General features: G+C 40.2%; 110 protein-coding genes and 1 pseudogene (2 of these 111 cut by a window edge). 75 read left to right on the top strand and 36 right to left on the bottom strand.

All coding sequences use genetic code 11. From position 1 onward, the window contains the following. The 5 genes in view from QUE86_RS19625 to QUE86_RS19605 are tightly spaced (at most 35 nt apart) and all read right to left on the bottom strand, a layout consistent with a single transcriptional unit that may run on beyond the window. Positions 1-1,117, bottom strand: partial view of a GMC family oxidoreductase gene (locus QUE86_RS19625; RefSeq protein ID WP_130052585.1) — the 5' portion only. The gene continues 563 nt to the left of window position 1, outside the view; the window shows 1,117 of its 1,680 coding nt (coding positions 1-1,117); it begins with the start codon at positions 1,115-1,117; its stop codon lies beyond the left edge, outside the window. Between the two features lies 1 nt (position 1,118). Next, positions 1,119-1,811: a 3-keto-disaccharide hydrolase gene (locus QUE86_RS19620; RefSeq protein WP_130052584.1), complete on the bottom strand. Its 693-nt coding sequence runs from the start codon at positions 1,809-1,811 to the stop codon at positions 1,119-1,121. 24 nt (positions 1,812-1,835) lie between these two features. Then, the gene (locus QUE86_RS19615; protein WP_130052583.1) at positions 1,836-3,056 is read right to left on the bottom strand and encodes an MFS transporter; all 1,221 of its coding nucleotides are present in this window, start codon (positions 3,054-3,056) and stop codon (positions 1,836-1,838) included. Positions 3,057-3,091: 35 nt separating this feature from the next. Next, a complete protein-coding gene (locus QUE86_RS19610) occupies positions 3,092-4,144 on the bottom strand; it encodes a sugar phosphate isomerase/epimerase family protein (RefSeq protein WP_286260610.1) in 1,053 nt (350 codons plus the stop codon). Positions 4,145-4,150: 6 nt separating this feature from the next. Continuing rightward, positions 4,151-5,311 (bottom strand): Gfo/Idh/MocA family protein, encoded by a 1,161-nt coding sequence (locus QUE86_RS19605; RefSeq protein WP_286260609.1) that lies wholly within the window; start codon positions 5,309-5,311, stop codon positions 4,151-4,153. 162 nt (positions 5,312-5,473) lie between these two features. Here QUE86_RS19605 and QUE86_RS19600 point away from each other — a divergent pair, with 162 nt between their 5' ends. Continuing rightward, entirely contained in the window at positions 5,474-6,199 is a 726-nt protein-coding gene (locus QUE86_RS19600; RefSeq protein WP_062568064.1) for an AraC family transcriptional regulator, read from the top strand. Here QUE86_RS19600 and QUE86_RS19595 read toward each other — a convergent pair. Next, the gene (locus QUE86_RS19595; protein ID WP_286260608.1) at positions 6,196-7,065 is read right to left on the bottom strand and encodes a glucosamine kinase nucleotide-binding domain-containing protein; all 870 of its coding nucleotides are present in this window, start codon (positions 7,063-7,065) and stop codon (positions 6,196-6,198) included. The genes QUE86_RS19600 and QUE86_RS19595 overlap by 4 nt on opposite strands. A 2-nt stretch (positions 7,066-7,067) precedes the next feature. Beyond that, the gene (locus tag QUE86_RS19590; protein WP_286260607.1) at positions 7,068-7,796 is read right to left on the bottom strand and encodes a copper homeostasis protein CutC; all 729 of its coding nucleotides are present in this window, start codon (positions 7,794-7,796) and stop codon (positions 7,068-7,070) included. A 439-nt stretch (positions 7,797-8,235) separates the two neighbouring features. Here QUE86_RS19590 and QUE86_RS19585 point away from each other — a divergent pair, with 439 nt between their 5' ends. Beyond that, positions 8,236-11,025, top strand: a complete 2,790-nt coding sequence (locus tag QUE86_RS19585) for a TonB-dependent receptor (RefSeq protein WP_286260606.1) — start codon at positions 8,236-8,238, stop codon at positions 11,023-11,025. Positions 11,026-11,098: 73 nt separating this feature from the next. Then, entirely contained in the window at positions 11,099-11,515 is a 417-nt protein-coding gene (locus QUE86_RS19580; protein WP_239977573.1) for a GNAT family N-acetyltransferase, read from the top strand. Between the two features lie 37 nt (positions 11,516-11,552). Here QUE86_RS19580 and minE read toward each other — a convergent pair whose 3' ends face one another. From minE to minC, 3 genes are read right to left on the bottom strand one after another with little or no spacing between them, the layout of a single operon-like run. Next, positions 11,553-11,816 carry a cell division topological specificity factor MinE gene (gene minE, locus QUE86_RS19575; protein WP_054552047.1) on the bottom strand — a complete coding sequence of 88 codons (264 nt, stop codon included), beginning with the start codon at positions 11,814-11,816 and terminating at the stop codon, positions 11,553-11,555. 1 nt (position 11,817) lies between these two features. Further along, positions 11,818-12,627: a septum site-determining protein MinD gene (minD, locus tag QUE86_RS19570; RefSeq protein WP_130052576.1), complete on the bottom strand. Its 810-nt coding sequence runs from the start codon at positions 12,625-12,627 to the stop codon at positions 11,818-11,820. A 5-nt stretch (positions 12,628-12,632) separates the two neighbouring features. Next, complete coding sequence (gene minC, locus QUE86_RS19565; protein ID WP_130052575.1) at positions 12,633-13,337, bottom strand: septum site-determining protein MinC; 705 nt, start codon at positions 13,335-13,337, stop codon at positions 12,633-12,635. Between the two features lie 156 nt (positions 13,338-13,493). Here minC and QUE86_RS19560 point away from each other — a divergent pair, with 156 nt between their 5' ends. Continuing rightward, entirely contained in the window at positions 13,494-13,775 is a 282-nt protein-coding gene (locus QUE86_RS19560; protein WP_130052574.1) for a YcgL domain-containing protein, read from the top strand. After that, the gene (locus QUE86_RS19555) at positions 13,768-14,793 is read left to right on the top strand and encodes a lytic murein transglycosylase (protein ID WP_130052573.1); all 1,026 of its coding nucleotides are present in this window, start codon (positions 13,768-13,770) and stop codon (positions 14,791-14,793) included. The genes QUE86_RS19560 and QUE86_RS19555 overlap by 8 nt, the downstream gene beginning before the upstream one ends. A 122-nt stretch (positions 14,794-14,915) precedes the next feature. Here the strand turns inward: QUE86_RS19555 and QUE86_RS19550 are convergent, their stop codons facing one another. The 3 genes from QUE86_RS19550 to QUE86_RS19540 form a co-directional block, all read right to left on the bottom strand. Then, positions 14,916-15,329 (bottom strand): hypothetical protein, encoded by a 414-nt coding sequence (locus QUE86_RS19550; RefSeq protein WP_286260605.1) that lies wholly within the window; start codon positions 15,327-15,329, stop codon positions 14,916-14,918. Positions 15,330-16,172: 843 nt separating this feature from the next. Beyond that, positions 16,173-16,832, bottom strand: coding sequence for an ion transporter (locus QUE86_RS19545; RefSeq protein WP_286260604.1), 660 nt, complete (start codon positions 16,830-16,832; stop codon positions 16,173-16,175). Between the two features lie 187 nt (positions 16,833-17,019). After that, positions 17,020-17,577, bottom strand: coding sequence for a GbsR/MarR family transcriptional regulator (locus QUE86_RS19540; protein WP_055021667.1), 558 nt, complete (start codon positions 17,575-17,577; stop codon positions 17,020-17,022). Positions 17,578-17,827: 250 nt separating this feature from the next. On the opposite strand from QUE86_RS19540, the gene adhP reads away from it, so the two are divergent. The 3 genes from adhP (at position 17,828) to QUE86_RS19525 (ending at position 21,160) form a co-directional block, all read left to right on the top strand. Further along, on the top strand, positions 17,828-18,838 hold the full coding sequence (adhP, locus tag QUE86_RS19535) for an alcohol dehydrogenase AdhP (protein ID WP_167657578.1): 1,011 nt from the start codon (positions 17,828-17,830) through the stop codon (positions 18,836-18,838). Between the two features lie 296 nt (positions 18,839-19,134). Next, positions 19,135-20,142: a hypothetical protein gene (locus QUE86_RS19530; protein WP_286260603.1), complete on the top strand. Its 1,008-nt coding sequence runs from the start codon at positions 19,135-19,137 to the stop codon at positions 20,140-20,142. A 124-nt stretch (positions 20,143-20,266) separates the two neighbouring features. Next, complete coding sequence (locus QUE86_RS19525; protein WP_286260602.1) at positions 20,267-21,160, top strand: hypothetical protein; 894 nt, start codon at positions 20,267-20,269, stop codon at positions 21,158-21,160. 254 nt (positions 21,161-21,414) lie between these two features. Here the strand turns inward: QUE86_RS19525 and QUE86_RS19520 are convergent. After that, positions 21,415-22,386, bottom strand: a pseudogene (locus tag QUE86_RS19520) (integron integrase). A gap of 759 nt (positions 22,387-23,145) precedes the next feature. On the opposite strand from QUE86_RS19520, the gene QUE86_RS19515 reads away from it, so the two are divergent. From QUE86_RS19515 to QUE86_RS19485, 7 genes are all read left to right on the top strand, one after another. Next, positions 23,146-23,490 (top strand): hypothetical protein, encoded by a 345-nt coding sequence (locus QUE86_RS19515; RefSeq protein WP_286260601.1) that lies wholly within the window; start codon positions 23,146-23,148, stop codon positions 23,488-23,490. 146 nt (positions 23,491-23,636) lie between these two features. Continuing rightward, entirely contained in the window at positions 23,637-24,149 is a 513-nt protein-coding gene (locus QUE86_RS19510; protein WP_286260600.1) for a YdcF family protein, read from the top strand. Then, entirely contained in the window at positions 24,146-24,880 is a 735-nt protein-coding gene (locus QUE86_RS19505) for a class I SAM-dependent methyltransferase (RefSeq protein WP_286260599.1), read from the top strand. Before QUE86_RS19510 ends, QUE86_RS19505 begins: the two co-directional genes overlap by 4 nt. After that, on the top strand, positions 24,873-25,685 hold the full coding sequence (locus QUE86_RS19500) for a hypothetical protein (protein WP_286260598.1): 813 nt from the start codon (positions 24,873-24,875) through the stop codon (positions 25,683-25,685). Before QUE86_RS19505 ends, QUE86_RS19500 begins: the two co-directional genes overlap by 8 nt. A 1,900-nt stretch (positions 25,686-27,585) precedes the next feature. Then, on the top strand, positions 27,586-27,771 hold the full coding sequence (locus QUE86_RS19495; RefSeq protein WP_286260597.1) for a hypothetical protein: 186 nt from the start codon (positions 27,586-27,588) through the stop codon (positions 27,769-27,771). A gap of 106 nt (positions 27,772-27,877) precedes the next feature. Then, a complete protein-coding gene (locus QUE86_RS19490) occupies positions 27,878-28,672 on the top strand; it encodes a DUF6615 family protein (RefSeq protein ID WP_286260596.1) in 795 nt (264 codons plus the stop codon). A gap of 189 nt (positions 28,673-28,861) precedes the next feature. After that, a complete protein-coding gene (locus QUE86_RS19485; RefSeq protein ID WP_286260595.1) occupies positions 28,862-29,485 on the top strand; it encodes a sce7726 family protein in 624 nt (207 codons plus the stop codon). Here the strand turns inward: QUE86_RS19485 and QUE86_RS19480 are convergent. From QUE86_RS19480 to QUE86_RS19470, 3 genes are read right to left on the bottom strand one after another with little or no spacing between them, the layout of a single operon-like run. After that, positions 29,465-30,538 (bottom strand): beta family protein, encoded by a 1,074-nt coding sequence (locus tag QUE86_RS19480; RefSeq protein ID WP_286260594.1) that lies wholly within the window; start codon positions 30,536-30,538, stop codon positions 29,465-29,467. The two genes, QUE86_RS19485 and QUE86_RS19480, sit on opposite strands and share 21 nt — an antisense overlap. Beyond that, a complete protein-coding gene (locus QUE86_RS19475; protein ID WP_138625501.1) occupies positions 30,535-31,077 on the bottom strand; it encodes an ImmA/IrrE family metallo-endopeptidase in 543 nt (180 codons plus the stop codon). Before QUE86_RS19475 ends, QUE86_RS19480 begins: the two co-directional genes overlap by 4 nt. After that, on the bottom strand, positions 31,078-31,740 hold the full coding sequence (locus QUE86_RS19470; protein ID WP_286260593.1) for a hypothetical protein: 663 nt from the start codon (positions 31,738-31,740) through the stop codon (positions 31,078-31,080). 620 nt (positions 31,741-32,360) lie between these two features. On the opposite strand from QUE86_RS19470, the gene QUE86_RS19465 reads away from it, so the two are divergent. From QUE86_RS19465 to QUE86_RS19455, 3 genes are all read left to right on the top strand, one after another. Next, the gene (locus QUE86_RS19465) at positions 32,361-32,933 is read left to right on the top strand and encodes a hypothetical protein (RefSeq protein WP_286260592.1); all 573 of its coding nucleotides are present in this window, start codon (positions 32,361-32,363) and stop codon (positions 32,931-32,933) included. Beyond that, on the top strand, positions 32,923-33,321 hold the full coding sequence (locus QUE86_RS19460; protein ID WP_138625504.1) for a hypothetical protein: 399 nt from the start codon (positions 32,923-32,925) through the stop codon (positions 33,319-33,321). Before QUE86_RS19465 ends, QUE86_RS19460 begins: the two co-directional genes overlap by 11 nt. A gap of 91 nt (positions 33,322-33,412) precedes the next feature. Beyond that, entirely contained in the window at positions 33,413-33,949 is a 537-nt protein-coding gene (locus QUE86_RS19455; RefSeq protein ID WP_286260591.1) for a DUF1643 domain-containing protein, read from the top strand. 269 nt (positions 33,950-34,218) lie between these two features. Here the strand turns inward: QUE86_RS19455 and QUE86_RS19450 are convergent, their stop codons facing one another. Together QUE86_RS19450 and QUE86_RS19445 are read right to left on the bottom strand one after the other, a co-directional pair. Next, positions 34,219-36,630 carry a TonB-dependent receptor gene (locus tag QUE86_RS19450; protein ID WP_286260590.1) on the bottom strand — a complete coding sequence of 804 codons (2,412 nt, stop codon included), beginning with the start codon at positions 36,628-36,630 and terminating at the stop codon, positions 34,219-34,221. A gap of 200 nt (positions 36,631-36,830) precedes the next feature. After that, a complete protein-coding gene (locus tag QUE86_RS19445; RefSeq protein WP_286260588.1) occupies positions 36,831-38,096 on the bottom strand; it encodes a Xaa-Pro dipeptidase in 1,266 nt (421 codons plus the stop codon). A gap of 147 nt (positions 38,097-38,243) precedes the next feature. Here QUE86_RS19445 and QUE86_RS19440 point away from each other — a divergent pair, with 147 nt between their 5' ends. From QUE86_RS19440 to QUE86_RS19430, 3 genes are all read left to right on the top strand, one after another. After that, positions 38,244-40,067: a DUF885 domain-containing protein gene (locus QUE86_RS19440; protein WP_286260587.1), complete on the top strand. Its 1,824-nt coding sequence runs from the start codon at positions 38,244-38,246 to the stop codon at positions 40,065-40,067. A gap of 70 nt (positions 40,068-40,137) precedes the next feature. Beyond that, positions 40,138-40,635, top strand: coding sequence for a YcgN family cysteine cluster protein (locus QUE86_RS19435; protein ID WP_054552059.1), 498 nt, complete (start codon positions 40,138-40,140; stop codon positions 40,633-40,635). After that, positions 40,635-41,159, top strand: coding sequence for an RNA methyltransferase (locus tag QUE86_RS19430; protein WP_054552060.1), 525 nt, complete (start codon positions 40,635-40,637; stop codon positions 41,157-41,159). Before QUE86_RS19435 ends, QUE86_RS19430 begins: the two co-directional genes overlap by 1 nt. A gap of 27 nt (positions 41,160-41,186) precedes the next feature. Here QUE86_RS19430 and QUE86_RS19425 read toward each other — a convergent pair whose 3' ends face one another. The 3 genes from QUE86_RS19425 to QUE86_RS19415 form a co-directional block, all read right to left on the bottom strand. Next, on the bottom strand, positions 41,187-42,923 hold the full coding sequence (locus QUE86_RS19425) for a hypothetical protein (RefSeq protein WP_286260586.1): 1,737 nt from the start codon (positions 42,921-42,923) through the stop codon (positions 41,187-41,189). Positions 42,924-43,023: 100 nt separating this feature from the next. After that, positions 43,024-43,977 (bottom strand): carbohydrate kinase family protein, encoded by a 954-nt coding sequence (locus QUE86_RS19420; RefSeq protein WP_167658879.1) that lies wholly within the window; start codon positions 43,975-43,977, stop codon positions 43,024-43,026. Next, complete coding sequence (locus tag QUE86_RS19415) at positions 43,977-45,194, bottom strand: AGE family epimerase/isomerase (RefSeq protein WP_286260585.1); 1,218 nt, start codon at positions 45,192-45,194, stop codon at positions 43,977-43,979. The genes QUE86_RS19420 and QUE86_RS19415 overlap by 1 nt, the downstream gene beginning before the upstream one ends. Positions 45,195-45,331: 137 nt before the next feature. Between QUE86_RS19415 and QUE86_RS19410 the strand changes: the two genes are divergently transcribed. The 20 genes from QUE86_RS19410 to QUE86_RS19315 all read left to right on the top strand — a co-directional run bounded on the left by QUE86_RS19410 (position 45,332) and on the right by QUE86_RS19315 (position 72,098). Beyond that, positions 45,332-46,603: a sugar MFS transporter gene (locus QUE86_RS19410; RefSeq protein ID WP_167658881.1), complete on the top strand. Its 1,272-nt coding sequence runs from the start codon at positions 45,332-45,334 to the stop codon at positions 46,601-46,603. Between the two features lie 348 nt (positions 46,604-46,951). Further along, positions 46,952-48,841: a methyl-accepting chemotaxis protein gene (locus QUE86_RS19405; protein ID WP_130052559.1), complete on the top strand. Its 1,890-nt coding sequence runs from the start codon at positions 46,952-46,954 to the stop codon at positions 48,839-48,841. 18 nt (positions 48,842-48,859) lie between these two features. Continuing rightward, positions 48,860-49,939, top strand: a complete 1,080-nt coding sequence (locus tag QUE86_RS19400) for a GGDEF domain-containing protein (RefSeq protein ID WP_286260584.1) — start codon at positions 48,860-48,862, stop codon at positions 49,937-49,939. Further along, entirely contained in the window at positions 49,940-50,545 is a 606-nt protein-coding gene (locus QUE86_RS19395; protein WP_167658882.1) for a DsbA family protein, read from the top strand. It begins immediately after the preceding gene. Between the two features lie 177 nt (positions 50,546-50,722). Then, positions 50,723-51,475 carry a DUF3450 domain-containing protein gene (locus QUE86_RS19390; protein WP_130052557.1) on the top strand — a complete coding sequence of 251 codons (753 nt, stop codon included), beginning with the start codon at positions 50,723-50,725 and terminating at the stop codon, positions 51,473-51,475. Positions 51,476-51,485: 10 nt separating this feature from the next. Then, the gene (locus QUE86_RS19385; protein ID WP_286260583.1) at positions 51,486-52,853 is read left to right on the top strand and encodes a MotA/TolQ/ExbB proton channel family protein; all 1,368 of its coding nucleotides are present in this window, start codon (positions 51,486-51,488) and stop codon (positions 52,851-52,853) included. 3 nt (positions 52,854-52,856) lie between these two features. Next, positions 52,857-53,384 carry a MotA/TolQ/ExbB proton channel family protein gene (locus QUE86_RS19380; protein WP_054552070.1) on the top strand — a complete coding sequence of 176 codons (528 nt, stop codon included), beginning with the start codon at positions 52,857-52,859 and terminating at the stop codon, positions 53,382-53,384. A 45-nt stretch (positions 53,385-53,429) separates the two neighbouring features. Next, positions 53,430-53,843 carry an ExbD/TolR family protein gene (locus QUE86_RS19375; protein ID WP_063707380.1) on the top strand — a complete coding sequence of 138 codons (414 nt, stop codon included), beginning with the start codon at positions 53,430-53,432 and terminating at the stop codon, positions 53,841-53,843. Positions 53,844-53,855: 12 nt separating this feature from the next. Continuing rightward, the gene (locus QUE86_RS19370; protein ID WP_054552071.1) at positions 53,856-54,461 is read left to right on the top strand and encodes an energy transducer TonB; all 606 of its coding nucleotides are present in this window, start codon (positions 53,856-53,858) and stop codon (positions 54,459-54,461) included. A gap of 17 nt (positions 54,462-54,478) precedes the next feature. After that, positions 54,479-55,786 (top strand): tetratricopeptide repeat protein, encoded by a 1,308-nt coding sequence (locus tag QUE86_RS19365; RefSeq protein ID WP_130052553.1) that lies wholly within the window; start codon positions 54,479-54,481, stop codon positions 55,784-55,786. A gap of 290 nt (positions 55,787-56,076) precedes the next feature. Next, entirely contained in the window at positions 56,077-60,177 is a 4,101-nt protein-coding gene (locus tag QUE86_RS19360) for a beta-helix domain-containing protein (RefSeq protein ID WP_286260581.1), read from the top strand. A 65-nt stretch (positions 60,178-60,242) separates the two neighbouring features. Continuing rightward, a complete protein-coding gene (locus QUE86_RS19355; RefSeq protein ID WP_286260580.1) occupies positions 60,243-62,933 on the top strand; it encodes a TonB-dependent receptor domain-containing protein in 2,691 nt (896 codons plus the stop codon). 403 nt (positions 62,934-63,336) lie between these two features. Further along, positions 63,337-64,233 (top strand): lipid kinase YegS, encoded by an 897-nt coding sequence (yegS, locus tag QUE86_RS19350; RefSeq protein ID WP_286260579.1) that lies wholly within the window; start codon positions 63,337-63,339, stop codon positions 64,231-64,233. 122 nt (positions 64,234-64,355) lie between these two features. Continuing rightward, entirely contained in the window at positions 64,356-65,498 is a 1,143-nt protein-coding gene (gene asd, locus QUE86_RS19345; protein WP_130052545.1) for an aspartate-semialdehyde dehydrogenase, read from the top strand. Between the two features lie 61 nt (positions 65,499-65,559). Further along, on the top strand, positions 65,560-66,171 hold the full coding sequence (locus QUE86_RS19340) for an FMN-binding negative transcriptional regulator (RefSeq protein ID WP_167658887.1): 612 nt from the start codon (positions 65,560-65,562) through the stop codon (positions 66,169-66,171). Between the two features lie 283 nt (positions 66,172-66,454). Continuing rightward, positions 66,455-68,413 (top strand): methyl-accepting chemotaxis protein, encoded by a 1,959-nt coding sequence (locus tag QUE86_RS19335; RefSeq protein WP_286260578.1) that lies wholly within the window; start codon positions 66,455-66,457, stop codon positions 68,411-68,413. A 105-nt stretch (positions 68,414-68,518) separates the two neighbouring features. Then, positions 68,519-70,051 (top strand): EAL domain-containing protein, encoded by a 1,533-nt coding sequence (locus tag QUE86_RS19330; RefSeq protein WP_286260577.1) that lies wholly within the window; start codon positions 68,519-68,521, stop codon positions 70,049-70,051. A gap of 2 nt (positions 70,052-70,053) precedes the next feature. Further along, positions 70,054-70,488 carry a GNAT family N-acetyltransferase gene (locus tag QUE86_RS19325; RefSeq protein WP_286260576.1) on the top strand — a complete coding sequence of 145 codons (435 nt, stop codon included), beginning with the start codon at positions 70,054-70,056 and terminating at the stop codon, positions 70,486-70,488. A 324-nt stretch (positions 70,489-70,812) separates the two neighbouring features. Continuing rightward, the gene (locus QUE86_RS19320) at positions 70,813-71,496 is read left to right on the top strand and encodes a hypothetical protein (protein ID WP_286260575.1); all 684 of its coding nucleotides are present in this window, start codon (positions 70,813-70,815) and stop codon (positions 71,494-71,496) included. A gap of 221 nt (positions 71,497-71,717) precedes the next feature. Continuing rightward, the gene (locus QUE86_RS19315; protein WP_286260574.1) at positions 71,718-72,098 is read left to right on the top strand and encodes a VOC family protein; all 381 of its coding nucleotides are present in this window, start codon (positions 71,718-71,720) and stop codon (positions 72,096-72,098) included. A 54-nt stretch (positions 72,099-72,152) separates the two neighbouring features. Here the strand turns inward: QUE86_RS19315 and QUE86_RS19310 are convergent, their stop codons facing one another. Continuing rightward, entirely contained in the window at positions 72,153-72,959 is an 807-nt protein-coding gene (locus QUE86_RS19310) for an ion transporter (RefSeq protein ID WP_286260840.1), read from the bottom strand. 88 nt (positions 72,960-73,047) lie between these two features. Between QUE86_RS19310 and QUE86_RS19305 the strand changes: the two genes are divergently transcribed. The 7 genes from QUE86_RS19305 (at position 73,048) to QUE86_RS19275 (ending at position 76,093) form a co-directional block, all read left to right on the top strand. Further along, positions 73,048-73,254, top strand: a complete 207-nt coding sequence (locus QUE86_RS19305) for a hypothetical protein (RefSeq protein ID WP_130052529.1) — start codon at positions 73,048-73,050, stop codon at positions 73,252-73,254. Then, complete coding sequence (locus tag QUE86_RS19300; protein ID WP_286260573.1) at positions 73,247-73,519, top strand: hypothetical protein; 273 nt, start codon at positions 73,247-73,249, stop codon at positions 73,517-73,519. Before QUE86_RS19305 ends, QUE86_RS19300 begins: the two co-directional genes overlap by 8 nt. A 2-nt stretch (positions 73,520-73,521) precedes the next feature. Beyond that, a complete protein-coding gene (locus tag QUE86_RS19295) occupies positions 73,522-73,968 on the top strand; it encodes a hypothetical protein (RefSeq protein ID WP_286260572.1) in 447 nt (148 codons plus the stop codon). Positions 73,969-74,027: 59 nt separating this feature from the next. Then, positions 74,028-74,222, top strand: a complete 195-nt coding sequence (locus QUE86_RS19290; protein ID WP_036971837.1) for a YwbE family protein — start codon at positions 74,028-74,030, stop codon at positions 74,220-74,222. Further along, complete coding sequence (locus tag QUE86_RS19285; protein WP_239964066.1) at positions 74,219-74,746, top strand: DUF4240 domain-containing protein; 528 nt, start codon at positions 74,219-74,221, stop codon at positions 74,744-74,746. Before QUE86_RS19290 ends, QUE86_RS19285 begins: the two co-directional genes overlap by 4 nt. A 497-nt stretch (positions 74,747-75,243) precedes the next feature. After that, positions 75,244-75,660: a DUF805 domain-containing protein gene (locus QUE86_RS19280; RefSeq protein WP_205987947.1), complete on the top strand. Its 417-nt coding sequence runs from the start codon at positions 75,244-75,246 to the stop codon at positions 75,658-75,660. Between the two features lie 49 nt (positions 75,661-75,709). Further along, on the top strand, positions 75,710-76,093 hold the full coding sequence (locus QUE86_RS19275; RefSeq protein ID WP_286260571.1) for a DoxX-like family protein: 384 nt from the start codon (positions 75,710-75,712) through the stop codon (positions 76,091-76,093). Between the two features lie 6 nt (positions 76,094-76,099). Here QUE86_RS19275 and QUE86_RS19270 read toward each other — a convergent pair whose 3' ends face one another. Then, positions 76,100-76,996 (bottom strand): LysR family transcriptional regulator, encoded by an 897-nt coding sequence (locus QUE86_RS19270; RefSeq protein ID WP_130052519.1) that lies wholly within the window; start codon positions 76,994-76,996, stop codon positions 76,100-76,102. Between the two features lie 119 nt (positions 76,997-77,115). Between QUE86_RS19270 and hutH the strand changes: the two genes are divergently transcribed. From hutH to QUE86_RS19250, 4 genes are all read left to right on the top strand, one after another. Next, positions 77,116-78,609, top strand: a complete 1,494-nt coding sequence (gene hutH / locus QUE86_RS19265) for a histidine ammonia-lyase (protein ID WP_130052518.1) — start codon at positions 77,116-77,118, stop codon at positions 78,607-78,609. Between the two features lie 11 nt (positions 78,610-78,620). Further along, positions 78,621-80,621: a urocanate hydratase gene (gene hutU / locus QUE86_RS19260; protein ID WP_167658895.1), complete on the top strand. Its 2,001-nt coding sequence runs from the start codon at positions 78,621-78,623 to the stop codon at positions 80,619-80,621. A 121-nt stretch (positions 80,622-80,742) separates the two neighbouring features. Then, the gene (locus QUE86_RS19255) at positions 80,743-81,153 is read left to right on the top strand and encodes a GFA family protein (protein ID WP_167658896.1); all 411 of its coding nucleotides are present in this window, start codon (positions 80,743-80,745) and stop codon (positions 81,151-81,153) included. 90 nt (positions 81,154-81,243) lie between these two features. Further along, on the top strand, positions 81,244-81,630 hold the full coding sequence (locus QUE86_RS19250; protein ID WP_256853835.1) for a hypothetical protein: 387 nt from the start codon (positions 81,244-81,246) through the stop codon (positions 81,628-81,630). A 263-nt stretch (positions 81,631-81,893) separates the two neighbouring features. On the opposite strand, the gene QUE86_RS19245 is transcribed toward QUE86_RS19250, so the two are convergent. Beyond that, positions 81,894-82,325: a DUF2541 family protein gene (locus QUE86_RS19245; protein ID WP_256853834.1), complete on the bottom strand. Its 432-nt coding sequence runs from the start codon at positions 82,323-82,325 to the stop codon at positions 81,894-81,896. Positions 82,326-82,509: 184 nt separating this feature from the next. On the opposite strand from QUE86_RS19245, the gene QUE86_RS19240 reads away from it, so the two are divergent. Together QUE86_RS19240 and QUE86_RS19235 are read left to right on the top strand one after the other, a co-directional pair. Next, on the top strand, positions 82,510-82,965 hold the full coding sequence (locus QUE86_RS19240) for a hypothetical protein (RefSeq protein WP_130052511.1): 456 nt from the start codon (positions 82,510-82,512) through the stop codon (positions 82,963-82,965). 59 nt (positions 82,966-83,024) lie between these two features. Then, the gene (locus tag QUE86_RS19235) at positions 83,025-83,498 is read left to right on the top strand and encodes a mechanosensitive ion channel family protein (protein ID WP_256853833.1); all 474 of its coding nucleotides are present in this window, start codon (positions 83,025-83,027) and stop codon (positions 83,496-83,498) included. 57 nt (positions 83,499-83,555) lie between these two features. On the opposite strand, the gene bfr (QUE86_RS19230) is transcribed toward QUE86_RS19235, so the two are convergent. The 5 genes from bfr (QUE86_RS19230) to QUE86_RS19210 all read right to left on the bottom strand — a co-directional run bounded on the left by bfr (QUE86_RS19230) (position 83,556) and on the right by QUE86_RS19210 (position 89,287). Further along, complete coding sequence (gene bfr, locus QUE86_RS19230; protein WP_167658899.1) at positions 83,556-84,020, bottom strand: bacterioferritin; 465 nt, start codon at positions 84,018-84,020, stop codon at positions 83,556-83,558. 11 nt (positions 84,021-84,031) lie between these two features. Further along, entirely contained in the window at positions 84,032-84,505 is a 474-nt protein-coding gene (gene bfr, locus QUE86_RS19225; protein ID WP_130052506.1) for a bacterioferritin, read from the bottom strand. Between the two features lie 208 nt (positions 84,506-84,713). Further along, positions 84,714-86,849, bottom strand: a complete 2,136-nt coding sequence (locus tag QUE86_RS19220; protein WP_286260570.1) for a TonB-dependent receptor — start codon at positions 86,847-86,849, stop codon at positions 84,714-84,716. 443 nt (positions 86,850-87,292) lie between these two features. Beyond that, positions 87,293-88,366: a PepSY-associated TM helix domain-containing protein gene (locus QUE86_RS19215; protein ID WP_286260569.1), complete on the bottom strand. Its 1,074-nt coding sequence runs from the start codon at positions 88,364-88,366 to the stop codon at positions 87,293-87,295. A 60-nt stretch (positions 88,367-88,426) separates the two neighbouring features. Then, positions 88,427-89,287 (bottom strand): cation diffusion facilitator family transporter, encoded by an 861-nt coding sequence (locus QUE86_RS19210; protein WP_286260568.1) that lies wholly within the window; start codon positions 89,285-89,287, stop codon positions 88,427-88,429. Positions 89,288-89,457: 170 nt separating this feature from the next. Here QUE86_RS19210 and QUE86_RS19205 point away from each other — a divergent pair, with 170 nt between their 5' ends. From QUE86_RS19205 to QUE86_RS19165, 9 genes are all read left to right on the top strand, one after another. Continuing rightward, positions 89,458-89,835, top strand: a complete 378-nt coding sequence (locus tag QUE86_RS19205; protein ID WP_256853831.1) for a hypothetical protein — start codon at positions 89,458-89,460, stop codon at positions 89,833-89,835. 58 nt (positions 89,836-89,893) lie between these two features. Further along, a complete protein-coding gene (locus QUE86_RS19200) occupies positions 89,894-91,021 on the top strand; it encodes an efflux RND transporter periplasmic adaptor subunit (protein ID WP_286260567.1) in 1,128 nt (375 codons plus the stop codon). A 9-nt stretch (positions 91,022-91,030) separates the two neighbouring features. Continuing rightward, a complete protein-coding gene (locus QUE86_RS19195) occupies positions 91,031-94,141 on the top strand; it encodes an efflux RND transporter permease subunit (protein ID WP_286260566.1) in 3,111 nt (1,036 codons plus the stop codon). Between the two features lie 132 nt (positions 94,142-94,273). Then, a complete protein-coding gene (locus tag QUE86_RS19190; protein WP_054552102.1) occupies positions 94,274-94,759 on the top strand; it encodes a GNAT family N-acetyltransferase in 486 nt (161 codons plus the stop codon). Between the two features lie 120 nt (positions 94,760-94,879). Continuing rightward, on the top strand, positions 94,880-95,386 hold the full coding sequence (locus QUE86_RS19185; protein ID WP_167658906.1) for a DUF2753 family protein: 507 nt from the start codon (positions 94,880-94,882) through the stop codon (positions 95,384-95,386). Positions 95,387-95,401: 15 nt separating this feature from the next. Further along, positions 95,402-96,013, top strand: coding sequence for a superoxide dismutase (locus tag QUE86_RS19180; RefSeq protein ID WP_286260565.1), 612 nt, complete (start codon positions 95,402-95,404; stop codon positions 96,011-96,013). Positions 96,014-96,100: 87 nt separating this feature from the next. Beyond that, positions 96,101-97,450, top strand: a complete 1,350-nt coding sequence (locus tag QUE86_RS19175; protein WP_256853827.1) for a DNA-3-methyladenine glycosylase 2 family protein — start codon at positions 96,101-96,103, stop codon at positions 97,448-97,450. 2 nt (positions 97,451-97,452) lie between these two features. Then, on the top strand, positions 97,453-97,920 hold the full coding sequence (locus QUE86_RS19170; RefSeq protein ID WP_286260839.1) for a methylated-DNA--[protein]-cysteine S-methyltransferase: 468 nt from the start codon (positions 97,453-97,455) through the stop codon (positions 97,918-97,920). Positions 97,921-98,028: 108 nt separating this feature from the next. Continuing rightward, positions 98,029-98,613 (top strand): thymidine kinase, encoded by a 585-nt coding sequence (locus tag QUE86_RS19165; RefSeq protein ID WP_058584247.1) that lies wholly within the window; start codon positions 98,029-98,031, stop codon positions 98,611-98,613. Here QUE86_RS19165 and ltaE read toward each other — a convergent pair. Beyond that, complete coding sequence (ltaE, locus tag QUE86_RS19160) at positions 98,596-99,603, bottom strand: low-specificity L-threonine aldolase (protein ID WP_286260564.1); 1,008 nt, start codon at positions 99,601-99,603, stop codon at positions 98,596-98,598. The two genes, QUE86_RS19165 and ltaE, sit on opposite strands and share 18 nt — an antisense overlap. 10 nt (positions 99,604-99,613) lie before the next feature. Then, the gene (gene rlmF / locus QUE86_RS19155) at positions 99,614-100,519 is read right to left on the bottom strand and encodes a 23S rRNA (adenine(1618)-N(6))-methyltransferase RlmF (RefSeq protein WP_286260563.1); all 906 of its coding nucleotides are present in this window, start codon (positions 100,517-100,519) and stop codon (positions 99,614-99,616) included. A gap of 460 nt (positions 100,520-100,979) precedes the next feature. Here rlmF and QUE86_RS19150 point away from each other — a divergent pair, with 460 nt between their 5' ends. The 3 genes from QUE86_RS19150 (at position 100,980) to QUE86_RS19140 (ending at position 102,824) form a co-directional block, all read left to right on the top strand. Beyond that, positions 100,980-101,417: a GNAT family N-acetyltransferase gene (locus QUE86_RS19150; protein ID WP_130053015.1), complete on the top strand. Its 438-nt coding sequence runs from the start codon at positions 100,980-100,982 to the stop codon at positions 101,415-101,417. A 264-nt stretch (positions 101,418-101,681) separates the two neighbouring features. Next, the gene (locus QUE86_RS19145; protein ID WP_286260562.1) at positions 101,682-102,233 is read left to right on the top strand and encodes a cytochrome b; all 552 of its coding nucleotides are present in this window, start codon (positions 101,682-101,684) and stop codon (positions 102,231-102,233) included. Positions 102,234-102,440: 207 nt separating this feature from the next. Next, positions 102,441-102,824: a GFA family protein gene (locus QUE86_RS19140; protein ID WP_130052489.1), complete on the top strand. Its 384-nt coding sequence runs from the start codon at positions 102,441-102,443 to the stop codon at positions 102,822-102,824. Positions 102,825-103,549: 725 nt separating this feature from the next. On the opposite strand, the gene QUE86_RS19135 is transcribed toward QUE86_RS19140, so the two are convergent. Next, entirely contained in the window at positions 103,550-103,960 is a 411-nt protein-coding gene (locus tag QUE86_RS19135; RefSeq protein WP_286260561.1) for a helix-turn-helix domain-containing protein, read from the bottom strand. A 673-nt stretch (positions 103,961-104,633) separates the two neighbouring features. Here QUE86_RS19135 and QUE86_RS19130 point away from each other — a divergent pair. From QUE86_RS19130 to QUE86_RS19100, 7 genes are all read left to right on the top strand, one after another. Next, positions 104,634-105,077, top strand: a complete 444-nt coding sequence (locus QUE86_RS19130; protein ID WP_286260560.1) for a hypothetical protein — start codon at positions 104,634-104,636, stop codon at positions 105,075-105,077. A 38-nt stretch (positions 105,078-105,115) separates the two neighbouring features. Then, on the top strand, positions 105,116-105,457 hold the full coding sequence (locus QUE86_RS19125) for a hypothetical protein (RefSeq protein WP_286260559.1): 342 nt from the start codon (positions 105,116-105,118) through the stop codon (positions 105,455-105,457). Positions 105,458-105,496: 39 nt separating this feature from the next. After that, positions 105,497-106,045 carry a hypothetical protein gene (locus QUE86_RS19120; RefSeq protein ID WP_286260558.1) on the top strand — a complete coding sequence of 183 codons (549 nt, stop codon included), beginning with the start codon at positions 105,497-105,499 and terminating at the stop codon, positions 106,043-106,045. Positions 106,046-106,129: 84 nt separating this feature from the next. Beyond that, the gene (locus QUE86_RS19115; RefSeq protein WP_167658960.1) at positions 106,130-106,393 is read left to right on the top strand and encodes a hypothetical protein; all 264 of its coding nucleotides are present in this window, start codon (positions 106,130-106,132) and stop codon (positions 106,391-106,393) included. 38 nt (positions 106,394-106,431) lie between these two features. Further along, positions 106,432-106,851, top strand: a complete 420-nt coding sequence (locus QUE86_RS19110; protein WP_167658959.1) for a GNAT family N-acetyltransferase — start codon at positions 106,432-106,434, stop codon at positions 106,849-106,851. A 438-nt stretch (positions 106,852-107,289) separates the two neighbouring features. Then, the gene (locus tag QUE86_RS19105; protein WP_286260557.1) at positions 107,290-107,727 is read left to right on the top strand and encodes a hypothetical protein; all 438 of its coding nucleotides are present in this window, start codon (positions 107,290-107,292) and stop codon (positions 107,725-107,727) included. Positions 107,728-108,285: 558 nt separating this feature from the next. Further along, on the top strand, positions 108,286-109,188 hold the full coding sequence (locus tag QUE86_RS19100) for an alpha/beta fold hydrolase (protein WP_167658938.1): 903 nt from the start codon (positions 108,286-108,288) through the stop codon (positions 109,186-109,188). Here QUE86_RS19100 and QUE86_RS19095 read toward each other — a convergent pair. The 3 genes from QUE86_RS19095 to QUE86_RS19085 form a co-directional block, all read right to left on the bottom strand. Next, the gene (locus QUE86_RS19095; RefSeq protein ID WP_286260556.1) at positions 109,121-110,605 is read right to left on the bottom strand and encodes a tetratricopeptide repeat-containing sulfotransferase family protein; all 1,485 of its coding nucleotides are present in this window, start codon (positions 110,603-110,605) and stop codon (positions 109,121-109,123) included. The genes QUE86_RS19100 and QUE86_RS19095 overlap by 68 nt on opposite strands. 144 nt (positions 110,606-110,749) lie before the next feature. Beyond that, positions 110,750-113,335: a TonB-dependent receptor plug domain-containing protein gene (locus QUE86_RS19090; RefSeq protein ID WP_167658937.1), complete on the bottom strand. Its 2,586-nt coding sequence runs from the start codon at positions 113,333-113,335 to the stop codon at positions 110,750-110,752. Between the two features lie 294 nt (positions 113,336-113,629). Then, positions 113,630-113,785, bottom strand: a complete 156-nt coding sequence (locus QUE86_RS19085; protein ID WP_130052485.1) for an oxidoreductase-like domain-containing protein — start codon at positions 113,783-113,785, stop codon at positions 113,630-113,632. 106 nt (positions 113,786-113,891) lie between these two features. Between QUE86_RS19085 and QUE86_RS19080 the strand changes: the two genes are divergently transcribed. Both QUE86_RS19080 and QUE86_RS19075 read left to right on the top strand, forming a co-directional pair. Then, positions 113,892-114,302: a hypothetical protein gene (locus QUE86_RS19080; protein WP_167658935.1), complete on the top strand. Its 411-nt coding sequence runs from the start codon at positions 113,892-113,894 to the stop codon at positions 114,300-114,302. 88 nt (positions 114,303-114,390) lie between these two features. After that, positions 114,391-115,343: the 5' portion of a leucyl aminopeptidase family protein gene (locus QUE86_RS19075; RefSeq protein WP_286260555.1), read on the top strand. It continues 409 nt past the right edge of the window; the window shows 953 of its 1,362 coding nt (coding positions 1-953); its start codon is at positions 114,391-114,393; the stop codon falls past the right edge of the window.

Genomic DNA, 115,343 nt, shown 5'->3' with positions numbered 1-115,343 from the left:
GATAACCTCGTGGAAAGTCTAGCTCATTGTTAGCTTGTGCTTGATGACCCCACCAAGGAATAAATAAGTGATTAGCGGTATGGCCATCTTCGTTATAACGTGGACGGCCTTTAAGTGCAGGAATTTGTGCACCTAACCATGCACCTGTCGAATCCATTAAGTTTCGACCTACTTGGCCACTTGAATTAGCAAGGCCTTTAGGGTGCTTTTTATTTTTTGAGTTTAGTAAGATACGCGCTGATTCACAGGCACTGGCTGCTAAGATAACCACATCTGCATCAATGGCATGCTCAGTGACCGTATGTTTATCAACATAGGTTACGCCAGTTACTTTACCTTGCTCATCAACCTTGACTGATTTAACCATGGCATCGGTAATTACTTTTAAGTTACCCGTAGCTTTTGCCATAGGTAGAAGCGATGTTGTGGTTTGGAAAGCGGCGCCAATCGAGCAACCAGAACCACAAGGTGTTGCATAAAAACAGGCCATGCGGTCATCTTTCGGGCGGGTTAGTACCGCGCGGTGCATAGGCACTGCTTGAATGCCCATTTTCTTTGCAGAGGCGGCAATTAAAAGCTCAGGAACACGCGGCTTCGGTGGTGGCTGTAAAATACCTGGCGATGAATCTGGCATATCTTCATGGCCAGTATTGGTACCACATACACCTACAAGCTCTTCTGTTTTATCGTACCAAGGTGCTAAATCAGCGTATTCAAAAGGCCAATCAGCACCGTGACCATCACGGCTTTTACCTTTAAAATCGTGCTCACTAAAGCGTAATGAATAGCGGCCCCAGTGGTTAGTTCGACCACCTAGCATACGTGCACGCCACCAGTAAAAGTCACTGCCTTTAGCGCTAGTATAAGGTTCGTCAGGCACTTGCCAGCCGCCATCAACGGTTGCATCGTAAAAGCCAAAGTTTTTGTCTTTATTACCAGCCCCCATAAGTGGGGCTTCGTTGTTACGGCGAAACATCGGGCTTTCTGTTTTCGGGTCATAATTACGACCGGCTTCAAGTAATAAGACTTTGTGGCCAAGTTTGGTCAGCGTATAAGCAGCCATGGCACCGCCAGCACCAGAGCCAACTACTAAAACCTTATGTTTAAAATCAGACATCTTATAGCTCCTTAATTTTTATATTTTTAAACCACACTTTGTCACCGTGGTCTTGAAGCCCAATATGACCTTGCGATGCTGTTGCAAAGTTTTTCCAGGTTGCAAACTTACTGCCTTTAACAAGGGTATTCCAGGTTGTACTACCAATCACAATGCTGGTGGTGCTGATACCGTTTTGCCAAACTTGTAAGTGGTTGTCTTGCATCTTAATGCGTACATGGTTCCAGCTATTTGCAGGTTTGTGTGCCGCAGTTGGCGCTGCAAATAAATCGTAAATTGAACCCGCTAAGTGCGAATCAATTTCAGTATCTGGGTGTTCTTCGTTATCGATAATTTGAATTTCAGGAGCATGTGAGTAAATCATCTGCCCAGTTTCATCAGCCAGTACGAAAATACCACTATTACCCTTGGTAGAGATTTTCCAATCAATCAGTAATTCAAAATTTTGGTACTGCTTTTTGGTAAGCACATCACCGCCACCTTTGGTTAATGTCATTGCGCCATCTTCAACAACCCACGCAGGATTTAAAGATTCGCTTTTAAAATTGCGCCACTGCGACATATCTTTGCCATCAAACAATAACTGCCAGCCAGCTTGCTTTTCTTGTTGTGTAAGCTGATTGTCAGCCGCATTAGCGAGTGCACAGCTACTAACGGTAAGCATTAAAGTCAGTGCTTTAAGAGATTTAAACATAGTGTTCCTCGACGATTTACTTGCTTAAGACGCACATTTTTCGGTGCGTTTGTTGTTATTAACTACTAAATGCAACCCAATGAATGCGACGATTAAAATAATTGGGAAGATCAGTAGGTTTTGTAATACAGCCTGTCCGGCTAAAATTTCAATTTGTTCAGCACTTGCACCACTTGCCTCTGCCGATGAACGGGCAGTGTCTATCCAACTACCAATTACTGGGTTCCAGATGCTCATAGCAAACATGCCTGCACCGCCCATTAACGACATACCCAACGCGCCAGATTTGGGAATGTATTCAGCAACGCAGCCAAGCATGGTTGGCCAAAAGTAGGTAACGCCAAGTGCAAATAGCATCGCTGCCAGATAAATCATGCTGCCCTCGGCTTGACTCATCATAAAGATCCCTAAGCTTGCACAAATGGCAGAACCAAGTAACACACCAGTAGGATTAAGCTTATGAACAATTGGACCCGCAAAGAAGCGACCAACAGCCATTAAGCCGGTGATTAAAGCTAATACCACCATAGGAGAAGCCCCAGAAGAACCTAAAATTCGCTCAATCCATTGTTGCGTTCCAAACTCAGTGGTTGCAGTGAACGTCATACACGCAATTAAAAAGATGTATAACGGCGTGAATAAGTGGCGAATATTGCTGGTGGTTGAGTGAGCACGGGTATCAAAGCTAGGAAACTGAGCTTTAATTAGCATCGCGCCATAAATAACGGTTGGAACTAAAATTAATGCTACTTGCCACTGCCAATTTAGGCCCGCTCCCGACATAAAGTTAGAAGCAAGTGCGCCAATCACAATGCCACCTGGGAACCAAACATGAAAACGGTTTAGCATGGTAGTGGTATTTTTAGGATACATTTCTGCAATCAGCGGATTACAGCCCGCTTCAACAGAGCCGTTAGCAAAACCAATCAAAAAGGTAGAAACTAACAAGCCCCAAAAGCCATCGGCAGTAATAGTCAAAACCAGACCAAGTAAATGACAGATAAACGCTAAAGCGACTAATTTCTTAGCGCCAATGGCATTATAAATAATACCGCCGACCATAGTCGCAACCGGAAAGCCCAAAAATGCCATGGCATTCACCCAACCAAGTTCGGTGTCTGTTAAACCAAATTCACTGCCAAGTTGACCTAAAATACCAGCACGGATGGCAAAGGTCATAGAGGTCACAATCAGTGCTATACAGCAAAGCCGAAAGACTATGCGGTTATAATTATTGTTGTCCATATTGTGTGTCCTGTGTGTTCTATTGTTGTCGGTTTTTATAAACCTAAAATTCGATTATTACGCTCAGTGTTTGTTGCGCCACTGGCAAAATCGTCAAAGGCTTTGTCTGTTGGGTTTATTAAGTGAGCTTTAATAAACTCAGCACCTTCTCTTGCTCCATCTTCAGGGTGCTTTAAGCAGCACTCCCATTCAAGTACAGCCCAACCATCAAACCCATATTGAGTTAACTTGCTAAAGATTTGCTTAAAATCTACTTGGCCATCTCCTAAGGAACGAAAACGACCCGGTCGGTCCTGCCAGTTTTGAAAACCGCCATATACCCCAGAGCGGCCATTCGCAATAAACTCGGCATCTTTGACATGAAACGCTTTAATGCGCGAATGATAGATATCGATAAACGCTAAATAGTCGAGCTGTTGCAATACGAAGTGGCTCGGATCATAAAGAATATTAACGCGCGGATGATTATCAGTAGCCGCTAAAAAGCGCTCAAATGTCACGCCATCATGTAAGTCTTCACCCGGGTGTAATTCATAACAGACATCGACACCATGCTCGTCAAAGCAATCCAAAATAGGTAACCAACGCTTAGCAAGCTCATTAAAACCTTGCTCAACGAGTCCTTGTGGGCGTTGTGGCCACGGGTAAAAGGTATGCCATAAAAAAGAACCCGAAAAAGTCGCATGAGTTGTTAACCCCAGCTTCTTACTGGCTTTAGCAGCTAGCATCAGTTGCTCTGTTGCCCATTCTGTACGTGCTGCAGGGTTACCTTTTACATGCTCTGCGGCAAAGTTATCGAACATTTCATCGTACGCAGGGTGCACAGCAATTAACTGGCCTTGCAAATGGGTTGATAACTCTGAAATTGTAAGTCCATATTCCATGGCAATACCAGTGACTTCATCGCAGTATTGCTGACTTTGGGCGGCTTTTTCTAAATCGAAAATTTCAGGGTTTGAGGTTGGCACTTGAATCGCTTTGTAACCTAAACCGCTTGCCCACTTACATAAGCCACGAAGGCTGTTAAAGGGGGCTTCTTTAGAAATAAACTGCGCCAAAAAAATTGCTGGCCCTTTGATTTTATTCATTCTTTATTATCCAATCTGTAATTTGTGCCACTTAATGTCTTGCTTTGATGAAGCAACTATGTGCTCAATAAATGCCATACCACGTATAGCTTCATTGATGCCAGGCACATCAAATGCTGAGTTTGTTGCATGGTCGCCTTGTTTAAATGCGTGAATTTGTGCTGCAAAATTGCTGTAGATATTAGCAAATGCTTCTAGGTAGCCTTCAGGGTGACCTGCAGGGGCTCGCAGTGCGTTTTGTGTGTCAGGGTGTAATTCACCCACACCCGCTCGCAGTAAAATAGAGGGTTGGTTGTGACCACGCAGCCATAAACTATTAGGCTCAAGCTGTGACCATTCAAGGCTTGCCTTGTCGCCGTAAATACGTAGCCGTAAATTGTTTTCATCGCCAATAGCGATTTGGCTTGCTAGTAAAACGCCTTTACAACCATTATTGAATCTAAGTAGCACGGTGCCATCATCATCGAGAACTCGACCATCAACGACATGATTTAAATCAGCACAAAGCTCTGTAATTTCAAGGTCAGATACATATTCGGCTAAGTTAGCTGCATGCACGCCAATATCGCCCATACAGCAGCTAATGCCTGACTTACTGGTATCTAAGCGCCAACTTGCTTGTTTTGATGCTTCGTCTTCACTGTGAGATAACCAGCCTTGGGTGTACTCAACAATCACCTTGCGAATCGTGCCAAGCTCACCGGATTTAACGCGATGTTTGGCTTCTTTTACCATAGGGTAACCCGTGTAAGTGTGGGTTAAACCGTACAAAACGTGCTGCTTTGCAATGATGGCTTGTAATTGCTCTGCTTCTGCAAGTGTTAGCGTTGCCGGTTTGTCTGATAACACATGAAAACCATGTTCAAGTGCCATTTTGGCGACGGGAAAATGTAAATGGTTGGGTGTTACAATAGCCACAAAGTCGATACGCTCATCAGCGGGTAATTTTGCTTCTTCGGTAAATAAGCTTTGGTAACTGTCGTAGCAACGACTGTTATCTAGCCCTAGTAACTCGCCAGTTGCTTTACACTTATTAGCATCTGAACTAAATGCGCCTGCAACAAGCTCTATCATCCCGTCTAATCGTGCTGCAATACGATGAATAGCGCCAATGAAAGCACCTTCGCCACCGCCAACCATCGCCATGCGGATCTTAGCTTTGCTCATCTTAAGCGCTCCTAATTTAAATAGCGTTAGCTACTGTTAATCTCATGTTATTGATAATAGGAAAGCTTGAGCAATAAGTGATAATAAAAATTCGGTTGACAATGCAACAAAATCGGCGTTTAAAATATATAGCATTATTCGGGGAAGAGACAAAATTGAGCGATGGATATACAAGAAATAATAAAAAAAGCTGGTGTAAATCAGTTGATTGCTGCATTTGACTTATTGCCAGATATTCTCTTTTGGGTAAAAGACACTGATAGTAGAATCTTGCATTGTAATCAACATTTTATTGAGCATCAGGGTTATAAAACACTTGAGCAAATATTGTTAAAAACAGACTTTGACTTTTCCCCAAAACACTTGGCGTTTCAATACGTCAATGATGATAAGCGAGTGATGGAAGGCTTCATAGTGACTGACCGTTTAGAGCTTAATCAAACCCAACAAGGTGAGCTTGGTTGGTTTTCAACATCAAAGCATGCTTTAAAAGATCACGATGGCAATGTGATTGGCACTTATGGTGTGACTCGGCACTTACAAAAAACCTCAAAAGCGCTTTCTCATGTTCGTGCGATTGAAGAGCCTGTAAAATTTATTCGCGAGCACTATCATCGTCAGATCAGTATTGATGAATTGGCAGAGCTTGCACATTTGTCAGTAAGTGCCTTAGAACGTCGCTTTAAAAAGCATTTGGCAAAAACACCTAATCAGTTTATCAACGAAGTCCGTCTCGAAAATGCCCGCAAGCTACTGATTGAAACACAGCTACCCATTTCACAGGTTGCTTATCAATGCGGATTTTCCGAACCAAGTTACTTCAGCAAACAATTTCGGCGTTTGTTTGGTGAAATTCCATCACAAATGCGCTCACAACTCGGTGATTAAATTGCCGCTCTCGCCATTAAAATAGCCCCTTGCTCAGCACTGGCAAGGGCAGGGGTTAAACGCGCTTTACTAGCATAAGTTAAGTAAGGGGTAATGGCACTGGCAATACCGCCCATCAAGGTAATTTTTTTAATGCCTTGCTTTTCAAAGTATGAGATATAGCGGGCTATGTATGCACAAGCTTCATTGATTAATTGCTTACAAAAAGCGTCGTCAGAATGGCTAAAAACGAGGGGCGCAAATTTAGCGAGCTCAGCAGGGCGCGCCGATATTAAAAGCTGACTTAACGCTTGGCTGGAGTGGCAGTTAAGCTGGGTGAGTAGGGTATCTATGGCCGTTGAACTTTTCGCAACACCATCAAGTACTTCAAATGCTTTACGGCAAAGTTGTAATCCTAACCAACCACCACTGGCACCATCGCTCAGTAATAAACCATATCCACCCAATTCGTTAAATTGGTTTTGCTGCTGGTAGCCTGCACAAAAGCCCGTACCAAGAATAATCACCGCGCCATCATGGTGTTGGTGTGCGCCTTTACACGCAATCAGCATATCTGTTGACAGGGTAAAGTTGGCAAATGGATGTTGCCACATGAGCATAGATTGATAGGCAGATTCGATATTGGCACCAGCAAGCCCGGCATGCACATAGGTGTTTTTCAGCTCGCTTAAGGCAAGCCCAGCATCATGAAAAGCAAGTTCTGTAGCATGGAGTATTGAACTTTGACTTTGTTTACAGCTGGTAGCCACGTTTGCTGAGCCACTGATAGCTTCGCTAAGTAGGGTGCCATTTTCGTTTTCTAAACGCACCTTACATTTACTGCCACCGCCATCAATACCTAAAAAATAAATTGCTTTGCTTGCCATGCTTAATCCTTTGAAAGTAGCTTATTGATAGCCTCAGCGCTAATTGCACCTTGTGCGTTATGCACGCAAGAGTGTACATGTACAGATGCATTTGCTGAATGGTTTCTTATTAATTGCCAAAAAGCTTCCGCGTTTTCTAGGGTAACGCCACCACCCATAACAATTTCTATTTGATTAGCGCTGTGTGCTAAGTATGTGTTGAGCTGATTTAGACCATCAACAGCACTTTGGCCGCTTTGCCACGGCGTGCCTGCTGTTAATATGCGGTCAACTCCTAAGCTAATTAGTTTTTCAAGTGCGCATAACGGATTTGTCAGGCTATCGAATGCACGATGAAAGGTAACCATAAGCCCATAATGTTTTGCAGTGGCGAGTAAAGAACGAGTTACCTCTATATCAAGTTTTCCTTGTTTGACTGCACCAAATACTACCCCATGTGCGCCTACATTAGCTGCGAGTTTTATCTGTTTTTCCATTAATTTATGACACTCAGTACTTACAGTAAAATTGCCAGCTTCTGGTCGTATCATTACTAATAGCTCGGTATTTCTGGTCAGGCTTTTCAATGCGCATTCAATTGCAGAAATACTGGGTGTTAAGCCTCCTAGGTGCAAATTACTGCATAACTCAAATCGTTTTACGCCTAAGTTGCTAGACGTAAAAACGTTGTTCGCAAGTTGCTTTAAGTCGCCTTCGTTTAGGCAGACTTCGAGAATTTTACCATTGCTCATCGTCGTTTTTTTACCATATCTATTACACCTAGTTTCAAGTCACTTATTTAACTTGCATTATCAGAAAGTGCCTTTCGGGTTTTAATTTATATTTATCAATGAATTATATGTTTGTGTGTGTTTTTTAGAATTTAGGTTTAAATACAAAAAACATAAGGTTAACTATAAAGTAGAAAAGATAAAAATGAATATAAAATATTCCACACGCCGATTTTGTCATATCTCTCACCGAATTTTTATTATCACTTTTTGACCACTCACCCTATTCTGAATTGGAGTTTAACAAGCTATTAACTACCGATAATACGTTTTAAAACCGATAACAATAAATCGTTTTTGTGGAGGTTATACCAATTCGCTTAATTAAATGACTAAGTATTATTGCGGGTTGGTATTAAAGCCTCATAAACAAAAACAGAACACACAACTGGAGATAGGCATGGGCAAGCAAACTGTAATAAAAACAAAAGGGCAGGGACGGCATTTCAAACGTAATGCAATTTTAATTTCGCTATTGGCTGCTATTAATACAAGTTACGCAGCAGAGCAAGCAAATGACGATGTAGAAGTGATTGAAGTACGAGGAATTCGTTCTTCAACAGCAGAAAACTTAGCAATAAAACGACTATCAGCTGCCACTGTTGATGCAATCACTGCTGAGGATATAGGTAAGTTTCCTGATAAAAATGTCGCTGATTCATTGCAACGTGTATCAGGTGTTCTAATTGACCGCGATGGTGGCGAAGGTAGCCGCGTAAGTATTCGTGGTACTTCACCAGATTGGACTCTAACCCAATTAAACGGTAACTATATTGCTTCATCAGGTTCAGGTACTCCTACCCGTAGTTTTAATTACACGTTATTGCCTTCAAGCATGATCAAAAGTGTAGAAGTGTATAAAAGTGCTGAAGCACGCATAGATGAGGGCGGTATTGGTGGTACGGTTATTTTACATACCCGTAAACCACTAGAGATGGAAGCAAACTCAGGTGCGTTAAGTGCTGAGGTAACTTACGATGATGTGTCTGAAGATACTAAACCGCAAGTCAATGTGCTTTATTCATGGAAAAATGACGACGAAAACTTTGGCGTACTTGCCGGCTTTACTCGTCAAGATCGCACCGTAACAACCATCACTAACAACGCGTCACACTGGCGTTTTCACTCAGATACAGTTGAAGGGGCAGAGCGCCCTGCGCTGGTAGACCAAGCAACTGGCGAAGTGTACAACAATGTATGGGCACCGCGGGCTATGAGTGTAAATAACTCAAACCAAGACCGTACCCGTGATGGTTATCAAGTGGCCATTCAATGGGCCCCAAGTGACAGACTTGACTTAAACTTTAATTATTTTGGTGCCAAGCTAGGTTATGACCAGACAGGACAAAGCATTACCTTTGCTGAGTGGAATGATAATCATAACCCGTATTACGGTATTGTACTTGATGGCGATACCGTAGTTGCTTACGGTAACGGTGATAATGGTTTACTGAATGACAATAACTGGGGTGATGCTGATGTAAACGGCGGTGTGCCTGTGCGTCGCGGCTTGTTGTCTCCTCAACTTACAGGGCGTGAGCGTTTTGGTGAGTCAAAATCAAACACCTATGATTTTGAAGGCACTTATTATGGCGATACTTACAGCGTTACAGTAAAGCTGGGGCATACCGAAGCAGAGGGTGGTACCTCAAAAGAAACCTACGCTAATATTGATGCGCGGTTAGGCTCTGTAAATAGCTGGTTATGGTCAATTGAAAACGGAAAACCAAGCTATGAAGTGTCGACTGATTTAGCCACCGATAAAGAAGCATACCAATATTATGACTGGTTTGACTCTTACTCATCTGAAAATGAAGACTCTGAAGATTACATTCAAACAGATGTAAAATTTGACCTTGATGGTAGCTTTTTCACCCGTTTATATGTGGGGGGTAAATACCGCGATCACGAAATTAAAGGTATTCGTAACGACTTTCGTTGGGATGACGGCATAGCCGATAACGGCGGTTACCGCGGTTACTTACCTGGTACTGAGTGGTTCCATAATCCAGATTTTCATCCGGATGCACCAACATTGGTGAGTGACCACGTGGTTGATAACAGCGCCGGTGATACAGGTGCATTTAACTTTTTAGCGTTCGATTTTGGAGCGCTTGATAACTACTTAAAAGAAAACTTTAGCCAAACAGTTGTACCTACGCTTTCGGGTACTTATGCCCTTGAAGAGAAAATTTGGTCTGTGTACACACAAGCTGATTTTGAATGGCAAGATTTTCGCGGTAATGTCGGTGTGCGTTATGTGAATACAGAGCTTAGTACTTTGACCTACGATGATGTCATTGGTCAAGACGATGACGATACCGATCCGAATGAGCGCAGTAGCGATGGCAGTGAAGTATTACCAAGTTTTAACCTTGCATGGGATGCAACCGAAGACCTTGTTGTTCGTTTTGCCGCAGCACGCACCATGGCAAGAGTGAGCTATTCAGACTTAAGCCAGACCGAGTCATATGGTCCTCCAGTTAACATTAACTCACCTGATTCATGGACAGGCCGTGGTAATGGTACCTCAGTAAATACAGGGCTTGAGCCTATGTTATCTGACCAATTCGATTTAGGTATTGAATGGTATTACGGCGATGGTTCAGCACTTGGCGCGACGTTATTCTCTAAAGATATTTCTAACTTACCAATTTCGACAGTAGAAATAGTAGAGCGTGAACACGATTGTTGTAATGGCCCAATCGAAGTCGAAATGAACACCAAAGTCGGTGGCGGTGATGCAAAATCAGAAGGTTTAGAGCTGTTCTTCCAGCATTCGTTTGATAATGGTTTTGGTATTTTAACCAACTATACCTACACAGATACCAGCACCAGCGAAGTATCTACCGACGGGCAAAAAACAGAAGCCGAAATTCCAGGCACGGCTAAGCACCAATATAATGTGTCGGTGTACTTTGAGAATGACGACTTTAGTGTTCGTGCGTCGTATAACTGGAAAGATGACCGTGCTAACGGTATTCACCAAGGCTATAACTTATATACCAAAGACTATGGTCAGCTTGATGTGAATGCCTCGTACAACTTAACAGAGGATCTTTCGTTTACCGCATCAGTTGTGAACCTAACAGAAGAAGTTGAAGAAGGTTACTGGAAACAAAGCAATCGCTTTACTTATAACCAATATTCGGGCCGCCGTTTTTACTTAGGCGCAAATTATAATTTCTAACCGAAGACATGTTGTTTGTTGCAACCTAAAAAGGTACTTTTATTAAAGTACCTTTTTCTTTTTTAAGACAATAATGATTAAGTTTGTAAAAACAACTGAGCAAGACAAAGCCTATTTACTCGACCTAAGATTAAATACCATGGTTGAGCACTTAGAAAATCAGGGGTTATTTTTATCACTTGAGCAGCATCAAGCAAGAGTGGCTGAGCACTTTGAGCATAGTCATTTAGTGTTAAATGATGGGCAATGTGTAGGCGCTGCCAAGTTCATCGTTAGTGATCAAGCAATTAGTTTATTACAGCTACAAATTGCACCTAAAGAGCAAGGCAAAGGGTTAGGCACTAAGGTGTTAGATGCACTAAAAGCGCAAACAGCAAAGATAAATTTAACGGTGTTAAAAGCTAATCCAGCGTATGGATTATATCAACGGGCAGGGTTTAAAACTCTAGGCGAAGACGACTATGAGTTTCACATGCAGTGGCAGAAATAAAAAAGGGCGCTGTTAAAAACTAAGCGCCCAATTTTGACTATTTCTTTTCTTCGTCAGGTAAAGTGACGTTTAGCTCAAGTACTGCTAAGTCATCTTCGTTTTGGTCAAACTGAACCTGAACTGCATCAGTGTTTACATTCACGTATTTACGAATAACATCTAGGATGTCTTGTTTTAGCTGTGGTAAATAATCTGGTGTACCACGCTGTGAACGTTCGTGTGCGACAATGATCTGCAATCGCTCTTTTGCTAATGACGCACTGCTTTTCTTTTCTGAGCGGAAGTAGTCAAGTAAAGACACATTAACCTCCAAAAATCCGTTTAAATAAGCCTTTCTTCTCAACGTCTAAGAAACGAAAATCAACAGTTTCGCCTAATAAACGATTGATTGCATCTGTATACGCTTGGCCAGCATCAGATTCAGCATCTAGAATAACCGGTTGACCAGAGTTCGATGCACTAAGAACAGCTTGTGATTCAGGAATAACGCCCAGTAGTTTAATCGCTAAGATTTCTTGTACGTCTTCTACCGAAAGCATTTCACCTTTTTCAACACGCTCAGGATTATAGCGTGTTAATAGTAGATGTTCTTTTACGCTTTCAAGACCTTCTTCAGCACGTTTTGATTTGCTGTGTAAAATGCCAAGAATACGGTCAGAGTCACGTACTGATGATACTTCTGGGTTCGTTGTTACAATCGCTTCATCAGCGAAGTACATTGCCATCATTGCACCAGCTTCAATACCCGCTGGTGAGTCACACACAATGTAATCAAAATCTTTTTTCAGCTCGTTAAGTACGCGCTCAACACCATCACGGGTTAGTGCGTCTTTATCACGGGTTTGTGAGGCAGGTAAAATATGTAGCTTATCAACGCGCTTATCTTTAATAAGTGCTTGATTTAGGTTTGCTTCGCCATTGATTACGTTTACGAAATCATAAACAACACGGCGTTCACAACCCATGATAAGGTCAAGATTACGTAGACCAATATCAAAGTCGATAATAACGGTTTTAAAGCCTTTAAGCGCTAAACCTGTGCCAATCGCAGCACTCGATGTGGTTTTACCAACACCACCTTTACCAGAAGTAACGACAATCACTTTTGCCATGAGATTTATCCTTTAACCAAAGCTGAAATTTCTAATGAATCATTTTTTTGTTGGATTTGTACTGCGCTGCCCCAGTGTTCACCTTGTAGAGAGTCGCTGATCCAATAACTACCATTAATCGAAACAAGTTCTGCTTCTAATTTTTGGCAAAATATATTTGCTTCGTTGTAACCTTTTGCCCCTGCAATTGCACGGCCGCGAAGGGTACCATAAATGTGCACGTTGCCATCGCTAATCACTTCGGCGCCATGGCTTACAGCACCAATCACAATTAGGTCGCGATCTTTTGCATACACTTGCTGGCCCGAACGAACAGTGCCATGAATAACTTGCGCAGGCAGGTGAACGGTTTTTTCAACGATAGATGTATTTGTTTGTTGTTTAGCGGTTGCAGCCTTAACGTCTTGTGAATAATTTAACACCGACAAGCCTGCAGCTTTTGCGCTTTCGTTTTGCTCTTGAGAGCCATTACAAACCCCAACAGGGTTTAGCGAAAGGCCGCTTAACATTGATTTTAAGAAAGAGAAATCAAGCGCTTCATCTTGTACGTCGCTTAAGTTGATTACGATAGGCGCACCGGCAAAGAACTTAGGTGCTTGGGCGATTTTCTCATCTAACTGCTTACTTAAGAGGGCCGTATCTGCTGAAAATAAATGTAAAACAGATAACGTAAAAAGGTTCCCTTTTAATTCAAAAATTTGTTCCGACATACACGCTCAATTGAATTGTCTGGATTAGCATAATTTAAGTATAAACACAGGCTGAACAAGGCATATACAGTAAAAATCTAATCTATTTTTTCTAACTTATTATTTGACTCATGTTATAGTGTGCGCCTTCGTTAAGCAAGATATTATAGGGCCATAATGCTAACTGCGGTGTATAAAAGTATTAAAAAAGCGGATACATACCTTTTTGTAGAAAAAAGAGATGATTTCTCACGCGTACCTGAACCTTTACTAGAAACGTTTGGTCAACCTAAGTACGTGATGATGATTAATCTAGCAAGCCGTGAAAAGTTAGGTGTGGCAGACTTAGGCGCGGTTAAGCAAGCGTTAATTGATCAAGGGTTCTACTTGCAATTACCTCCGCCAGAAGAAAACCTGTTAACCCAATTTAAAAAAGACAAGGGAGTTGAGAGTGATTAAAAAACTTGCCGTCATTTTACTCAGTGCTTCACTAAGTACTTCAGTATTGGCAGAACAAAAGACACAAGCTGATTTTGACGTTTACGTTGCAGCATTAAAAAAAGAAGCAATTGAAAAAGGCTATGATGAAGCCTTAGTTGATCAAGCACTTGCAACAGCTAAATTCAAAAAGAAAGTTATTTCAGCAGATAAAAATCAGCCAGAAGTAAAAGAAACCCTCGAAACTTATTTACCAAAACGTGTGCCGCAATGGAAAATTGACCGCGCGCGTAAATTATACAAAGAAAACCAAGACGTTCTTGAAAAAGTAGCCAAAGAATACGGCGTTCAAGCGCGTTTTATTGTTGCACTTTGGGGCCTTGAAAGTAACTTTGGTAAAATCCAAGGTGGTCACAGTGTAATTGCATCATTGGTGACACTTGCGTTTGATGGTCGCCGCGAAGCCATGTATAAAAACCAACTTTGGGCAGCACTTGATATCTTAAAAGAGGGTCACATTACCCTTGATAAATTCAAAGGCTCTTGGGCTGGTGCAATGGGGCAAACGCAGTTTATGCCAACCTCATTTAACGCCTATGCTGTTGATTACAATGGTGATGGCCGCAAAGATATTTGGACCACAGAAGAAGATGCATTTGCTTCAATCGCAAATTACTTAAAGCAAGCTGGTTGGAACGATGATTTAACCTGGGGTCGCCAAGTTAAATTACCTGAAGGGTTTGATAACTCATATATTCTTAAACGTGGCACGAAAACACGCAGCCAATGGTTAGAGTATTGGAAAGATTCAGAGCGCAGCCTTGCAGATTGGCAAGCAATCGGTGTTCGTAAAATGGATGGCAGTGACTTACCAAACGTTGATGTTACCGCCGCAATGGTAATGCCAGATGACGTAAACGGCCGTATGTATCTAGCCTACGATAACTACAAAGCACTTATGCACTGGAATCGCTCGTATTACTTCGCAACCAGTGTCGGTTACTTATCAGATCGCATCGGTTACCCAGCGATTAAGTAATTGAGTAATAAAAGTTAGCAAGTACCAAGGGTAAAGCAATAAGTTTTACCCGAGCAACTTGCTAACTTATTCGGCGTTAAAACGCCTCCTACAAACACGCTAACTTTCCACTCGATACAATTTTAAACTTTTACATTGAGTGATTGTTGCAGTGCTTCAACGTCTTTACAGCCAAGGTAAATGTTTTTTCCGTCAGTTAAAGTTATTTTAACGGCTTTTCCAACGGACGCGTTATATAACCAGCCATCACTTAGCATACGTATACCAATTCCTTGATACCATTTTGTTTGGTATTCAGAAGTATCTGCAATCTGAGATAATTCAACCTGTTTGCTAATGATCCCAAACCCAAAATACCAACGAAGTTTTTGTTCATCGATTTCTATTGTCAGTGAAAAAAACAACACAGCGATAAGCAGGTTTATCGATATTATAATCAGCTTGAGGTTAGCCAGTTCAGGAGAGAAAATTATAAAGGCACTAATCATTAATAAAATAATAATTAACGTGTAATTAATTTCCGTTTGTTTATACATAGCCTAATATCCTTGTATGTCAGAACGTAAATAGACGCTTAATTATTAGTATAGCAAATGGAAACAAAGTTACGATTATCTCCTACAAACGCCTTAAGCAAGACCTACAAGAGAGCGCGCGAAACAAGTTTCACGCCTACGATAGAAAACACTAGGCTCTAGGCTCTGGGACGCGATATAAAATCGCTGCTACATGTTCGGCGTTAAAACGCCAGATTCCCTTTTCCTGTGATTACACTTTTACAAACAACGTCATAAATTTCATCATAAAACATTATTTGAAAATGCTTGCACCCAGCGATTTCGTCTTGATTGAATGATAGTAGCCAATTCGAATTAAGCACTTCAAATATGGCTGCCACACACTTTGTATTCGCTAGAATACAATCATGAACATCATCCGTTGCCATTGAATATGCTTTTACGTTATCTAACCTTATATGCTTAAGGTTCGCTAATGAATATTCATCATCGGGATTGAAGTACTCAAAGCCTAAAAGGTCTTTATCATTTTTGCCAAATCACCTTTTGTAGTTCAGGTCCTCTGCCATCATGATAAAAGTGTTTTCATAAAATCGGCTTCGCATTCATAGTAATCCTTTAAAGCTAAAATACTTTTAGCTTGTATAATACTAAGAGCCCAACACCGGTAAGCAATAAATGCAGTCTGTAGTTTAAAATAGAGAAGGTATCACTCGATGCTATTTTTAAATAAGAGTCCTCTTTGTTAGCGACTCCGACAGGTAAAAAGTCATATAAGAACAGAAGTATGCCAGCCAAAATTAATACAATACTGATTATCAAAAGAAGCTTATTCACATGATTACCCTTATTTTTAGAGCTTTAAGATTGCCCGTGTTTTATATCTACTCTTTTCTTAATTAACCATGCAATCATAATTGCATTAAAGTAAGCGAATAAAAGTAAGCCTATTTTATTCAAGATAACAGTAGCAATGATCCCGCCGGTAGACTGTGCTTGTGTGATAGACACTTTTGCGTTCATGATATTAAGAAAAGCCCACCATAGTGCCTCATTCGCAGTACTTATTCCGCCAACGGAATTTTTCTCAAACTCCATTATTAAACTTGCACAAGCTGTAAAAGAAACAAAAGTGATTAATAACACAACGAGAGTGAGGCTTTGAAACTTGCTAGACAAAATTGAACTTATGAGTAACTTAAGGGACTTTATTGTTCGAAAAAACCTTAATATCCTAACTACCCTTGCAAGCCTGCCCCAACGAAGTGGGTCAAGCAGTGGAATCGAGGAAACAAGGTCAATCCAGCCCCATTTCATATATTTTAGTTTACTCTCTGCTTTGTAAAAATTTACAAAAAAATCAACTAAAAATATAACGCATATACTCAAATCCACTCTTTGAAGGAGGAGCGAAACTTCTGGATCAGTAACCAAGAATGTTTCAGCAAACACAACAATAAGTACATAAATACTAAGAGCAAGTAGAAATAGTTGGTATACAGCACTACCTTTCTCTTTCATTTCTGATATTCCTTTATCACATTATTTTTATATTACGTTAAAGTGAGAATTGTACTTAAAAACTCATATTTTGAGTAAAAGGGTGGTAGCAAATTCTAATCTGTTAGCACCTAGCAAAGCGCTAAAGCACGACCTACAAGAGTGCGCGTGAAACAAGTTTCACGCCTACAAGGTCAAACTTGCTAACTTATTCCCCTTTCCCCGGCTTTTTCAAAATCTTATCTTTAAAATCAAGTACCTTACCAATGCCAGAACCTAGTTTCATTAGGCTTTGAAGCTGTTCAGGGCTTAAGCGCTGTAGCTCTGCTGACCACTTAGTAACGGTTTCAAGTAGATCGTGAATTTCTTGCATTTGTTGCTGAGCAAAGCGCTCATCATCTGTGTGGGCTTCTTCTAAAATGTTATCGCGAAGCAGGCTTAGGGTTGGGTCTATCTCGCGCTTTTTACGCTCTTCGAATACGCGATTGGCCATATCCCAAATGCTGCCAGCAGGACCGTAGTATTCTTTACGGTCACCCGGAATATGGTGCACTTTAATTAAGCGCCAAGACTGTAGCTCTTTAATGCCCATACTAACGTTTCCGCGCGAGATACTTAAGGTATCGGCAATTTCATTTGCCGTCATTGGTTCTTTAGTAATGGTTAATAATCCACACATTTGACCAATGGTGCGGTTAAAGCCCCAACGGCTACCCATTTCACCGCAGTGCATAACAAAAGCTAAGTTTTTTTCAGATAGGCTCATAATTTTTAGTATTCAAAAATTTCAGAAATTAAATGCTAGCACGCTCGGGGTATAACTAAAAGAAATAGCCACTATGCAATCTTCTGCTACTAAAGTGTAGATATGCCATATTTAAAATTTAAGTTATTGAATTTAAATAATAGTTTAATTAAATGCCGCAGTGATTAGCTATTTGATGTGGATCAATAATAGTGACAGTTAATAAGTTTATCGTATAGGCTGAAATCCAATAATACCATGGAGGAACGTTATGAAAGCTGCAGTAAATAAAGAGTACAAGGGTAAATTAACAATCGAAGATATCCCATGCCCAGAGGTGGGAATTAACGATGTGCTAGTTAAAATTGCCGCGTGTGGAGTGTGCCACACAGATTTACATGCTTGTCATGGAGATTGGCCAGTTAAACCGAAAATGCCATTAGTGCCGGGCCATGAAGGGGTAGGTACTATCGAAAAAGTAGGTGCAAACATTAAACACTTATCAGTAGGCGACCGTGTCGGTGTTCCTTGGTTATATAGCGCCTGTGGGCATTGTGAGTTTTGTTTAGAAGGTAAAGAAACCTTATGCCTTGAGCAGCATAACACAGGTTATTCAGTCGATGGTGGTTACGCTGAATATTGTGTAGCCCATGGTGATTATGTGGTGAAAATTCCTGATGGATTAGGTTTTGCAGAAGCCGCACCTCTATTCTGTGCTGGGGTTACAACTTATAAAGCGCTTAAAGTCACTGATGCTAAAGCGGGCGACTGGGTGGCAATTGTCGGTGTAGGCGGCCTAGGCCATTTAGCAGTGCAATACGCAAAAGCAATGGGCTTTAATGTAATTGCCGTTGATACCGGCGAGAGCAAGTTGGCACTAGCCAAAGAGCTTGGCGCAGACATCACCATAGATTTTATGAAGCAAGTACCTTCAGAAACCATTTTTGAACAAGTGGGCGGGGCACATGGTGTTGTCTGTACTGCTGTTTCAAAACCCGGTTTTGAGCAAGCCTATAAAAGCGTTCGCCGTGGCGGTAAATGCGTGCTTGTAGGTTTACCACCAGAAGATATGCCATTGCCAATTTTCGATACCGTGTTAAATGGTGTGTCGGTAGTGGGTTCAATCGTTGGTACGCGTAAAGACTTACAAGAATGCCTAGATTTTGCTGCTAAAGGTAAAGTTAAAGCCATTATTGAAGAAAAACGCCTCGAAGATATCAACGATATTTTTGACGACATGCTAAAAGGCGATATCACAGGCCGAATCGTAATGACGCTTTAAACTTAAGTCAGTTAATGCTGTCAGGTTTGGTTGAGCGGCTCAATTGAATCTGACAGTTTTTCATATGCTAAAAAGTAAGTAACTGTAACTTGTTTTTGCCCCAAAACAAGTTAACGTAAATACTCTAAGGTCGGCTTTGAGCGAACACCAGACGTTTAAATTTTTTGAAACCTTTAATGTTTAGCCATTGAAATAAAAACTTTCCCCCATATTCAAGAAAATGCGCGATTGAAAATCAGAAATATGCGCGATTTGCGCACTATTAAATTGTTAGGCAATTTTATTGAGATTTGAGTATGGAACAGTTTTTTGATCAAACTAGTAGCGCTGAAGTTGTCTTACCAACTAAAGCATTGTCATGCCTCCCATTTGTAAAAGATTGCTTTTCTGAATGGGATGAAAATTGTGATTTGAGAACCTTTTTAAACATCTTATTTGCCGAAGGAGGGTATGGCGAATATGGTGACTATACGTATTTAACTAAGATCGAAGAGTTCAACTATATCTTGGAGTTATTCCAAGATGGTGCTGCAGTTATCGATCCTGAATCGAACCCTGAAGAGCCAACCTATCTGGTTCCGGATTTTGCTAACACCATCGAGTTTTCGCTAGCTGCTAAGTATGCAATCGCTTGGGATGCTGTAGTTAGCAACATGCTTTCGGAAAGTGCTTTTTTTTCCTTACCTCACATACTTGAATCTAGAACAGATCTAGAATGCTCAATTCATATGTGTGCAGGACTTTTTTACAAACAAGCTTGCCAGAATTTGAGAAGTTTCCTAGAAGGAATGGTCTTGCAATTACATTTTTGTTTGCACCCTGAAAACTACAAAAAATGGAAAATCGATGACTATAGAACGCCACCTTTAAGGGGCAAAAAAGGTTTGTTGCAGGAGTTGGAAAATCAATCATTAATAGATTCAAGACAGAACCGAATAGTGTCCAATCTCTATAATAAGTTCAATGGTTATATACATGGAAGTGCCAGTTTAATTAACAATAAAGGGACACAGTCTGGAGAGTGGCAAGGTAAGGTTTTTAAAGTTGAAGAGTTCTCAAATTGGTCAAAATTATTTACTGAAACGATTCATATTTCATTGGAGCTATTGAGTGTTCATTTACGCCAGTATGAAGGTCTAAATCCAGGTGAAAAAATCTGCAACATTTGCCACTCCAACGATTTAGAGTTTACTGCTGAAGGGGCACTACATAAATTTGCTTGCAATCAGTGTAATAATGTAATGACATTCGATGGTGACGGTAATAAAAAGGTCAAAACCACAATAACTTACCTTGAACCATAAGTACAAATTGCCTAACAAACTGTTTAAGAGTGATTCGCAACGAGTGGCATTTTTACTATGCGTTGCGTTGCTCACACCTTAACAGGGCGTTAGCCCTCTGCCAGCTTCAATGGGAGATATCTAGTTGAATAAGAGTAAGTTAATGGAGGCTCCTTTGAAGTCTAGTGGTGAAAAAGGAGCCTTTAACAAATATGATTGGGTAAGAGAAGCCGATAATAAGCTCATAAGTGCAAAGTTGTTAAGAGAATCAGCCGCTAAAAAGAGAATTGAGTTTGAGCGATTAAAGTCAGAAAAAGAAAAACAAAAGGAGCGTCCAAACTCCAAAGAAGTATTTGAAATTTTAAACGTTGTAGAGTCCGCTAATAAGTCGAGTATTTTACTACTTGGTTATGCGTTAGAATTGCTGCTTAAGTCTGGCGTAGTCTCGTTACTAATATATGCTCCTAAAGCTTTACTTGAAAAAAAAGTAAAGGCGTATAGCCATAATTTGCTTGAAATCGCATTAGATTTGCACATCGAATTGTCTAAAGAAGAACAGGATTTACTCGAAACTCTAAGTAGCTATATCATTCGAGAAACTAGGTATCCCGTTACACCTGAATCGCTAGATGATTACTGTAGCAAAACAAATGATATAACCACTTTTGTATCAAACGATAAGAACTTTGAACTAGGCTTGTCACTCTATAAGAAACTAAGAGAACTCATAGACAGCATTGATGGGACTCCTGAAGATATTAAATTTCATACACGCATGGAGATGGAAGAAAATGGTTACGTTATCTTCCGTATTGGCGGACGTTTACCTCCCGTTTTTATAATCAAATACTGTCAAACTCAGGTTGATTCTGAGACTGCTGCACTTTCCACGGTGAGAGATTTACTACTAGAAAAAAATAAAGTGAACAAGACAATCCATTCACATTTAATGGAAGTGTCTTGGGATACAGCATCTTTCTTCATTGTCGGTGGTAAAAGAGGGCTAACAAAGCATTTAAGAGTGACTCCAAACGCTTAGCACTTTTCGCTTCACAGTTGGGCTTTGTGTTTAAGGTGTATTGTTTTAGGTTAGGTGGTTGCGTTGCTCACACCTTAATGCGGCGTTACCAAATAAATACTCTAAAACGTTTTTGTCCAAAGGCGGGTTATGAATATAGCCCGCCTTTGCCCCAAAATAAGTTAGGTTAAATGCTCTAACTGCTGCTTTGAGCAATCAAGAAACGGTCCAAGCCCTATACATTGAATGATAAGTTAACGCATCTTTAATAATAGCTAGAAAATTTTGCTTAATGGGCTTACAACACCGTTTGCTCCTTGTTGTAAAACATGAGTGTAAATCTGTGTGGTTTTGACATCAGAATGGCCCAATTGTGCTTGAACGGTGCGAATATCGGCGCCACTTTGCAATAGGTGCGTTGCAAATGAATGGCGCAAGGTATGAGGCGTAATAACCTTTGTAATATTGGTTTGCTTTAATGCTTTTTTAATCGCTTTTCTAACACATGTAGGGTGGAAATGGTGGCGACGTATCTCGCCAGTTTCTGGGTCATCACTTAATTTGTAGGAAGGAAATAAGTATTGCCACGCTAGTGATTTATTAGCTGAGGGATATTTACGAGTTAAAGCGTCAGGCATTCACACACCTGCGTATCGCTCGTTTTGTAAATCTAATCTTAAATATTCTTCAACTTGCAAAATTTGATTTCTAAGTAATGGGATCAACTCCGTTGCAAGAGTAACTATACGATGCTTGTTGCCTTTTCCGTTCCAAATTTGAATGCATTTCTAATCAAAATCAATGTCCTTTACTCGCAATTGCACCGCCTCCATCACACGCAAACCACTTCCATACATTAACCCCGTGATTAAGTAATATCGCTTGGAAAGATGACTCATCAATTGCTTTACTTCATCAGGCGTCATCACTACAGGCTGCTTGGGTTGTCGATTACTTCGTGCAAAATTCAAGTTTAAAGAAAGCTCATTTTTGACAATATGTTTATATAAAAAAGCGAGCGCATTTAAAGCTGCACTTTGTGTTCTAGGTGACATATTACGTTTTAATACAATATGGTCTAAAAACGCTTTGACTTCTGCATCTCCCATTGAGCTTGAGTGACGTTTGTTGTGAAAGAGAATAAATTTTGCGATCCAGCCTAAATAAGCATTAATTGTTCTTAATGAATACTGACGAGTGAGCATATAGTCTGCAATGTAGTTTAAATAAGGAGAGCGAGTTTTCATTTTCATTCCTTTGAAATGAGTCTGTATATATACAGTTTTAGCTCAGTCGCTCGTATAGTCAAGAAAACGACCCAATCGCTCGTTTTTATCCTGAGGTAAAAGCGAGAACTCTTAAATTTTAATAACACTGGTAATTAGTTAACAAGTTTGTTAGAAATAATCTAATAAGAAAAACGAGCTACGCTGTGGTAGAAAAACGCGCGATTAGCTCGCTATAAACATGTTATAAGCCTTAAAAGCTCAGGAGTTAAATTGATATTAAGGACGATACATATTGGATTGTGCAATTCTGTTATGCATTGGAAAAGCAGCTCCAAGAATCATGAGAAAGCCGCTTTTCTTGTTATGTTTGGCACAACTTTCTATCTTTGGTCAATCTTAACAATTTTGCTATTTAAAGCTGGCGTTCAAACACCTTACGCAGGTAACTTTAAATATTCGCTGCCAATTTTAAGTATAGTTTTAGCCTCTGTGTTTAATCACTATTCTTTCAAAGACATAAAAGGTTATCGTTGCACACTAAAAGCTTACAAAAGACTATCTAAGTCATTAAGATATTCAATAAACTTAGTATCGATTCTATTTGTCTTTGGTAGCCCTGCTGCTTACATTTTGGCAATCTCTGATGTAATCGGCATATAACAAGTCAATGAAATGGACGCAAAACGCTTGGCTTGCGCTCATTCTTCGCTAATTTTAGCCAAGCATTTTTACGCCTATTATTGAGGCGTTATATGCACTTGAAGTCAGGAGTTAAAATTGACCTATGAATTTCCAGAAGAACTAGAGTTTTTTGAAAGAGGCTTTGGTTATTCTAGTGAATATGACCATGATGAGGGGCAGTTTTCATTCCTAATGGATTATGACACAGGTGAAAAATTAATATTTACTCATTCACCGTTTGGTAATAACTCAGTAAGTGTGAAGCTATTTCAGGGGGCGGAATTAGTATTTCATATTTACAAAGAAAACGTTGCGAACATTGCGTTTCAGGCTTGGGGTGGAGAGCAGGTATTAAGAGTATATTTAGACAGTGATTTTAATAATTTCTTAATTTACTTTAACCCGAAACCAAGGCTTAAATATTGCGAGCCTCATATGTAATTGTGCATATAACAAACGCATCAAAAATGACGTCAAACGCTTGGCTGACGCTCATTCTTCGCTAATTATAGCCAAGCATTATCCGCATTTTATGCGGGCGTTATGCACAAGAGACTAAATAGCAATCTAATCGGGAGCAAATAGTAGTGAACAATGCAATTATAGTAGTACTAGGCTCCACGAATGATAAACATGGCAGCATATCTCGCATAGGTCTTTCTCGCCTGGATAAAGGTCTTGAAATATACAAAAAACAAGAAAATTCAAAGATCTTGTTGACTGGCGGCTACAGCAAAGGAAAAAAGGTTGCAGAACACCCCTATTCCTATTACGCCAAACAACTCATACTGAAAAAAGGGGTGATAGAGGAAGATATTATAGGCTTAGTCATGAGCAAGGACACTGTTGAAGACGCTAAGCTTTCCGTTCCCTATTTGAAGCATGTAAACGACAGAAATATTATCATTATAACTTCAGATTTTCACATGCGAAGAACGAAATACATATTTAATAAGATTTTTAAAGGGAAAAAGTTGTATTTTATCGAGGCAGAATACAAAGCAAGCGATGCAGAAATTTCAGCATTAACAGAAACAGAAGAAAAAGAATTAGCTTTGTTAATGGAAACAGGGAAGTCAAGTATAGGTAGTAAGTTATGAGTGTTTTTGAGCTAGTCGCGGATAGCTATGAGAGCCATAGAAAACCGAGGGTTCAAATAATTGACCACATTACGAATTACATCAGTAAATCTGCTTTAGGCGACGCAAGGATATTGGACTTGGGGTGTGGCACTGGTGGTTACGCATCTAAACTAGGGGAAATTTTCGACACGATCATCTATGGGGTCGACTCATCAGATGCAATGCTAAAGAAAGCAAACAAGAAAAAACATGTTCAAACAATTAAATGTGATTGCAATGAATCAATTGTTATCCCAAAGGATCATTTCGATGGCGCCTACTGCATCAACTTTATTCACTATATTCGGAACTTGGATAACTTCTTGTCATCCATTTTTAGATCACTCCGGAAAAAGGGTGTCATATATATAGCAACCCATACAGAAAGTGACATTCGGCAACAATCTTTAGGGCGCTATTTTCCCTCCACAATCCCTATAGAACTATCCATGATTCATTCAATTAAAAGCGTGACTAGCAGCCTTTCAAATAATGGTTTTTCAAGGGTTAGGGTGGAATCCGTAAATATAAGACAACCCTTAGATGAAGAATTTTTAAATGCATGTAAAACCAAGTCATATAACTGCCTACATAGCATAGATGGCGACTCCTTCGCTGAAGGAATAGAACGCATTGAAAAAGATATAAATAATCTATCGGGAGAAGGATGCTTTCCTTATACAGTTATAACAGGAGTTAAGCATGACTGAAATACTGATAGGAATACTCGGTTCGCTAATAGCAACCGCAATTACCGCCAAGTACTACACAATTAAGTATAATATTGGAAAAAACAACAAGATAGTTAATCTGTTTAATATTAATACGGATAAAGATATCAGAATCTGTTATGCAAATATCCAAAGTACTTCTGATTACGTTTCGCCAGTTTCGAGTTTGATTCCGTCTGGCAGTTTTGATTACGGGGATGCTGATTCAATACTTCTCGTCTACGATAAATTTCGCACACACTATCACCGCCTAGTACGATGGGTAAGAAACGAGATACCGGCAACATCCAAGAACGGAAATCTCATTACCATCGCGGGCCCTAAGTGGAATAAATCAACAGAGCAGTTACTTGGAGAAATGGGTTCTCCTCTATACTATTCCAGTGGTGTTAATGGTCTCATCGAAAAGAGAGCAACGCACAAAAAAGAGAATATCCATAAATTTAATTTTAGAGAGGTAAATGGAACGATAGTAGCCGAAGACTATGGTTGCTTGGTTTGTGCGCGTAACAATGCATTAGGCAAGGATATTGATAGTGCGGTAATCGTGTCCGGTTACACAACCTTCGGAACTTTATTTGCTGCCGAGGCATTGCATTCACTAACAAAAGAAGAAGTGAAAAATATCTCCAAATCAGTAGAAGGTGACAATAAGTTCGCCATATTGGTCAAGGGAAACATAAAACTTGATCTCGATGGAAAAATAGCAAGTCCCGCAACTGTTGAAATTGTCACTTGGATTGGAGAAAGAGACTTTCTTGCGCCATATGAATATAGCTACTGATAGCATAGCATTTTCTAATAAACCGATAATTTTGCATAACAATCACATGCACTCGGACAGCATAAAGTGCCGCTCGTTCCTCGCACTGCTTTATGTTGCCGGTGATGTGAGACGTTACTGATTAAATACTCTAACGTGTTTTTGTCCATTAACGAGTGAGTAAAATGCAAAACTGCACATTGCTTCTGCCCCAAAATTTGTTAGCAACGACGATTCGCTCAGTCTCGTTATAAAAGTTTGACATAGATTTTATCATCCATGCGGTGCTTCAAAGGTATAAGCTTTGTCAGGTTGACTAATGAGTTAGCTCGAGATAAGTTATTGACTTGAGGCTATATGGAAGCCTGCTCACTCCAATAAGGCAAACTCTTTCGAGAACCATAATCCTAAATTGTATATTTTGTTCTTATTTGTTTCGGCGGGAAGAAGAAAATTAGGAGTGAATTTACTTAGCTTTTCGTCTAGGGATCTAAGAACATGAATATTACTAAATCTTTCATTTCAAATATCAAAAAACGAGCTAAAAAATTCAAGTTGACTCAGATATTAAGCATACCCAAGCACTTGAATCAGCAGCAAAAGAAGCTGGTTTTCCAAATTACAATGCACATTTACAGCGTTCTAAGAAAGCTAACAACCACAAAGCTAACATAGTTAATGCAAATAAAGGTATGGATGGTGTTAATAAAGAATTCGCGATGGCTCAAGGCAATAGGGGGACGCAGCTTAATCCGAATCAGTACAGCTCACTATTGGTGACATTTGATGATGATCTAATGGTCAATAAGTTAGAGTATGAAGGCACGACTCCCAAACTTATTAGACGTAACTTTAAGACCGAGTATCTCGATAAAGGTTTTGCAACTGCTATAGGTGCAAGGAAACTAAGTTTCGCTGAAGTTAAGCACCGTAACTTGGATATAGGTTACGGTTCAAGATTACACGAGTAGGGATACACCTGTGTTGAGTTCTTACGAAACAAAAACAACCCTTGGACTGTTGAAGACGCTAATAAAATTGCAAAAGAACGCATAGGATCTAAATTTGGCTCTTTCTACCGTGAATTCTTTTTCATCGATGGAAAATATGTAAATAACCACATCGATGATGAAAGAAATTTAGCGTTAGACCTCGAAGATGATATACAGTATTGCCCAGCAATTGATGGTTATCATGACTACTTTAGCTAAATGCTAACTAGCTTAATTAGCCCAGTTTAGAGTCAGCTACTTCCTAGCTGGCTCATCTTTGCCCCAACACGAGCTAAGCTTAATTGCTCAGGCTAGCGGCCTCTGTACACATAAGCGTATATTTGCTTATTAAGACTAATTTAGGTGTAATGAATACATAATAAGCGCTGAGTAATTTAGAAAAAGCATACATAATACTAGCTAAGTTGATCAAATTCCAAAAAGCGGTTTTGACACACAAATTGCGTGTTGCATAAATACTAAAGTGTCATACGTACGTGGAGAAAATATGAGTTCGAAAATTGAATTATGGGATAACAATAATAATTATATTTATGGTGAGCTTAAGGGTACTAAGTTTGAGTTATGGGATCACAAAAACAACTACATATACGGTAATTTGAAGTCTAATAATAAAGTCGAATTATGGGATCACGAAAATAATTATATATACGGTGATCTCAAGTAAAGCACTAAAATATGTGAGCTAGGTAGGTATAACAATCGCATTAGGGGTGGAGGCAAAAAGCTTGGCTTCGCTCATTCTTGGCTTAGTATAGCCAAGCTTTATTGCGCCAATTATGTGTTTATGAGAAATTAGTTACCAACTAACAATTTTCGAGAACATTACAATCAGTTGGTCAAAGCTGTTCTGTTAATTATATTGAATTGTTTTTTCTAAGATCATATCCAGAGAAGACATTATTCACATGTTAAAGTCTAAGACTAATTATACTGATGGTTCATGTGTGTCTCGTACAGGTCATGCACAAAGTATTATTTCTGCTGGCTTCACTAAAAAAGCACTGGAAACAGTCATCAGCTCTCAATTACCAAGAGTTTCAACTGAAACCAGAGAAAAAGCCCTAAAACTGTTGGCACAATTAAAAACATGATAAGGCCAAGCACAAGGGATAGCGCAAGCTGTCATAAAATTTCGAACAAATTTTCCTTCAGCTAGCACTATCCGTGTTGGCGGCGTTAAGTTCACAAGGAGGTTCAGTGCTAGATCATCACCTTAATATTGTTTGTGACGATGTTTGGAATCGTCTAGACAACTCTACACAGTTTGGTATAAATCAAGGCGAAGAAACATTAACAGACAATTTGTTGTTATATTTAGCCTCTCAAAAATTATCAAACATTAAAATTATCCAAACACCTAAAAAAAAAGAAAAAGTTAAAGGAACAGATTGGGAGTGGTGGATAGGCAACAGAAAGCAAGGATATTTACGCTATGCTGTTCAAGCAAAAAAGCTGGATTTGAAATCAGGCAGGTATGCGTCGTTAAATCATGTGGTAGGAAAAGGTAGTAATGCCAAACCGCAACATGAAATATTAGAAGCTTATGCTAAAGCAAATAAAGCGATTCCAATATACGCGTTTTATAATCACTTGAAACATTCTGAGTACCCGAAGAGCTGGAACTGTCCATTACCTCTTGATATCCCTAAATTTGGATGTACTGTCACGCCTTTAAAAAACGTTAAAACTGCACTTTCGAAACGAGGTTTTCGTACTTTTGAAAAAATTCACGCGTTTACTGAGACAGTTCCTCTAAGGTGTTTAGCAGTTTGTCCCAATATTGCATTTTCAAATAATACCCGTAATAAAATGGGGGAAGTGCCGAAGGTGTATGAAAACCCTTGGGGTTGGGTAAGCGAAATGGGTCACTTAACAAGTTATGAAGAAATGCCTTCTCAGTTTTATAATCATGAGTTAGGCCTGTACCCTAAACGCATTTTACTAATCGAAACCAGTGAATGTGAACTTAACAAGCCAATCAAGCAGGAGTAATGAGTTACGCCTTCAAATCACAAAATGATTTACAGTCAACTTTGATATAGAAAAAGTAATAAGAGTCAAAAGACAAGACCTAATCTCTAAGTTGGGAGAATAACAATAAAAAGGGTGTTAACAATATGCTTGCTGATAGGCTAGTGATATACGATAATGCTGTTTGTATATACAGTTAAAGTGGCATAGATGACAGAGCTAGAAATTAAAAAACTAATAGTAAGGTACTTTCTAGAAAAGTATGAAAATTTTGTTGTTGGTGCTGAGTTTTCATTTCAATTTGGTGAAAGACGAGCGGATCTAGCATTGCTAGATGATGGCTACTTAACTGCCTTTGAAATAAAAGGTGCTCGTGACACTGTATCTAGGTTGAATTATCAAATTGAAAGTTATAAAAAGTTTTTTGATTTTTGCTTTGTTGTGTGTGAACCAAGCAATCTGGCTGAAGTACGAGCAACGATTTCAAGAGATGTTGGCATCTTTCTGGTCGAAAATGGCAAAATTACTCATGTTCGCCAATCAAAACAGTTCAAACGACACGATAAAAGAGTGTTAGCCAGTGCGTTAAGTGTGCAAAAGTTGACTGCTCTATCGAAAGGAAGCAATTTAAGATCGAAGCACGAATTATGCGACTACGTATCAAAAAACAATACGTTAGAGTCATTAAGACAGTTATCAAGAAACGATTTTAATGAAAGATATGGGGTGGCTTCAAAACTGTTGAGACAAGAAACCACCCTTCATTTGACGTCGGATGACATATATACAATTACAAAGAAAGCTCCATCATTACTAAAACGAAGAGTCGTCTGATTCTCTGAGTAAAATTCGACTTTTAATGTAGTAATTCATGCGAACTGATATCCAAAATGCAGGGCTAATACCTGATGGGTTATCATTTGCTGCCGCTTGGATCTCTTCATCAGCCCACACTCCAAGCGGCTTATATGATGTTGTATCTCTGACAGTGTGCTCTGCAGCTCTTACATACCCACCATTGTTCCGACGGTACCTTTTATAGGTGAATGATTTTCCGTCTAAAGATGCAATATCAACTCTAGGTACAAAAGTACCGCCTTTCATTTCAATTTGTTCGGTGTTAATTGAAACGTAGTCGCCATATTTGATTGGGAACTCTTCACTAATACCCTGATAGATATCTTCTTCATAAATTCTAAACTCACCTGCAATATCTTCGCCACCAGTTTGAGCAACATTCGATGGGAAACTAGAGCAAAGCATTACAACGCCTTCTATTTTATCAGCGAAAAACTCCGTACCTGAGCATGCTTCAAGGAAAGTATCAACTACATCATTAATGGCTTTCTTTCTTACGAATTCAGCATCTAGAATTACGTAGAGTTTACAATTTTCGTTCAGGTGCCTTGTTATAGGAGTTAGATAATATTCAACTTCTTCGTCACTTAAGTCATATGGCAATCTAACCGCAAGACAATTAGTTCTTGCAGAAGCAATTCTTACGAATTCTTCAACGTCTTCGAACTTCCCGTCATCATCTTCATACAAGTGAACCATAGGGATGATGTTTAAGTCGCAATGTAGATCAAACAGAAAATACTGCCACTCTTTAAAGCCGTTGTGTTCTGATAACAACTGCTCAATCTGAGGGTTGATATATTTTTCGTTTGTACTCAAATCAAGTATAAATGGTCGCTTCTTCTGAATTTCAGCAATTTGCTTCATACGGCGATATATATCACCATCAGGTGCTTTTTTTGTTTTTCTCGATTTGGTTAGTTCGTAAATTGGCAAAATCTTTGAAAAATCATCATCATTGATGTGTTCAAAACAGCGGAGTTCGCCATCTCTAGTTTTTATGATCGGGAAATAGACAAATTCACTCATAGATTATGTCCGTCATAACCAAGAACTTTGGCTCTAATTCGAACTGCATGAGAAGATACTTGGAAGTGCATAGCAACATCTTCAACCTTTGATGATACGTTGGCTATGAAATTATCGAAAGCATCTTTAGGCATCAATAGTGAGGCTGCAAAATCATTGGCTTCAGCTTCCATCCAGTTTGTTTCCCCATTTCTAAAGAAAGTTGTATCTTCAAAGCTATCACTGTTAGCAGCATGGCGAATGCGATGTGCAATTTCGTGGGCTATTGTAAACCTTTGCCTATGCGGATGGTGTAATGAATTAACGGTCATTACCCAACAGCCTGACTTTTTCTCTTTTTTTAGCGAGCCTGATTCTTCATCTTGCATCGGCTCGTATCTAACAGTAATCCCTAGTTGTTTGGCTAATTCAGATACATTGACAGGGTCAGTTTCTAAGCCCTTGTCTTCAGCAAGTGCTATTAGATGTTCAGGTGTAGACAAATCTTCAAATTCTGTAGTTGTTTGAGTTTTTCTACCAGATTTTCTAACGAATGCCATCTATTGTTCCTTTTTGACAAGTAGGGATTCTTTGCCTTCAGATTCGGATATATCTAACTGAGCTACACGTTCCGAAATGACCTTTATTTGTTGGCGTAGGCTTTGGTTTTCTGTTTCTAAAAGTTGCAATCGTTCTAGAGCTTCATCGACAGTTCCTAATGACCTTTCAAAATCGCCAGCAGTAGCATTTAGATCGCTTTGTACAACCCGAAGCCGTGATTCTGCTTCATTCTCAACTTTTGCATTGAGTAAGTGATTGAACGTATCACTATGCATATATTTTTTTGTGATTTCTTCAGCTTTTTCTTCTGATGTACTTTTGATGTAAATCACGGATATTGCAGCGATCAAACCGTTAATAGCTATAAGGACGGTGATTATTGTTTGATAAAAGCCAGTTTGAAATGACCAGACATCTTTAAGGCTGATTAATGTCCCACTCTTGACTAACTCACCAATAATGTGGGATGTGAATGGATCGTTGATATTATCAGCATTAGCAAGTGCAACTGAGTTGGCATAGCCAAGGTAAGATAGTAGTGATGGAGAAGGTAAACATACGAGTAACGCCAGTAGCACAATGCAAAAAAGTGAGCATGTGATTAAGCTTACAAAAAAGATTGTCTTGTAGATGCTAGGGCTAGCGGGGGTATTCTCTGACATGCTTACGTTTCATCTGTTGTAATTCTTTGTAGCTTACTATACATCTGATTCATATAAAATAATTTAAGTCAATATGGTTGCATATTCCAGAGTTAAAACCAATAGGGCTAGGTCTTGTCTTATGCTTTTTGGTGGCAGTTTTTCTATCAGGTTTAGCTATTTGTCATGCCTGAAGTTATTAGTTATTTGCTAATGTTTGATTTTGAAAAAACATAATTTTGTCTACCTACGATTTATTAATATAACTCGCCTTAGCCCTAAATGGGTTAATGAAAATGCTCTAAGGGCGGCTTTAAGTGAACAGATATAGTGTTATTCATCTAATGCTATTGGCAATACTCGATAAATCTGATATTTCACTAACTCTCATATCATCACCAATGTAGGAAGCTGTGTAAATACACAGTACTCTTGTTTCGCTCACATATTCAAGAAAATGAGCGATGAGCGTATTTTCTTTTTCTGAATACCTTTAGTGTCAATAAAAATATTATAGTTGGCAATGCATTACGTAATTTGTTAATAATAGATTTATTAATACATGCGCGTGACATTGGCAGGAAGATGCGCGATCGGCGCACTATAAATGTTATACCCACAGTACGGAGAGATCTTAGCTTATGGAAATACAATTTGACTTGAGCGAACTTGATGGGCAAGAGGTTTCACAAGAAAAGCTTGATTTGCTACGTGCTTCAATGGGCATAGCTGATACAGATGATCTCGCTCCACGCTTAACCAATTTGGCCCACGCAGGACTAATTGAATATCTAGAAATGCTAGCTGGAAAAGGAATGCCCAACCGAGCGGACGAAGCGAAACAAGATCGTCTCCTCTATATAATAAAGAAAGTATTTTCACCTCGTCTACCTAGTGAAGATGACATTTCTATCATGTTCCAATTGACTACAACTCAATCTAAAACTCTTTTGCGAAATACCCTTTCTAGGTATCGAACTAAGCTGCATGAAGAGCTCCACCAAACATTAGAGGAAATATACCGATCGGCTGAGGCTAGTGGTGAAGGCTATGATGTGACAATATTGTCGGATGTCTTCGTCGAGCATTTAAATCTTATCGTTGCCAAAGAAGGAGCTGGTTATAATCCCATAAGAAAAAGATCGGTAGGTTCAAGAAAGTATTTCATTGCTTCTGATACTCACACAGCCTTAGGGAATTATTTTGGAAACTAGCCTGCCAAACATTATATCTGCTTTAAGTGTCCTCTTCGGTGTTGCCGTTTTTCATATGGGCGCGAATGCAAACAAAGTGAAAGAAGCGCTTTCAATAGATAAGCCACCTAAGGAACAAGTTGCTACTCTTAAAAAACTGCGATCTACAATAGCAACGACTATCTTGCTGAGCAGTATGCCTAACTTTGCGATGCTAAGCGCAATTTCGTTTGTAATGCTTCCTCAGGCGGTGAAACATATAAGTACAACGAAACTTAGTTTGATCAACTTTGATTTTATGATAACGCTTTATCAGCTAATCTGGATCATAGTAGCTTTTTACACAATAGCTTCGCTGGTAAATATAATAAAATTGGTCATTAAATGGATCAAATTTGGCAAGGTATAACAAGTCAATCAACTTCGCGCTTTCAGCGCCGGACCCAGTATAGCTGCTCTGGTTATTGAAGCGTTGGTATGTAACAAATGGAGTTGTAACATTGACAATAAAAGTTAATAGAACAATAGAGGTTTCTGCTGAGTTCTCAAACGACACTAAGCAAAGTTTACGTTTTTCTCTAACAAAAGCTTGGGGAGGCGGTGAGAAGAAAGCTTTGTTTATATTACTCAACCCAAGTAAAGCAGATATCGTCCGAATGGATAATACATTCGCCAATGTGGTTAACTATTGCGTGGATGCAAACTTTGATGCAGTGACAGTCGTAAATTTATTTCCCTATAGATCTACAGAGCCAAAGGATTTAGTTGGGAACTATGATTTAGGGCTTTCAGAGAATTTAAAGGTGCTAGAGCGTGAACTTGAACTTGCCAATGAGGTGTTCATTGCTTGGGGAACTGAACATAACAAATATAGCCAAGCGAAAAAAAGGTTTGAGTCTGTCCTTAAAGAAAGTGCTGATGGGAAGCGCATTTCTTGTTGGTACGATGAAAATGGCAACTATCCCAAGCATTTGCGTATTCTAGGCAAAAACTGGGTAAATAAAGACTATGAGTTTGTCTTTGAGTCAGTTACATAACAAACTGTTTAAGAGTGATTCGCAACGCGTGGCAATTTTATTATGCGTTGACTTTAGTGATTAAGCTGGCATGCGTCGGCTTCGGTATTGCATTGCTCCCCCCTTAACAAGGCACCTTCCTCCATAGAAGCTTTTATGCGAAATTAACCTAATACAGCCGATTACTTAAAACGTTCCTGTCCAAAAACAAGTTACTAATCAAAATCTCGCACTAAACAAACAAAAAAGCGCGACCCAACTAAGCCGCGCTTTTTGCTCTTTATTCACAATTAAAGTGTGTAGCTAAAGGTTAATTTAGCATTACGTTCTTCACCTGGCATACCGCCTAAGAACATTGCTTTTGAGTAATAGGTTTTGTTAAACAAGTTATTTAGGTTTAACTGTAGTTTCCAATCATCTGTTTGGTATTTTATTGCGGCGTCGTAAACTGTGTAGCTTGGTACGTAGCCATCAGGAATACCAAACGAGGTTGAGTTTGTGCTGCGGTCATCAACATATTGCACGCCTGCGCTAATTGTCAGTGGCTCGGCTAAATTAAACCATTTAGCGTCATAGCTTAACCAGCTGCTTGCTGTTACATAAGGCACACCTTTTTGGCGAGTATCGAAAGATGATGAGTTAGGGTTTTTCTTATCGCGAGCGTCTTGATACACCGCATTTACGTTAAGTTTCCACTGCTCGTTTAAATCGGCATTTAAATCAAGCTCTACACCCTTGGTTTGCTCTTCACCATCGTAAAAGCTTTTTGGTACTGATGAATCAGATACACCGGCTTCGTAATCTGGGTTGGCATACTCAAGGTTTGTACGGGCACTATCAAATACCACAAGTGATGCTAGTAGTTGATCGTCAAAGGCTTTTACACGCATACCAATGTCGTTACTGACTGATTCTGCGTCATCGCGGTCTGCTTCGTTACCCGACACACTACCAAGCACACTGTAAGCTGTACGGCCTTTAGAATGGTTTACAAAGAACGAAATATCATCGCTAAGTTTGTAGGTTGCACCTAGGTTGTAGGTCATACCGCTGTCTGATGTATCTGCTTCTGGTGTTGGCTCGGCGGCACTTGCGCGGTAGCGCGCATCTACACCAAAGTGTTCGTAGCTTTGTTTAATGCGGTTAAATGCAACGCCTACACGGGTTGTGAAAGTGTCGTGAATATACGCAACATGTTGAATACCTACACCCCAAGCTTGAACCTTTTTGTTGTAATCGCTGGTTTTTAGCGGGTCGTAATCATAAAAGCTGCCTTCGCCCCAGTTCGGGTTACGAATATCAAAAATGTAAGGTAATTGACCTTGGTAAATAACCTCTCCATCTTTATTTTTAATGACTTTGTCGGCATCGTAAATTGAGTATTGTTTAAAACGAATATCGCGGTCTTCGTAGTTGGCGTTTACAAGTAGTTCGTTATCAATACCAGCAAAGCTAAAGTCATAACGCAAGTCAGCAAAGTATTGCCATGATTTTTCGTCAGCTTCTACTTGGCGGTATTCTTGGCGGCGCGCAGCAAATGGGTATAGTACGTCATCAACTACTAATGGAGCGCGCGGGTCAGCATTGATCACGCCATTACGGTTCCAATAAACATAGTTGTAAGCACCCGTTTGGCGGGCAAAGCTCGATTCGTAATTACGGTATTGTAGTTGCTGATTTAAAAATAAATTATCAGTAATGAAGTAGTTATGAGTTAATTTAAAGCGTAGTTCTTCGCCTTCGTTATCATTCGCCATTGGCGAGATAATACCATTATGGCCAAAGGTGTAAGGTGTTAAGCCATCATTTGCTGCCAGTGAATCTGCTAATTGCTGGCGTTGCTGATCGGTTAGTTGCAGGCCTTTTGCCGTTGCGTCGTTAATTAAATCAGCAGCGGTTACTTCACCTGCGGTTTTACCATTTACTGAGTCGCTGTTAAAAATACGAATAGGGTGGCCAATTGAATCAACGGCAATGGCATCTTTGATATAAGCGGCAGAAATCATGATGTCTTGTTTGTCGCTTAATACGTATTTTAACGCGCCATAAATTTCATCACGGTCGTCTTTTAAGTCGCGGTAGCCATCGCTGCGAGCTGTTTTTGCGTTAACGCGATAAGCAAGGTTGTCGGTTAATGCTGCTGTACTATCAAAGCCTAGTGAGTAGCTATCCCATTGACCAAGCTCAGCATTAACGGTGTGCTGTTCAGTAAATTGTGGTTTCTTTTCAATCAGATTGATAACCCCACCTGCGCTACCCATACCATATAAGCCTGTTGCTGGGCCTTTAAGTACTTCTACAGATTCAACATTGGTCATTGAACGTGTAGGGTTAAAGGTGTTACCTAGGCCTGCACCGCCGTACATGCCATCGTAAGTATAGTTAGCGCCTAAACCGCGGATCACTAAGTTATCGCCAATACCGTAGTTGTTACCGGCTTGGGTAACACCACTGATGTTACGCACTAAGTCTTGTAAGTTTGTTGCACCTTGCGAGTTGATAAGCTCTTGATCAACAACCACAACTGGCGCTGGCGTTTCCATTAGAGTCATATTTGATTTAGTGGCAAGGCCAGATTCAAGTACTACACGGTTTTGTTTATCGTAAACGGTAATACGTTCAACTGAGTCTAAATCGTTGGCGGTTGCATTGAATGCGCTTAAGCAGGCTAGGGCTAAAATTGAGTATTTATGTGTCGTCATTATAGGTAATTAGTCGAAGTTTTTCGCTAATGATAATGCGAGCTATTTTCATTTCAAGTTTTATTTATCTGTTTTGGGTAATTTCTTTGATTGGATACAAGTTGTTAATAATTGGTTTTGTTGTTGGTGATTTTGTTTACGATATGGATACAAAGGAAAGTTGCTGACTTCACTCATGCAAAGCCAGCATGTTAGCTTATTTAAAAAACTTTGCCGTCTTTCATAACAAATTGTACATCTTCAAGTACTGCAATGTTTTCAAGCGGGTTGCCTTTAACGGCAATAATATCGGCTAAGAAACCGCTTTTTATTTGCCCAAGTTGATCATCAGCTTTAAGCAGCTTAGCGCTGTTGATAGTGGCAGATTGCAGTGCTTGCAGTGGTGTCATACCAAATTCAACCATACGCGAAAACTGCTTCGCGTTATCGCCATGTGGGTAAATCGCCGCATCGGTACCAAATACCATGTTCACACCTGCTTTTACTGCACGGCTAAAGCTATCGCGTTGCTTTTTAGATACTTGGCGTTCTTTGTTGAGGTTTTCTTCTGCAACCCCATTTTGTTCACCAAAGGCTAGGGTGTACTCAGTGTTGTAAATATCCATTGAGAACCAAGTACCGTGTTTTTTCGCAAGTTTAATGGCTTCGTCATCGACAAAACTAACGTGCTCAACACTGTCTACACCGGCAACAATAGCCGCTTTAATACCACTGGTACCGTGTGCATGGGCTGCCACGGTTAGGCCACGTAAATGAGCTTCGTCAACAATGGCGTTCATTTCGTCTTGGCTATATTGTTGAATACCCACTTTTGTGCCTTTTGAAAATACCCCGCCTGTAGCGCAAAATTTAATGGCATTGGCACCGTACTTAATGTTTTCACGTACTTTAGCGCGCACGGCCCATGGGCCATCAGCAACGCCTTCGGCGGTGTATTTCATTTCTGGTGGTAAACGGTTGTTATCGCAGTGACCGCCAGTAACACCTAACGACGGGCCAGCCGCCCAAATACGTGGGCCAACAATGTCGCCTGCGTTAATGCCATCGCGAACTGCAATAACGCTGTAGCCTTCTGCGCCTAAGTTACGCAACGTTGTAAAACCTGCATACAGTGTTTTTTCGGCAAAGTGCGCCGCTTTGATTGCTTTACGCGGAATCGATTGACCAATTCGCTCACTGCGCGGCACGGTAGGATCGCTTGTTAAATGCACATGCATATCCATTAAGCCTGGCACCAAAGTCAGCTCTGGTAATTGAACATGCTTATCGCCGTCTTTTAAATTCGGCTGTTTATTGCTTTGTACAGCTGTAATTTGACCATTATCTATACTAATGAGTGGTGATTTAATCAGTTTACCTGAATTTACATCTACCATGGCTTTTGCCGATAAGTAGGTTGTTGCATAGGTATTTAAAGAGGTTAGGCAAGTAAGGCCTAGGCTAATCGCAAGAACTGTCTTTTTCATTTTTATTCAAAATTGGTAAGTCGAGTCGCCACTCTAGCAATCAGCCTGCAAAGTGTAAATAAACTGCGATAAGTTACGGCTATACTTGCTAAATAGGGAACTAAACCCTCATAATTTACGCGTACTTAATATAAGGGCAGGGAAAGAATGAAAAACGTAAAACTAGCACTACTTAGTTCGGCAGTGATGTTTGCATTACTTGGTTGTAATGAATCAACGCCAACAAACGAAAAACCAACCACTTCGGTGAGCAAACAAGCACCAAGCGCAACGTCAGCCACAGAGCAACTTGATACATTACTAGCAGACTACTTTGAAGCAGGCCTAAAGTTTAATCCAATTGGTGGTACTTACATTGGCCGTAGCGAATATAACGACCAATTTATTGCACCTATTAGTAAAGCAAACCGCGACGAGCAGCTTAACTTTGTTAAAGAATACAAAAACAAACTAGCAAATATCGACAAAGCGCAATTAACGGGTCAGTCATTATTGAGCTACGAAATCCTAGCCCGCGATTTAGATCTTGCGATTGAAGGCGCTCAGTTTCCAAGTTACTTAATGCCAATTAACCAAATGGGTGGGGCGCATAATACCTTTGCTGCATTAGGTTCTGGGCAAAGTGCACAGCCTTTTAACACCGTTGAAGATTATCAAGCATTTGAAAAACGTGCTGATGGTTTCATCGCTTGGTTAGACAGTGTTGAGCAATCAATGCGCCAAGGCATGAAAGACAAAGTCGTTCTTCCTAAGCCGCTTGCTGAAAAACTATTACCACAATTTCAAACTCATATTGTAGAAAAACCAGAAGAGTCATTATTCTGGGGGCCAATTGCTCAGTTACCTGAGTCTTTCAGCGATGAACAAAAAGCACAGCTTACAAGCGCGTACACAGCGATGATCAGCGAGCGTTTAGTGCCGGCGTATCAAAAAATGGCTGACTTTTTAGCGAATGAATATATTCCAAATGCCCGTGAAAGCATTGGTTACAGCGACCTGCCAAATGGTAAAGCATGGTATGAGTATCAAATTAAACAGCATACAACGCTGAGCTTAAACGCCGATGAAATTCATGATATTGGCTTAAGCGAAGTATCGCGTATTTTATCTGAGATGAAAAAAGTCAAAGAGACTGTCGGTTTCGAAGGCGATTTAAAAGCGTTTTTTGAACACTTAAGAACTTCAGATGAGTTTTACTACGATACGCCAGAAGAGTTAATTGCTGCGTACGAAGCAGTAAAAGAAAAAATTGATGCTAAGCTGCCGCAAATGTTCGATATTGCGCCAAAAGCGCCATACGTTGTAAAAGCAGTTGAAGATTTCCGCGCAGAATCTGCTGCGGGTGCATCTTATCAGTCGCCAGCACCAGATGGTTCACGCCCAGGTATTTTCTATATCAATACCTTTAACTTAAAAGCACAGCCTAAGTTTTTACTTGAAACCTTGTCTATTCACGAAGCAGCGCCGGGTCACCACTTTCAAATTGCCTTGCAACAAGAAATTGAAGGATTACCGCTGTTCCGTAAATTCGGTGGCTACACGGTATTTGCAGAAGGTTGGGCATTGTATGCAGAAAGCTTAGGTAAAGAGCTTGGCTTATTCACTGACCCTTACATGTGGTACGGCCGTTTATCAGATGAGCAATTACGTGCAATGCGCTTAGTGCTTGATACTGGTTTCCATGCGAAAGGTTGGACACGTCAACAAGGTATTGATTACATGTTGGCAAACTCATCAATGGCCGAAAGTGACATTATCGCCGAAGTTGAGCGTTACATTGCATGGCCGGGCCAAGCGCTATCGTACAAGTTAGGTCAGTTCAAAATTCAAGAACTACGTAACTACGCGAGCAAAGAGCTTGGTGATAAGTTCGACATTAAAGCCTTCCATACGCAAGTTCTGATTGATGGCGCATTACCTATGCCAATTCTTGAAGAGAAAATTAAGCGCTGGGTTAACGAGCAAAAGTAACACGCTAAACTTTGCGCGCATGCTGGCTTTACGCTAGAATGCGCGCTGTTTAGGGGCTTTGAGTAATACCATGTTAGAAGATCAATTTTGGCTTAAGCGCTCGCTTGAGCAAATGTCACAACCCGAATGGGAAGCCATTTGTGACGGCTGTGGTAAATGTTGTTTAAACACATTTATCGACAGTGAAGACGAAGATGAATTTACCGCAACGGATCAACTTCGCGAGGGTGAAGAACTCATCTTCACTAATATCGTTTGCCAATACCTAGACAACGACACCTGTGGTTGCAGCGAATATGCGAATCGCCAAACCTTGGTGCCTTCATGTGTAAAGCTCACTAAAGAAAACCTCAAAGATATCTTTTTTATGCCGCAAAGCTGTAGCTACCGTCGCCTTTACGAAGGCCGTGGCCTTGCGTCTTGGCACCCGTTATTGAACGGTGGTAGTAAAGACATGATGCATGAGCTGGGTATTTCGGTGCGTGACAAAACAGTGAAAGACTGCGACGTAGACCTAGATGACTTTGATCTTTATGTGGCCGAATGGCCAACCAGAGACATTGATTAATGAGCGCACTTAAAGCAAGCATTGGCCTGTTAAACCCAAAAAGCCCAACTAATGTGGGTGGCGTATTACGTGCCGCGGGTTGTTACAATGCCAAGCAAGTGTTTTTTACTGGTAGCCGCTATTTACGAGCTAATAAGTATCACACCGATACCAAAAATGTGCTTGAGCATATTCCACTTACGCAAGTTGAAAGCCTAGAGCAAGCAAAGCCTGAAGGTGCCACAACGGTGGTGATTGAGCTTGTTGAAGGTGCAACACCACTGCCTGAATTTAAGCACCCTGAAAACGCATTTTATGTATTTGGCCCAGAAGATGGTTCGGTCAGTAAAGATGTGCTGAAATGGTGTGATGAAGTAGTGTATGTGCCAACCATAGGCTGTATGAATCTAGCCGCGACATGCAATGTTGTGCTGTACGACCGACTTGCCAAACTTGGTGGTATTGAGAGTTCAAACGACACCATTTGTAATAGTCGAGACACCAACAACTCACTTAAATGGCAACAAAAAAAGAGCGCTAAATAGCGCTCTTTTCAGGTTCAAATTCAAAAGCTACTTTTTAGTAATTTGTACGTTACTTTCAAGGCCAATGCCGTTGTCGGTAATGTCTGTGGCAAAATAAACACCGACAGGTTGCTCCCGTAGCGTATCAAGCTCAGCCATTTCTTCATCAGATAATTGACCCGTTGCAGCAATCGTATCAAGCAAAGGTAATAGGATTTTTTGCACGTCGAATGCCATGTTCACAAAGCCATTTTTAGTAACACTTTGCGACTCTAAAGTCTCGGCAATTTGTGCTGATTTATCGCCCGTGAAAACCACAATATGATTGCCTTTCAGCGCCATTTTAATATCAAAGTTAAGTGGCACAGGCGATGGAATGTATTCATTGATCAACACAGCATCACCATTGGCTGGCAGTTTAATGTTAGCAAGTGGCGGTACAAAACCTTGCGCAATAGAATAAAGGCCATGAGCATCGGTTGCAGAAAGGGTCATGATGGCATCAAGCTTATCAATTTGTGGGCCGTTGTAGTCATCAATGGTAAATGCAGCATCTTGAACGCTGACACTCATGCCTTGTACGCCATTTGCAAAACCCGACACCATAGCAAGCCCCGCAGTACTCACATCTTGCATTTCATTTTGTAGTGCGACAATCGGGCCACAGTTAAACTCAGCTGATTTAATTGCACCGGTTAGCGTATTGGCCAGTGGCAGTACTTTTGCTACATCAATACCATAAGCAACGCTCATCATTTGGCCATCAAGCTGTGTGGTGTGTTTTGGTACAAAACCACGCACGGCTTGCAGAGTATTAAGTAAGTCTTGATCAGTGCTTTGCAGCACTGCTTTTACGTCAAAGTCGGCGTAGTCGGCTGTAATACGTGTTTTTGTTGTGCCTGATACTGTCGCGGGCCATTTAGCGGCAATAGCAGCAATATCATCCTGACACTGTGGTGTTGAAATCGCTGCTAAGGCATTTGATTGCTGCGCTTTATCAAGAAGCTCTTTTAGCATCTGGTGTAAACGAGAGTCTTCTTTGCCTGTTACAGCATTGGCGATGCGTTGATGATCGACAAAGCCAACCGAGTTACCATCAAGCGAGAAAGTTTTAATAAGCTCAGGTAGTTTTTTAGTCTCAGCCAGTGATTGAGCTGGTTTTTCTACGCCAAGGGCAATACGTAAGTCTTGATCGTTAGAAAGCGAGGTAGTCAGCGTTAAGGTAGCCCAATTGTTGTGAGCTGATGCTATTAGGTTGAAGTTATCTAGCCCTTCAAGTTCAATGGCAAAGCGCGTGTAGCTAACGCCTTCAAGGCTTTCTGTTGTATAAGCAATACCTGCTTCATCAGCAGCTTGTTTAATACTATTGATAATACTGCTTTGATCTGCGACCTGAAAGCGCACAATAGGCATTAAACCTTGCGCATACATCATCCCTTTGTAGTCGTCACCAAAGCCCCAAATCGATTTAAAGGCATCGTAAGAGCTCAGTGATTGCTGGTATTTTTCCATCAGTGATGCAAGGAAAAGGGCATTCTTATCATCAACTGTTTTAAGCTCAGCAATAACGGGCGTTAAATCGCTAGTACCTTTCATTGCATCTGGCATAAGCGCAAAATACTTGCTGTACGGAAACGGCTTAAGTTGACCATAAAAAACCGCCGTATCGGCTGGTACATAAGCAAGCTCAGGTAAATCTACATCAACACTGGCTTTGTTTTGTGAGTACAACAACGCACCTGCAACAATGGCAATCGCGCCCCCAGCTAGAAGCTTATTATTCATAGGATGAATTCCTTTTTCTTTAATTAGTTGAAAAACATACCATGAAATTTAAGCACTCTCCACTAGAGTGCTTAATAGATTTGTAAGCAATTATGAGTGGTTATAGAAGATCTTCGGCGCTAGGTAATGATGCAAAGGCACCATAACGGCTTACAGCAAAAGCGCCGGCTTTAGCAGCGTAAGCAATGGTTTGTTCAATATTAGCTTGGGTTTGGCAAAACTCTTTAAAGCTTTGTTTGTTTTCACAGTGCTGACCAATTCTAGACAGCATACCGCCAATAAAAGCGTCGCCTGCGGCAGTGGTATCAACCACTTTTGTAGCAGGTGGACTTACTTGGCCTTTAAAGTCAGCATGATAAAAGCTGATTGCTTCACCGCCATTGGTAACAAGCAAACAAGTTACACCTGCCTTTAAAATGGTATCAATGGTATGTTCCAGTGGCATTGCTTGATGGCTCTTTTGATTTAAAAACTCAAGTTCTTCAAATGATAGTTTGACGATATCTGCCAGTGAAATAACATGCCACATTCTATCTAGCGTATGGCGCATGCTTGGCCATAGGTTTTCGCGTAAATTCATATCAAAACTACAAATTGCACCGGCTTTTTTCGCCTGAGTTAAGCCATAAATAGTTGTTTGATAGATGTTGTGCTCAGTGAGACTGTTGCTGCATACATGCATAATAGCGTGACTTGAGAACATTGCATGGTCAAAGTCGTCTACGCGATACAGTAAGTCAGCTGCTGGTGGGCGATAAAAGCTAAACGAGCGCTCGCCACTTTCATCGAGTGATACAAACGCCAGCGCTGTTTTAGCAGCATCAGTGAATGTACAGTAATCAGTGTTTACCGCATGTTGGTCAAGCTCTTGTTTAATAAAGTGACCAAACATATCATCGCCTAACATGCCACAAAAGCTGGTGTTTAGGCCTAGTTTTGCAGCTGCAACAGCCACATTGGCAGGTGCGCCACCTGCGTATTTAGTAAATGATTCAGGTTGTTTACCATCTGATAAAAAGTCGATTAATGCTTCGCCAAAACACACTAAACTCATTATGCATTCCTCAAGGTTAAGGTTCTTAATACTTCGTAGCAGGCACCCATAGTATGATAGTCGGTTTTGCCTGCTGGCGATTTTTCGTCACTGTAAGGCAGATTTTCTGCTGATAAAATACGGTACCAAGCACCATATCGGTGATCTACCATATGTTGCCAACTGTACTGCCAAATTTTTTCGTACCATTGCCAATAGCTTTCATCATTTGTGGCATCAGCGAGTAGGGCTGCTGCGGCTAGTGATTCGGCCTGCACCCAAAAGTATTTATCGCTATCACAAATTTGTTTGTCTGGTGCAAAGCCATAAAAAATACCACCATGTTGATGATCCCACGCAATGCTTAGAGTTTCATCAAAAAGGCTTTTCGCCCTAGTCACCAGCCAAGGTTCATTAATGTGGCGGTTCAAAATAAGTAACAGTTTTGCCCACTCTGTTTGATGTCCAGGTTGAAAGCCCCATGGTCTAAATAAATGCTGCGGGTCATCTTTATTGTAATCTAAATCAATTTGCCAGTTTTTAGAGTAGTGCTCCCACACAAACTGCTGGCTGTATGCTGCTAGTTTAACTGTGAAAGTTTTGGCTAGCTCTTTCGCGCGCTCTAAATAACGCTGTTCATATGTTGCTTCAAAACACATGAGAAGAGCTTCGCATAAATGCATATTGGCATTTTGCCCTCGATACTCATCTGTACAGCTAAAATCGGCATTTTGTTCATCTAAATAGGCATTATACTTTGGTTCAAAATAGTGTTGCTCTAATAAATCCCATACTTGTGAGATAGTATTTTTACAGTCGCTAACACCAGCTTTTAAAGCAACTGCATTGGCAAGCATTACAAAGGCAAGCCCATAACAATGGTTGGTATCGTCTAAAACACTCACTTTGCCGTTGTTATCTTGTTTTATAAGCCAAGCGTAACCACCGGATGCTTGCTTATGGGCATGTTCAAGGTGGGCTAAACCATGTTTAGTGAGGCTTAAATATTCAGGGTCTTTGAACTCGATGTACGCCATTGCGTAGTTAAAAACAAAGCGTGTACTCGATACTAAATGGCGAGTGTGTTTATCGTAAATCGCGCCATTATTTTTAAAAAATTGATAAAAACCAGCTAAGCCATGAGCTGAATAATCAACACAGTGTGGGTGATAAAAAGCAAGCGTATCTTGGATATGCTGCTTAAGAAAAGCAGAGCTTTTAAAGTTAACTGTGGCCATGGTCTATCAATAAATCTGTGTTCATCTTGCAACTATAGCAGGAAATAGAAATATTGGAACGTTCCTAGTAAATCTTTGTGCTATTTTTACTTCAATGTGTAGAATCAAAGGTAACTTGTTAACGGAGTGAAAACCACGTGAGTGAAATAAATACAAACCAATCGTTTGTCGCCGATGGTTCGCAGCAAAATAAAAATTACCTGCTACCACTGACGGCAATGACAACCCTATTCTTTTTGTGGGGTTTCATTACAGTTTTAAATGATGTGTTGATCCCGCGCTTAAAAGGCGTATTCGATTTAACCTATACAGAGGCAATGCTGGTTCAGTTTTGTTTCTTTGGTGCTTACTTTATTGTTTCGCTACCAGCGGGTATGTTGGTTAAAAAACTTGGCTATAAAAATGGCGTACTAACAGGCTTAGTAGTGGCATCAATTGGCTGTATGTTATTTTATCCTGCGGTTGTAGTGCATGAGTACTGGCTGTTCTTAGGTGCATTATTTGTACTAGCAGCGGGTGTTACCGTATTACAGGTGTCAGCTAATCCATATGTTGTGGCGTTAGGCCCTGAAAAAACAGCGTCGTCGCGTTTAAATCTTGCTCAAGCACTTAACTCCCTAGGTACAACGGTTGGACCATATGTAGGTGGTATTTTATTCTTCGGTACAGCGGGTACTTTAGCTGCAAATGCGGCAACTGCTGAATCAGTAAAAGTGCCTTACCTTATGTTAGCAGCAGCGCTATTAACTATTGCTGTTGTATTTGCATTCTTTAAACTACCGGTGATTGCAGAGCACACAGAAGAGCAAGACTGTAAAGCGAAAGGCCACAGCCTGAAAGAAGCACCACATTTAATGATGGGTGTGGTAGGTATTTTTTGTTACGTAGGTGCTGAGGTTTCTATTGGTAGTTTCTTGGTAAACTACTTCGGAGAAGAGCATATTGCTGGCCTTGAAGAGCATGCAGCTGCAAGCTTAATTGCTTACTACTGGGGCGGTGCAATGGTTGGTCGCTTTATTGGTTCTGCAGCTCTTCAGAAGATTGCACCATCAAAAGCGTTATTCTTTAATGCCATGATGGTTATTGCACTGCTGTTAGTGACTATTTTCACTGAAGGTGACTTAGCACTTTACTCAGTACTTGCGATTGGTTTATTTAACTCAATTATGTTCCCAACTATTTTCTCTGTAGCTATTGAAGGTTTAGGTTCACTCACCAGTAAAGGTTCGGGTTGGTTATGCTTAGCTATTGTAGGTGGTGCATTAGTACCATTAGTACAAGGTGTGGTTGCAGATACAGTTAACATACAACAAAGCTTCTTTGTACCAGTGATTTGTTATGCATTTATCGCTTGGTATGGCTTAAACGTTGTGCGTTTAGCTGATAGCTGGAAACAGCGCATCGGTTAAAAGTACTTTCTAATAAAAGCCCCGCACAGATTTGCGGGGTTTTTTTATGCCATTTATTTGCTACCAGGAACAAATTTAGATGACAAAATGATTTAATGAATACGTATTCAAGGGCGATTAAATCAAATCTGTTTAGGAACGTTCCAAAATTGGTTTTGTTGTTTTTTATCGTGACGACTTTAGAAGTTAAATTTGCTGCCGTTAACAAAGTAATTGATTTCTATATAAAGCGTACTTTAATTAAAAGGAACGTTTTTCTAGTTTTAGCCTAAATTTATAAGACAAAGAGCTTGAAATTTGTTAAATATAAAAGCGCTAACAACGAAAAAAATAACAAACAGGTTTGTCATGCAAAGCACTCTTAAATTTACCACCAAGGTAACTGTGGCTGCATCACTGGTTTTAGTGATTGTGCTCGGTTTATTCACGATTAATAACTTCATCTCTATGCGCAGCCAAACGCAAGAGCAGCTTTCGCTTGTGCTGCAAGAGATTTCTCAGTCAGTGTCGCAAAATATAGCGAACTGGTTAAATGCCAAGTTAGCGATTGTTTCGTCAGTTGCAGACACCTATCAACTTGGTGACAGCAAAGAGCTAACACTTACACAGCTCAACACAGCTGACAAAGCTGGTAACTTTAAAAACACATATATAGGTATCACTGATGGCACATTTGTATTGAATGACCAATCGGTTGTGTTACCGCCTGACTACGATGCTACGACACGCCCGTGGTACAAACTTGTTGAAAACAAAACTAACACTGCTTTTACTGCCCCTTATATTGATGTAACAACCAATGAGCTGACTATTTCGGCTGTAGCCCCTATGCAAGCAAATGGTGTGTTTAGCGGTGTTGCAGGTGCTGATATTGATATGAAAACCATTACTAAGATAGTTAACGAAATTGACTTTTTAGGTTTTGGTTATGGTTTCTTACTTGATAGTGAAGGCCGCATTTTAAGTCACCCAGAAACTAAGTTTAACGACAAAAACATGCGCGATTTATTCGGTAAAAGCCTATCGTTACAATCTGAGTTTGTAGAAGTACAAGTTGGTGGCTTAGATAAATTAGTGTCGTTTACCAAAATTAAAGGAATTCAAAACGTTGATTGGTATCTTGGTGTGGTGATCAACGAAGAAATTGCCTATTCATCGGTCGCGTCATTTAGAAATATGGCGGCCATATATATGCTGATGGGTATAGCTGCTATTGTATTAATGATGCAGTTCTTACTTCGTTATTTAATGCGTCCAATGCAGCGCCTAAACGATGCAATTAAAGATATCGCACAAGGTGAGGGTGATTTAACCCGTCGTCTTGAGGTCGAAAACAATGATGAATTTGGTGAATTAAGTCATTACTTCAATGCTTTTATCGAAAAAATTCATACATCGATTGAGCAAGTTAAAAATACCACTGTTGAGCTTGAGCGTTTAGTTGAAAGTTTAGTGAACCAAACTCAAGGTACGCTCGATATGTATGCAGACCAAACAAAACGTACTGACAACGTTGCAACCGCAATCAACGAACTTACCTCTAGCGCGGTAGAAATCTCAAATAGTGCAAGTAATGCATCTAGCCTTGCGACCAGTGCGAATAGCCAGTCACTACAAAGCCAATCTGCGTTAGCTGATAACTTAACTGCTATAAATGCCTTGTCTCGTAATATGGAGCAAGCACAAAAAACGATTAATAGTTTAGATGCGCACACTGTTAGCATTGGTCAAGTACTTGAAGTGATTAAAGGTGTAAGTGAGCAAACTAATTTATTAGCGCTTAATGCTGCTATTGAAGCGGCCCGCGCAGGTGAAGCTGGTCGAGGTTTTGCGGTTGTTGCTGACGAAGTTAGGCAACTAGCACACCGAACACAGCAATCAACGCAAGAAATAGAAGACACTATTTCTCAGTTACAACAAGGCTCTGCGTCTGCGGTTGAAGTAATGACTGCAAGTATTCGTGACAGCGAAAAGAGTGTTGAACAAGCCCATGTAGCGGGTGATAAAATGGCTGAGGTGACGCGTGCTATCGAATCAATCGATGAAGTGAACCACAGTGTAGCGAATGCCACCACAGAGCAAAACCAAGTAATTCAAAGTTTAGATAGTGATATACACTCAATTAGTGAACTTTCTAATCAAGGTAAGAGTAATCTTAATAACACCTTGAATGAGTGTACAAAATTAAAAGCCCAGTTCTATGAGCTTGAAAAATTGGTACTTAAATTTAAAGTTTAGTTTTAAGAGACTGCAATTTTGGATCAAAACTGGCTTAATGCCATTAATTTAAATAGTGTCGACACGGCGGATAAACAACGCCGTGCCTTCACGCTGTTTACAATGGCTTTTTTTGCCATTGTATTAATCACATCATTAGTAATATCTAACTATCAAATTTATGCCTTACCGTTAACTATTATGTTAGTGGTCAGTGATGTGACTATTGTGCTGTGCATGTTTTATTACTTTCGCACTGGCGCTTTGGTGTCTGTTAGTTGCATTATATTGTCTATTATTCTGTTGCTCTGCGTGGCATTGGTGTATACCGGTGGCAAAGAGAATACCGCTTTATATTGGCTGATGTTTTACCCTATTGTGGCTTATGTCACCTTAGGTTTAAAAGTTGGCAGTGTATTGGTTATTATTATGTATAGCAGTGCGGTTGCTTTGTTATTTAGCCCTAATTTTGGTCAAGCGCATTATGGGCAAGTTGAAACCTCACGCTTTATAGCCTCTTTCACAATGGTGATATTGTTTTCTGCGATTAGCGAATACTTTAGACAAAAAAGCCATCAAAAAATTGCTGATATTACCTTAATAGAAAAGCGCGATGCGTTGACAGATCCACTTACTGGCCTTGCGAATCGTCGTTATATTTATGAGCATATTCAGCCTCGTCTTGAAGCCGAAGCGGCTAACTATTTACCGATGTCGATATTATTAATTGATTTAGATAACTTTAAATCAATTAACGATAGTTATGGCCATGATTTTGGTGATCAGGCATTAATAGCGTTTACCTCTATGATGCATGATAAATTACGTGGCACAGATATTAAAGCGCGCTATGGTGGCGAAGAATTCATTATTTTACTGCCTAAAGCTGGACTCAATATAGCTCATGCCGTGGCCGAAAAGCTGCGTAGTTATGTCGCTCAAAAACAGATCCCCTTCGATGTTGGGCAGTCTGTGACAATCACATGTAGTATCGGAATTGCCAGCCTAGAACGTGGTAGTCAATTTAGTAAAGCGATTAAACAAGCTGATGACAACCTTTATAAAGCTAAAGCAAAAGGGCGTAATGTCGTGGTTTCTGATTTAACCGAGATAAGCTAAATGGCAAGGTTAATTTATGTTTACGACCCTATGTGTAGTTGGTGTTGGGGCTATAGAGAAACTTGGTTAAAGCTTCAAGCAGCCCTTGGTGATAAACTTGCTATTGAATATAGAGTGGGCGGCCTTGCTCCTGATTCCGATGAGCCAATGCCTATAGATATGCAACAGTTTTTACAGCAAACATGGCTGCGAATTGAGCAGCAACTTGGTACACCATTTAATCATGAGTTTTGGCACACTGCCAAACCACGTCGCTCTACTTACCCAGCATGTAGAGCTGTGATTGTTGCAAGGCAGCACGAAAAAGAGCAGGAGATGCTTTATGCCATTCAAAAAGCCTATTACTTAAATGCACAAAACCCGTCAGACATAAGCACACTTGTGCTCCTTGCTGAGCAAATAGGTTTAGAAAAAAGCACATTTATAAAAGAAATTGAAAGTGAAAATATACATTCTTTATTAATGGCCGAAATAAACCAAGCTAGAAGCTTACCTATCCAAGGCTTTCCGTCTTTAGTTATTGAAAATAAAGGGAACTACCACGCTATCCCTGTTAACTATCTAGACTGGGAAAGTACTTATCAACAGATCGTTTCCCATATTTAGTTCCCAAAACCCTGCAAGTTTTGCCTTATCTTTGCGCAATATAAACTAATTGTTACAGCTGTCATAATTTTGTATTTTTTACGCAACACGCTTGTCATTTTTCATCGTTATCCTTTCGCACATTAAAACAACCCCCACTAGTAAATTAAGCTAACTTAACGAGTAAAGGTGTATGCGATGAAAGGCGTTAAACCACTGATTTTAGCAGGTATTGTAGCGGCATCTGCGGCGGTACATGCAAACGATCTAGATAAAGTAATTGATAAAAGCAGCGAGATAAACAAATCTGCAGCGCAATCACAAACTAAAATCGACAAGATTGCAGATTCAATGCAAGGTCGTTTACAACAATTCAAAGCTCTTAATAAAGAAATTGAAGGCTTAACTGTTTATAACGCGCAACTTACCAAGCAGTTAAACAACCAAATTGCTGAAATGGACGCGTTAAATGAGTCAATGGATCAGGTATCAGTTATCGAGCGTCAAATTACGCCGTTAATGATGCGCATGATCACGGGCCTGGAACAATTTGTTGCACTAGACGTACCTTTCTTAACTGAAGAACGAAGCAAACGTATCGCATCATTAAAAGAAATGATGGACCGCGCAGATATCACTTCAAGTGAAAAATTCCGCCGTTTACTTGAAGCTTACCAAGTAGAGGTTGATTACGGTCGCACTATCGAAGCGTATACATCATTACTTAATGTAGATGGTCAAGAGCGCGAAGTCGATTTCTTACGCATTGGTCGCTTAGAACTTATTTATTTAACACGCGACGGCAAAAAAGCAGGTAGCTGGGATAAAGAAACAAAATCGTTTGTTGAGTTACCAGATTCTGCAATCAGCCAAATCAACAAAGGTTTACGCATTGCTCGTAAGCAACTTGCCCCAGATATGTTAACACTGCCAGTCCACGCTGCTGAATAAGAGGTTTGAGATGAAATTATTAACGAAAATGACAAAAATGGCCGTATTTGCAGCTGGCCTTGGTTTTGCTGGTAGCAGCCTAGCGGCTGAGCCAATGGATTTAGATTCATTACTAAAAACATTAGAGCAAGGTAACACACAGCAAAGCGCTGAGAATAAACAACGTGAACAAGAGTTCATGGCGCGTCAAAACGAACAAGTACAAATGCTTAAAGATACACAAGCAAAGCGTACTGCAATGTTAAATGAGTCAGAGCGTTTAGAAACTCAGTTTGAAGAAAATGAAGTAAAGCTAGCTAACTTAACTGACACGCTTTCAAACCGTATGGGTTCACTTAAGGAACTTTTCGGTGTGTTACAACAAGTCGCGGGTGATTCAAGTAACAAATTCATGACGTCAGTTGTTTCTGCAGAGCTACCTGGACGCAGTAACTTCATGGATGAGCTGGCACAAAAAATGGGTTCAACTTCAAAGCTTGCTTCAATCGATGATATCGAAAAAGTATGGTTTGAATTACAACGTGAAATGACCGAACAAGGTAAAGTATCACGCTTTACAACAGATGTTATCGTTGAAGGTGGCAGCAAAGCACAAAAAGAAGTGGTGCGTGTTGGTGCATTTAACTTAATCTCAGACGGTAAATACCTAGAGTACACACCTGCTACGAATACAATCAGCCAGCTTACACGTCAGCCAAGCAGCCGTTACACAGCAACTGCTACTGATCTGCAACAAGCAAATTCGGGTGTTGTTCAGTTCGCTCTTGACCCAACAGGTGGTTCTATCTTAGGTCTTTTAGTACAAGCTCCTGACACTGAAGAGCAAGTTCACCAAGGTGGTACTGTAGGTTATATCATCTTAGGTGTTGGTCTAATTGCTTTACTCATCGCACTTGAGCGCTTTGTATCACTGATGATTATGGGTAGCAAAATCCGTCGTCAGCTTAAAGACACAGTTGCACGTGATGACAACCCACTTGGCCGTGTAATGAAAGTGAAAGATCAGTACCCAGATGTAGCGTACGACACACTTGAGCTAAAATTAAGCGAAGCAATCATTCGTGAAATGCCGAAAATAACCCGTAACCTGACGCTAATTAAGATTATCTCTGTGGTAGCCCCGCTACTTGGTCTACTAGGTACGGTAACGGGTATGATTAACACTTTCCAAGCTATTACTTTGTTCGGTACAGGTGACCCTAAACTAATGGCGGGTGGTATTTCTCAGGCACTTGTAACAACTGTACTTGGTCTGGTTGTGGCTATCCCAACAGTATTCTTATACACACTTCTTAACACGCGCTCTAAAAACATGCTGTTAATTTTACAAGAGCAAAGCGCAGGTATCATTGCAGAGCGAAGCGAGAAAGGAGCATAAATCATGGTGCTATTGATTGATGCAATCAATGCTCTACGTGATTTCCTCGACACAGGTGGCCAAGTTCTCTTGGTCATCGGGGTCCTCATCTTCGCGATGTGGTTATTGATACTTGAGCGTTTTATGTATTTCTTTGGCGGCTTTAAACGCTACAAGAAAGACGTAAAGAGCACTTGGAGCAATAGAGCAGAGCGTAACAGCTGGAACGCAGAGCAAATTCGCCAAGCGATGATTTCACGCGCTGGCATGCAACTAAATAATAACCTTGCGCTAATTAACGTAATGGTTGCGTTATGTCCACTTTTAGGTCTGTTAGGTACCGTAACCGGCATGATCGAAGTATTTGATGTAATGGCAATCACAGGCACAGGCAGTGCTCGTTCGATGGCATCAGGGGTGTCTAAAGCCACTATTCCAACCATGGCCGGTATGGTGGGTGCACTTTCAGGGGTTTTCGCATCAACGTTTTTACAACGTCGAGCAAAACGTGAAGTGCAATTACTTGAAGACAACATGGTCTTAGACCACTAAACGAATTTTAGGGTGATGTGAGCATCACCCACTAGGAGACTAACAATGAGAGCGCCACTAGGTAACTTATTTCAAGAAGACGACGCAGAAGAAATCAACATGACGCCAATGCTAGACGTTGTTTTCATCATGCTTATCTTCTTCATCGTAACAGCATCATTCGTAAAAGAAGCGGGTATTGATGTTAACCGTCCGGAAGCTGCAACTGCAGTTAAAAAAGAGCGTGCCAACATCTTAGTTGCTATTTCTGACAAAGGTGAAATTTGGATCAACAAACGCCAAGTAGATATTCGTGCAGTACAAGCAAATATCGAGCGCTTAAAAGCTGAAAACCCACAAGGTAGCGTGGTTATTCAAGCTGATAAGAAAGCCACAACGGATGTACTTATCAAAGTTATGGATGCATCGCGAGCTGCTGGCGCATTTGATGTGTCGATTGCTGCGCAAGAAGCATCATAAGGAATGTGAGCGATGCGTTATATAGTTGCATTAATCATCGCTGGTATCGTGACTGTCATGCTGTTTTTAGGCATGCAGGCACTGATCACCGGTGGTGAAGGGGCCATGTCTGAGCCCGTAAAAGGAAACGTACTTGATTTTGTTCGTCTGAAAAAAGAAGAGACAGTGCAAAAGAAAGAACGTAAACCGCAAAAGCCACCAACGCCAAAAGAACCACCTCCGCCAATGGAATCACCGCAAATGCAAAACAGTGATCCTAACGCGAGCAATGCCAACTTTGACTTTGGTGCTAGCGTTGAAGCAGACGTTAACTTAGCGGGTGGCTTAGCGCTTGAATCAAGCGACGGTGAATACCTACCGATTGTAAAAGTAGCGCCTGTTTATCCGCGCCGAGCTTTATCGCGTGGTATTGAAGGCTATGTGATTGTTGAGTTTACAGTAACCAAGCAAGGCACAGTACGTGACCCGAAAGTTATTAAAGCTGAGCCTGAATCACTATTTGACCGCGCTGCGATGGATGCAGCACTTAAATTTAAATATAAACCGCGCGTTGTTAACGGTGAAGCTGTTGAAGTAGCGGGCGTACAGAACAAAATTTCTTTCCAAATTAACGGTTAGAAAAGAGGAATGCGATTATGAAACCTTTAAAAGTTGCCGTGATTTGCGCGGCTGCTTTCACAAGCAGCCTGGTAATCCCAAGCGTTGTTAGCATGTTACCAGGTGTAACAATTGCTACCGCCTATGCTGAAGAGCAAAAAACCAAACGAGTACCTGCACTGCGTGAAAAAGTCTATAGCCAATTAGCTCGTGCACAAAAGCTGGCTGATGATGGTGATGCAAAAGCAGGGCTGGAAGCACTTGATAGTATTCAAGAGCGCTCTTCAAGCATGAACTCGTATGAAATTGCCATGATGCATAATTTCTATGGTTTTATTTACTACAACGAAAATGACCTAGATAAAGCAATTGCGTCGTTTGAAAAAGTAGTAAACGAAGATGCGATCCCAGAAACATTACGTGTAAGCACCATGTTTAGTTTAGCGCAACTTGCGATGGCTAATAGCGATTACGAAAAGGTAATCAAATACTTAGCGCAGTGGGATGTGATTAACGACAAGCCTAAAACAGATGCTTATTATGTATTGAAATCTCAAGCTTATTATCAGCTTAAAGATTACCAAAAAGGCATTGAAAGCATTAACCTTGCTATCGCAGAAGCCGACAGCAAGGGCGAAATGCCAAAAGAAAACTGGCTAATCTTACAGCGTGCTATGTACTACTCACTTAATCAGTCTGACAAAGTAGTCGAGGTACTTGAGCGTTTAGTTAAGCTTTATAACAAGCCAGAGTACTGGGTTCAGTTAGGTGGCATGTACGGTGAAACGGGCGCAGAGAAAAAGCAATTAGCGATTTTAGAAGCGGCATACCAACAAGGTTTCATGAAATCTAAATCAGATTTACGTCAATTATCACAAGTGTATTTATACAACGGCCTGGCTTTTAAAGCCGCGAACGTGATGAGTAAAGCAATGCAAGACGGTATAGCTGAAAAATCAGCGAAAAACTATGCCTTTGTTGCAGAAGCGATGGTACAAGCAAAAGAAAGCGAAAAGTCACTTCCTTACTTTGCAAAAGCCGCGGATTTAGTAACGCATGGTCAATACGAACAACGTATTGCAGAGGTAAGCATTAACCTTGAAAAATACGAAGAAGCAGCGGATGCAGCACGTAAAGCCCTAGATAAAGGCGGCTTAGAGTTTGAATCGAATGTGTATGTTGCCTTAGGTATGGCGCAGTACAATTTACAAAACTTTGATGCCTCTATTTTAGCGTTTGAGCAAGCGGAAAAACACAAAAAGTCACAGCGTTTAGCTGAGCAATGGATCAAGTATGTGAAGCGTGAAAAAGTGCACGCCGAAACATTACGTACCGCCTTACTCTAAATGGTATTCAACAGGTAAGCGTACAAAAGAACTCATTTATAATCGCAACACCAAAGCTGCCTTCGGGCGGCTTTTTTCCGTTCCTAAAATTTACTAACTTACTCTTTTTAAAATAATTAATATTGTCATTTTATGTTTATTAAAGTGTAACTAGTTTGTCATACAGCTCCCGTAAGGTAGTCGCAGTTTAAAACTCAAGTGTCCCAAAAGCATTAAGTTTCAGTGCTTTTCGGTGACTTGAGTTTATGCGCTAACACAATAATTAAATATCTATCTTAACGGAGTGAACAATGAAATTATCTGACTTATTTAAAGTTAGTCTGGTAGCTGCTGCAGTTTCTTTAGCTGGTTGTGGTGGTGACTTAGTCGTTAAAGAAGGCGACACCACTGTAAATGAAGGCGATAACATCACTAATATCATCGATAATGGTGGTGACAATGGTGATAACGGCGGTGATCAGTCAGGTCGTGATGATTCTCAAAATGCGACAACTGGTTTCCCAACTGACATCGAAAATGCCTTAACACAAGGTTTAGCAACAGATGTTTCTTCAGAATTCCCAACGATTACAGATAAACCAGTTTACCGTTTAAAAGCAGATACAACATTCACTGCAGATGTAACGTTAACAAATGACGCTCATTGGATTTTAAATGGTCGCACAGCGGTTGGTAACGACCGTACAGATAATACTGTTCTTTATATCCAACAAGGTACTACATTAATTGGCGAATCAGGTGATGATTTCTTAGTTGTTCGTCGTGGTTCACAAATCGAATCGGTAGGTACTGTAAGCCAACCAATCACAATGACTTCTATTCAAGATGTGACTAATGTTGAAACGTCTATCGGTCAGTGGGGTGGTTTAGTTCTTCTTGGTAATGCACCAGCAAACTCATGTGGTGACCAAGAAGGCGAAGCAACTGCAGACGAGCTTGCAAACTGTGGTGTTGCAGCTGAAGGTGATGCAGGTCAATTCGGTGGTAACGTTGCAGATGATAACTCAGGTACATTGAAATACTTAGTTGTTAAACATGCTGGTAAAACTCTGGGTAATGGTGACGAGTTAAACGGTATTTCATTTGCCGGTGTTGGTTCTGATACAACTGTTGACTACATTCAAGTACACGAAAACTTAGATGATGGTATTGAGTTCTTTGGTGGTACAGTAAACGTAAGCAACGTGGTACTTACAAGTATTGGTGATGACTCACTAGATTGGTCTTTTGGTTGGACTGGTACGGCGAAAAACGTATACATTCAACAAGCTGCGAACTTAGGTGATAACGCGATTGAAGCTGACAACTCTGAGTTTGATTCAGACGCTACACCACTGACTAACCCTACCATTGAAAACGTAACAATCGTGGGTGCTGAAGGTAACAATGGTATTCGTCTACGTGCAGGTACTGCAGGTATGCTGAAAAACGTTTTCGTTACAGGCCCAGCAACGTACGAAAACTGTTTACGAGTTGGTTCTGATTCAGTTCCTCGTGCAGAAGACGGTTCACTAACTATCACTAACTCAATTGTTGCATGTCAAACAAATGCTAATAACTTCGGTAGCGAAACAATTAATGGCGGTACTGTACAAGCATGGTTTGAAGGCCAAGACGGTAACCAAACTCTTACACCTGCAGATTTAATGCTAGATGATAATGGTTATATGCCTTTAGCAGGCTCACCATTATTAGCGAATGGTCAAATCGGTGCATTTAGCGCAACAAATAACTGGATGGAAGGTTGGACTGTTGCTATCAATGGCGGTTTCCCAACTGATATCGAAAATGCAATGGCGCAAGGTCTTGCGACAGACGTTTCATCTGAATTTCCACAAATCACTGATAAGCCTGTTTATCGTTTAGCTGAAGATACAACTTTCACTGCAGATGTAACATTAACAAATGACGCTCACTGGATCTTAAACGGTCGTACAGCAGTCGGTGGTGACCGTACTGATAGCGCAACATTATATGTTCAAGCGGGTACTACATTAATCGGTGAAACAGGTGATGACTTCTTAGTTGTTCGCCGTGGTTCACAAATCAACGCTAATGGTAATGCAACAGCACCAATCACAATGACTTCTATCCAAGATATGACAGGTGCAGAAACAGGCATCGGTCAATGGGGTGGTTTAGTATTACTTGGTAATGCACCGGCTAACTCGTGTGGTGACCAACAAGGTGAAACAACACCTGAAGAGCTAGCAAACTGTGGTGTTGCAGCTGAAGGTGATGCAGGTCAATTTGGTGGTGACGATGCAGAAGACAACTCGGGTGTTGTTCGTTATGTTGTCGTTAAACACGCAGGTAAAACATTGGGGAATGGCGATGAGCTAAATGGCATTTCATTCGCTGGTGTTGGTTCTAAAACAAAAATTGAATACATCCAGGTACACCAAAACCTTGATGATGGTATCGAGTTCTTCGGTGGTACTGTCAACGTTCGTAACGTTGTGCTAACTGATATTGGTGATGACGCGTTTGACTGGTCATTTGGTTGGACAGGTCGTGCACAAAACGTTTATATCCAACAATCATCTGTTGAAGGTGACAATGCAATCGAAGCAGATAACTCAGAATTCGATTCAAACGCTACACCATTAACTAAGCCACTACTTTCAAACGTAACGATTGTTGGTGCTGACGGTAAAAACGGTGTTCGTCTTCGTGCAGGTACGGCGGGTGTAATCCGTAACATGGTTGTGACAGGCCCTGAAGGTTACAAAAACTGTTTACGTGTAGGTTCTGACTCTGTAGCAAATGCTGAGTCTGGTGAGCTTTCTATCGAGAACTCAGTTGTAGCATGTAGTGCAGACAATAACTTCGGTTCTGAAGCAATTGGTTCTGGTAATGTTCAGTCTTGGTTCGAAGGTCAAACAGGTAACCAAACACTTACAGCAGCGACATTAAACTTAGCAACAGATGGTTTCACGCCTAAATCAAACTCTCCGCTATTAGGTGCAGGTGTTGATGCGTCAGACCTTGACCCATTCTTCACTAAAACAAGCTACATTGGTGCATTTGACGGTGACAATAACTGGATGGAAGGTTGGACAGTTGCTGTTAACCCAAGCTTCCCTGAAGATATCACTAACGCAATGGAACAAGGTCTAGCGACTGATGTTTCTGCTAGCTTCCCACAAATTACCGATAAGCCAGTGTATCAGTTAGCACAAGATGTTGTGTTCACATCTGACGTGACATTAACTAACGATGCTCACTGGATATTAAAAGGTCGTACAGCAGTGGGTGGTGACCGAACTGATAGTGCAACTCTTTATGTTCAATTTGGTACAACACTAATCGGTGAAAACGGTGATGACTTCTTAGTTGTGCGTCGTGACTCTAAGATTGAGGCTGTAGGTACAGCAACTCAACCAATCGTTATGACATCAATCCAAGATATGACAGGTGCTGAAACAGGTATTGGTCAATGGGGTGGTGTAGTGCTTCTTGGTAACGCACCAGCTAACTCTTGTGGTGACCAAGTGGGTGAAACAACAGCAGATGAACTTGCAAACTGTGGTGTTGCAGCTGAAGGTGATGCAGGTCAATTCGGTGGTAACCAACCAGAAGATAACTCAGGTACGCTTAAGTATGTTGTTGTAAAGCAAGCGGGTAAAACACTAGGTAACGGTGATGAGCTTAATGGTATCTCACTAGCTGGCGTTGGTAGCCAAACTGAACTTGATTATATCCACGTTCACGAAAACCTTGACGACGGTGTTGAGTTCTTTGGTGGTACTGCAAGCATTAGCCACTTAGTACTGACAAACATTGGTGATGATTCTCTTGATTGGTCATTCGGTTGGACTGGTAATGCACAATACGTATTAATCAAACAGTCTTCTTCAGAAGGTGATAATGCAATTGAAGCTGATAACTCAGAGTTTGATTCAGATGCATCACCTTTAACAACACCTACTATCTCTAACGTAACTATCATCGGTGCAGATGGTGTAAACGGTATCCGTTTACGTGCAGGTACTGCGGGTATGCTTAAAAATGTAGTAGTGACAGGTGGTGAAGGTTATAAAAACTGCTTACGAGTTGGCGCAGATTCAGCTCCACGCGCTGAAGATGGCTCACTTACTATCAGTCACTCAGTGGTTGCATGTGCAGCAGATAACAACTTCTCAAGCCAAGCAATTGGTACTGGTAATGTTCAATCTTGGTTCGAAGGCCAAGAAGGTAACTCTATTATGGACGCAGCGATGTTAGGTCTTAGCGACAACGGTTATCAACCAAGTGCAGAATCAGCATTACTTGGTAGCGGTTTCGATGCTTCAAGCCTAAATAGCTTCTTCGACCAAGTAGATTACATCGGTGCAATGGATGCGCAAACAGACTGGACAGCAGGTTGGGTAAAAGTAGGTCTTAACTAAGCCCTTCTAATCCATGGTCGGGGGCGACCCCGGCCAGCTTCTAGTTTTGTTTTCGGAGTATAATAATGAAATCTTTTACCCCCTCTAAACTTGTGCGTTCAAAGATAAACCACGCAGTGCTTGCAGCACTAGTTGGCTTATCAGTGAATACTGCCTATGCAGCGGATGAAGCACAAGAAATTGAAGAAGTGGTTGCTGTAGGACAGCGTTTAAAAGGGAGTGCTGGCGCGGTTCTTCAAGAGCGTCAAAATCAAGCTTTCGTTGCTGATATCATGGGTGCAGAGCAAATCTCTCGTACTGGTGATGGCGATGCTGCATCGGCACTTCGTCGTGTAACAGGTTTGACACTTGTTGATGGCAAGTTCATTTATGTTCGTGGTTTAGGTGAGCGATATTCGAGTACTCAGCTTAATAGCATGTATGTACCAAGCCCTGATCCAACTCGCTCAGTTGTACCGCTTGACTTATTTCCATCAGATATTATTGAAAGTCTTAGTGTTCAAAAATCGTTTTCACCCGATATGCCAGCGCATTTTGGTGGTGGTAACGTAAATATTAGAACCAAATCAATTCCGACTGATTTTTTATTTAAAGTCGATATTGGTACTTCTTATAACACCAATAACAGTGATACAGGCTACTTCTATGAAGGTGGTGATGATGACTGGATGGGACGTGACGATGGAACTCGCGCGTTACCAAGTGAGTTCATCGATGCCTTTTATGGTGCTGGCCTTGAGGGTGATATCAATACAACATTGGCTGAGCGCCAAGCATTGATGTCGGCTCTTGACTGGAATATTTCAGCAACTGAAAAAGACGTTGATCCTGAAATGAGCTTTTCAGTTTCACTAGGCGATCGCTTTGAAAGTGAAATGGGCACATTTGGTGTACTTGCTGCTGTTTCTTATGAAAATGAGTGGGAAGTAGCGCAAGAGAAAAGTGGCACCAACCTTGGCAGCTTAGGGTGTGAAGACAAGTGTTTTGCTCAGTATTACGATGGTACATCGACTGAACAAAATGTGCGTTGGAGTGGGACATTCAATATTGGTTATGAGTTTAATTCAAACCATAAAATTGAACTGACTAATATTGCTCTGCATGACATGCGTGACCGTGTTCGTAATCGTAATTTCTATGATGCCAACGAAACGGAAGAGGGTGTTCGTGATCTTCGCCGTGTTGATGTGGTGTATGAAGAGCGTGAAATGTTCTCTAGCCAATTAAAAGGCACCCACAACTTTATTAATTTTAACAACTTGTTTGTTGATTGGTATGCCGGTACAAGCCGTGCAAACCGTGATGCACCAGGTGGTGTAGATGCTGTTTTCCAACGTAACTATGACGATGGGGCGTTTGTATCTGAGCAATTACAGGACGTTTCTGCAACTAACGTGACACGTGAATTCCAAGTTCTTCATGACGAAGTTGATACCTGGGGTTGGAACATGGGTATGCCATTTTATGGTGAAAGCTATGAGCTTGAGCTAAAAGTGGGTGGCGACTTCTCTGAGAAAACACGTAACGCAAATAATACGACATTCGGTATTACACACCGTGGTATTTCAGATGATTATTCATTTGGCTCACGTTTAGATGAAATTTTCGCTTACGATAACATCAATAATGATGCTTTCTATGCAAGTTCAACGGGTTCAGGTATTTTCGACGACAGAACAACTGACGGTGATAAATACAGTGCGGCACATAAGCTAGATGCTTATTACTTTATGGCTGACTACTTCATCGACAACACTTGGCGTATTACTGGTGGTGTTCGTTGGGAAGATTTTGCGCAAGTATCAGTGCCATTTAAGGCGCATAGTAATTTGTTTGATGCGACAACTGATGAGTTAGCTGAAGTAGCTATCAAAGAAGATGACTTTTATCCATCTTTAGCTGTGACTTATATCATGGATGAAGAAATGCAATTTCGTTTAAATTTAAGCGAGACAACGATTCGTCCAGATATGCGTGATGTTAGCTCTACTTTCTTCGTTGACCCGTTAACGGAATTCCTCGTTCGTGGTTCACCGACATTACAAAGTTCAAAACTTAAAAATGCTGATTTCCGTTTTGAATGGTATATGGCATCAGGTAATAACCTATCAGTTGCATTGTTCTACAAAGACATTACTAACCCTATTGAAATGGTAGAGCTTGCGGGTGTTGGTGGTGCGGCACCACAGTTATTAACTGCTAATGCTGAATCAGGTGAGTTAACCGGTATTGAGGTTGATTTCTTAACTGATTTTAGCTTTATCAGTGCTGACTGGTCGAGTGTATTCTTGTCGGGTAACGTTACGCTATCTGATTCAAGTGTGAAACTAGGCATTGATGATTCTGACGGTGTTGATTCGTTGTTTGAGCAGCAATTAAAAGATGCACTTGATGCAGATACTGTATCAAACATTGTTACTAATGATGAACGCCGTTTAGTAGGTCACTCTGAGTGGGTAGCAAACTTGCAGATGGGTTATGACTCAGCTGATGGTTTCCATTCAACATCACTTGTTTATAACGTGTTTGGTCCGCGTATTATTGTACCGGGTACTCGCGGTAACGAAGATGCAGAAGAGAAGCCATTCCATTCGCTTGATTTAGTTTATTCTTACTTCCCGAACTTCAATACAAAAGTTAAGTTCAAAATTGAAAACATCCTTGGTCAAGATAAAGAAATTGAACAAGAAGGTTTATCACTTTGGAAGAAAGAAGAAGGCACTAAGTTTAGCTTAGGCTTCAGCTACGAGTTTTAATGAAACTCCCCCAAGGAAGGATACTATAATAAATCCTAACGTTGATTTAGCCCTGCAATAGCAGGGCTTTTTTGTTTCTGTATTGTCTATACCCAAACCACCTCAAGATGCAGAATTCAGCGTTTCACAGGTGCTTAATATCAAGGCGTTACTTTGCAAGAATGGCAGTCCCTTTTAAGAAGTAACAACGATGAGAGTAAGTGTCTGTGAAGCGCCCAAAGGGTTGGTTTAAAAGCGATTTATACTGCGTTATTGATTTTAACAATAGAACCACTATTACTTGCAATCAATGCCTTGCCTAAATCGCTTTTAATTCCAACTGAAACTCGCATCTTGAGGTAGTTTGGGTATATTAAACCATTGCGTGTTATGGTAGTTATAAGTGTTTAAACAGGGATTTAAAATGGACTTACGGTTAATTATAAATGGCAAAAAAGCGGCAGATGAGCAGCTTCGTGACGCCATCGGTAAATTTCGAACCATTGAGCCTCTTACGGTGCGTGTTACCTATGAAGGAGGTGACATTGAACGCTTTATTAATGAAGCCGTAGCAGAAGGCGTAAAACGTGTTGTTGTGGCTGGTGGTGATGGCACCGTTAATGAAGCAGTTAATGCATTAATGAAGTTAGAAAAATCACAGCGTTTAGAGCTTGCTATTTTACCTATGGGCACGGCGAATGACTTTGCCACAGCCGCCCACATTCCTCACGGGTACTTGCCAGCACTTAAACTTGCCGCCAATGGTCAGCCGCATGCAATTGATACGGTAGAGGTTGATGAGCGTTACTTTGTGAACGTAGCCAGTGCTGGTTTTGGGGCTAAAATTACCGCTACAACACCGCCTGCACTTAAGAACATACTAGGAGGTGGCGCATATACATTGGCAGGGCTTGTACAAGCGCTTAGTTTTGTACCTTACAGTGGCGAGTTAACACTGCCTGATGGTGAGCGTGCTTCGGGCGATATTATTGCTGCTGCCGTGTGTAATGGTCGCCAAGCGGGTGGTGGTCAGCTACTTGCGCCACATGCATACATAAATGATGGCTTGGTTGATTTAGTGGCGTTTAGATCATTTGCAATTTCAGATGTGCCGGCGGTTATCGAAGAGCTAAGCAACTACCCTAATTCATCACAAAAGTGGGTAAAACGCTTTCAAGTGCCTTGGCTTGAATGGCAAACACAAACAGAAATGCCTATAAACTTAGATGGCGAGCCAATAACATCAAAACAACAAAGCTTTAAAGTACATGCAGGGGCGCTGAACCTGGTATTGCCAGACGCTTGTCCGCTAATACGATGATGAAAAATTTTGATGTTACTCGGTTTGCGCTGGTTTTGCTTGGGCCGCAATGCTAGATTACTTCTGTAAAAATTAAATTCTCACGCAATGGACTTTAATTTTTAACAGTTTAGGTAATTTGAATGAATCAAACAGTGGAACAAACAATGAAAAAAGTAGGATTAGTCGGTTGGCGGGGCATGGTTGGCTCTGTGTTATTAGAACGTATGCAGCAAGAAAATGATTTTTCTAATATCGACACGACTTTTTTCACCACCTCTCAAACCGGTCAATTAGGTCCTGATCTTGCTGGCCCAGCTAAACCGCTTTTAGATGCCAATGATATTTCTGAGCTTGCAAAGATGGATATTATTGTCACTTGCCAAGGCGGTGATTATACCAAAGCCGTTTACCCGCAATTACGCGAATCAGGTTGGCAAGGTTACTGGATTGATGCTGCATCGGCACTGCGCATGAGTGACGATAGTATTATTGTGCTTGACCCGGTAAATAAAGATGTTATCACAGCGGGCCTAGAGCAAGGCGTTAAAACTTATGTTGGCGGTAACTGTACCGTATCACTTATGTTATTAGCACTTGGCGGTTTATTTGAGCAAGACTTGATTGAATGGGTTAGCCCAATGACATATCAAGCGGCTTCTGGTGCAGGTGCTCGCAACATGAAAGAATTAATTGCACAAATGGGTGCAATTCACGAAACCGTTGCTGATAAGCTTGCTGATCCTAACGCTGCTATTCTTGAAATTGACAAATTAGTCACCGAAAAAATTGCCTCAAGCGATTTACCGCAAGACCAGTTTGGTGTGCCTTTAGCAGGTAGCCTCATTCCTTGGATTGATGTACCAATGCCAAGTGGTCAAAGTAAAGAAGAGTGGAAAGCGCAAGTTGAAGCAAACAAAATTTTAGGCAGCAGCGAACAACCTATCCCTGTTGATGGCTTATGTGTTCGCATTGGTGCAATGCGTTGTCACTCACAAGCAATGACAATTAAGCTTCGCAAAGACATTAGCGTTGAGAAAATTGAAGAAATTCTTGCTTCTCACAATGAGTGGGTAAAAGTGATCCCTAATGACCGTGACATTTCTGCTACAGACTTAACACCTGTAAAAGTAACTGGCACACTGTCTATTCCTGTTGGTCGTATTCGTAAATTAGCGATGGGCCCTGAATATATCAGCGCGTTTACGGTTGGTGATCAACTGTTATGGGGTGCTGCAGAGCCACTTCGTCGCATGTTACGCATTATTGTTGATGGTCAACATTAATCACACAACTCAACATTAAGGCTAGCAGCTTGCTGGCCTTTTTTAGCACTAAAGGAAAGTAATGCACACGCCTAGTAAATGGAAAATGACACCCGAAAGAGTGTCGCAGTTTATTAAAACCTACAGCTTTGCATTAATGGTTGATAGTGAGTTTGAGGCAACTCATTTACCATTAGTTTATAAACCCGATGAGGGCGAGTTTGGTACCTTATATGGTCATGTTTCACGGGCAAATGGTCATGGTAAAAGCTTGCAAAATACTCGGGTATTAGTGGTTTTTAATGGGCCTCATAGTTATATATCTCCGACATGGTATGCAGAAAAGCCTGCTGTATCGACATGGAATTATGCTGTGGTTCATGCCAAGGGTAAGGTTGCATATCTTGATGATGAAAACACCTTAGCTTGCCTAGATGAGCTAATTAGGCAATACGAGCCAAGTATTTTAAACGATACCAGTTTGCTACCAGATGATTATCAAGCAAAGTTACTGCGGGGAATTGTAGGCATTAAAATTGAACTTGACTCAATTCAGGCAAAAGAAAAGTTAGGCCAGCATAAATCGGCGGCGGATCAGCAAGGTGTAGTAGCTGGGTTAAAGGCCGATAAGCACCCTGATTGTCAGGCTTTACTTAGCTATATGCTAAAACACGAAGTAGGAATAGGCAGCTAATTTGCATCCAGCAAATGCTGCCAATTGGTTGGAAAGTACCTAGCATGGTTTTGTTAAAAGCATGTTAATTACTAAGGCTAAAGTTAGTACATTCCATGTTCCTGTCAACTAAATGACATATCTATGAAGGTAAGTTTTGGGTATAGACAATAAAAATAGCCATAAACTGCACATTGATTTTATTAGCCCAATCTATTTTGCCCCATAAAAATAAACACTTATTTATTTGCTGAACTTCCAAGGCCTCACTATATTTTCTTAAGTACCTAGTTGGAAGTATGCTATGAATATCTCAAAAAAATTAAAGCTCGCTTTTGCAACAGCCATCGCGCTGCCGCTGATCATCATTGCTGCGCTTGTAATTACACAAACAAGACAACAAGCTCTCGACAATTTTGCCGAGCTTAGTGAAAGAGAAGCCAGACAAGTCGATAATGGTATCAGTATGTTTTTTGCAGAAATTGAGAAAAATGTCGATTACCTTGCTTCTCATACCGCTATCTTAGACGCCAAGCAAGGCGTTAAAACCCATATGCAATCACCTAATGCAGAGATGCTTGATCATTTAAGTGGCAGTAGCACCGAAAAAAACGCTTTTAGTTTGTTTGATCACTTTGGCGTAACCCACCCGGGACTTGCTTATATCTACATGGGTAATGAACAAGGTGGTTATATTCAATGGCCAGAGGGTGAAGTAACAGCAAATTATGACCCAAGAGTTAGGCCATGGTACGAAACAGGTAAAGCTGCAAATGGTAAAACAGTAAGAACCAATGCCTATTATTGGGCAGTAGATGACATGGTAATTGTTTCTACTGTTAAGGCAATTAAAGAAGAGGGCGAGTTTATTGGTGTGCAAGGCATGGATGTATCCTTGCAGGGGCTTACCGATATTATTGCGAACATTAAACTTGGTGAAACTGGCTATTTAATGCTGATTGAAGACAGTGGCAATGTACTCGTTGACGTTAAAAATGCTGATTACAGGTTTAAGCAGCTAGCACAAGTCAATAACGGAAAATACAAGCAGCTCGCTGAGAATAATCATGGTCAATTTGAAATAGACATTAATGGTAAAGATTACTTAGCGAATATTTATACCTCACAAAAACTAGGCTGGAAATTTATAGGCTTAGTTGAAAAATCTGAAGTGATGAGTGCCGCAAATGCAATGACGATTACTATTTTAGTCATCAGTGCAATTCTGATTGCTGTATTCATTCTAGTTGCTAGCTACATTTCTAAATTAATTTCAGCACCTATTGTTGAAGTAAGTGATGGCCTGACAGAAATATCGCAAGGTGGTGGTGATTTAACGAAACGTTTGGTTATTAAAACACGTGATGAAACGGCCAAATTAGCAAACAGCTTTAATTTATTTTTGAACCTGATATCGGATTTAGTTACGCAAATTAATGATTGCGCTCAAAATGTGAGTGATACCTCCGCACAAACATCATCACAGGCCGCACAACTGTCAGGCTCAACATCGCAGCAACAACAAGCTCTTGAAATGGCGGCCACAGCGATTAATGAAATGGCAGCGACTGCTAATGAGGTCTCTGCCAGTTGTGCAAATGCAGCTGAGCTTGCATCGCAAACTCAACAAGCCTCAGAGCTTGGACAAAGTGTTATTTCTCAGACTGTTGATAGCGTTGTATCTTTGTCTGAAGTGATCACTAAAGCAACTCAAGATATAAACCAACTTGATGCTGAAAGTGAAAACATCATGTCGATATTGAGCGTAATAAGAGGGATTGCAGAACAAACCAATTTATTAGCATTAAATGCGGCAATTGAAGCGGCGAGGGCGGGCGACCATGGCCGAGGCTTTGCGGTTGTTGCGGATGAGGTTCGTGCATTATCACAAAGAACATCTGAATCAACAGAAGAAATTGCAAGCCAATTAGACTCCTTACGAAAGATGTCTGATCAAGTGTCAAAAGAAATGACAACCAGCTTAAACCGCACAAATAAAACAGTTGAGTTAGCCCATTCAGCACAGCAACAATTTAGTGAAATAACCGCGTCAATTGTTAATATTAGCGATTTGAATACACAAATCGCGACAGCAGCTGAAGAGCAACAGCATGTAGCTGAAGACATTAATCGTAATGTGGTAGAGATTAAAAACGCGGCGGATGATGTCAGCGAAATTGCTGAAAGTGCAAGAGGCAACGGAGAGAAACTAAACTTATTATCGAACACGCTTACTGATTTAGTAGGTAAGTTTAAAGTTTAGAGTAGTTAGAATTATGCTTGGATACTAACCTTGTCCCTTTTTTGTTGATTAAATAGAGATTAAAGGTTAGTTTTTATGTTGGTATTATCAAACCTAAAGTAGAACATGCAGGGAAAAATATTTCAGCTAAACAATAACAAACAAACTATTTATATAGTTTTTATCATGCTATTTTTTACGCTGAGTCTCCACCTCCTCATAAGCTACCTTCAAGTAAATCATCAAAAGCAGTTTGCTGAATCTCTATTAACTAAAGCAGAAAATATATCGAATGATATAGTGGCTTCTATCCAAGAAGTCGCAACGCTATCTCCTAATAGATGTGACTCTGATTCCATCAACACATTACGTATAATTCTTTCAAAATATGAATACACTCATGACTTAGGTCTAATTTTTGATGGTAAGGTCGGTTGTTCAGCAAACTGGGGACAATTTGAAACTCCAATTTTATTTGCAAGAGAGTTTTATAGTTCTTCCTCGGGGTATCAATTCGCTTCGAAGGTAGGGAATATTTTCCCAGTTCCAGCTAGATACGATATAACAAAAAAAGACAACGTGATTGCTTTCACAATTAATGAACCATTTAAGAGTTTTGACCATCTTGAAAAAGGGTTTTCTTATAAAATTATTTCAAAAAATGAGAGCCATACTTTCCATAACTACAAATCTGAGTATCAGTTCAAAAAAGATACGTTATTAAATTCTCAGGAATTAAAAATTTGCAGTTCAAAATTCGAATACTGCGTAGAGACGCTAAATAATCGTCCAGGCCTACTTTATTTACCAATTTTTATCTCGTCATCACTTATTTGTTTAATCGGGTTAATAAGTTTTTTAATTGCTTATTCTGTTATTTCATATTTTGATAAGAACTCTTCAATCGAGTTTAGGTTGCGTAAAGCTATAAAAAACGGTGAATTATATTTAGAGTACCAACCAATAATTGAGCTAAAAAATAATAAAATAATTGGTGTGGAGAGCCTAGTTAGGTGGAAAGACGCCGTTCATGGAAATGTATCACCTGAACTTTTCTTAAGTATCGCAGAACAGTTAGGCTTGTACTCAACCTTAGCATATGACTTAGTTAAAAGAGCATTTGCAGAGCTTTCAGCTATTTTACATAGGGATCCCGAGTTCACAGTTGCGATTAATGTTAATGCGTACGAAATTAAAACTTCAGAGTATTTAGATAACCTATACGAACTTTGTATGAGTTATAAAATAAAGCCGCAGCAAGTAAAAATAGAAATTACAGAGCGAATAGGTTTGCCACTTGAAGAGTTATCTAACTTTGCAACACGGGCAAAGCACTATGGCTTTATTATTGCCCTTGATGATTTTGGAACAGGAGTATCTAACCTTGTGTGGCTCACTGAAATTAACTTCGACATCATTAAAATTGATAAAATATTAACACAATCAATAACGGATGAATTTAAACAGGATATGGTATTAGCCATTATGTCTCTGGTTACAAATCTTAATCGCTTGGTCATTTTTGAAGGGGTTGAGGTGTTTGAAGAATATAACTTCATAAAAGCTTTTAATCCTAATCATCAAATTCAAGGTTGGTATTTTTATAAGTCTTTACCATTAACCGAGCTAAATAAAGCACTGGATGGCCAGCAAGGATGACAATGAAAATAGAAAGTGTGAACACTGAAGATTTCCCAGAACTACTTAGTGTATGGGAAAACTCAGTTCGAGCGACACATGATTTTATAACAGAAGACGACATAGCCTTTTTTAAGCCCATTATCATTGAGCAGGCTTTTCCAAATGTTACTTTGAAGTGCATAAAGGATGAACATAAAGCAATTTTAGGTTTTGTTGGTGTTCACGATAGCAAAATTGAAATGTTGTTCATTTTAGATGCCGCAAGAGGTAAGGGGATAGGTAAAGTACTCTTGAACTATGCGGTTGAGCAATTAGCAGCCAACAAAGTGGATGTCAATGAGCAAAACCCACTTGCAGTTGGCTTTTATCAGCATATGGGCTTTAAAGTTGCCTCACGCTCGCCCTTAGATGATATGGGTAAACCATTTCCAATATTGCACATGGAGCTCGTGTAGGAACGGTATAAGCTATGTAGGTCGTTATTTATGGCGACAATAACCGTGAATCATAAATGTTCGGCCTTGAACGGCTCTTATAAACAAACGCGCGAAACAAGTTTCACGCCTACGATAGAAAACATTGGGCGCTAGGATTCAGGCTCTGGGACGCGATATAAAATCGCTGCTACTTGTTCGGCGTTGAAACGCCTCCTACACACTTTCCCCTTGTAGCTTGCTAACTTTACTCTTCTGACGCGCAAACTAAAAACTATTACTTGTCATACAAATTAATCTATTGTATTTTCAATGGATTAAGGTTTAAAAATAAAAGGATTTTCAATGGTTAAACTAAATGGGTTTACAGTTTTAATTTTGGTTGCTATCAGTTCGCTATTAACTTATTTGGTGACCTCATCTAGCAGCGAAACTGAGATGACTGCTACCACAATAGAGAGCCAAGTTATTAGTGATTCCAATAAAGAAGTGGTTTTGACGAATAACAAAGACATACACCAGAGCACTATTCCAGATAAACAATTAGTGAGTTCAGAGCCTGAAGCTAATATGGTTAGTGAAGATACAGGTCTAAAGACTAATTTAGCCGATAGACATTTTTCATCATCAGAATCTGTTACCAATTCATTCATCACTGATAATGGGCAAATTAAACAGCAAAGCGTATTTGGCGCAATCACAATTCCTGAATTTCATGACTTTTTGAATAATGTACGAGTTACTGAAGAAACAGATAATTCAATAGAAAGAGAAGTTAAGTTGCTCGAAATGTTGAATCAAATTCGCACAAACGATGTTTATGCCGAAGACTTTGCTTGCAGAGGTAAAGTCTGTGCTATGTCATTTCACCATGAGGCTAACTCTGATTTTGATCTTGATAAGTTGAGAACTTTTGATGAAAACTACCTTTTCAAAAACACATCAAAAGATGAATCAGGTTCAACAATGACAAGAGTATTGTTTATTCAAACAGACAATTCATCTCAATTAGTTTTAACCAATGGTTAGTCTTTGTAGGTTGTTATTTATGGTGATAAAACCTTGAGCATTTTCATGAAGGAACGGCTTCTGCCGTGAATTTAGATGTTCGGCGTTAAAACGCCTCCTACAAACTCTTACTGACTTTACTCTCGCAACTTGTAACTCGCTAACTCGTCACTTATCTTTTGCTTAATTTGCTGTTCGCGATATGCTGACATAACGAATATTGAATTACATTGGAATTGAAAATGAAGCTCAATCAGGTGACGTTACCTGTAAAGGATATGAATGAAGCGGTGGCTTTTTACTTAACACTGGGAATGATTCAGATAGTGGATACCCCGCATTACGCACGCTTTCAATGCCCTGATGGTGATGCCACATTTTCGCTATCATTAGAAACCGATAATTATAATAATCATGCGGTAATTTATTTTGAACATGAGCAGCTCGATGATCTCTACGCAAGCCTTGTTGAAAAAGGCATTAACTTTGAGCAGCCTCCAACAGCACAACGCTACCTATGGAAAGAAGCAATTTTAAAAGATCCATCAGGTAATAAAATTAAATTGTATTGGGCCGGAGAGAACCGCTTAAACCCACCATGGAAAGTAGAAAAAAGAGGATAAATTAAAGGCGCTAGGTCCTAGCGCCTAATATCTAAAAACTAACCTCTTAAAATGTTACTGCTTTTCTTTTAGTAATTGTTTTAGTTCGGCCATTTCAGCTTGTAGCTGAGCAATTTGTCCCTTGGTTGCAGGCATGTCGGCATCAGATGTTTGCTCTTCTCGAGCGTTGCGATGCTCTTCAGACATGACTTCTAAAATTGCACCCACCATCATGTTTAAAAATACAAAGGCAGTTAAGAAGATAAACGTTAGGTAGAAAATCCAGCTGAGTTCATACACAGCCATGGTCTCATACATGACATCAGTCCAATCCTCGAACGTTGCAATCCTAAATAGGGTGAGCATAGAAATAGATACATCGCCCCATAATACAGGGTTTATATCAGCAAACAGCATGCTACCCATAGCGGCATAAATATAAAAAATCACAAACATAAGTAGGGCAATATAGCCCATTTGCGGAATAGCTTTTAAAAGCGAGTTAACCAGCAGTCTAAGCTCTGGGATCATAGAGACTAGTCGCAGCACGCGGAAAATACGCAGTAATCGAGCGATAAAAATTGTTGATCCAGCTGCAGGGTAAAGGCTACCGACCACGATTATGAAATCAAAAATATTCCAACCTTTGCTGAAAAAATCTTTAAAGCCACGGCTTGCGATAAAACGGATCACTAGTTCAACTAAAAAGAATACCGTGATACCTACGTCCATCCAATGTAAAGCAAGCTCAGCTGTAGGATGTAATGAATAGGTATGTGCACCTACTGTTAGTGCTGAAATAACAATGACAGCGATAACAAATGATTGAAAAATTTTACTTTTATCGATACGCTGAAACAGCTCTTGTAACTGCGACAACATCATATAGAACCCTTTGGTAATAATATTTAAACCCACGCAATATACAGGAAAAAACAGCACCAATGTATAACTACATAAAGGAAATTTAATGTTTTTTAATGCTTTAAAATTGGCCATCATCGCGACTGTTGTAGTGCTCTTGTCAGCTTGTAGCTCAGACGCCCGTTATCATGAAATTCAATCGGCGCGTTTAAGTGAATGCAATCATATGGCAGATAAAGAGTACCATGAGTGTGTAAAGCGCCAGCAAGATGGCTACGAAGAATTTAAAAAACAACAAGCAGAACATGACTAAAACTGAAAAGCGCCAAGATAAGGCTATTCGAGTTGCGTTAACGCAAGCGTGCGAACAAGCAAAAGAACAAGTACACGAATTTTCTTGGTTAACTCATACTGCTGATCTAAAAAAACTACCGCAATCGCTTAGAGTAAGTTGTTACTGTAAAGAGCTGCCGATTACAGCTGAGCAAACCCAGTTAATTACCAGTTTAATTATCAAAGAATTGAGCACTGTAGATTTAGCAGTCAATGCAAAAGCAATTGCGTTTTTAAAGGAATAATAATGTACTTAAATTTAACCCCTAAACAGATGGTTAGGTTAAATCTAGCTCTAGCTGTATTGTTTTGTGGTATAGGTGTGTACAGCTTGCAATCAGACTCATTACCTATTTCAAGTTTTACTGGTTTTATATTTGCTATCGGTTTTTTGGCACAGGCCTATCGCTATACTGAAAAGTTTGTAGCCAAAACAGCCCTTAGTAAAACACTTACGGCAACAGACACAAGCCTCACGGTTAAGCAGGTGAATTATGGCGAGCAAGTAGAGACTCTTGAGTTGAGCCGTATTACACAATTGAAAGTTGCTGATAACTATTTAGCTGTCATTTTAGACGACAACGGCCAAGGCTTCGATTTTCAAATTAAAGGCAAAGCTCAAGCCATTACTGAACGTTTAAATGAAATATTGCCAAAGGAGCTGCTTAAAAACAGCCCAATCAAACAGGTTTAATTTGGTAAGCCAGCTGCAAATGGCTATAATCGGCAAAAATTATTGAAAGAGATATAGCAATGGCAGTGCCTACGCGTTCACAAATTTCAATTGGCTGCGAAGTCAACATTGTATTAAAACAAGATCAACGAACTGGTCAGTTAACTCAAGGTGTAGTGTCACGTATTTTAACTAAGTCACCGAATCACCCGCATGGTATTAAAGTTCAACTTGATGATGGTCAAGTAGGGCGCGTGAAAGAGATTTTATCATGAGTGTTTTAAGCGAAAATGAATTTTGGCAACTCGTGACCGCCGAAGATAAAACTGCCGAGCCTGAGTCTGTTTGTAATGCATTAAAAGCAAAACTGACTGATTTATCTGACGAACAGCTGATGGAATTTGATAAGCAGTTTAACCTACGTATGCGTAAAGCCTATACCTGGGACTTATTTGGTGCAGCTTATGTAATGGCCGGTTGTAACGATGACTATGGCTTTTCTGAGTTTTTATGTTGGCTTATTTCACGGGGCGAACAGGCTTTTTTAAAGGCGCTTGAAAACCCAGACTCAATTGCTGAGTGTACCCCTGTTTATCATTTAAACGAACAACCTTACCCGTATTTAGATGAGTACGACTTGATTGCCGGTATGTTGTACGAAGAGCGTAATGATGACGAATTACCCTTTGTGCCATCAGGCCTTGAGCAACCAAAAGGTAAACGTTTTAAAGATAAAGCAAAGTTTTTAAAACAAACCTACCCAAATTTATACGCCAAGTATTGGCAACAACCGAGTTAAATAAAAGCACCTAAGGGTGCTTTTTTATACTTTTAGGTTACTTGCTGTTACTATGACAACTCAGTAAGTTATTAAATAATATTAATAAAGTGAATGCTAATATGCGTCAGGAGCTTATTGAGCTAAAGCAGTATTTATTAAAAAAAGGCATTAAAAGAGAGGCCTATGCGATTGATACTTTACCAAGATTTAAGGGCATTGTATTTACGACGCAAAGAGTTATATTGAGGTCTTTTACTTCGAACGAGGGGTAAAATTTCAGCAAAAAACATTCTCTGATGTTGAAGATGCGATAAGTTATTTTAAAGCAGAGTTACTTTCTGACCCCTTTTCTAAAATATAACGTTCATCGGTAAAAAGCTTATTAGCAATTTCTTAGTACCCAAATCTATTCACTTTGTGTTATCTTATTAATGCTGAATTCAGCACTATTTACAATATAAATCAGCAGACTAGATTAAATCGGTTTGCTACAACACATATCAAAGGAAATGACAGTGTCAGAAAATGTATATCAAGCCCCAGAAGCAAACCTCGCTACAGCATCAACAGAAACAACGACTTTAAGCATAAAAGAAATTTTGTTTTCTTTTAAAGGACGTATTCCTCGTAAGACTTATTGGTATTCAGCATTAGGTATGATTTTAGCTTCATTTGTTCTTATGTTTTTAGTAGCACTATTAACAGGTGGTAATGAGTCTGCTATTTCTGTAATCATGCTTATTCTCTATATTCCGCTAATATGGGTTTCGCTTGCGATTCAAGTGAAACGCTGGCATGACCGTAATAAATCAGGTTGGTGGGTACTAATTAGTTTTGTGCCATTAATTGGTCCTATCTGGGCTTTAATTGAAAATGGTTTTTTAGCTGGTGATGAAGCTGAGAACCGTTTCGGTCAACCTACTAGCTTATAAGCTATACTATGTGCTCTGAATAGCAGAGCACACAAAGCCAACTTGTCTAATGAAGCATTTAAATACGATTCAAATAGCTCGATTTATTATTAGCTTTAGTTGGCTTTATCATGGGCTGATGCCAAAGCTTATTCACATTGCCCCCCTAGAGCTAAAAATGACAGCCAGTTTTGGTTTTAATCCCGAAATCTCAACGCTCATCACCCGAGCAGCTGGCATAGGTGAAATTATATTTGCCGTGCTGTTTTTTATTTTCTACCGTGCCATCTTAATCAATATTCTCAATATAGCTGCTTTAGTTGGGCTAATGCTGTTTGTTGCTGTTTTACAGCCCGCACTTTTAATCGAAGCGTTTAATCCTGTAACTACAAACCTTGCCATAATCGCGTTTAGTCTAGTGCTTATAAATGAGCAAAAAGCGTCAAAAAAGTAATAAAGCCTAAACCGCGTAACAGCGCTTAATTTCGTCTATCATAGCGTTTGCTAAAGGCGAGCTGGCGTTTGTTTTTGAGGTGATTAATACCACAGGAATATCGTAGTGATATTTGTTTGGCTGAACAGCCTTAAAAATGCCTTTATCGACCCAGAACTGTGCATAGTGATCAGGTAAATAACCAATAAACTCACCAGATAAAATTAAATGTGCAATCCCTTCATCATGGTAGGCAACGGCACTATTTTGATAGTTTAAACCGTCGTTTCGGCTTTCTTTATCACGCATGTAGTTACTGGTAATCACCTCCGCTTCTTTGAGCAGCTCATTTATTTTCTTGTCTTCACAATTAAATAACGGGTGACCGACTGCGCAATACAAAAAGTTAGTTTCGTTGTGTAGGGCGGTGTAATCTAATCCGCGAATATGATGGCGGCTAACACCAATCCCCACTAAAGAACGGCCATTGGCTACTGCGGTTTCTACCTCTCGTGCTTCACATACGTTAATATCGAACTGAATGTTTTTACCTTTTCCTTTTAACCTTGCAATAGCACGGGGAACGGCACAGCGTGGATCGCTAACCATGGTATCTATCATGGCGATACTTAAACGCCCCGATAACTCATTTTTAGAGCTTGCTACGGTATTAGCAAAGGCTTCGCATTGCTGAAGCAGTTCAATCGATGCCTGATAGGTGATAGCTCCTGCATCTGTAATTTCAAAGCCACTGCGGCCACGTTTACATAATTTAATGCCAAGCCTTACTTCTAAGTCTGATAAATGCGCACTGATGGTTGAGCGGCCAATATTCAAACGTGACTCTGCGGCTGAAAGCCCGCCACACTCAACAATTGCTACAAAAACGCGCAATAAGCGCAGGTCTACGTCATGAACTTGCATAGCTCTTCTTTTAGTTCGATAAATCTGGAATGAATAACGATAATTATGCATTTGTAAAACAACTAGAGCAAGCTAGACTCCCTCTAAATAAAACTAATCCTGTTCTTTAGGAGTTATAAATGACATTTAAGTATGGTGTTGACCAATTAACGTTAGATAGCGTTAATGCTATTGCAGCCGGTACGTTACAGGCAGAGCTTTGCCAAGAAGCAATTGATAAAATTAATAAAAGCCGCCAAAACGTAGATAAAATGGCTGCCTCAGATAAAGCCATCTATGGTATCAATACGGGCTTTGGCCCATTATGTGATACACAAATTTCTCCAGAAGAAACCAACTTATTACAAAAGAACTTATTGATCACACACGCTGTAGGTGTGGGTGAGCCAATCGCTAAACCTATTTCAAAGCTGATGCTAATCACCAAAGTACATGCATTAAGCCAAGGTTTTTCAGGTATTCGTTTAACCGTTGTTGAGCGTATGCTTAAGTTTATTGAACTTGATATCATTCCTGTTGTACCAGAGCAAGGTTCAGTTGGCGCATCGGGCGACTTAGCACCGTTATCGCACTTATTTTTACCTCTTCTAGGTGAAGGTGAGTTTTGGGTAAACGACACAATCAAGCCAGCAGCAGAAGTATTAAAAGAGCACGGTTTAGCGCCTCTAGATTTACATGCTAAAGAAGGTTTAGCGTTAATTAATGGTACTCAGTTTATTTTATCTCATGCCATTACTGCGCTTACTAAAATGCGTTACCTATTAGACCTTGCAGACATCGCAGGTGCTATGAGTATTGAAGGTATGCAAGGTAGCGAATCACCATTCCGTGAAGAGTTACATGCTATCCGTGCTTTTAAAGGTAACATCGAAGTTGCAGCGCGTATGCGCAGCTTTTTTGCAGGCTCTGAAAACATGGCTTCACATACTGATTGTGACCGTGTTCAAGACCCTTACTCACTGCGTTGTATTCCTCAAGTTCATGGTGCATCACGTAATGCGTATTACCACTTAAAAGAGCTTGCTGAAACAGAAATGAATTCAGTTACAGATAACCCAATTGTGATCAGCGAAGAAGAAGCAATTTCGGGTGGTGGTTTCCACGGTCAACCACTTGCTATGGTATTAGATTATGCTTCAATTGCAGCAGCAGAGCTTGGTAACATTGCTGATCGTCGTTGTTACTTGCTACTTGAGGGCTTACATGGTTTACCGCGTTTATTAACGTCATCGGGTGGCTTAAACTCTGGCATGATGATCCCACAATACGTGACTGCGGCATTGGTAACAGAAAACAAATCTTTGTGTTTCCCACCATCAGCGGACAGTGTACCAACATCAATGGGTCAAGAAGATCACGTATCTATGGGTAGTATTTCTGGTCGTAAGTTAAACCAGATTTTAGGTAATCTTGATAAAATCTTTGCAATTGAGCTTATGTATGCAGCACAAGCAATTGAATTTAGACGTCCTAACAAGTGTTCTGACATCATTGAAGAAAACTTTGCGTTAATTCGCAGCAAAGTCGCCAAATTAGAAGAAGACCGCTTACTTAAGCCTGATATTGATGCCATGGTAGAACTTGTTAAATCGCAAGCGTTTAAAGTTAACTAAGGGAGCAAATAATGACTTTTCAAGAACAAATTAAGCAAGGTATCCCAAGCGTATTGCCAGAGCCAAAACCGTATCCAAGCGATGCAAACCGAGCTCCAAAACGTAAAGACATTTTATCGGCCGACGAAAAGCAATTGGCTATTCGTAACGCATTGCGCTATTTCCCTAAAGAATGGCATCAAGAATTAGCTGCTGAATTTGCTGCTGAGCTCAAACAATTTGGCCGTATTTACATGTATCGCTTTAAACCTAACTATGAGCTTAAAGCGCGCTCGATCAGTGATTATCCAGCTAAATGCGAACAAGCTGCCGCTATCATGTTAATGATCGACAATAACCTTGACCCTGCTGTAGCACAGCACCCAGAAGAGCTAATCACTTACGGTGGTAACGGTGCGGTATTCCAAAATTGGGCGCAGTACTTATTAACCATGAAGTACTTAAGCGAAATGGAAGAAGACCAAACGCTACACATGTATTCGGGTCACCCTATGGGGTTATTTCCATCATCAGTTGAAGCACCGCGAGTGGTTGTGACAAACGGTATGATGATCCCGAACTATTCAAAACCAGATGACTGGGAAAAATTCAATGCACTAGGTGTAACTCAATATGGTCAAATGACTGCAGGTTCATTTATGTACATTGGCCCGCAAGGTATTGTTCACGGTACAACCATTACGGTAATGAATGCGTTCCGTAAAGTACTTGCAAAAGGCGAATCACCAAAAGGTAAGATCTTCTTAACTGCTGGTTTAGGCGGTATGAGTGGTGCACAGCCTAAAGCGGGTAACATTGCTAACTGTATTACCGTGTGTGCCGAGGTTAACCCTAAGGCGGCTATTAAGCGTCATCAACAAGGTTGGGTAGATGAGCTAATCGATAACATGCCAGAGCTTGTTGAGCGTGTACGTACTGCTCAGCAAAATGAAGAAGTGGTTTCGATTGCCTTTATTGGTAACGTAGTTGATGTATGGGAAAGCTTCTTAGCTGAAGATATTTTCATTCACTTAGGTTCTGACCAAACTTCACTTCATAACCCATGGTCAGGCGGTTACTACCCGGTTGATATCAGCTATGAAGAGTCAAATCGTTTAATTCGTGAAGAGCCAGAAGTATTTAAAGAAAAAGTACAAGCGACGCTTAAGCGCCACGCCGATGCTGTTAACAAGCACACGGCAAAAGGCACTTACTTCTTTGATTACGGTAATGCGTTTTTGTTAGAAGCATCACGCGCTGGTGGCGATGTAATGGCTGATAATGGTATTGATTTTAAATACCCATCGTACGTACAAGATATTCTTGGCCCAATGTGTTTTGATTACGGCTTTGGCCCATTCCGCTGGGTATGTACCTCAGGTAAGCCAGAAGATCTAGATAAAACAGATGCGATTGCTGCAGACGTTTTAAATAAAATCATGGCGGACTCGCCAGAAGAGATCCAACAGCAAATGCAAGACAACATCACGTGGATCAAAGATGCTAAACAGAACAAACTTGTTGTAGGTTCTCAAGCTCGTATTCTTTATGCAGACGCACAAGGCCGCGCTGAAATTGCTAAAGCCTTTAATGATGCCATTAATCGTGGTGAAATTGGTCCAGTTGTACTTGGTCGTGACCACCATGACGTAAGTGGTACTGATTCACCTTTCCGCGAAACATCAAACATTTATGACGGTAGCCGCTTTACAGCAGATATGGCTATTCATAACGTAATTGGTGATGGTTTCCGTGGTGCAACATGGGTATCTATCCATAATGGTGGTGGTGTAGGCTGGGGCGAAGTGATCAACGGTGGTTTTGGTATGCTACTAGATGGTAGTGAAGCTGCCGAGCGTCGTCTGAAATCTATGCTATTATTTGATGTAAACAACGGTATTGCTCGTCGTAGTTGGGCTCGTAACGAAGAAGCTAATTTTGCAATTAAACGTGAAATGGCTCGTACGCCTAAACTTAAAGTGACCTTGTCTAATAACGTTGATGATGAAGTTTTATCAAACTTAGATTTCTAAGTTGTGTCAATGCAAAAAGGCTATGTTGTACACGCAACATGGCCTTTTTTATTGCCTAAAATTTTTAAATAGCGCATTGTTTAGGTAATAAATTTTTGGCTTAGCTAATGAGGAGATAGAGATGACTAAAACACTGACGGGTGAATGTTGCTGCGGTGCAGTGAGTTTTAAAGTTGCTGATAAATTTAGGCGTTTTTACTTCTGTCATTGTGAACAATGTCGAAAACTGAGCGGAACAGCTCACGCTGCAAATTTGTTTACCTCACCAGATGCTATCGAATGGGTAAAAGGTCAGCAGCATATAACGCGGTTTAATTATCCTGGTCGTGCATTATCTAGAGCGTTTTGTAAAACCTGTGGCTCTGCGCTGCCATTTGAATCACAAGACAGTAAATACCTACTCGTACCTGCAGGTAGTTTAAACGAAGAGCCAAGTAAAGAATTAGACGCGCAAATATTCTGTGAAGAACAAACAGAATGGCATAAAAAAGGTTTAAATGGCAAAAAGTTGATTGGCTTGGGTCGCGATTAAGCTCTTTGATAATTTGCTTTTATGAATAAAGTTTGACCAGCTAATCGAGTTTGATTAATCTTTAAGATACATTTTAAAAGGAGGTTTAATATGTTTAAAGTTTTAACCTTAGCTGCTTTAGTCTCGTTAGCAGTACCTACAAGCGCAAATGAAATGACAGCCGAGTTTCTTAAAAATGAGCTAGAAATCGCTCATTCTCAGTACATCAAAGGTTCAAGCGATAGTGCGCTTTATGCGTTAAATGCACTCGCAAGAATTCTTGAGCTTGATAGCGCTAAAACGCTGCAAACAGAGTTAGGCCCTAATAATCTTGCGTTTACTTATCTTCGGATTGGACTTATTCATGAGCAAGCTGGTGAGCAGCAGCAAGCCAATAGCTACTTTGCAAAAGCAATGAATGTTCACCAAGGCGAAAAAAGTCAGCTTGCAGAGCTTAAAGCTTATGTAACTAAATTAGACAAATCAGTAAAGAGTTAGCGAGATACTAGAGTAAAGTTTGTAGGAGGCGTTTCAACGCCGAACATCGAAGGTTCACTGCTGAAGCCGTTCCTACTTGAAAATTACCACGGTTTTTGTCGCCATAAATGGGCGATCTACAAGGTCACTATCGTAGGCGTGAAACTTGTTTCGCGCGTTTGTTTTTAAATGGTCGCGGCGGAAAGACGCCGCTGCTTGTGAAACTGTATAGGCTCTAACATCCTGACTCGCAACTCGCAACTCGCAACTCGCAACTCGCAACTTTAATCTTCTTTCTTTGCTTTTTTCGCGAGAATCTCAACTTCTGCTTTTTCGGTTACACCTGCCATACTAAGGGCTGTGCTGCCTACCGATTCATATTCAAGTTTGATTTTATCGAGTTTAGCGTCGTTTTTGTCTGGTAAGCTTAAACTACGTGACGACATCCCTTTGGTTAAAACCCCTAGGTTATCAAACACTTTTTCTTCACCGTTATTCATAACAACTTTAATTTTCTTAAGATTCACAGTGCCATGGGTACATTTAATTTTAATATGGCTGTAGTTACTGCTGGTGATAGGATTAACGGTATCGGTTTCGCTTTTGTAGCTGACTTTTTTCTCGGCGATGGACTTCCAGTCGTCATCACTGGCTAGGCTTTGTGTGCTAGCTAGGGTTAAAAATGTTGTTAAAGCGATGAGTTTGATTATTTTCATTTGATTCCCTCCAAAAATTTTCATCATTAAAATTTATAGCACATAAACAGATTGGTTGCTTATGCAAAGTTCATAAAATAGAACCAAAAGCATTTTTTTATCGTATTAACTAATGCGTTATAAATTCACCAACCTTAATCAGCATGCTATGCTAGTAAAGTGTCTATAAGTTTATGGATTTTCAATGAGATATTACTTTTGTTTAGTGGCTTTTTTACTATCAACCTCGTCAATTGCTAGTGCTCTACTTGATGTGAAGCCGAGCAATAAAACGCAGTTTTTGGCTCTGATTAAAGATAAACAAGGTGACTACAAAGTGAAAGCAGGCAGTGATGTGGTTTGTCAAAACGCCTCCTTTTCATTGATAAAAGAAACAACTCAAGGATTTAGCTTAGGAACATTAATCGACTTTAGTGACTTACATAACGGTACGCAGGTAAAGAAGATCCCAAATTTTTGTGTTGTCAGCTCGAAGTTAAAATACTTTGTAAATGGGATTGTCAGAACTAAGCGCTACTTTCGCTGTGAAAATGAAGACGATAACGGTTCAACAACTGAAGATCTGCGTTTTAAAGATAATGGCAATATCACTTACACACTGAATAAACCTGAAGTTTCATGTGTGTTTGAAAAGCAATAAATGTTTGTCTAACGCAATTTCAAGCCTATTATGGGCTTTTATTTTTAATTGAAAATTCTATGACTAGCCAATTTATTCAAGCACTTTTAGTTATCGCCGCCTTTTACATTGCAAGCCTGGTTATAGACCATGCTATTAAACAATTTCAACGACGCTTTGATTCAACCGCTCTTGAAACTTTTCGGCTTATTTCTAACTCGCAGCGCGCTATCTTATTATTCATTGGTATTGTGCTTGCGTTATCGAAACTGGGTTTTGACGTTGCCGCTTTAGTTGCCGGCTTAGGCCTAACAGGCTTTGCTTTGGGTTTTGCGTTGAAGGATGCTATTTCGAATCTAGTAGCAGGTGTCATGATTGTGCTTTATAAGCCCATTAAGCTTGGTAATTACATTGAAGTGAGTAATTCAAAGGGCACAGTGATTGACCTTAATTTGCGCTATATCACAATTAAAGGCGAGGGAGCGGTGCATTTAATTCCTAACTCTTTAATTTTAAGTAATAAAGTGTCAATCATTGATCGCGATGACGATTAAGCACAAATTTTTGCCATAAAAAAAGCAGCCTAGGCTGCTTTTTTAAGTTTTAGCAAATTACATTTGAGATTGCAGGTAATTCTCAAGCCCTGCGGTTTTGATTAACTGTTGCTGTGTTTCAAGCCAATCAATCTGTTCTTCTTGCTCATTTAAGATGTTATCTAACGCTTCACGGCTGATGTAATCTTTTTTCTCTTCAGCAAGTTTAATTCCCGCTTTAAGATCGACTAATGAATCAAGTTCAAAGCTCATGTTAGCTTCGATCATTTCTTCTGAGTTTTCACCAATACGTAGGCGACCTAAATCTTGTAAGTTTGGTAAACCTTCTAAAAACAAAATACGCTCAATTAAACGGTCGGCGTTTTTCATTTTTTGAATAGATACTTTGTAATCAGCTTTGTCTAATTTTGAAAAACCAAAATCTTTAAACATACGAGCGTGTAAAAAGTATTGGTTAATACCCACTAATTCATTCGCTAATACTTTATTAAGTGCAGCAATGACGCTTTTATCGCCTTTCATACAATTAGCCTCTATTCGCCCATTTGAGATTGATGGTAGTTTTGGCTACCAATTTTGTCGATTAGACCCAGCTGTTGTTCTAACCAGTAAACATGATCTTCTTCTGTATCAAATAATAGCTTTTCAAGCACTTCGCGTGATTGATAGTCTTTTTCTTGTTCACAAATTGAAATAGCTTCTTTAACGCAGTCAACAACTTCTAGCTCAAGTGTTAAGTCATTTTGCATCATGCTTTTAACGTCTGAGCCAATTAATAAATCACGACGTTTAGTCATGTTTGGTACGCCTTCTAAAAATAGAATACGTTTTATCAACCAATCAGCGTGGTCTTTTTCTTCTTCCATTTCGTGGTTAAGACGCTCATACAGCTTATTTAGGCCCCAATCGTCATACATACGAGAATGAATAAAGTATTGATCTATAGCAGCTAATTCGTTTGCGAGTAGTTTATTAAAACTATCGATGACTTTTTGGTTACCTTTCATAATGCTGTCCTCGAATTCCAAGTTGCGATAATTGTAGTATATAAAAATAAGATTGCAAACATTTTCCTTTGTAAATCAGTTGTTTACTATTGAGTGTGATTCTCGTTTAAGTTTGCGTTAATGGTTGATAAATGAACAATTTATCGTTTCTATTCTTAAATGAAAAGCCCTTACTAAGAAGGGCTTGTTGCTCTAAACAAAAACTGCTTTAGAAGCTATAAGTTGCACCGAGTGTCATGGTCGTACCTAAACCTTTAATGTTATAGCCACCATAAGTATAAGACTGCGCACGGGCAGGGTAGTAATCATTATTAAATAGGTTTTCTACACCCATAAACGCTTGCCAGTTGTTGCTAAAGTTATAACGACTGCTTAGGTTAAATAGGTTGTAACTGCTAATTGGACCTTGATCACCAACAAAGTCATCCTCTGCATTTGGCTCAAAGCGTTTGCGTGAACCCACATATAAATAACTCACAGTGAGTGATAATTCATCATTTGGTTGCCAGTTTAAATTAGCAGTACCTTTTGGTGGGCTTATTTGGCGAGAACCTAAGTAAATGTCGTCTTCGGTGTTCTTACCTTCAACATAGCTGTAGGTTGCAACAAGTTTTAGGGTTGGATTAATTTTATAATCGATTAGTGTTTCGTAACCCCAGATCTCTTGTGGCGCTCTTACTGGCTCATAGACACCCGTTACCTCATTAAAGCTATTAGTGGTGCCAAACTCTGACGTACTGCGGTAAGCTGCAAATTCAAAACGTAAGTCATCAAACTGTGATGTAAAGCCAATTTCATAGTTATCGATGATTGATGCTTCTGTTTGAATTAGGCCAATATCATTTACTGTTGCAGAACGTAATAAGCGGCCAATATCTGAGATATCAGAACCTTGTGAATAATTGGCAAACGGGCTGAAGGCATCAAGCAAATTGTATTTAACACCTACGTTATAGGTGGTTGCATCGTAATCAATAGTGTCACCCTTTACACTAAGTGGCACTGAGCACTGTGTTTCTGAGCGACAAAGCTTTAAGGTGTTGTAGTCATCAACGGTTAAATCAATACTCTCTTGGCGCACACCCGCTTTAATGATTAAATCATTATCGATAACCCACTTTGTTTGTAAAAAGCCAGCAAGGCTTTCCATATCCATCTCTGGTACCCAAACACGGCCATCAACAAGCGGTTGAGAAGTCACATCATTCAGTGCATCTAGGCCATAAATAAAGGTGGCTTCAACATTGTCAAAATCAACAAGGGTATTAAAGGTAGCGCGCGCCCCTTTCTTTTCTGAGCGAATAATTGATTGGCCGCCTTCGTAACCTTCGTCTGGGTTAGCTAAGTTTGTAGAAAAGAAAAACACATTCTCGATGTCTTGCATATACAGATCGAGCGTCATTTGTGTATTAGTAAATAGGGCGTAGTCTGTATATTTTAAGGTTATGTTTTCGTTACCGTCTGGGCCTTGTGGTTTACCTTGCTTTTGAAGCTCTTTAGGTACATGAATCGCATAAGTTTTATCGCCATCGTTCAGGTTACCAACAACGTCACCTAAATCGGTTTTTTGTTGAGAGCTAAAGTAGTTATAGCTAAATTGCAGCTGCTTCTCATCATCAAAATCATAGCCGAGTTTGGTAAAGTAGTTTTCTGTTACTGCATCAGATAAACCATACTGCAAGCCAAGAATATCGCCTTCTGCGTCACGTTGAACACCATTTTCTTCGTAACTTGCGGTAAATAAATAGCTAATTTTATCAGCACGACCATTAATTGCTGCAGAGACTCGCGCACCGGCGCTTTCTTCTAATTTAACTGCACTAAAACGTGACGATAGGCTGATCTCACCTTCTGGCTGACCATCACTTGTTGCCTGCTTTGTGATGTAGTTAATGATACCGCCCGATGCACCATTACCATAAACAGAGGTAGCGCCTTTGATCACTTCGATACGAGCAATGGCGCTTGGATCGAGTGTTTTAACTCCTAATGAGCCGTTTCTGAGTGGTGTCGACTGTGGCACTCCATCGATCATTACAAGTGGTGCACGACCACGTAAACTCTGACCTGTATTACTCGAACTGCCGGTATCTGGTGCAAGGCCTGGTACCATTTGCGCAAGTAAGCTTTGTAATTCTGGATTAACTTTTAAATGTTCTTCAATTTGCTGTTGGCTAATAATAGTGACAGAAGCTGGGACTTCATCAATGCTTTCAAATACACGGCTGCCTGATACAACAACGTGTTCCATTTCTTCTGCGGTAAGGTTTTTATTGATGGCATCATCAGCAAATGATTGGCTGCTAATTGCAATAGCGACCAGAGTCAGCGAGGTTTTTAACATGCTTGTCCTTAATTCTTGTTTGATTGTGCGGCAGTCTAAATGTAAAGAAGAGTAAAGGCAAGGTTAATGATAATGATTTGCAATAAGTTCTTTGGTTCTGTTATATAGCGATGAATTTAGCATCCACGAATGTTCAATGGATGCTTAATAGGTGAGTATTATATTTGAACCCTTACTAATTTTGCGTGTTCAGAGTATTGGTTTTAATGCGCTAACATAGGTGTTACTGATATTTCTAGTGTTACCTAGCAGGCAGCACCCAAATTTGTGAATAAACAGTTGATATAGCGATGTGGTTGATTGCCACTTTAGCATCAAGTGTTTTGACACCAATTTTACACATTCATGTGATTATATATACGCAGTAATATAGCTTTGGCCGAGAATATGAATTCGTTTAATGATGAAAGGCCGTTGTATAATTAATCTGTCAGATAAAGTGTCTATCTGTAATGCCGTTTGTACCAAAAGTAAACACCTGAGATCGTAAAAAATAACGGTGATAAAGCAAATATCAACCACAATAATTGCACAATTGGGCCTGCAAAATCACCAATATGAAACTTATATTTGAAGTTCCAAGTTTGCGTGGTCAAAGAGCTTTCGCTGGCATCATAACTTGCTACAATATCGGCTGAATATGGGTTTGCCCATACCCAACTATAGGCATGGCTTTCACCTGGGTTCTCTATTCTAAATCCTATGTTGTCACTTGGTTTTTTCGGTAAATAAATTCTAAATAACTTACCCTCAGGAAATACAGTTTGTGCGTTATCAAACGCTTTTTGCACTTGAAAGGGCGTATCCGCTAAAGGGGGAATAACCGCTGGCGGTTTAGGTCTATCTTCAACTGTGTCTTGCATCACAAATTCTAATACGGCTTTGGTTTGTTCTTTCCAGTTAAACGCCATACCTGTGTAAGCAATTAAAATGAGTGGAATTAAAAAATACACACCCAAAACGGTATGTAGCTGATACATCAGTACTCTAAACTTTGCTTTACGCTTAATAGCCAAACGTTTCATACGATTTTTTGGCTTAACCCAAATATAAAAGCCGAGCAGAATTTCAATAATAAGAATGAGCGCACACACCGATACCCAGTTTCTTAGAGGGCGGCTTTTATCGCCATCTTCATAAAGCAGCCAGCGGTGCAAAGCCATGGTAAAGCCATAAATCGTACTGTAATAATCGTATTCATGTAAAACCTGACCATTGTATGGATTAACACTCACATAGCGGTTATTTGCTAGTTGTAATTGCCACGCTAGATCACTGCGCTGCTCTGGCATTACCAGAGTAACAGGTTGTTTAGTTGACGCTGAAACGTGATTGATGAGGTTATCAAAATCAAGTGCTGAAGCCGCTGGCGTTACTGTCCATCTATCACTTTGAGTAAGGTATTGAATGTCTTTTGCGTAAATAAGCAAAGCACCGGTCAAACTTAAACAAATTAAAAATAAACCGCTTACTAAGGCAAGTAATAAATGCGTACGACGTAACCACAACTTTAACAAGATTTGTTCCTTCAGTTTGCTTTAACACAAAACTGAATAGTAAATGATAACGCGAAACATTTACACTAAAACTTGTTCAATGGTACAGCTTTCAATTGCAAAGTTGTTATGTAAAAAGTGACGTATATCATCGTTACTGATGCTTTGCTTGGCACGAAACTTTAGCTCGCAATGAACGTGATGATCATCTATCTGCCATGTTTTAAGGTAATCAACATCAGTGATTGCAAATTGGGCTTTAAGCCTATTGATAGCGTCTGTTACAGCAAAATTATCAGGGGCTGCTTGCATTAAAATTTTACTACTGGCAATTAACAGTAAAATGCCGTGATAAATGACATACATTGAAATCAGCATAGTGGCAATTAAATCAACAATATACCACTGGTAGAGAATGATTAAGGTACCCGCAATGATTACCACAACTGAGGCTAGTGCATCAGACACATTATGTATAAACGCAGCACGAATATTCATACTGTCTTTTGCACCTGCTTTGTAAGTTAATAGGGCGGTGACAAGATCAACAACCAGCGCAAGACCCGCAACCCAAATGATGATCCAGCCATCAATGGGGTCGGGGTTTAAATAGTTGGTGATCGCTTCAAAAATCAAGTAACCACCAATCACAATTAAACTTAAACTGTTAAATAGCGTGGCTAAAATTTCAGCACGTTTATAACCGTATTGATAACGATCATTAGCAGGTTTGGCACCAATTTTTCGGGCAATTAGGGCAATGAATAACGACGAGGCATCGCTTAAATTGTGCAGCGCATCAGCAATTAACGATAAGCTGCCAGAAACGAGGCCGCCAATCACCTGAGCGACAGTTAATAACACATTAATTGCAATTGCCAGCATGAGTTGGCGGGTGCTTTGGTTATTTGTATCGTGATGATGGTGGTGTCCGTGCCCCATATAAATACCTAATTATTGATTTGCTTTATTTTTATACCATGCGTGCCTTTGTAATAAAATGTTTGTATTGGTTTGTTCGCTAACAGATTATAATTTTCTGTTCAAATGCGGGTGGATTTGTTAATTTAGCGCCGATGTACCAATTTTTAGTTCTAATTTTTAGGCTCAATGTGAAAGCTGCATTTATTATTTTGATTAGCGTATTATTGCTCCAGCCACTGCTGGATAGCTTTGATGTGGCCGATCATAATGTTGCGTTTAATCACACCTCGGTACTGCTATCAGAAGAAATTGACCTTGAAGCTCATTGCGCTGCCAATGGCGATCATCAACTACATCAATCAGAGCATGACGAGCTTAGCAAACAGTTGTCTGACTCAGCCGAGAAAGGCCATTGTCATGTTTGTCACAGCCCTGCATTTTTAGATTCGCTGCAATTGTCTGAACCTACTGGTGTCTATTTCACTAAAATTGAATCACTTGATTTCAACTTCAAATCGCCTGACTTAGCACCGCTACATCGCCCACCTATTTTAGCTCTTACTTAATCCCAAACCCTTTTTAGATGTTATTTGGGCTTAGCCCATTTTAAGTAAGAGACAATATATGTATTTAAGAAATTTTATGCGTTATGCATTGCTGTGCGTATGCTACATGACTGTGACAAATATTTATGCGACAGAACAAGCGCATAATCACCAAGAAAATGAGCAAGCTGAACATGCTAATGAAGTCAGTTTAACTGAGCAGCAACAGCAACTAGCTAATATCAAGATTGAGCGCCTTGTACTGAAAAAACACAAGCAAATCTTGTATGCACCGGGCGAAATTAAAGCCAATGGCTATGCCAGTTATTTAGTGTCACCGCGTGTTGATTCAATTGTTGTAAAGCGCCATGCCTTATTAGGGCAGCATGTAAATAAAGGAGACTCTTTAGTCACTTTATTTAGTGGCGAAGTGGCCAGCCAGCAAACTGAATTTAGGTTAGCTGAAGCCGAGTTAAAACGGCTAACTAAAATGACAGCTGGTACGGTAAGCAAAAAGCAAATTCTAACTGCTAAAGCTGAATATGAAGTCGCTTATAGCCGATTAGTTGCCTTTGGTTTATCAAAACAAGCTATTGCAAAAACACTCACCATAAACCCAGAAAAACTCGGTGAATACACCTTGTTTGCACAAACATCGGGGGCAGTTTTAACCGATAACTTTGCCCAAGGTCAGCGAGTCGATTCGGGGATTGAGTTGATGCTAATAGCCGATGAATCAGCGCTTTGGGTTGCTGCTCAGCTTTCAGCTAATCAAGACCGTACTATCAGTAATGGCTCTACGGCGCTGTTAGAAGTTAACGGTAATCGCTATCCAGCAACAGTTATTCAAGAAGCACATACCATTGATGAACAAACACGCTCACGCACCGTTAGGCTCGAGGTAAAAAACATTCAGCATAGTTTGCATCCAGGCATGTTTGCCGATGTGTATTTTCATTTTGAAACGGATAAAGCAGTACTTGCTGTACCTGAAAATGCATTAACTCGCAGCGCAGATGGTGACTGGCAATTGTTTGTCGTTGATGACGATGGCGGCTTTGTCGCCCAAGAAGTGAACCTCGGCAGACGTTTTGGCGATTATCGTGAAGTGCTGGATATTCAAGCCGGGCTTGAAGTTGTCACCCAAGGTGCATTTTTTATTGCATCACAACTAGCTAAAGGCGGATTTGATCCGCATAACCACTAGAGGTGACGCATGTTTAATTTATTAATTGAGGCGGTGATAAAGAACCGTCTACTTGTGCTTTTGGCCTTACTTACGGCGATTGCGGTGAGTGCATTTATGATCCCAAAACTCAATTTAGATGCCTTTCCTGATGTTACGAATGTGCAAGTGGCGGTGAATACCGAAGCACCAGGGCTTGCGGCTGAAGAAGTCGAGCAACTGATCACATACCCGATAGAAGCCGTTATGTATGCACTGCCTGATGTAGAGCAGGTTCGTTCTATTTCTAAAACGGGTTTATCGGGTGTTACTGTTGTGTTTAAAGAAGGGGTTGATATTTACTTTGCTAGGCAACTGGTTTTTGAACGTTTGCAGTCTGCTAAAGAGTTGATCCCATCTGGTGTGGGTATGCCAACCATGGGCCCTAATACATCAGGGCTTGGGCAAGTCTATCAGTATTTACTTGAAGCAAAGCCGGGTGCAAACATTGATAGTATGGCACTGCGTAGTTTAAATGATTGGGTGGTTAAATTACTTATTTTACCTATTGATGGTGTGACCGATATTCTGTCATTTGGCGGTGAGGTTAAGCAGTATCAAGTGAACATAAACCCCAATAAGCTACTTGCTTATGACTTAACACAGCAAGATGTTAGTAACGCCTTAGATGCTAACAACAATAATGTGGGTGGCTGGTATATGAACCGGGGCCAAGAGCAGCTTGTTATTCGTGGTACAGGTTGGTTTACTCCAGGAGACAAAGGGCTTGCTGAGATTGCGCAAACGCCTATCAAAACCATTGATGGTACGGTCGTTAAAGTGGCTGATGTTGCGACTATTGAGCTTGGCAGTGAGATTCGCCAAGGTGCAGTTACCTTGTCTAAACGCAATGATAAAGGCGAAATAGTTAATCGTGGTGAAGTGGTTAGTGGTATCGTGCTCAAACGGATGGGTGCAAATACCAAGCAAACGATTGATGGCATAAACGCGCGTATCGAGATGATAAATCAAGCATTGCCAAAGGATGTTGAATTTAAAGCAATTTACGACCAAGCAGAGCTTATCAGCCAAGCAGTACAAACGGTTATTGATGCACTGCTTTTATCTTTTGTCTTTATTATCATAGTATTAGCACTATTTTTGCTTGATTTAAGAGCGACATTTTTGGTGTTATTGTCGATCCCTATTTCGATTGGCTTAGCACTGAGTGTAATGGCATGGCTGGGATTATCGGCAAACTTAATGTCGTTGGGTGGGATTGCTGTTGCCATTGGTATGCTGGTGGATGGCTCTGTAGTGATGGTTGAGAATGTATTTAGGCACTTAGGGCTTAAGCATAATCAACATAAGCCTTCTTCGGAGCTGGTTGCAATTGCTGCAAAAGAAGTTGCGCGGCCTATCTTTTTTGCTTCTTTGATTATTCTAACGGTATTTTTACCACTGTTTAGTTTTGAAGGCGTTGAGGCTAAGCTATTTCAGCCAATGGCTGTGAGCATTATGCTGGCAATTATTTGTGCAGTAATCGTTGCCTTGGTTGTAGTGCCAGCTCTGTGTGTGTACTTATTTGCTAAGGGCGTGACAGTAAAGCAAAGTATTTTGTTAAAACCTATCGATATGCTTTATCAAAGGGCTTTACAAAAAGCATTGCAGGCTAAACGCGCCGTTTTAGTTACAGCAGGGTTATTACTGATTGTAGCTGCCGTTATGCTACCAAGGCTGGGTACTGAATTTGTGCCAGAGCTTGAAGAAGGCACTATCAATCTACGTGTGACACTTGCTCCCTCTGCAAGTCTCGATACAGCAATCTCAGTTGCACCAAAGCTTGAAGCCATATTGCTTGAATTTAGTGAGGTGGAATATGCGCTGAGCCGAATCGGTCGGGCTGAAGTAGGGGGCGATCCTGAACCGGTTAACAACATTGAAATCTATTTAGGCTTAAAACCTCATGAGCAATGGGTTAACGCGAAAACACGTGTCGAATTGCAAAAATTAATGGAAGCCAAGCTTGAGCAATTCCCAGGGCTTTTGTTTAACTTTTCACAGCCTATAGCAACCCGAGTAGATGAGCTTTTATCGGGTGTTAAAGCGCAATTGGCCATTAAGTTATTTGGTAGTGACCTAGGCGTTTTAACTGAAAAAGGCCAACAAATTGAGCAGCTAGTTCAGCAAATACCTGGCGCTAAAGATGTCGCGATGGAGCAAATAGGCGGCGAAGCACAGCTTATAGTTAAACCCAACCGTTTGGCGTTGTCGCGCTTTGGCTTATCGGTGGCTGATTTGATGGATGTAGTTCAGCACGGTATTGGCGGGCAATCGGCAGGGCAAATCATTAATGCTAATGAGCGCTATGACATTTATGTGCGCATAGCCCAAAGATTTCGCCAAAACCCGAATGTGATTGCAGATCTTCGACTGCGAACCCCCGCGGGTGCCATTGTTAGGCTGGGGGATGTAGCCGATGTACAGATTGAGTCAGGCGCTCCTCAAGTTCGTCGCGATGATGTTCAAAGGCGGGTGGTTATTCAAGCGAATGTGCAGGGGCGAGATATGGGCTCTGTAGTTGCAGATATACGCGCTACCATTGCCGATAAAATGCAGCTACCAAGTGGTTACAGTGTTGCCATTGGCGGCCAGTTCGAAAACCAGCAACGGGCACAACAGCGGCTGATGATTGTAGTGCCTGTGGCCTTGTTACTCATTGCGTTATTGCTTTATTTTGCTTTTAGTAACCTATCGCAAGTGGTGCTTATTCTTGTCAATGTACCTTTGGCTGTGATTGGTGGGGTGATTGCATTGTATGTCTCTGGACAATACTTATCAGTACCCAGCTCTGTAGGGTTTATCACGCTATTTGGTGTTGCGGTATTGAATGGTGTGGTGATGGTCGAAAGCATTAATCAAAGGATTAGTGCCGGAGATAGCAAAGACAAAGCGGTATTTGAAGGAGCTATTTCGAGGTTAAGACCCGTACTAATGACTGCGCTAACCTCAATGTTTGGGCTAATTCCGATGCTGCTTAGCACAGGAATAGGGGCTGAAATACAAAAGCCCCTTGCCACGGTTATTGTTGGCGGGTTGGTCAGTGCAACCTTCTTAACTTTATTTGTACTGCCGGTACTTTATAAGTCGATGAGTAAGTAAATAAAGCAAAATGGGGCTAACGTTTAGTAGCCCCTTTTTTTAATGCAATGTATTTCTGTAAAGGGCGTTTACACCACGCTAAAGCCCTTATAAACTGGGCATTACAATAATGATGTAAAAAAGGAATACAGAGTGAGTAACGCAATTACAATTCGTCCGGCAGTCGCAAGTGATGCTGCAACAATCCTACATTTTATTACCGAACTTGCTATCTACGAAAAAGAACCTGACGCAGTTAAAACAGACGAGCAAGCTATTTTAAAAACGTTATTCAGTGAAGGCGCAACGGCTCATAGTGTTATTTGTTTAGAGGGCGACACACCAATTGGTTTTGCTGTGTATTTTTATAATTACTCAACGTGGCTTGGCAAAAATGGGTTGTATTTAGAAGACCTTTACGTAAGCGCAGATAGCCGTGGTAAAGGTGCCGGTAAGCAAATTATGCAATATCTTGCTAAGCAAGCACTTGAAAAAGACTGTGGTCGTTTTGAGTGGGTGGTACTTGATTGGAATAAACCAGCCATTGATTTTTACGACAGCATTGGTGCTAAACCGCAAAATGAGTGGATTATTTACCGCCTGACAGGCCAAGAGCTTATCGACTTTGCTCATCAATAAGCAATGTTGATGTAGTTGAAAATAAACAAATAAAAACATAAATAAAAATCATTTGCATTTGCGTGTATCAGTGTGTAGTTTAAACACATACTGAGACTGGTATAAGTGCAGGTGATTTTTATGACTCAAACAACACGCCACACACCTTTAACTTCAAACGCCATTGATGATGCGCTTGTCCCTTGGCAACGTGCTATTTATAAAGGCAATTTAGCATTTGAATCTGGCGAACTTATTACTGCGCGTGATCATTACACGGTTGCAAGCAGCTGCGCAGAATCTTTACTCGCACAACTTTCTAATATCCCAATCAACCAGTTGGTTACTCGCTCGTTAGAGCATTGTATTGCAGCATTTGTTGTTGCAACTTTGAATCTTGCAGATACCTTTAAAGTGATGCAAAAACCCGAAAAAGCTTGCACTTGGCTTTGCCATGCTCATCAACAATTAAGTATGCTTTTAAGTCACCCAGAGCTGCAAGTTCGCACCTTGGTCCTGCATCATCATCACAAAACCTACTTTGAGCTGGTTAAGTTTGCCAGCATGGCATCAGCATTTCCGACACTCATTAACCGAATCAATCAGCTATTAGCTGACCATCCCCACAAAACGCAGTTATTACATTAACGATAAGGAATCAGTATGTCTTTTACATTACCCGATTTAGCGTATGACTATGATGCACTTGAACCGCACATTGATGCGAAAACTATGGAAATTCATCATACCTTGCATCATCAAACCTATATCAATAAAGCGAATGTTGCACTAGAGGGCAGCCATTACTCTGAGCAAGATGCTGAAACATTACTACGCACCATTTCATCAATGCCTGAGTCATTACAAAAGGCAGTGCAAGAGCATGTAGGTGGCCATTATAATCACTCATTATTTTGGCAAGTTATGTCACCTAATGGCGGTGGTGAGCCAAGTGAAGAGTTAAATACCGCCATTGTTGATACATTTGGCAGCTTTGACGCATTTAAAAAGCAATTTACTAATGCAGCGGTAAGCCGCTTTGGCAGTGGCTGGGCTTGGTTATGTGTTGATGAAAATAACCAGTTGCTAGTTGAAAGTAGCCTCAATCAAGATAGCCCACTGATGCATAATCATACGCCTATTTTAGGTCTTGATGTGTGGGAGCATGCGTATTACTTGAAATATCAAAATCGTCGCCCTGACTATATTGCGGCATTTTACGAAGTGATTAATTGGCCGGAAGTAGAGCGCCGATATTTAGCCGCACTTAAATAGCTGTTTAAATAGTTAAGGTCCGAAACTGGCTAGTCAAAAAATAATATTCAGTTAAGCTAACGGTATTAGCGTGTAACGAGAATAATTATGACTAGCCAACAATGGCAGACTGCAAGGCAAAGCCGCGATCCACGATTTGATGGGGTGTTTTTTGTGGCGGTAAAAAGTACTGGTATTTATTGCAGACCAATTTGCCCCGCACCAACGGCACAAGAAAAGAACGTTGAATATTACCAATACGCGCACTTAGCTGCGCAAGATGGTTTTCGACCCTGTATTCGCTGTCGCCCAGATAGTGCACCAAATAGCCCAGCTTGGCTAGGTACAAAAACCACCGCATTACGCGCCAAACAACTGATTGATAAAGGTGAGGCCTACGACTGTGAGGTTTTAGCAGACAGACTCGGGGTGTCGAGCCGCTATTTACGCCGTTTGTTTAACCAACATTTTGGACTGTCGATCACCCAATATAGATTATTTAACCAATGCAATTTCGCCAAGCAGCTATTACAAGAAACAGATTTGTCGGTGGCAGATATCGCATTTGCTTCTGGCTTTAATAGTATTCGTCGCTTTAACGATGCTTTTTTAAAGCAGTTAAATATCGCTCCTTCAAAGTTACGTAAGTCAGATAAAAAACCAGCCTCAACATTAACTCTAACACTGGCATTTAGGCCGCCTTATAACTGGCAAGCACTCCATGACTTTTTGCAGCGCCGTTTAATCAGTGGGTTAGAATGGTTGAGCACAACAAGCTATGGTCGCACTTTTAAAGATAAATATTGCCAAGGGCAATTCACTGCGCATTTTGTTGAGCATAAAAACCACTTTAAAGTGGCGATTGATATTGATAACACCCGCTATTTACAGCAAGTGATCCATAACATTCGTCGTGTGCTTGATTTAGACGCCGATACGCATACCATAGAACAGCATTTAGATGCAGAGCTTAAAGGTTCAATGCCGCTTTGTGTTGGCCTGCGTTTACCGGGGATTTGGTCAGATTATGAAGCGGGCATACGAGCGGTCCTTGGTCAGCAGGTTAGTGTAACAGCGGCTCATAACCTAGTGTCACAGCTTGTGAGTGAGTTTAATCAGCAAAGTAATAACCACTATTTTCCAAGCCCTGAATGGGTTGCCAATTCTGAACTCGATTTTTTTAAAATGCCACAATCACGCAAAGATGCGCTACGTCGTTTAAGTGCTTATTGTCAGCAAAACCCAGATAATCAAGAGCTTGATAATTGGTTAGAGCTTAAAGGCATTGGCCCATGGACAGTTAATTACGCCAAACTACGCGGTCAAAGCCACCCCGATATTTTACTGGCGGGCGACTTAGGGGTTAAAAAAGCCCTCGCTGGAATAAGCGAATTTAATAGCGAGCACTGTGCGCCATTTCGCTCTTATTTAACTTTTCAACTATGGCAACAATTATGAGTATGCAACAAGTTATAATGCCAAGCCCCATTGGAGATATTACCATTCAAAGTACATCAAAAGGCGTCAGTTATGTTGGCTTTTACCCAGTAGTTGCGATGCAAACAGAGGCTGTTGATGAGCACACCCTTACACCTATTTTAATATGTATAAGTGAGCTTAATGAATATTTTAATGGTCAGCGTACGCGTTTTACTGTTCCCCTTGATACGCAAGGTACAGAGTTTCAAAGGCAAGTATGGCGTGCGCTGATGGATGTTGAGTTTGGCCAAAGCAAGAGTTATCAAGAGATAGCACTTGCCATTAATATCCCAAAAGCGGTGCGTGCAGTGGGCGCTGCGAATGGAAAAAACCCGATTAGCATTATTGTGCCATGTCATCGAATTATTGGCGTAAACGGCAAGCTCACAGGCTATGCGGGTGGCCTTAAAAGAAAAGAATGGTTACTGAAACACGAAGGCTTGTTATAAAGCAGCAATTTTACTGGGATAACGCTTGAGATAATAAGAGTAAGGTAATAGATGATGTTGTCGCGCGATTAAGGTAGCATATTGCGACTTTAAAACTTGGGCAACATCATGGCACAGCTGTACTTTTATTATTCTGCAATGAATGCAGGCAAATCTACCACACTTTTACAATCTGCATTTAACTACCGCGAACGTGGTATGGAACCGGTTATTTTAACAGCGGCTATTGATGATAGAGCAGGTGTTGGCAAGGTGTCTTCACGTATTGGTTTACAGGCTGATGCGCATATTTTTGATGCAGATAAAGATGTATTTGAATTGATCAAATCATTAAATGCAGAGCAAAAGCGCCATTGTATTTTAGTAGATGAGTGCCAGTTTTTATCAAAAGACCAAGTAATGCAATTAACAGATGTGGTTGATGAACTTGGTATTCCGGTACTGTGTTATGGCTTACGTAACGATTTTAGAGGTGAGCTATTTAGTGGTTCACAATACCTACTTGCCTGGGCTGACAAACTAATTGAGTTGAAAACCGTGTGTCATTGCGGTCGTAAAGCTAACCATGTACTGCGTACCGATGAGCATGGTAATGCGATTGCAGACGGTAATCAGGTAGAAATTGGCGGCAACGACCGATATGTATCGGTGTGCCGCAAACATTATAAAGAATCGTTAAATCTCGGCCGCTAATGCCGAGATAAAGCTATCAATATCTTGCCTAGTGACACCTAAATGGGTCACTAGGCGCAGTGGTTTACCTGGCGAAAATAGCATATTTTGCTCTTTTAGCGCATGTGCCACTGCTTTTAAATCGATATGTTCGGCAACATTTGCGTAAACAATGTTGGTATCGATTTGAAAAGTTGACGTATCAAAACCAGCTAACGTGTTTAACTGCTCTGCCAAATACGCCGCATTATCGTGATCCTCAGCAAGCCTTGCTACGTGATGCTCAAGTGCATACTGACCAGCGGCTGCAAGCATACCTGCTTGACGCATACCACCGCCGAGTACTTTACGCCAGCGGCGCGCTTTATCAATCAGTGCCTTGCTACCTAATAATAGTGAGCCAACCGGCGCGCCAAGTCCTTTTGATAAGCAAATAGACACTGAATCAAAATACTGGGTGATTTCAGTGATATCAACACCTAACTTAACCGCAGCGTTATACACACGGGCACCGTCTAAGTGCAGAGCAAGGTTATGTTTATCAACACATTCTCTGGCTTGTTTAAGATAACTAAGCGGGAGAACTTTGCCGCCAATGGTGTTTTCTAAGCTAAGTAATTTAGTTTTAGCAAAGTGAAAGTCATCGGCTTTAATTGCAGCCACAACTTTGTTTAAATCTATGCTGCCATCGGCATTATTTTCAATTGGTTGTGGTTGAATAGAACCTAATACAGCAGCACCGCCACCCTCAAATTTGTAGTTATGTGCTTGTTGACCACAAATGTATTCGTCGCCACGCTCACAATGCGCCATTAATGCTAGTAAATTGGCTTGCGTGCCTGAGCTACAATAAAGGGCGCTTTCGAAGCCATGGCGCTCAACAGCAAATTGTTCAAGCTGATTAACGCTTGGGTCGTCACCATAAACGTCGTCGCCTACTGGGGCGTCATTCATGACCGCGCGCATGGCTGTTGTTGGTTTTGTAACTGTGTCTGAACGAAAGTCGATCATCTTATTATCCTTATACTAGTTCGTTAAGAATGGCTTCGCGGTCGGCTTGGTCAAAATAGCTCCAAGCAATAAAGCGACTTATTTTTTGGCCTTGTGCCATTTTTATAACTTTTACCTCTTTCACATCAAGTGTGCTAAGTAGCTTTTTTATATGCGGTAAAGTGTCAGACTTAGAAACAAGTGATGTAAACCAAATGCATTGCTCTGCAAACTCTTGGCTTTCAATACACATTTTACTGATAAATTCGCGCTCACCGCCTTCACACCAAAGCTCGTTTTGACGGCCACCAAAATTAAGCGCTTTTTGTGGCGCTTTGTTAAGGTTTTTCCATTTACGCTCAGTACCTGCTTTGGCCTGTTGCTCGCTGGCATGAAACGGTGGGTTGCATAAAGTTAGGTGGAAGACATCTTTATTCGATATCACGCCCTTAAACATTTTATCGGCGTTGTTTTGCTGCTTAACATTAATTTTCAGGCGGTTAAATTGCACAATTTGTTTAGCAATTTTAACAGACAAGGCATCAATATCTGAGCCTGTGAAGTGCCAGCCATATTCGTGATTACCAGTAAGCGGGTAAATCACATTTGCACCCGTGCCTACATCAAGTACTTTTACTTGCTTACCCGTAGGAATATGACCTTGGTTATCGCTTGCTAATAAGTCGGCTAAGTGATGAATGTAATCCACTCTGCCAGGGACCGGTGGGCAAAGGTAGTTGTCGGGTAAATCCCAAAAATCGATTTTATAATGGCTTTTTAATAACGCTTGGTTGAGGGTTTTAACCGCTAATGAATTGCTGAAATCAATGGTATCAGTGCCCGTTGGCGTTTGCGTTATATAAGGTGTTAGGGCAGGAGTATCTTTGCATAGCAAAGTAAAGTCGTAGCCATTTAAGTGGCGATTTCGCGGATGCATTAAGGAAAACCTATCTGTTAGCAATATCAAAGGTTGATTGTACCAAATAAATCTTTGCTCTGAGTTAGTTTGCGGTGGATATTTTTCTGCAGAATCAGATAGATTTTAGTGTGTAAATAGCTTCGGTTTTGAAGTTATGTATTTACTTAGATATTTATCTATATAAGCAATTACACCTGATAAGGTGCTAACTAAATATTTAATTGATATTTATAACGATAAAATGGTTAGTTCAAAGAGTGTTTTGTTTTTATGGCGTAATTAGTTAAGTTCAATTTTATGCAAGCAATAAATTATTAACCGATAGTGATACTTGAGTACTTCTTAAATGATTGAAATAGAGTATTTAAAATGCCATGTATGGACGAAGAACCAAATGCTTGAGTGGCATTTACTCTTTGTTTTTTCAGATGAACATCATATATTTGTTCTATATATGGTATTAGAATCTAAGGTAAATATGAATATTTCATTGGAAGAAATAGACAAATCGAATTACGAATCTGTTTGTGATCTGGATGTGGCAGACTCTCAAGAAGAGTATGTTGCTTGTAATATGTGGTCATTAGTTGAGTCATTTTATAATACAGGTTATACGTGCAGGGCTATTTATAGCGACAATCTACCCGTCGGCTTTTTGATGTGGGTTCAAGAATCTCCTTACAAAATTTCAATTTGGCGGTTTATGGTTGATAAGAGCTATCAGAACAAAGGGATTGGTAGGGAAGCATTAACGCAAGCAATAGATGCTATTAAACAGAGTCCCACTGTTAAAGAAATCGAAATATGTTATGACCCAAAAAACCCTGTAGCTAAAGAATTCTATTCAAGTTTTGGTTTTCAAGAGGTTGGCTTGGACGAAGAAGATGATGATATGTTAGCTATTATTAGACTTTGAATTTTAACTACAATAAATTTAACGGTAAGTTCAGCTTGCCGTTTTTCATTTCTGTTATTTATTTTTTAAAAAATACATAAGTTTTTTTTAAGGTTAGCAAAGTAGAGTGAGACACTAGGTAAAAAATAAACAAGATAATTTATAACTTGTTTATGTTTCAGATCATTAAAGTAACAATGATTGAACGCTACACTAAATCCACGAATTTCAAACGCATATAAACTATGTACTACTGTGAATGCGTTTCTGTACAAACGAGGCATTATGAATTTTAAAAATACAACAACTCATTACAGTACTATTTCAATTGCCTTACACTGGCTTATGTTTATTTTAATTGTGACGGTTTTCGCTAGTATTGAGCTACGTGAATTATTTGATAAAGGTACTGAAACCCGCGATGCTTTTAAAATGTGGCACTTTATGTTGGGCTTATCAGTTTTAGCTTTAGTCGTTGTGAGGATAGTTATGCGTGTATTGGCAGGTCCGATACCCGCAATACAGCCTACGCCTGCTAAATGGCAAGATGCTTTAGCTAAATTAGTACACATTGCGCTTTATGTGTTTATGTTGGCGATGCCAATAGCAGGCTGGTTAATATTGAGTATGTCAGGAAAACCAGTGCCATTTTTCGGTATAGAGCTTCCTGCATTAGCAAGTGAAAACAAAGAGTTGGGTAAGTCTATAAAAGAAATACATGAAACAGTCGGCGAGTTAGGTTATTACTTAATCGGCTTTCATGCCGCGGCTGCATTGTTTCACCATTATATTTTGGCAGATAACACCTTTAAACGTATGTTACGTCCTAAAAAGTAGATACAAGAAAAAAGCTTCTAACCCAAAATAAACTCGGGAAAAGTGCATAAAATGAATTGAAGAGAATTTTATTGGTAAATGAGATAGGTGACGGGGCCGAACAGATTATTTTTACCATACTTAAAATATGCGAATAAGGGTGAAATAAAGCATATCAAATTTAATTCCCAACTCTAAATTTTGTAGTGTCAGAAGGGAGGTAGCAATATGGAAATAAAAAGAGTACACAATGCTAAATGTCATTGTGGCACCGTTGAGTTAGAGCTGATTATGCCTCATGGTTTAGAAGACCCGCGTCGTTGTTCATGTTCCATGTGTCGTAAGCGTGGAGCAATTGCTGCTTCTGTTTTGCTTGAAAACCTGAAAATTATTAAAGGCGAAGATAACTTAACCCTCTATCAATTTAACACCATGGCAGCAAAACACTATTTTTGTAAAACATGTGGAATATATACTCATCATCAAAGGCGTTCTAACCCTCATCAATTTGCAATCAATGTTGCTTGTCTTGATGGTGTTAACCCCTATGATTTAGAGCCAGTTAAAATATACGATGGAATCCATCATCCAAAGGATGAAGTTATCTTATAAATTAAAATATTAGCGAGTATTTTATAAAGCGTTATGCTCGGTTTGCCATTTGGATTGCTTCAAATTTAGTAATGGCGGCAAATTGAGTTAGGCTTGATATCGGCGCTTTAGAAAAGCGCCGTAAGTTTTAACAACAATGGTTACTTTAGCCCTTTCATACGTCAAAACGGTTCCTTGATTATCATTTCATGGCGATTGCCACATAATTTGAGAATCTCAGGCAGCTACTATTATTTGGATTCAAAGAGTTGAAGATTCGAGGAAATAAGAAATTGCCACTCAATTTGAGATCCCTTATAAAATTGGCGTTCAAAATGAGATTAATAAAACACTAACCATCTGGGGTTACTGAGCCTGTAGCGGTGTTGTACTCGATTATTGAACTTGTATGCTACATATGAAGCCAGTTACTGGTCAAGTGGTTTGTAGCGCACATAAACAGGTGAAGTGGCCCAAAAATTGGGCTTTGGTGGCGGTGATTTTGACTGGCTACCGAATCATAGTTAATGATGTACCTCAAATTCAACAGATACACAAAGGCTGTATACCTTTATTGTTTGGGGGATTTGAGTAATTAACACTTTCACTTGTCAAGTAGTAGTCGCATGTGCGCTCTGGAGAGTTATAGAAATTATTACACTCGAAGGTTGGTTTATACTTAAACTTTCACGAGAGGAAGATATACACTTATACAAAGTTTTTTATTTAAGTATCGTGACACATCATTATTCATTTATATCACCTTCATCATTGAACATTGAGTCTATTTCTTTGTTTAGCATCGTAAAGTCTGTGGTGATTCGAGGTAAATTTGACCTGACGATAGTTGATGTTGCAGGTTTTCCACTTGCTTGGTTATTTGAAGCAAATGGATCTTGTAGCGAGTCATTTTCTTCAAAATTAGTAGGCCAAGTACTGTCAATGTTATCCCATCCGCTTTTACCCGGCGTGATGCTTAATTCTAAATTTAATAGTGATAAATATTTAAGAAGATACTTAATTCCACCATCAAAGATGCCATTTTCCATTTGTGATATTTGTCTACGGCCAATATTAAGAACTTCTGACACTTTTTCTTGAGTAAGTCCTTTCGATTTACGTGCGTTTTTTAATTTTTCACCGTCATACAGTTTCATAGGAGCACCTATAACGCTTCTTTCTTGTTACTATATCATAACAAGGTATGGATTAAGTTACTATATAGTATCATTTCACCATTTTGTTATTATATAGTAAAGAAAGGTTTTTTGATGCATGTTAAACGTACGACTTTAATAGTTTGAATAACTTGAGGCAGCTTTGAGCGAAGCAAGCATTCAAAGGCTAATGTATAAATAAGCAATTCTCCTTATGCAATTTAAGTGGCTTCTCGTAATGTTATTATATCCAATCTCGAATGAGTAAACGCTCGGTTGTAGCGTAGCCTAAACAAGCCATCTGATGCGCAGTTTGCAGAAATCGCATAACAAGGTTGAATATTGAGCGTTAAATGCACAAAATGTAAGTCAACAGTTAATCCTATCGAGATTAAAGCTCCAATGGGAAATTATTCCTCATTTGCATGTCCTATGTGCAATTCTGAAATTTCTTCAGGGCGTCATAAAGGACTATTTGCATTAATTGGAATTGGTCTGATTGTATGGTTTATTCTATATATTTATTATCAATTCAAATAGGTATCAGGTAGTTGTAATATAACAAGCTGTTCAAGGCGGGACTGCAAAAGTTTGGCTCGGTTTCGCTTCGCTACACATTATAGCCAAACATTAACGGCCCCCTTAACGAGGGCGTAATACACATAGGGTAAGCATGCGATTTGTTCTAGTTTCTATACTTCTTTTTCTATCTCCTTATATACAGGCTTGTGGAGATGAGCATAAAACAGAGCATACTCCATTCGCGAATAGCAATGGAAATTCAAGTAATTTAGACAGCTATGAAATCTTTGCGCCGAAAAAAGACGGTGAATATTTTTTAACCTCTATTTATCTTCATAAAAAAGATGAATTATATATTAGCCTAGACTTTCAGCCTGCTTTTACGTATCCCCATCATCATCAGGCGTTTATTGATGTAAGTGCAAAACTGGTTGATGAATATGAAATATATTTCAACTATTCTACGACAAAAGATGGTGGTTTAGTTATGTGTGGAGGTAATGTGGTTAAGACCTTGATCAAACAACTCTTGAGTAAGAAAAAGGCTAAAGAGGTAATTCCTCCTCCGCCGGTAGAACCTCCTTCTAATAAATAATATTTGTATAACAAAGCGTTATGTGCTCCGGTAGAAATATGGATAACCTGAAAAATTCGATTATGGCACTTGCTGCATCAGCAAAAGTCCAAGAGGCACTTTATCCAAGTTTCGCGGCTGTTGGTGATGAGTTGGTTCTTGAGTTTGGTGAATGCTTAGACAAATTGAAAGTTAGCGACTTAACACTTGAACAAGCAGCATCTATTGAAGCGTTAGATGTTTTCATTATTCAGAATTCAGGTATGGAATTCTCAGCCATGTACCTTGAAAATAGAGCTCTATATGAAAATCCTAATTGGGATGAAATTAGGTCGCTTGCTAAGCTAGTTGCTAAAGAAATGGGTTGGTCACTAACCGAACCAGTCAAACAAAAGCATTGAATTGTAACTGGTTAGCTGAGAGCACATAAAAACGCATTAATGAATGGACGCTTACGCTTGGCTGGCGCTCGTTCCTCGCTGATTTTAGCCAAGCATAATCCACCCATTATGCGGGCGTTTATATTGCAGGGAAGTATGATTAGACTTTTGGCTCTATTATTTTTGATTCTACCGTGGTGCTCAGTTGCTACTGCTGATATGGTATTTATTTCCGAGAAAATAATTACGCCTGAGCAAGCGAGTGAATTCGGTATCCACAGGCTAACCGCTGGCAATGACCCGAGCTGGAACGTATTAGTTTATCCTTCTAAAAGCGCTAATAATGAGCCAGTCACAGAAGCATCAATGACATTTACTATTAAAGAAAAAGAAGTAGCATTGGTACTTCCTAAAATCAGTAATTTTGAACAGTCTAGTTTCAAACGTTCAGATGTCGTTTTAGATACCAACTCAGATGTTGCTGTAAGTTTCGCAGTTACATATGGCTCTCAACGCTTGATACTAGTTAATATTACCCACTTAAAATCAAGAGATTATGAAACGTTTGCAATGCAATATAACAAACGCCTTATCTCTGAAAATGATTAGTTGTCATGGTTTTGGAAAACAATACAAAAAGCCATGCCAACACATTTCTTGTTAAGCAGGCGTTATACATATAAAGGATTCAACTTGGTAAATATTGAAAGTACGGCAGGAATTGTTGCAACAGTAACATTATTAATACTGTTTATGTTCTTTGCTGCCAATCTAGGAATGATCGTTTTAGAGCAAAAAATATCCACAGGCAGCCTACAAGCATTTAGCTCAGGTTTGGCGAAGATGCTCAATAAAAGTGACAATCCTAATAGTTACAAGCAAGCGAGGGTTTACTTGGTTGGAAGTGCTCTATCATTTTTTGCATTCATGGCTCTTTTGGAGTTTGGCTATGCATAACAAACACACCAATGAATGGGCGGATTAAGGACAACGGAATGTCACCATCGGAAATTTTTTTAGAAGAAAGACCACCCATGGCTGAGGAATTATCCTCACTTCGAGCTGCTGTCGGATGGACTAATCCTGAGCTGTCAATTATAGAAAGCAGCATCAATTCTTCATTGTTTTGGGTTTCAATATTTCAGAGTGATCGACTCATTGCATGCGGTCGTGTTATCGGTGATGGTTTCATGTACTTTTATGTTCAAGATGTCATTGTACATCCTGAATTTCAAAAGCTTGGTTTAGGCTCAAAAATCATGCAGTCTATAAACGGTTTTCTGTCGTCAAATTGCCATTCTGGCTCAACTGTTGGATTATTGGCGGCAAAAGGGAAAGAAGATTTTTATCTCAAGCATGGTTTCGCATTGAGAAATGGTAAAGATCTAGGTTTAGGCATGTGTAGGTTTATTTAGTTACAATCCTAACAAACCGCTGTAGTCAGCCGCAAGTTTCCTGAGACAATAACACATGGGCTCAGTCGTTTCGCTCCAATTTCAGCCCATGTGTTATTGCCCCTAAGCGGAGCGTTACGAATTACAGTTGTTGGCACACAACAGCCCTTCGTTTCAACTCGCCTTTGCCCCAAAACAAGTTAGAGTAATTTTTAAATGATTGCTTTGAGCAATCAAGATACGGTCCAAGACGTTTAATGCTATTGACTCTATTCTACAAAGCGAATGTTCCGCTAACGTATTTTCTTTTTCTGAATACCTTAGTGTCAATAAAAATATTATAGTTGGCAATGCATTATGTTATTTGTTAATAATAGATTTATTAATACATGCGCGCAACATCGGCAGAAAGATGCGCGACGAGCGCACTATAAAATTGTTATATGTCTAGGGTAAGATTTGCGCATTAATTTTCCAAAGTTGAAACCGAATAAGTGGACATTGTTTAATTTAATTGTGGTGTTAGTTCTCGCCACTGCTTTTTATTACTTGGGGAAATTCACAGTAATAAGCTCGCTTCTGCTAGGTTTGTGTTGTGTTTTATTTGCTATCACTCTATTAGTTTTGAAACGGTGGAAAGCTTATATTAATTTCTTAAAGCAAGTTGGTGAAGAAATTGACCGTGATAGGTTTTATAAAGGTGGACATACGCTATCGATGGTTCCATTTGAAAAGTTACAAATAGCCGTTCATGCTCGTATGGATGACTCTGCTTTATTGATCAAAAAGGCAAATTGTTACATTGCAATTAACTTTGAGGATATTGATTCATTTGAACCAACAGAATATTTTGGACAGCCTGTCGCAAAAGTTGTTTTGGTCGGACGTCGGACATAAAGACTTGGTATACCCTCTTTATGTGCCATGGTCTGAAGAAATGGCACAACATAAAATTTTTGAATAAGGCATATAACAAGGCCATTATGGCAATAGGACGCAAAACGCTTGGCTTGCGCTCATTCTTCGCTGATTTTAGCCAAGCATTTGTGCGCCCCATATGGCGGCGTTACCAAATAAATACTCTAAAACGTTTTTGTCCAGATATTTATCATGCTCAACGTCTGTTCACACTCAATGATAAACTTAAGACCACGAATGGCAAAAGGCTGTCTCCTCCATATATGTTAATTACGTAACATAGAAATCATCAAACAAACTTTTTCAGCACCATTTCATAGCTTTTCGTTAGTGATCATTTAGCCAAAGGCTCCTGCAAGTCGAACTTCTAACATCAATGTAAAATGGCTCTGCATTGGTGTTATTCTTTAATGAAATCTCATCGTGCCTGAGATTCTCATTTTGAATGGCAATCGCCAAGCCAAAACTTGCTTTGCTAAATAGACTGGCGTACCTTAATACTGGTACGATGAGTCTATAAGAATAAAAAGGTCAAACGTGACGATTAAACAAGAATCAGTATTTATCAAACTCGCTGAGAACCAAACTTTACATTTACGCCGTATTAGCAAAACTGATGCGAAGGGCCCTGCGGTGTTTTTTATGCATGGTGCCGTTGAAAATGGCAAAATCTTTTACACTCACAGCAATAAAGGCTTAGCCCCTTTTTTAGCTGAGCATGGTTATACTTGCTATGTGGCTGATTTACGTGGTCGTGGTGAAAGTAAACCCGCGATCTCGAAACATGCAAAGTATGGTCAAACCGAGGCTATTTTAGAAGATATCCCTGCATTTTTAGATAAAATTAAGCAGCTTGAAGGCGAGCCTGCGCGTTATTGGGTGGCGCACTCATGGGGTGGGGTGTTAATGAACAGTGTGTTTGCCCGTTTTCCTGAGTTGATTGATGATGTGAAAGCCTGCGGCTATTTTGGTTCTAAACGGTCTTTGTATAATCATCATCCGAGTAAGTATATTCAAGGTAATTTAATTTGGTATGGCTTGGCACCCTTAGTTGCCCGTAAGCATGGCTTTGTGCCGGCTAAAAAGCTGAAGTGGGGCAGTGATGATGAAACCCGTAAATCACATTATCAAAGTATGCAGTGGGCTAAGCGTAAACCTTGGGTCGATACTGACGATGGCTTTGATTACGCCAACGCATTAGCTGATAAGGCATTACCACCCATTATGCATGTTGCGGGTATTAAAGATAAAGCGCTATGCCAGCCTATTGATATTGAAAAGTTTATGGAAGAGTCGGGCATCGGCAAGCAAACGATGACCATTTATGGCCGTAAGTTTGGCCATAAGGTCGATTATGATCACATAAATATGCTTACTCACCCACAGGCGCGTTTTGATCAGTTTGTTGATTTGCTGAATTGGTTTGAGACTCACGCATAAGCGTGTGCATTGCGCTCTCGTAGCGTTTGTATTTCTCTAATGCTTTATCACTTAACGGCTGCCTTACAGCCGTTTTACTGAGCGTTGCCACCGGTTTTTTTGACTTATAAAAATTTAAAAACTGCTTGCTGTACTCAATGTTTAAGAATTTACACAGCGCTGTTAGTGTTTGTTCGCTGTCGCTGACAAGTGCTTCATAGCTTAAATCAAAAATTGCTTCTGGCATTACGTTTTGCCAATGTTCCATTAACTGCTGATACAAATCAAAATACTGTTTAAACTCTGGGAGAGAACAAAAGTAAGGTTCGTTTTCAGCAAAATAGTTGCTAAACACCGACCAAGCAATTGCATCATACTCTCGCTGCATATTAATAAATTTGGCATTAGGAAAGAGTAAGTAAATCAAACCAAGTGACTGATAGTTCGCAGGCAGCTTATTGATCATAAAGGGCCGCACAACTGGCGCTTGTTTTATTCGTTCAATATAAATATTACGGGCATTGTTAATTAGCCCTTGGTTTAGCTCTGCTAAGCAATCTGGGTAGGGGAGCTGTGTTTGTTGTTCAAGATATGCAACAACCTGATTACTGATACTGGCATCTTCACCTAAGCTTGCAAAATCATCATTGCTTGCCAACATTTGTTCTACTAGCGTTGAGCCACTTCTTGGCATACCAATAATAAATATGGGTGTAATGGTGCCTGTGAATGATTTGTCTCTAGCATCTATTAGCTCTTCGGTATTTTGCTCTATTATACGCTGATAAAAAGGCACTAAGTCACTGGTTTTAAACTGAGTAAGTTTTATTTGTAATCTATTTGCTAGGCTGAAGTAGTTAAAGGCTTGCTCTGTATCATTGAGCTGGTCATAACTTTTACCTAGCGCATAATAACACACCATTTTTAAACGTAGGTTATTAGTCAATGTTAAAAATTGATGTAGCTCATTTATGTAATTATGTTCGTTATTAAAGCGGCCAAACTGTACTAATTCAAATAATATGTACGCCGTAACTGGGTAATTTCCCATACTGAGAGCATGCTTTAAAATGCGATAAGCTTTGTCTAACTCACCATAGGTTAAATAATGCTGGGCGAGGTAATAATGCGGTTCAGGATTATGGCTAGCAATTGATTTAGCATATTCAAGTACAGTTAACGCATCTTGCGGTGAATGCACACCATTGAAGGCATCCGCAAGAGCATGTAAAGGTTCAAGCATATGAGGTAGGCGCTCACAGGCTCTTTGTAAAAGGTAAACCGCGGCATCATAACGCTCTAATCGCAGCGCAATGCGGCCTAATCCAAATAACGCTTCGCCATTTTCAGGAGCTGAATCGAGAATGGTTTTAAAATGAAACTCAGCCTCTTTTAGCTTGTTTTCATTTAGTAGTTGATTCGCTTTCTGTAACAGCATAGTAATAGCGGGTTATTTGTTATTTTTATTTACTATAAAACGAAAAAGGCGAAATGTCTTTCGCCTTGGTTAACTATAAATATCCAGAATATATCCGGGGTATCGACTTTCTAGGTTGATTGCTCAACCTAGAAAGCACTTCTATTAGAAAGTATATGTCGCTTTCACGTAATAGAAGCCACCGTTAATACCATATGGTGAAGTCTCGTAGTATTTACCACCCCAGTTGTTGTTTGGGATACCTGTACTATCGAAGAAATCAAGTTTCTCTGCTTCTTGGTCGAATAAGTTTGTCGCACCTACAGAGAAGCTAAGCTCTTCAGTTAGGAAGTAAGTAACTTCTGCATCAATTGTTACTGCAGCATCAGCTGTTTTGGCTGTTGCATCGTAATCTACGTGAACGCCTTGGTATTCGCCATAGTAGTTAACACGTGTAAACGCCGAGAAGTTCTCCCATTGTTGTGCCCAGCTAAGCGTTGCACGGTGGTTTGGTAAGTCATTTTCTAGACGGCTTACTTTAAATTCACCTGTAATTGGGCTCGACTTAGTTACTTCGGTGTCGTTCCAGTTGTACGCTAAGCTAAATGTTGAGCTACCACCTAACAATTCAGTTGAATAGTTAGCAACCGCATCTACACCTTGTGTCGTTGTGTCAAAGTCATTTGTGAAGAAGCTAACTTGCGCTAAGTTTTGTACATTAGGTACACCAGCTGCTTCAAGTGTGTCTTTGTCTGCTTGGCTTAACTCAATTTTATCTGATTGACTGATACGGTCATCAACTTGAATGTTGTAGTAGTCAATGGTGAAGAATAAGTCGCCAAGGGTCCATACTGCACCAAATGTGTAGCTTTGTGACTCTTCAGGTTGTAACTCTGTACCACCTAGTTGCACAGCAATTGGGTTTGTTGGTGGTAAAAGAGCCGAGTCAACTAGAACACCGCTGCTTAAGTTAGTTTGAACGTTACTTACGTTTGCTTGACCAACCGTTGGCGCACGAAAACCTGTACTGATTGAACCACGAATGTTCAAGTCTTCAGTTAAGTGATATTGACCAGTTAATTTGTAGTTAGTTGTCGAACCAAATGTGTCGTAGTCTTCATAGCGCAGTGCTAAGCCCATTAAGAAGTCTTCTGTAAATGGTGCTTCAACATCAACATATGCTGCATAGTTACGGCGAGTATATTCGCCAGCATCAGATGGTTTGAAACCAGGGAAACCGTTCGAGCCGATACCAAAACCTTGTTGAGTTAATGGACCCGCTGTAAAAGATGCCACATCACCAGCGACAACAGTGAAGGTTTCTTCATGCCATTCAAGACCACCAGCAACGTTAACGTCGTAGGCTAAACCAAAGTCAAAACCTTTTGATAAATCAGCGTTGAAGTTTTTCTCTAACTGAGAATATTTACCAGGGCTAAAGTCACGAGGGCTTTCTGGGCCTAATGACGCGTTGATAGTGTCATAGATGAAATAACGCGATTCGTTGTAACCAACTGTACCGCTTAAGTCATAGTAAGCACCTGCAAGGAAACCATCTGAGATTTCACCTTTAGTACCAATTGTTAAAGCAGTATCTGTAATATTACCACCGAAGTTAGGTGTAAAACCGCCTGGTAGCATTTCGTTAAACGCAAAACAGTCTGGGTTGTTAGCAACTAGATCAATGTATCTTTGGTTATCTAAAACGTTATCATCAATCATGATATCGGTAGGACAGTTACCGCTCATATCGCCTGTTAAATCACCAACAAGGAGTGTTTCACCGCCGTCATTTGAGTAAACACCTGGACGAGTGTGTGGGTTACGATAGTAGAAACCACCTCGTACATCACGCTCAGAGTAGTTACCAAACATATAGAATTCAGATGAATTGCTTAATTCAAGGCCAATGTTACCAAAGATTGAAATATCGTCATCGACTTCAGGTGCACCCCAAACTTGAGCAAGAGAAGAAACTTCTGGCACGCCTGCAGCGTTAAGTGCTGCTGCATCAGGACGTTGCACTGAGCGACTTGTAGCATCCGCAGTTTTATATTGGAAGCTTAAGTTAGCAAAACCGCTATCAGTAAATGGAAGACCCACATTACCTGAAATTTGTGTTGTGTCGCCATCACCTTCGTAGTATTCACCCTTACGGATTTCGAAAGAACCGCCTTCAGAGGCATCTTTTAAAACAAAGTTCATTACACCTGCGATTGCATCAGAGCCGTACTGAGCTGCAGCACCGTCACGAAGTACTTCTACTTGTTTTAGAGCAATACTTGGAATAACTGAGATATCGGCACCTTGAGCACCATCGTTGATACCACCACCCAAGAATGCGATAACAGATGCACGGTGACGACGTTTACCATTAACAAGCACTAAAGTGCTGTCTGATGGAAGGCCACGAAGGTTAGCTGGACGTACAAGTGACGCAGCATCACTAATTGGGTTTTGGTGAACGTTAAAAGAAGGAACAGAGCCTTTTAAAAGCTCTAGCATGTCAGTGTTGCCACCTTTATCTAGCTCTTCACCACCAATGATATCAATTGGTACAGGTGAATCACCAATTGAACGTGGTGCTGAACGAGTACCTACTACGGCAATTTTTTCTACATTTTTGTTAACTTTAGTTTCTTCAGCTGCTTGTTCTGCTGCAACAACCGAACCCGACACAAACAGGCCTGCTGTTGTTGTCGCTAAAGCAAATTTAATTGCTTGTTGTAGCGCATTATTTTTGAATTTCATTCTGACTTCCCCAGTTAGAATATTTGTGATTATGTCACCGAAGCTAAATGTTAAACTCGGTGTAAATCTCTTATACATCCTGTAAATTTATTTTGCAAATTGTTAATGTTATGTTGTTTGTTGGTTTTTTTGTGATTGTTTATTGCTCGTTTTTTGATTATGTCTATGAAATTAATGGGGATAATTTATTCCTTATTTTTCTTGTTCATGTAAGAAAATATATAAAATATCTAAAAATATTTTAAAAAAGGAATTTTTTGAGTGAATTTTAAGCAGGTTTGGGTATGGAGTAGTCTATTGAGCTTGTTGCGGATTGCTGTTTAATTGCCACTGTTTTAATTTTTCTCGGTATTCATCCCATACACAGGGACAACAGCTACCACCACCACAACATTCATCTGGGGCTGGCTTTTGGGGTTTGGGCTCAGCCTGTTGTTTGGGTGTGTTCATTTTTAATACTGAAAAATAATTAGGACTAGAGTTTTAAGAATAAAACAAAACCTAATATAAGTAAATTATACTTTGTGAACGTCGCCTGCTGTGTGAAAATAACATAATGCGATTATATAAAGTTATTCATAGAGCCCCGTTCCGAGTGGCTAAAATTACCAAAAAGCGTCAGACCCTACGTTTTAAGCGTGCTATGGTAGCACTTAAAATCGCACTTGCCCAAGAAAAGCAAGAAACAAAAGAGATGCTTCATATCTATAGACGATACACCCAAGGGCAAGCTACTAAAGAAGAATTGCATACTGCTAATGATCAATTCTTAGATATTTTGAAAGGACTTGGCTTAGGGGTATTTGCTGTATTGCCCTTTGCACCTATTACGATTCCTTTGGTTGTAAAACTGGGTCAATGGGTTGGTGTTGATGTTCTACCAAGCTCTTTTAATATCAATAAGTCGATTAAAGAGCTTGATCAACAAGTAGAAAAAGAAGAAAAAGAGAACCAAAACAAAGACTGATTAGGTTTTGATTATCTAATTTTGCCTATACCTTTTGTACCAAGATATTGGTATGCTTAAATACCTTTTCTTTATATCGAGTCGTTTAATGAGTTCATTAATTCGCCATTCTTCTACGGGAATTCCCCTGTCATTTATCGCTAAAGCTGACCTATCAACCTGGTTAACCGAGCAGCCGCAAGCCTTACAAAATTGGCTAACAAATTGTGATTTCAAAAACAAAGGCATGGCCTTAATTGCTGATAGTGAATCGGGTTCACTTGAGCATGTGTATTGCTTAGTTAATGATTTGCAGGACTTTTGGTTGGCAGGTGACTTATCAACTAAACTGCCTGCAGGCTGTTATCAAATTCAAGGTGATGGCAAATTTGTAGAACACGTAGCGCTGGGTTTTGTGTTAGGTGGTTACGAGTTTAGTGAATATAAAGAAAAACCATCGCCACGTGCCACACTAGCTATTAAAGATGAAAGCTTAGTTAAGCGTTTATCGCAGCATGCAAGTGCAATTAATTTAGTACGTGATTTAGTTAATACGCCTGCTGCAGATATGATGCCGCAACACCTATCACAAGTGATGGCTGATTTAGCCGACACCTTTGACGGTGAGTTTAGCGAATGGGTTGGTGATGAATTGTTAGAGCAAAATTACCCAACAATTCATATGGTTGGACGTGCATCTGAGAATAAGCCTCGTTTACTTGATTTACGTTGGGGCGCAAAAGATGCTCCGCAAATTACCTTAGTAGGTAAAGGTGTGTGTTTTGATTCTGGCGGTTTAGATCTCAAACCAAGTTCAGGTATGCGTAATATGAAAAAAGACATGGGTGGTGCCGCGCATGTTATTGGTCTTGCGCAGTTAATTATGGCTGCCAATTTACCAATTCGCTTACGTGTATTGGTACCTGCTGTTGAAAATGCGGTTTCTCGAAATGCATTTAGACCTGGTGATGTGATCAAAACACGTAAAGGGATCACAGTAGAAATTGATAACACCGATGCTGAAGGTCGTTTGGTTCTGTGTGATGCACTTGCTGAAGCACA

It is taken from the genome of Pseudoalteromonas apostichopi (assembly GCF_030297135.1).
Taxonomy (GTDB): Bacteria; Pseudomonadota; Gammaproteobacteria; order Enterobacterales; family Alteromonadaceae; genus Pseudoalteromonas; species Pseudoalteromonas apostichopi.
Note: the sequence above shows the minus strand (reverse complement) of the source record. Positions and strands in the feature narration are given on the sequence as shown.

Excerpts from the sequence above, each read along its gene's own strand:
- QUE86_RS19245 (WP_256853834.1), bottom strand. The coding sequence starts at position 82,325 with ATGAAAATAATCAAACTCATCGCTTTAACAACATTTTTAACCCTAGCT.
- adhP (WP_167657578.1), top strand. The coding sequence starts at position 17,828 with ATGAAAGCTGCAGTAAATAAAGAGTACAAGGGTAAATTAACAATCGAA.
- QUE86_RS19320 (WP_286260575.1), top strand. The coding sequence starts at position 70,813 with ATGGTTAAACTAAATGGGTTTACAGTTTTAATTTTGGTTGCTATCAGT.
- QUE86_RS19595 (WP_286260608.1), bottom strand. The coding sequence starts at position 7,065 with ATGGCAAGCAAAGCAATTTATTTTTTAGGTATTGATGGCGGTGGCAGT.
- QUE86_RS19615 (WP_130052583.1), bottom strand. The coding sequence starts at position 3,056 with ATGGACAACAATAATTATAACCGCATAGTCTTTCGGCTTTGCTGTATA.
- QUE86_RS19370 (WP_054552071.1), top strand. The coding sequence starts at position 53,856 with ATGCGTTATATAGTTGCATTAATCATCGCTGGTATCGTGACTGTCATG.
- QUE86_RS19425 (WP_286260586.1), bottom strand. The coding sequence starts at position 42,923 with ATGAATAATAAGCTTCTAGCTGGGGGCGCGATTGCCATTGTTGCAGGT.
- QUE86_RS19390 (WP_130052557.1), top strand. The coding sequence starts at position 50,723 with ATGAAAGGCGTTAAACCACTGATTTTAGCAGGTATTGTAGCGGCATCT.
- bfr (WP_130052506.1), bottom strand. The coding sequence starts at position 84,505 with ATGAAAGGTAACCAAAAAGTCATCGATAGTTTTAATAAACTACTCGCA.
- QUE86_RS19180 (WP_286260565.1), top strand. The coding sequence starts at position 95,402 with ATGTCTTTTACATTACCCGATTTAGCGTATGACTATGATGCACTTGAA.
- QUE86_RS19185 (WP_167658906.1), top strand. The coding sequence starts at position 94,880 with ATGACTCAAACAACACGCCACACACCTTTAACTTCAAACGCCATTGAT.
- QUE86_RS19505 (WP_286260599.1), top strand. The coding sequence starts at position 24,146 with ATGAGTGTTTTTGAGCTAGTCGCGGATAGCTATGAGAGCCATAGAAAA.
- QUE86_RS19560 (WP_130052574.1), top strand. The coding sequence starts at position 13,494 with ATGCTAACTGCGGTGTATAAAAGTATTAAAAAAGCGGATACATACCTT.
- hutH (WP_130052518.1), top strand. The coding sequence starts at position 77,116 with ATGACATTTAAGTATGGTGTTGACCAATTAACGTTAGATAGCGTTAAT.
- QUE86_RS19480 (WP_286260594.1), bottom strand. The coding sequence starts at position 30,538 with ATGAGTGAATTTGTCTATTTCCCGATCATAAAAACTAGAGATGGCGAA.
- bfr (WP_167658899.1), bottom strand. The coding sequence starts at position 84,020 with ATGAAAGGCGATAAAAGCGTCATTGCTGCACTTAATAAAGTATTAGCG.
- QUE86_RS19475 (WP_138625501.1), bottom strand. The coding sequence starts at position 31,077 with ATGGCATTCGTTAGAAAATCTGGTAGAAAAACTCAAACAACTACAGAA.
- QUE86_RS19165 (WP_058584247.1), top strand. The coding sequence starts at position 98,029 with ATGGCACAGCTGTACTTTTATTATTCTGCAATGAATGCAGGCAAATCT.
- QUE86_RS19330 (WP_286260577.1), top strand. The coding sequence starts at position 68,519 with ATGCAGGGAAAAATATTTCAGCTAAACAATAACAAACAAACTATTTAT.
- QUE86_RS19325 (WP_286260576.1), top strand. The coding sequence starts at position 70,054 with ATGAAAATAGAAAGTGTGAACACTGAAGATTTCCCAGAACTACTTAGT.
- QUE86_RS19395 (WP_167658882.1), top strand. The coding sequence starts at position 49,940 with ATGGCAAGGTTAATTTATGTTTACGACCCTATGTGTAGTTGGTGTTGG.
- QUE86_RS19125 (WP_286260559.1), top strand. The coding sequence starts at position 105,116 with ATGGATAACCTGAAAAATTCGATTATGGCACTTGCTGCATCAGCAAAA.
- QUE86_RS19340 (WP_167658887.1), top strand. The coding sequence starts at position 65,560 with ATGCACACGCCTAGTAAATGGAAAATGACACCCGAAAGAGTGTCGCAG.
- QUE86_RS19285 (WP_239964066.1), top strand. The coding sequence starts at position 74,219 with ATGAGTGTTTTAAGCGAAAATGAATTTTGGCAACTCGTGACCGCCGAA.
- QUE86_RS19235 (WP_256853833.1), top strand. The coding sequence starts at position 83,025 with ATGACTAGCCAATTTATTCAAGCACTTTTAGTTATCGCCGCCTTTTAC.
- QUE86_RS19295 (WP_286260572.1), top strand. The coding sequence starts at position 73,522 with ATGTACTTAAATTTAACCCCTAAACAGATGGTTAGGTTAAATCTAGCT.
- QUE86_RS19610 (WP_286260610.1), bottom strand. The coding sequence starts at position 4,144 with ATGAATAAAATCAAAGGGCCAGCAATTTTTTTGGCGCAGTTTATTTCT.
- QUE86_RS19465 (WP_286260592.1), top strand. The coding sequence starts at position 32,361 with ATGGAAATACAATTTGACTTGAGCGAACTTGATGGGCAAGAGGTTTCA.
- asd (WP_130052545.1), top strand. The coding sequence starts at position 64,356 with ATGAATCAAACAGTGGAACAAACAATGAAAAAAGTAGGATTAGTCGGT.
- QUE86_RS19620 (WP_130052584.1), bottom strand. The coding sequence starts at position 1,811 with ATGTTTAAATCTCTTAAAGCACTGACTTTAATGCTTACCGTTAGTAGC.
- QUE86_RS19110 (WP_167658959.1), top strand. The coding sequence starts at position 106,432 with ATGTCACCATCGGAAATTTTTTTAGAAGAAAGACCACCCATGGCTGAG.
- QUE86_RS19135 (WP_286260561.1), bottom strand. The coding sequence starts at position 103,960 with ATGAAACTGTATGACGGTGAAAAATTAAAAAACGCACGTAAATCGAAA.
- yegS (WP_286260579.1), top strand. The coding sequence starts at position 63,337 with ATGGACTTACGGTTAATTATAAATGGCAAAAAAGCGGCAGATGAGCAG.
- QUE86_RS19495 (WP_286260597.1), top strand. The coding sequence starts at position 27,586 with ATGTTAAAGTCTAAGACTAATTATACTGATGGTTCATGTGTGTCTCGT.
- ltaE (WP_286260564.1), bottom strand. The coding sequence starts at position 99,603 with ATGATCGACTTTCGTTCAGACACAGTTACAAAACCAACAACAGCCATG.
- QUE86_RS19430 (WP_054552060.1), top strand. The coding sequence starts at position 40,635 with ATGAGCGCACTTAAAGCAAGCATTGGCCTGTTAAACCCAAAAAGCCCA.
- QUE86_RS19590 (WP_286260607.1), bottom strand. The coding sequence starts at position 7,796 with ATGAGCAATGGTAAAATTCTCGAAGTCTGCCTAAACGAAGGCGACTTA.
- QUE86_RS19175 (WP_256853827.1), top strand. The coding sequence starts at position 96,101 with ATGACTAGCCAACAATGGCAGACTGCAAGGCAAAGCCGCGATCCACGA.
- QUE86_RS19220 (WP_286260570.1), bottom strand. The coding sequence starts at position 86,849 with ATGTTAAAAACCTCGCTGACTCTGGTCGCTATTGCAATTAGCAGCCAA.
- QUE86_RS19130 (WP_286260560.1), top strand. The coding sequence starts at position 104,634 with ATGCGATTTGTTCTAGTTTCTATACTTCTTTTTCTATCTCCTTATATA.
- rlmF (WP_286260563.1), bottom strand. The coding sequence starts at position 100,519 with ATGCATCCGCGAAATCGCCACTTAAATGGCTACGACTTTACTTTGCTA.
- QUE86_RS19450 (WP_286260590.1), bottom strand. The coding sequence starts at position 36,630 with ATGACGACACATAAATACTCAATTTTAGCCCTAGCCTGCTTAAGCGCA.
- QUE86_RS19405 (WP_130052559.1), top strand. The coding sequence starts at position 46,952 with ATGCAAAGCACTCTTAAATTTACCACCAAGGTAACTGTGGCTGCATCA.
- QUE86_RS19145 (WP_286260562.1), top strand. The coding sequence starts at position 101,682 with ATGAATTTTAAAAATACAACAACTCATTACAGTACTATTTCAATTGCC.
- QUE86_RS19435 (WP_054552059.1), top strand. The coding sequence starts at position 40,138 with ATGTTAGAAGATCAATTTTGGCTTAAGCGCTCGCTTGAGCAAATGTCA.
- QUE86_RS19600 (WP_062568064.1), top strand. The coding sequence starts at position 5,474 with ATGGATATACAAGAAATAATAAAAAAAGCTGGTGTAAATCAGTTGATT.
- QUE86_RS19375 (WP_063707380.1), top strand. The coding sequence starts at position 53,430 with ATGAGAGCGCCACTAGGTAACTTATTTCAAGAAGACGACGCAGAAGAA.
- QUE86_RS19530 (WP_286260603.1), top strand. The coding sequence starts at position 19,135 with ATGGAACAGTTTTTTGATCAAACTAGTAGCGCTGAAGTTGTCTTACCA.
- QUE86_RS19095 (WP_286260556.1), bottom strand. The coding sequence starts at position 110,605 with ATGCTGTTACAGAAAGCGAATCAACTACTAAATGAAAACAAGCTAAAA.
- QUE86_RS19275 (WP_286260571.1), top strand. The coding sequence starts at position 75,710 with ATGAAGCATTTAAATACGATTCAAATAGCTCGATTTATTATTAGCTTT.
- QUE86_RS19150 (WP_130053015.1), top strand. The coding sequence starts at position 100,980 with ATGAATATTTCATTGGAAGAAATAGACAAATCGAATTACGAATCTGTT.
- QUE86_RS19170 (WP_286260839.1), top strand. The coding sequence starts at position 97,453 with ATGCAACAAGTTATAATGCCAAGCCCCATTGGAGATATTACCATTCAA.
- QUE86_RS19300 (WP_286260573.1), top strand. The coding sequence starts at position 73,247 with ATGACTAAAACTGAAAAGCGCCAAGATAAGGCTATTCGAGTTGCGTTA.
- QUE86_RS19440 (WP_286260587.1), top strand. The coding sequence starts at position 38,244 with ATGAAAAACGTAAAACTAGCACTACTTAGTTCGGCAGTGATGTTTGCA.
- QUE86_RS19500 (WP_286260598.1), top strand. The coding sequence starts at position 24,873 with ATGACTGAAATACTGATAGGAATACTCGGTTCGCTAATAGCAACCGCA.
- QUE86_RS19240 (WP_130052511.1), top strand. The coding sequence starts at position 82,510 with ATGAGATATTACTTTTGTTTAGTGGCTTTTTTACTATCAACCTCGTCA.
- QUE86_RS19085 (WP_130052485.1), bottom strand. The coding sequence starts at position 113,785 with ATGAACACACCCAAACAACAGGCTGAGCCCAAACCCCAAAAGCCAGCC.
- QUE86_RS19335 (WP_286260578.1), top strand. The coding sequence starts at position 66,455 with ATGAATATCTCAAAAAAATTAAAGCTCGCTTTTGCAACAGCCATCGCG.
- QUE86_RS19540 (WP_055021667.1), bottom strand. The coding sequence starts at position 17,577 with ATGAGCCTATCTGAAAAAAACTTAGCTTTTGTTATGCACTGCGGTGAA.
- minC (WP_130052575.1), bottom strand. The coding sequence starts at position 13,337 with ATGTCGGAACAAATTTTTGAATTAAAAGGGAACCTTTTTACGTTATCT.
- QUE86_RS19485 (WP_286260595.1), top strand. The coding sequence starts at position 28,862 with ATGACAGAGCTAGAAATTAAAAAACTAATAGTAAGGTACTTTCTAGAA.
- QUE86_RS19380 (WP_054552070.1), top strand. The coding sequence starts at position 52,857 with ATGGTGCTATTGATTGATGCAATCAATGCTCTACGTGATTTCCTCGAC.
- QUE86_RS19315 (WP_286260574.1), top strand. The coding sequence starts at position 71,718 with ATGAAGCTCAATCAGGTGACGTTACCTGTAAAGGATATGAATGAAGCG.
- QUE86_RS19355 (WP_286260580.1), top strand. The coding sequence starts at position 60,243 with ATGAAATCTTTTACCCCCTCTAAACTTGTGCGTTCAAAGATAAACCAC.
- QUE86_RS19200 (WP_286260567.1), top strand. The coding sequence starts at position 89,894 with ATGTATTTAAGAAATTTTATGCGTTATGCATTGCTGTGCGTATGCTAC.
- QUE86_RS19290 (WP_036971837.1), top strand. The coding sequence starts at position 74,028 with ATGGCAGTGCCTACGCGTTCACAAATTTCAATTGGCTGCGAAGTCAAC.
- QUE86_RS19210 (WP_286260568.1), bottom strand. The coding sequence starts at position 89,287 with ATGGGGCACGGACACCACCATCATCACGATACAAATAACCAAAGCACC.
- QUE86_RS19415 (WP_286260585.1), bottom strand. The coding sequence starts at position 45,194 with ATGGCCACAGTTAACTTTAAAAGCTCTGCTTTTCTTAAGCAGCATATC.
- QUE86_RS19305 (WP_130052529.1), top strand. The coding sequence starts at position 73,048 with ATGTTTTTTAATGCTTTAAAATTGGCCATCATCGCGACTGTTGTAGTG.
- hutU (WP_167658895.1), top strand. The coding sequence starts at position 78,621 with ATGACTTTTCAAGAACAAATTAAGCAAGGTATCCCAAGCGTATTGCCA.
- QUE86_RS19420 (WP_167658879.1), bottom strand. The coding sequence starts at position 43,977 with ATGAGTTTAGTGTGTTTTGGCGAAGCATTAATCGACTTTTTATCAGAT.
- QUE86_RS19140 (WP_130052489.1), top strand. The coding sequence starts at position 102,441 with ATGGAAATAAAAAGAGTACACAATGCTAAATGTCATTGTGGCACCGTT.
- QUE86_RS19545 (WP_286260604.1), bottom strand. The coding sequence starts at position 16,832 with ATGAAAGAGAAAGGTAGTGCTGTATACCAACTATTTCTACTTGCTCTT.
- QUE86_RS19270 (WP_130052519.1), bottom strand. The coding sequence starts at position 76,996 with ATGCAAGTTCATGACGTAGACCTGCGCTTATTGCGCGTTTTTGTAGCA.
- QUE86_RS19605 (WP_286260609.1), bottom strand. The coding sequence starts at position 5,311 with ATGAGCAAAGCTAAGATCCGCATGGCGATGGTTGGCGGTGGCGAAGGT.
- QUE86_RS19550 (WP_286260605.1), bottom strand. The coding sequence starts at position 15,329 with ATGTATAAACAAACGGAAATTAATTACACGTTAATTATTATTTTATTA.
- QUE86_RS19580 (WP_239977573.1), top strand. The coding sequence starts at position 11,099 with ATGATTAAGTTTGTAAAAACAACTGAGCAAGACAAAGCCTATTTACTC.
- QUE86_RS19585 (WP_286260606.1), top strand. The coding sequence starts at position 8,236 with ATGGGCAAGCAAACTGTAATAAAAACAAAAGGGCAGGGACGGCATTTC.
- QUE86_RS19385 (WP_286260583.1), top strand. The coding sequence starts at position 51,486 with ATGAAATTATTAACGAAAATGACAAAAATGGCCGTATTTGCAGCTGGC.
- QUE86_RS19365 (WP_130052553.1), top strand. The coding sequence starts at position 54,479 with ATGAAACCTTTAAAAGTTGCCGTGATTTGCGCGGCTGCTTTCACAAGC.
- QUE86_RS19195 (WP_286260566.1), top strand. The coding sequence starts at position 91,031 with ATGTTTAATTTATTAATTGAGGCGGTGATAAAGAACCGTCTACTTGTG.
- QUE86_RS19080 (WP_167658935.1), top strand. The coding sequence starts at position 113,892 with ATGCGATTATATAAAGTTATTCATAGAGCCCCGTTCCGAGTGGCTAAA.
- QUE86_RS19360 (WP_286260581.1), top strand. The coding sequence starts at position 56,077 with ATGAAATTATCTGACTTATTTAAAGTTAGTCTGGTAGCTGCTGCAGTT.
- QUE86_RS19255 (WP_167658896.1), top strand. The coding sequence starts at position 80,743 with ATGACTAAAACACTGACGGGTGAATGTTGCTGCGGTGCAGTGAGTTTT.
- minD (WP_130052576.1), bottom strand. The coding sequence starts at position 12,627 with ATGGCAAAAGTGATTGTCGTTACTTCTGGTAAAGGTGGTGTTGGTAAA.
- QUE86_RS19120 (WP_286260558.1), top strand. The coding sequence starts at position 105,497 with ATGAATGGACGCTTACGCTTGGCTGGCGCTCGTTCCTCGCTGATTTTA.
- QUE86_RS19470 (WP_286260593.1), bottom strand. The coding sequence starts at position 31,740 with ATGTCAGAGAATACCCCCGCTAGCCCTAGCATCTACAAGACAATCTTT.
- QUE86_RS19310 (WP_286260840.1), bottom strand. The coding sequence starts at position 72,959 with ATGTTGTCGCAGTTACAAGAGCTGTTTCAGCGTATCGATAAAAGTAAA.
- QUE86_RS19445 (WP_286260588.1), bottom strand. The coding sequence starts at position 38,096 with ATGAAAAAGACAGTTCTTGCGATTAGCCTAGGCCTTACTTGCCTAACC.
- QUE86_RS19090 (WP_167658937.1), bottom strand. The coding sequence starts at position 113,335 with ATGAAATTCAAAAATAATGCGCTACAACAAGCAATTAAATTTGCTTTA.
- QUE86_RS19250 (WP_256853835.1), top strand. The coding sequence starts at position 81,244 with ATGTTTAAAGTTTTAACCTTAGCTGCTTTAGTCTCGTTAGCAGTACCT.